Origin of the sequence: Colwellia sp. C2M11 (genome assembly GCF_018860915.1) — a bacterium.
GTDB lineage: Bacteria > Pseudomonadota > Gammaproteobacteria > Enterobacterales > Alteromonadaceae > Colwellia.
On sequence record NZ_JAHKQD010000039.1, the window covers coordinates 57,672 to 163,774 of the forward strand.

Sequence of the window (106,103 nt, forward strand, 5' to 3'; positions counted from 1 at the left end):
GATCTGTTTTCATTAAACCTTTAATATTATCATTTGATAATGCTTTAAATTCATTATGAGCGACAGCGAAAATAACAGCATCATAATGAGATACTTTAGGCTTATCTATTAGCTCTACGCCGTATTCCTCTTTTGCTTCACTTGGGTTAACCCAAGGATCATAAACATCAACATTAGTATCGTATTCTGCAAGTTCAGATAAAATATCAACAATTTTAGTATTACGAACGTCTGGACAATTCTCTTTAAACGTTAAGCCCATGACTAACACATTGGCGCCATTAACACCGATATTACGTTTAATCATTGTTTTAACTAATTGTGAAACGACATAAGCGCCCATACCATCGTTAATACGACGACCTGCCAGAATAACTTCTGGATTGTATCCTATCGATTGCGCTTTATGTGTTAAATAATAAGGATCAACGCCAATACAATGTCCACCAACTAAACCAGGACGGAAAGGTAAAAAATTCCATTTCGTTCCTGCAGCTTTTAATACTTCTTCAGTGTCGATATTCAGTTTATTAAAAATAACCGCAAGTTCATTTATTAACGCTATATTTAAATCACGTTGAGTGTTTTCAATAACTTTTGCTGCTTCTGCAACTTGAATACTTGATGCTTTATATGTGCCTGCAGTAATAATTGAGCCATATAACTGATCGATAAACTCAGCAATTTCATTTGTTGAGCCAGAGGTCACTTTTAAAATATTTGTTACTCTGTGTTCTTTATCACCTGGGTTAATACGCTCAGGTGAATAACCTGCAAAAAAGTCTTTATTAAACACTAACCCTGAATTCTTTTCTATTTGTGGAATACAAACATCTTCAGTAGCGCCGGGATAAACTGTTGACTCATATATAACAACATCTCCTTTCTTGATAACAGTCGCAAGCATTTGACTTGCCTTAACAAGCGGTGTTAAATCAGGCTGTTTATGTTCATCAATCGGTGTTGGTACTGTAACAATATAAACATTACTCGATTTTAATGCTTCTACATCACAAGAGTATGAAATAAAAGCTGAGTCAGCTAATTCATCTGTTGATACTTCTAAAGTGAAGTCGTGACCTTGCTTTAATTCTTCTACACGCTTGGTGTTAATATCAAAGCCTAGAGTTGGATATTTTTTCCCAAACTCTACAGCTAAGGGTAAGCCGACATAGCCCAAACCTATAATTGCTACATTTACTTCACTTAATGTAAGTGACATTGAATTATTCCATTTAAAATTGTATTAAATTCCACTAACTAGCAACTATAAAAGGTTGCTAGTGCTGAAACTATGCCCAATGATGCTTAATAAACTTATTTCACATTTCATTACGCGTAATAATAACAAAAGTTTAACAGTATATTTATAGTCAAACAACTTCAAACTCATGCATGTTACTGCTTAAACTCCACATGATTGAAATATTGTTAACAAGTAGTAAGCGATTCCTCTTTAAATAGTTTATTCTGTATTCTAGGAAAGATTTCGCTACACAACACCGATTAAGAAGTGCTTTGTTCGCAGTACAAACTTGCCTTTAAACTAAAGCACAGGTATAAAAGCACATTGTACACTTTTTTTGCCGTTTATATTTTTAAGGCAGCGTGTACATTTACGCAAGTATCTCTACTTAATATAATAATGAAAATTAGGACAATTTTATGTCATCAAAACCAGCAAAAGATTTTTTTGGTCAGCCTAGTGGCCTTAAAACGCTTTTTTTTACAGAAATGTGGGAGCGTATGAGTTATTACGGCATGCGCATGCTACTTGTTTTATTTATGACGGCAACGTTACAAGAAGGTGGTCTAAGCTTAACCGTTGCTTCTGCAGCCGCAATTTATGGGTTATATACAGGTTGTGTATATTTTATGGGGCTTCCTGGTGGCTGGCTTGCTGATAGGTTAATGGGCGGACAAAAAGCCGTATGGTATGGCGGCATTATTATTATGATCGGCCACATTATTTTAGCTATTCCTAACGATTATTCATTCTTTATTGGTTTGATTTTTGTTGTATTGGGAACCGGACTATTAAAACCGAATATTGGCGCTATGGTTGGTCAGCTATATTCTGACAAAGATGTTCGTCGTGATGGTGGCTACGCTATCTACTACATGGGCATTAACATAGGATCAATTATAGGCTACGGTGTTTGTGGCTATTTAATGGAAAATCAAGGTTGGCACTGGGCATTTGGTGCTGCAGCTGTTGGTATGGCTATAGGCTTAATTCAATACAAAATTACCACACCTAACCTTAATGGTGTTGGCGCAAGTCCAGTGTATCCTTTATCAAAAAAAGCACAGAAATTAAGCTGGACAATTATCGCCATATTCTTAGCTAGCTTGGCTGCATTAACTTATGCAGTATTTCAAGGTATTGTTACTATTGTACCGGTAACTATTGCACAATATGTTGCGGTTGCCTTTTCTGCTATTTTCGTTATTTACTATGCTACTATTTATTTCGGGGGCTCTTTAACTGTTGCGGAGAAGAAAAAACTCATAGCGCTACTTATTATTTGTGTCGCTTCAGCTTGTTTTTGGTCTGGTTTTGAGCAAGCTGGCTCTTCAATGAACTTGTTTACACGTGATTATACTGATCGTATTGTTGGTTCATTTGAAATACCAACAGGATGGTTTCAATCGTTAAACTCTATCTTTATCGTATTATTATCTCCTTTCTTCGCTGCCTTATGGATTAATTTAGGAAAAAGGCTTGTAAGCCCTTCTTACGGCATAAAATGTGCTGTAGGTTTAATTATTATGGGTAGTGGCTTTATTGTTATGTTTTTTGCAGCACAATATGCAGCGTCAGGAATGAAAATTGCGCCTTATTGGTTAGTTGCCACTTATTTCTTACATACTGTTGGTGAACTATGTTTAAGCCCTGTAGCTTTGAGCGCGGTAAGTAAATTATCACCAAAACGCTTTGCAGGACAAATGATGGGTATTTTTGTGTTAACTTACTCTATCGGAAATATTATTTCAGGTTTATTAGCGGGTAATTACGATCCAAATAATGTATCTCAAATACCTGCGTTATACATACAGATTAGCTTGTTTACTATTAGTATTGGTTTGATTGTTTTATTAATAGGTTTTAAATCTAGATTCTGGGAAAATGCATCAGATGAAAATGAAGTAAAACACAACGCTAATGTAGCAAGTAATAATGCTTAATTAACTTTTATTTAGCATTCAGTGGGTGTTTAAATACACCCACTTTTATTTTCAATTAAGAAATATAAGATGACTAAATCTTTATTAATCTCCCCCTCAAATGACACTAGAAACTCGATTCGAAAAATAATACGCGATAGAAGAAAAGAACTGACTAGTTCATTTCAAGAAAGTGCCGCACTAGCTTTATTATCAACACTCAAAAATAGTGTTTTTGTAAAAGAGTCTCAACATATTGCTTTGTATTTAGCCAATGACGGTGAGTTAGACTTACAGCCTTTTATTCATTGGTGCTGGCAGAAAAAAAAGCACATTTATTTACCCGTTTTACATCCCTTTTGTTCTGGTCATTTGCTATTCCTATTGTATGAAGAAAATAGCACAATGATACAAAATAGCTATGGTATTTTGGAGCCCAAACTAGCAGTCGATAAAATTTGCCCATTAGCCCAACTTGATCTTTTATTCACACCGTTAGTTGCCTTTGATAATAAAGGCGCTCGGTTAGGTATGGGTGGAGGTTTTTACGATAGAACACTTGCTAATTGGCAACAACATCAGCTCTCTCCAATTGGGCTTGCTCATGATTGCCAGCAAGTCGACACCATTCCTGTAGAGGCTTGGGATATTCCATTACCCAAAATAATTACCCCCACCCGAGCTTTCAATTTTACAACTGCCGCACAGAGTAAAAAACCAAATAAGTAAGTTCAATTTAAGGCTACCAACTTAGTATAGGTTGCTATTACTGTCTTTTTAACAAGCGACTGCTATAATCTGCGCATTAATGAAATACTAAAATAGCTATACTCCTATAAGGCAAACTCATGACACAAGATGAAATGAAAAAAGCAGCAGCATATAAAGCATTAGAATTTATTAAAGAAGGCACTATTGTTGGTGTTGGTACTGGCTCTACTGTTAATTACTTCATTGACGCTTTAGCAACGATTAAAGATGATATTGAAGGTGCAGTTTCCAGCTCTGATGAGTCGACTAAACGTTTGGAAGCACATGGCATTGAGGTATTTGATCTTAATAATGTAGGCGTTTTAGATGTTTATGTTGATGGCGCTGATGAAGTTAACAAGTATTTAACCATGATCAAAGGTGGTGGTGCTGCACTCACAAGAGAAAAAATTGTTGCCGCTGTTGCCAATCAATTTATTTGCATCGCTGACGATTCAAAGTTAGTTGACATATTAGGTACCTTCCCATTACCAGTTGAAGTGATACCTATGGCGCGTAGCTATGTTGCTCGGCAACTAGTAAAGCTAGGCGGCGACCCCGAATATCGTCAAGGTGTTATTACCGATAATGGCAATGTTATTCTTGATGTACATAACTTAAAAATTACTGATGCTAAAAAGTTAGAAGCTGATATTAATGCTATTGTCGGTGTTGTATCTAACGGTTTATTCGCAGCACGAGGTGCTGATGTACTGATCCTTGGTAGTAATGACGGAATTGAAATTATCAAATAATATCATACACTTAAGACCTGATTTATTAGTTTTAATGTAATAATAAAAATAGTATCCACAAGCTTAATTAGTCATTCATCTAACTAATTAAGCTAAGTAACCAGATAAATAAACATAATAATCAAACACTTAATTTGTTTACTCAAATATTTTCTTTAGAGTTTATACGCTATATGTTATCTTATTGGAATTATAGATATCTAGCCATCTAAACGTTTTATTTAGCTGACTTTTATTTAACTGACTTTTTTACTAACAATGTAATTCTAACTTAAATAAGTGAAGCCATACCTTATGACAACAAGCAAAAAATCATTAGCAAAAGACAAAATAAAAATCCTTTTACTTGAAGGTGTGCATCAAAGCGCACTTGATGAGTTAAAGGAGAAAGGTTATTCGAATATTGAGTATATTAAAACATCACTTTCGAATGATGATTTAATTGCCAAAATAGCTGATGTGCATTTTATTGGTATCCGTTCTCGTACTCAGTTGACTGCTGAAGTTATCACCCACGCTAAAAAGCTTGTTGCTATTGGCTGCTTTTGTATCGGCACAAACCAAGTTGACGTCAAAGCAGCTAAAAAACGTGGCATTCCAGTATTTAATGCGCCTTTTTCTAATACCCGTTCTGTTGCAGAATTAGTATTAGGTGAAGCCTTATTATTGCTACGTGGTATTCCTGAAAAAAGTGCAAAAGCACACCGTGGTGAATGGTTGAAGTCTGCGGTAGGGTCTTTTGAAGCTCGCGGAAAAACACTCGGTATCATTGGCTATGGCCATATTGGAACTCAGCTTGGTATTCTGGCTGAAACGTTAGGTATGCGTGTTAAGTTTTATGATATAGAAACTAAATTACCTTTAGGCAATGCAAGCCAATCATCTTCCTTAAAGTCATTGTTAAGTGAAGCTGATGTTGTTAGTTTACATGTGCCAGAAACACCCCAAACACAGTATATGATAGGTACAGAACAGTTTACTGCGATGAAAAAAGGCGCGATTTTTATTAATGCTTCTCGCGGTACCGTTGTAGATATAGAGTCACTTGCACAAGCATTGACAGACAAAAAAATAGCAGGTGCTGCCATTGACGTATTCCCTGTTGAGCCTAAAGGTAATGATGATGAATTCGTATCACCATTACGTGGTTTTGATAATGTAATTCTTACACCACATATTGGTGGTAGTACAAAAGAAGCACAAGAAAACATTGGTTTAGAAGTAGCAAGTAAATTAGCGAAATATTCTGACAATGGTTCAAGTTTATCGGCAGTTAACTTCCCTGAAGTATCACTACCGGAGCATTCTTTACCTGGAGAAACAGGTACAAGCCGCTTACTACACATTCATCATAATCAACCAGGCGTTTTAACAAAAATTAACCAAGCCTTTGCTGAAAATAATATAAATATTGCTGCACAATATTTACAAACAGATTCAGAAATTGGTTATGTGGTTATTGATATTGAATCATCTGATAGTGCACAAGCATTAAAAGCATTAAAAGCGATTGATGGCACAATTAAAGCAAGAATATTGCATTAATTTATCAAGTTGGATTCTAATCTCGTTAACCACGATTAGAATCCAACCATTATCAGTATAATCCCTTTAAAAAATACAAATAGAGTTACTAGGCTTTTCTTTCATTAATCATTATTTCACTAAACTCATTAAGCCGACTATCAATTTAAAGTAACATACTTAGCATGGTGCAGATGACTCAACATCATAAACAGCATCATAGCTGTGCATCAGCCTGATTTTCAGGTAATGCTAATTGAAAGGCTTCAAGTTTACTGCAATTATCTACTACTCGGTTTATATAGGGAAAATGATTCATATCAATATTAAAACGATTAGCGTTATACACTTGTGGTATTAAACAAATATCAGCTACAGTTATTTGATCTTTAAAACAATAGCAACCCGACGTATGGATAAGCTGCTTTTCTATCGCATTAAAGCCAATAACCATCCAATGCTTAATCCACGCTAATTTAGCATCACTTAGTAAGTTAAGTTCATCCACTAAATATTGTTGAACACGTAAATTATTTAATGGGTGAATTTCACAAGCAATATTTAATGCAAAAGCCCTCACTTTAGCCACATCTTTTATGCAATCAGGATATAATGATAACCCTGATTTTGCCGATTCAAGATAATCGATAATTGCTAATGATTGATGTAAAGTCAAATCATCATCAATTAAGGTAGGCACTAATTGGTTAGGGTTAATGGCAGTATAATCATCCTTATATTGCTCTCCACCATTTTTAACTAAATGTACTGGCACAGATTCAAAATCAATTCCTTTTAAGTACAAAGCTATTCGTACCCTATAAGCTGCCGTTGAGCGCCAATAACCATAAAGCTTCATAATACCCCCTACTTTCTAATGCCTTTATTTATGACATTTTGTATTCGACAACCTTTTGATTAATAGCCCCAAAGATACTATCACCATTGTCATCAAACATTTCAATACGTACCTTATCGCCAAACTTCATAAATTCAGTACTAGCAACTCCATTGGCAACAATTTCTAACATACGTTTTTCCGCTAAACAGCTTGAACCAGCCGAACGATCGTAATTAGAAATAGTACCTGAGCCTACGATACAGCCCGCAGACAAAGGCCGTGTTTTTGCAGCATGAGCAACAATGGTAGGAAAATCAAACGTCATATCAACACCGCAACTTGGTTTCCCAAATAATGTGTCATTCAAATGGGTGATTAAAGATAAGTGTAGTTTTTTACCATCCCATGCAGCCCCTAATTCATCAGGTGTAATCGCAACAGGAGAAAAGGCACTTGAAGGTTTTGAGCTAAAGAAGCCAAATCCTTTAGCTAATTCACCGGGAATTAAATTACGCAAGGATACATCATTCACCAGCATTAATAACTTAATATGGCTTGCAGCTTGTTCTGACGAAGTTCCCATTGGAACATCATCAGTGATGACTGCTACTTCCGATTCAAAATCAATTCCATAACTTTCAGATGCAACATTAATATCATCATAAGGCCCAATAAAAGCATCTGAGCCCCCTTGATACATTAAAGGGTCTGTCCAAAAGGTTTCTGGCATTTCGGCATTACGTGCTTTACGAACTAGCTCTACATGATTTACATAGGCACTGCCATCAGCCCATTGATAAGCACGAGGTAATGGTGACTCACAATTAGCTTGTTCAAAATCAATCATACCTGTCATATCACTATTGAATACAGCTTCATTTAAACGGCGATAAACTAATGCTAATTTAGGTGCTATCTCTTGCCAGTTATCTAGTGCATTTTGCAATGTAACAGCAATATTAGGTACCGCAATCGCTTTAGTCAGATTACGGTTGACAACAACGAGTTGGCCGTCGCGCGTATTATTTTTAAGAGTAGCTAATTTCATGGAAAACCTTTTCGTAAAAAGACAATGATCAGAGAAGACTAATTCTATGAATATTTAACTAAAATCGACAAGTAATTATAAAAGAGAGCGCGGCAAGCTTTGGAAGAAATTCTTTACAGGTATTTTGCCACTTGCATGGCAACGCGGTATTTTCTATTCATCGCGGTTAAATGAGCTTAATGAGGAGGTTATATATCATTAATATAAGATCGATTATCCTTTGTCAGTATACAATTCCTTACGTTTGCTTATATGCTGACAAAGGTATTTCACTATTTTTTGTTATGTTATTGAGGCTAAATTTTTACTGTTTTTTTATTGATGTCATATTCACGTAATTTATTAGCAATGGCTGTGTGACTTAAACCTAATTTCTTCGCTAACTGTCTTGTGCTTGGATAAGCAGGGTATAGCTTACGCAATAGATCAGCTTCAAACCCTTTTACTGCAGCATCAAGTGTCCCTTCAAATTCTTGTTCTAAATAACCATGTTCACGTGTATATGCTGGCAACTGAAGGTGACTTATTTCGATTTCATCACCTTCTAGCAATGAGGTTGCTCGGGTTAACACATTTTCTAACTGCCTCACATTACCTGGCCATGGATAATGTTCAATAAAATCTCGACATTCTGGCGTTAATTTTAAATTTACTCGACCAATACGCTGCCCAGCATGAGCAATAAAAAACTCGGTCAATGGTAAAATATCACTTCTTCGTTCACGTAGTGGTGGAATATTTAAACCAAAAACATTTAAACGATAATAAAGATCTTCTCTAAATTCTCCAAGCGATACTAAATGAAGCAGATCTTTGTTGGTAGAACTAATAATACGAACATTGACGGTAACCTCTTGTTCTGAATTGACCCTTCTGAAACTACCATTTTGAATAACACGTAATAACTTACTTTGTAGCTTGGTTGACATTTCTCCCACTTCATCAAGAAAAACACTTCCATTATCAGCAAGCTCAAAAATTCCACGTTTGCCCTGAACTTGATCTTTTTCACCAACACCAAATAATTCAGACTCAGCGACATCATCCGGTAAAGCAGCACAATTTAAAGTCATAAAAGGTTGATCAGCACGCTCACTCGCAGCATGGCATGCTCTTGCTAATAACTCTTTACCTGTACCTGTTTCACCAATGATAAGAATAGAAGAATCAAGTAAAGACATGCGCTTAGCTTCTCTAATCACTTTTCTCATACTCGTGCTTCTAGCTTGTATTCCTGAAAAGGTATTTTCGCTCGGCTGTTTAAATGCATTAATCTGCTGACCTAAACGAGCTTCTGACTTTAATATTAATACTGCCCCAGCTAAAATCTGCTTGTTGTGTTCAGTATCGTCCTCGCTAGCAACATTAATTGGCATTATATCTGCCACGAAGTCCTCACCTTGAAATTTCAAACGGCAAGTTTGTGCTAACACATCGTCACTGTCTAACCAGCGAGTAAAGTTAAAACCTTTCAGCCATTGACTTACATGCTGACCTTTAACACTTTCATCATTATCACAACCCATAATAGTAGCTGCAATATTGTTTACTATACGAATGTTGCCTTTAACATCTAAGGAAATAAAAGGATCAGGAAAAGTTTTGATGAGTGTTACTAATTCATTCCTTTCACGCTCTGATGGCATATAAGGTGCTGTTCGTACGTCCCCTACTCCTTCTAGTAAACGCAATTGCGGCATAAATTTTTGTAAATCTGAAAAGTCTAAATCAGGTATATTGATAAAGATTCTGCCTGGCTGCTTTAATTCAATACCTCGCACATTAATTCCATGTTCAACAAAAATCCCTAATACTTTTTGCCCCATACCAACACGGTCATGGCACGTAATTTCCAAGCGCATTTATACAACCTTTTCAAATACAAAAAACTTATTGTAAACTATTTTTTACAATATAAAAGCCTTAATAATAGATATTATTAAGGCTTTTATATATCACAAGGCTCCACTTTATATCAAAGAGGAATAATATTTGGAATTTAAGATATGAAAAATAAATTTAATCTGATAATAATTGATCAGTTTTTGCTGCACAAATAAAATCATTCTTATGCAAACCACCAATAGCATGTGTCCACCAAGTTACTTTCACTTTACCCCACTCAAGTAAAATAGCAGGATGGTGAAATTCAGATTCAGCTAATTCACTCACCTTATTAGCAAATGCCCACGCCAATTTATAGTTTTTAAACTTGTATTCACGCTCTAACATCATCACCTTATTATGCACTTGAGGTACCCAATCAGGAATTTGCTTTAATAAGCTCTTCAATTCATCGTCACTAACTTGAGGTGCGCTACTGTGACATGCTTCGCATTGCTGTATTGATAATTCATTACTCATTTTATATTCCTTAATTGTTTACTATTATTTAACTATTTTGAAACCATATTTGTTAGCTAGACGCAAACTATCAATTAACTAGCTAATTAATAGTTACTTAACTGACCAATATATACTAAGCGACTTCTTTAGGTAGGAATTTAGCTTCGAATAAACCAAGTGATTTAGCTTCTTCAATTAACTGCAAAATTTCATCGACATCCAATTCTCTAATGCGATCTAAATCACTTACGCTATTTAGCATAAAATAAACTGGCTGCATAATATCAATACGATATGGTGTTCTTAAAACGTCGAGTACTTTATTCTTACTAAGCGCTCTTCGCTCCACATTTTCATTGGTCAATGCATACTGAGTTTCACTAGGTGAAGATAAAATTCCACCACCATAAATTTTTAAGCCTTGAGATGTACTAAGCAAACCAAACTCAATAGTAAACCAATACAAGCGAGCTAAAAATAGCCGTTGTTCTTTCGTCGCGTTTAACCCCATCTTGCCATAGGCTTGAGTATAATTTGCAAATGATGGATTAGTTAGCAAAGGACAGTGTCCAAATATTTCATGAAAAATATCAGGCTCTTGTATATAGTCTAAATCTTCACTTTTACGAATAAAGGTTGCCACTGGGAATTTTTTTTCTGATAAAAGCTTAAAAAACTCACCAAAACCAATTAACGCTGGAACGGGATAACATTGCCAGCCGGTTGTTTCTAATAACACTTTAGAAACCTCACCTAATTGAGGAATTCTGTCTAATGGTAATTGCAGCTTTTCTAACCCGACCAAATACTCATCACAAGCCTTACCCTTTATATGTACAAGTTGTCGGGTAATTAGTGTGTTCCATATTTTATTTTCTTTTGCAGACCAATGAATCATCCCCTGTTCGTCAGCATCTTTCGAAGTATACCTTGTGGATTTTGTCATTGTTATTACCTTCTTTTCTATACGGGAACCCCTTTAGTTATATTCATCTTAAGGCATGATATTAGAGAAAGGGAAGTGGTATAAACTTAACAAAAAACACCTATCTGTTTAAAATGTAAACTAATTATTACAAATATAATGACTTTAAGTATAAAACAGCCATGAATAGTGGCTATAGATAACTGAAACAGTACTAGTTACAGAGTTTAAGCTAAGTAAAGGATTCGGCGAACGCAAGCCGATAGAGTAACCTTTGGCACCTCAATTAGAATTTCACCTTACTATCCTTCTAACATGGTTAGAATTCACATTAAACAAAAGGTAGGTGGAGTTAGAGAGTCAATGACATTAATTTGACCATGATTAGCTCACGGTTAATGCACTAACACTTACAAATTAAACTTTTTGGCTAATAAGGTTTTTAATCGTCGTCAGCATTTCTTTTCGCACATGCGCAAGTTTAGGCTTGTCTTCGAAAGGAATTGGGCGACATAACTGCATAGTTTTTACACCTAATCGAGCTGTTAGCATACCTGCACCTAGTCCTTGTGCTAAACGCCCTGAAAGTTTTCCAAGCAAATCAGCACCTATCATATCACTGCCAAAATCAGCAATTAATTCACTAGCTCCAGCATAGACCATGTTAATAAACACTTGTTTAATCAACTTGATACGGCTCCAATATCCTAATTTTAAACCATACAAACCTGCGACTTTATTTATCATCCTAAAGTTTCGCCATACAATAATTAACATATCTATAATAGCAACAGGACTAAGAGCAACTAAAACCACAGCTTCAGTTGAAAATCGTGCAATTTCAGCCATCGCTTTCTCATCAACTTTTGATAATACCGACCGTGAATAAAGTTGTAATAGTTCGCTATCTGAATATTGATCATTTAATGCATCCTGCCAAACCTGAGATTTTTCATTATCCGAGATAAGATCGCAAGGGAGACTTTCAGTTATTTTTTGACAAAAGTTTTCTACATTTAACGGCTCTGATGAAGATCCTTTTAAGCTATCACTCCTTAGCAATAGCTGACTTGCTTCTTTCTTTAATACTTCTCTGCGTCTAAATTGCCTTAATTTAGACCACTCACTAAAAACCGTAGAAGACGTAATAATGACTAAACAAGATAAAATAACAGCATAAATACTTGTAATAATAGGCGATTGTTCAAAACCATTAATAAAAAAATCAACCGCCTCCACTCCAATAATGACAGTAAGTAGAGTAAAAACTATGCGCCATAACCAACGAGGGCGGCTTTTGTTATTTTCTAAAGAAAGACTATCTGATGAGCTATTTTTCAGCACTGTCGGCAGTTCACTAACCTCATCGATAGGTAAATAATCTTGATTATCAAAAATGACCTGTGCGCCACTTTCAGTTTCTTTTGCCTCTTGAGAGCTCTGTTGTTCTGATAATTCGCTCTCAGAAAAAAGAATTTGTTGCTGATGATTTTCTTCATCAGTTCTATTATTTATTTGGGTCATATCATTTTATCTGCTAACAAAAATTGTAATACTTGATCCATACGAATATGCGGTAAAGGCTGGTTTTTTTTCAAACCATTCATAGGGAGAAAATTGATAAAGTTAAAAGCACACGCTTGCCAAAATTCTTTTTTTGGTAAATGTTCTGGAACAGAGCCAGGAAATAATGTAATTTTTTCCCTCGTTTTTAGCGTAATTTCGTCATTTAATGAGCTTTGATTAGTGCTGCTATGATCTGTATAGCCTTGAATAACGGAAACCTGCTGTCCTTTATGGAAACTTTTACCTGAAGTGGTACTTTTCACTGATGCTATCGCGAGCGTTTTCATTTCAATAGCTTCAAAATTTAGGTTATGTTTACTTTGAAAAATCAACTCATTAAATAGTGACACCATAGGTGCATGTTGTTCACCCGTTACGTGATCTGCCTTGGTCGCGGCAAAAAGTAACTTATCAATTTTTGGAGAAAATAAACGCGAAAACAAACCTGATTTACCATAACTATAACTTTCTAAAATCATATCAATGGCTAGTTGTAAATCTGCAAAGCCTTCTGCGCCACCATTATTAGAGCATGAGTTTAATGGCGTCAAACAATCAGCTAAAACAATTTGTCGATCAAATCGTAAAAAGTGCTGCCGATAGAATTTTTTAACCACTTCTTCTTTATACTCAATAAATCGGGCTCTTAACATCCCAATAAAACTATTATCACTGGCATTCTGGTAATCATTTCCATCAATATTTGTTAAGTTTGGAAAAGGAAAAAATTCTAAAATAGGTGCTCCAGCTAATTCAGCAGGTAAAATAAATCGTCCTGGTTGAATAACACTAAGCCCTAATTGATAACGAAATGCGTGCAGTAAGTCAGTGTACTCTTTAGATAATTGCGCTAATAACTCCTCATCAGCTTCATCAAACGGATCTATACTAGCAACCTTGGTTAGAAAGCCCTGAGAGAACTCTAGACGCGGTGACGCTGTTAATAAGGCATGCGTTTGTTCAGACCATTGCTCATAAGTTTGTTTGAGCATAGGTAAGTCAAGTAACCACTCACCAGGATAATCAGTTATATCAAGCGTTAATGTCGCCATATCTGCGGCATATTTTAGTAATGATTTCTGAGGCTGATAGCGAATAGCAAGACGCAGTTCACTAATACCATGGGTTGGCTCGGGCCATGTTGGATGCTCATTGGTCAGGGAAGCTATGGCTTTATCATAATCGAAACGTGGAATAGATAAATTTTTTTGCGGCACACGTTTAGCTGCTATAAAATTTCCATTATGTACAGGATCAAAAAAACTCAGTTTACTGCTATTTCCTTCGGTAATTAGCTGATTAACTAACGACGTTATAAAGGCTGTTTTACCACTTCGACTTAAGCCAGTAACCGCTAGGTTGATATGTTGATCAAACGTACGGTTGAGTATTTCACCGGCTTTATTTTTTAATTTATCTAATCTCTTGATAAAGCTTCTCCGCATATGCACGAATAATTTTCTAGGGTAATGGTCAAAGTAGAAACCATAAAAGTAATTTTATCATAATTACTTTTTTTCAAAAACAACAGTTAAATATTTGTATTTTTAGTTGCTTGAATTACCCAGCATAATTTACCTAAATCATGATCAATTGACGTCATATTAAACGAACTGAAGTTATCTTGTATCGAGGTTTGGATTTGATTAACATCAGTCATCGACCAAGCAGCTGCAACTTGATCTTCTAAGCGTTGCCTAAAGAATAGTGTATTGGCTATGATAGTCGCAACACTTTCCCTATTAATATGCTTCCAGTTCATAATGACAGGTACTAACTCTTTGGCTAGTAAGTTGAACCAATCTAATTGTGCTTCGTTATTACAAGCACTCTGCTGCTCTTTAAATAAGTTTAATAAATCCTTATTTTTGCTCTGAAATTGAGTTTGCTGTTCTAATGTTGGATTATTTTTATCTTTAATTGTTTCACATAAGTTTGCAAAATCTTGTAAACCATCTAATAAGCCGTTGTTTGCTGATAATCTATTAATGATATTAATACCAACTTTACAATCGTCGGTAATAAATGATGATTCATGATGAATTAAAGCGATAAAACTGCCATTAGGTTTTAGAATTCGGTTTATTTCTAATACTGCGGCACTTGGTTCGGCATACTCAAAACCAAATTGACTAATAACAGCATCAAACTCTTGGTCTTTAAAAGCTAACTTTTCTGTCGGCATTTCACCATAAAATTTAACACTTTTAAGCGTATTATAAATAGGATCTGAAGGTTTAAACTTGGAAAGAGGATTAATAGCTGCTGCGTCTGAGCCATAAACATTAAAATAAGGATTAAATTTTTTAGCTAAAACAGCAAGTCCGCCATTGCCTGTGGCTACATCTAATATTTTTGCTGAGCTAGAAAATTGTTGAAATTCTTTATGCCAAAAATCTGCTATTTGTCCAACATAGCCTTGCTTGTGTTCTCCTTCTGCAAAACTATTAAGTGACTTTGTTGATGTCCAATAAGTACTCCAATGTTGCATTTTCCCTACCTATTAAAAAAGAAAAGGTGGGTATAATACCCACCTTTATTTTCGTATAACTTTCAGTTAACTAAAAGTTCATGCTAACTTATCTTTAGAAAGTTTGAGATAAACGAACATAAGTAATACGTCCGTATGCATCATAAAGATCAAAGTTATAGTTACGACCGCCGAAGCTGCTTAACTGTGGCTCTTTTTCAAACGCATTTTGCATACCAATAGAGATCTTAGTACCTGTTGATAAGCTATAAGTTGCTTGAAGATCGTGTGTGATCCAAGTAGCAATGTTACCTGTACGCTCAACACCACCACCATCTACTTGTGTTACATCTTCATACTGAGAACCAATCATGTTCATGTTCCATGTTAGGTCAAAGTTATCCCAAGAGTAGCTGTTGCTTAACGTAGCACGTTGTTGTGGTTCACCTGTATCTTTAATAGTGTTACGGCCACCATCAATGATGCTATCGAACTGATGGCTAAACTGTAATGTTTGTCTTAAAGTACCAGCATTACCAAAATCAAATGTAGTATTTAGGTTTAAATCAAGACCACTAATTTCCCATTTACCTTCATTCGCGTAACCTTGAGTAATTAAATCAATACCACCGTTAGCTAAACGTGTTACACCTAAACCAGCAGGAATTGGGTCACCTGTTTGCTCACGAGTAAGAATTGTTTCAGAACCGAAGAAACGGATCATGTTTTCAATTTCAATCTCATAGTAATCAGCAGAGAAGTTTAACCAATCTGTTGGCTGGTAAGCTAAACCTAAAGAGATTTGCTTAGAAGACTCAGAACCCATTTCAGCATTAGCTAAAGTGATTGCACTAACTTGAACATCACAACCTTCAGCTAAACCTAAGTTAAGACATGATGGATCATCTGAAACACTTGGGTTATCAGGAGCCGGTTTAGCAGTAAGAATATCTAGTGTAGGTGCACGGAAACCTTCACCGTATGATGCACGTAATACTAAGTTATCAGTTGCATCATATTTTACAGAAATTTTAGGAGAGAAATCACTACCGTAATCAGAGTAGTTATCATAACGACCAGCGATAGTGAACTCTAAACCTTCCTTAACAGGAAATAAGGCTTCAAAATAAGCACTTTTAAGGTCACGACCACCACCAGCACTATTACCAGCAGAACCACCAACTTGACCAGCTTCAGACAAAGAGTCATAAGTATCAGAGTAATCTTCTTTACGGTATTCAGCACCAACAACAGCTTGTAAAGTACCACCATCCATTTCCATTACATCAAATGCAACAGAGCCGAAAACTTCTTCTTGTTCAAACGTACCGATACGTGATGTAGTAACATTTAAACCAGATAATAATGTAGCGTAATCACTTCTTTCAGCATCAGTAGTAAAACGTGTACCGAACGGGTCATTGATCATATATGCGCCGCTATCAATAGCAACACGAGCATTAGAGCCCATTAAGTAACCACGACCTATTTCATAAGTTTTAGTTTTGTTTTTACGTACACCAAAATCAACAAAAGCTCCACCGATGTTACCTTCAACACCAACTAGAAAGTCAGTTGACCAGTTATCAACTTCACTATCACGGTTACCTAACGCAGCAAAACGATGGCGGAAGCCAACTTCTTGAGGACCCTGACCTGAAGTAGACTCTTGATAAAATGGGCTATCTGGGTTAGTTGGGTTATTTGGGCTATCAGCAGACATAAATGCGCCAACACCGGCATCATTCAATGTTGGAGCGTAACGACCAAACGATTTAGTTTTTGCTATTAATGTATGAGAAAATATTTTCCAATCATCATTAATTTCATATTCAGCTTTCAAGAAACCAGACGTGTTACCTGTTGATGCTTCGTTCGCATTTGTAGCATTGAAGTTATATGCACAAAAATCATCACCAGCCATGAAGAAATCTTGTAAACCATCACATTCTGCAGCAGAAAGAATTGAACTTAATCCACCTGCATCATCTTCACCAAGGTAGCCTCCAGGTCTTACCCAGTTTGCACCAAAGCTTGACGCACCAGGCTCAACCCAGTCATATGCGTTTTCAAAAATAATGTCACGGTTGTTCCAAGAAACACCACCAATTACAGAAGCTTTATCAGTTGAAGCACCAAATACAGCAGAGCCTTCTTCGCGATCACCACCTTCATTTGGTAAACTAACGTCTGAAGCACCTAAACGTAACTCAGCACCAGTAAAGTTTTTTCTAGTGATAATGTTAATAACACCGGCAATAGCATCAGAACCATATACCGCAGAAGCACCATCAGATAATATTTCAATTCTTTCTACCGCTGCCATAGGGATAGAGTTTAAATCTTGTGAATTACCTGTTGATGGAGATTTAGGTAAACGACGACCATCTACTAAGATTAAAGAACGTTCAGAGCCTAAGCCACGTAAGTTAACTTGAGAAATACCTTGCGCAGAACTACCTGATTGTGGACGGAAAGAACCTGCAGAGTTAAAACTAGTATTACGTAATAAATCAGATACTGAAGTTTGGCCTGAGAAATCAATTGCTGCACGGTCAATAACAGTAACAGGGATTGAACCTTCTAAATCGGTACGTTTAATACGAGAACCTGTTACTGAAATTCTTTCTACTTCTTCAGCACCATTTTCTGCTGAAAATGCTGACGTTGAAATTGATGCAGTTGCCGCAGCACCAAACATCATAGCTAGACGAATTGCCTTAGCTAATTTGCTATTGTTATACATGTTTACTCCCTGGATCACATTTGTGATTGGTTTGTTATTTGTTTGTTTTTTATACGTTTCGAGACTATTTTGCCCCGTAAACTTTTTTGAACGAGTCGTATGACCTGATCTGTCGCTTATGATATTAAACGGTATCAGCTCATACCGTCAATACCATTTATAACCATTTGGTAAGGTTTTTCACATTCAGACATATTAAGTAACATAAAAAAAAACAGGAAAAACAGAGAATTCAACAATAAATCACTATAAAACAGTTGCTTAATGGTGTTTGCTTTTATTATTGTTTTAACTGAACCTTTTCATAAAAAGATAAATATTATTTTAAATTTTAAAAATAATATTTATCACCAAGAACAAATAACAACTTAAAAACAACAACTTAAAACAATGCCATTTATTTATACCTAATTAATCAATTCCAAATATTTCCATCCAAAATAAAAAATAACATAATAAAATCAATAACTAAAAATAATAAAATACCCAACTGTAAATATATGATTACAAAAGCCAATTTTTTCTTATTAGCTTTTGTAAGGGTTAGTAATATAAAAGACTTATTTTTATAAAATCATTCCTATTTCAAGTGCTACAATGACAATGAAATTTGCTGCGGCTCTTACATTAGGTTAAATAATGAACTCTATTGAGCGTTTGTCTGTGTTACTAGAAACACTCGAAGCGAAAGCTAAACAAACAGATATACAAAATACACAACGCAAAGCACACCGTTTAATTGAAAATAACAATTTATTTTCATCAACGCTATTTGTTAGTCAAAGTGATCAATTTATTCCATATATAAAAGAAACTAAACGAAAAATATCAGAATTTTCTCGTTTAGTTGCAGCCAATAAAGTAGAGCTTTCAAGGTTAGTGTTACTACAAATCGAACAGCAAATATCTGCTATATCTATTGCATTACAATCAAATGCTGTGATGCACCAGGCTGCCACCTTAAGTTTTGATGCAAACAAAAAAGTTCGTATAAAAAAAGCAAAAGAAAAGCAAGCGAACAAATACAGCGCACTCACTAAAAACATTATGTTAAATAGCCATCAGCTGTATCAAAAATTAAACGAACATCATGAATTTGAACGACGTTTAATGGATATGCTTAGTGAGCGAGAAAATGCGCGGTTACGGTGTAAAAACCATGAAAGCGAAAAAATATCAATGGAAGTACTTGCTTTACATCAACGCCTTGGCCGTTGTCGTCAAGCAATTTCAGCAATTGAACGTGATATAGAGTTTGCTGAAAAACGTTAAAATTTATTACCTTATTTCATACGAATAAGAATGGCATATAAATAAATCTAAGGTTAATATTAGAGACTAATAAATTAATAATAAGAAGGCAACTATGAAAATATCTGATGACATCCATAATTATTATGAAAAATTAGTAATGCAACATTTTACTTTATCTAAGTTTGATGAAAAATATGATGAAGATTTTATTGCAGATCTTACATGCGTTGTATTAAATCAACTACCTACTCGTTATATTCGTCATGAAGTTGATATGGCTTTTTACTTGCCTGCATCTGAGCGCTTTGAAATGGAATCAAAAGTAAAAGTGGCCATAACAAAATCTCTTGAATTTATGAATATGCAACACTCAAATAATGATTAAATTTAAAAATATTAATATAGGGAAGCGAATCTAGGTATTGACGATATACATATGATCCTTTATTAAATTAAAGTTAGCTCAAAGATTTAACGCTCTTATATCTGTAAAATCCCCACTATAACCTAATGTTTAATAACACTTCTAGCTCTGAATTAATTAAAGCATCAACCTAGCCAGTTGTTAATTCTTAGGTTTAAAGGTTTTTTCCCACAAGCTAACTTGATTGCGCCCTAGAGATTTTGATTTAAAGAGTGCTAAATCTGCTTGTTCAATTAATTCTGATGGTGTTTTAGCATTAAATTTAATGGAGGCAACACCAAAACTACAGGTAACAGAAATATTGTTAAAGCTACTAGCCTCAACCTTTTGACGAATATTTTCAGCAATATCCATTGCTTGCTCTTTTGGAGCTCCAGGTAAAACAATACAGAACTCTTCTCCGCCAAAACGTGCAACAATGTCATTTTGACGCACACTATTTTGTAGAATATTAGCGACAGCACTAAGCACAGAATCTCCCGTACTGTGTCCATAACTATCATTTACTTCCTTAAAATGATCGATATCTACCATAAGAATGCAATACTCACTAAGCCTTGTAGTATCGACAAAATCTCTATTCATAAAATCAAATAAAATTCGACGATTATAGCAATTAGTCAGTGGGTCGCGAGCTGCTAAATAATCTAGTTCTTTATTTCGTTTGTTTGAATCGACAAACCTTTTATATATAAATAATACGGCAAGCAAGCAAATAACCAATAACGAAGCTAATGCAACACTGGCATATTTATTTTTAGTAAGCTCTAATTCAGAAATAATTCTTGCTTGCGCAGCTATTTCAATTTCAGTATTTTTCTTAAGTAATTGAAGCTGATCAAGTCTTACTTTTTCCTTTAACGATTTCAGCTCTTCTTCCATTTTATGTGAATACAAATTCGCTTTAGCTAAAACTAATTCTTCTTCCTCTCTTTCATCTTGAATAACTTTAGATAGTGCTATTTCATTTTCAGCATAACCTAATGACTCTGCAATATTCCCTCTTCTCTTTTCTAATTTTCTAAGCTCTCGATAGGCATATAACGTCTGATATTTTGTGTTGATTTTAGTCGACAATTCTAATGATTTTTTTAGTAAACTAACGGCTTCATCACTATTCATATCACTAAGCAGCGCTGCCAATGGTGTTTGCGCTTTAATTTGATATAACTCATTACCTCCTTTAATCGCTTGCGCCAACGATTCTCTATAATACGCTATAGCCTGACTATTCTCTTGCTGTGCTCGATAAATATTGCCGATGATGCGTGCCGAAGTAGAGCCTTTTAGGTAATCATTTTCCTTTTGGTAAATTTTATAAGCTTTTTTCGCCATAACATGAGCAGATTGATACTTTTCGTCATTTAAATCAATCACTGCCAACTCTCTTAATGCTGAAGCAAGCGTTTTTGTCTCAATCTGTTCTTCAGGCAAATCAATAGTAAACTGATAAAACGAACGGGCTTGTCCGAATTGCTTCAATCGAGTGTATATAAGACCCATTTGATTGGATGCTTTTCCCATACTGCTAAAATCTTTAATTTTAGTGAAGTACAGGTAAGCCTCATAAATAGCGGTCAACGACTTTTCATATTGACCAATATTGCGATAAATTATGCCCGCGCCTATCAGCGCTTTGGCACGCCCAGCAGGATCCTCGATTTGCTCATGTATTTCTAAACCACGGACTGAATATTCTAACGCAACAACGTAGTTTTCAAGGTAGCGCTCCGCCTCTGCAAGTGTATTCAACGTACGTGCCATTAATTTTTTATCTTGTAAAGCAGTAAATACATCTAACGCTTTTCTATAAAAAAATGCCGTTTTTTCTCTATTCCTCAGTCGTTTGTACGACTGAGCTAGATTTTTATAGGTTTCGCCAAGATGTCTTTGTACAATTTTATCATCTACTTTAAGATACTTTAGCGCTTGAGAATATTGCTCAATAGCATCGTTATAGTGCTTTTTTTCATAATAACCAGCTCCTTTGGTTATGAGAATAAGCGCTATGGATAAATCTTGTTTGGATTTTTCAGCTAAAGGAAGTAATTCATCAAGTATTTTATTTGCTTCATCATATCGTCTAGCCAAAATAAGCATAGTAGCATAATCAACCGAAGAACTAATTAAGCGCTTATTCTCATTAATTTTTTTGTAAAGAATAGTAGCTTCTAAAAAATGATATAACGACTGTTCAATATCTTTTGAGTCGCGCGCCAGTTCGCCTAATAAATAATGTGAATGTGCACTCAAACGATGATTTTTATTATTTTGCGATAACAAGAGTGCTTCGTTAGCTAATGCCGTGCTTTGCTTTTTATCTTTATATTTAAGTGATTTGGCTTGCTTTAAAAGCGCTAATTCCGGTGAGTTATCAGTATATTTATCAATAGTAGAAATCGATGAGTTTTTTTCTGCTGAGTAAGCTGTATTAGAACAAAAAAGTAGAATACCAACTAAAAATAAACATATTGTGTACTTACAAATTAAACAATAATGTTTTTTAAAAATCATTAAAATATAAAAAGGCTCACTCTGCCAAGTAAAAATAACCGAAGGTAATCGATTTAAAGTAGAGAACAGCATCATATATGATCGCCTAAATCTTACCCGTTAACAGGGCTATCCATAATTATGTTAATCGATAAAGTATATATTGTGTGATGTCGAATTAACACTCTAAAAATAAAAATGCTTATATAAATTTTATTTTTATTCATAAAATTGAACTAATTACGAATATAGTTTCACTACTTATGAATTGTGAATAAGCAACTTCAGTGACTTTTACCACTTAATGATGAGGAGTTGATATTACTTATGAGTTATTTGAAATTGAATTTCTCGATTTAACCTGAATATTTTTGCCTCTTGCTTCATACCTCCTCATTATTTAAACGCATAATACTAACTTACCTGAGCTCAGCTTAAAAAATTTATTTATTGAAACTCAACATTTAAAATACAGCATCAAACAAAATATGGCTAACTTTTCTAAAGGCATCTTTTTTACAACGTGTTCTTAAAGGTTTCCAAGAGGAATTATTTCGATAGTAATAAATACCATTGCGGCAATGGAGATAAGGAATTTTAGTGGCAATCATGTAGCACCCCATGTAGCAAATCAGCTAAAAGGATGTGTAAGTCATTGAATTTTGTTGATACAACCATCCTTTGACAAAAAACAAAAAAGTAATATCCATAAAATCAATACAGTAAAATAAAACAATCATCCTTTGACATATAAAAAGAAAACCATCCTTTGACAAAATATATGTAATAGTAAAACATATGTAATAAAATTACATATGTTTTACTTTGCTAGCTACCTTTTCGGCAGAATGTTCTTTGCTGTGGTTACTACCTTCCTGAACTTTTATAAACTATCATCACGACAGAGAGAGGATTATAATCCTCTTTTCATCATTAACTCAAGCATTGTATAAAATGAAAAATCTATTTAATTCATCATAGGTAAATTAAATAGATTAGATAGTAAAAGAATTACGTAAAACTTTAGACAAAATTCAAAAAAAGTACGGTCAACAAAATGAGTGCTCTGTTTAGATGAGACTAGGTCGGATCAACGATTAATGAGCTATAAAGTTAAAACGACCGCTTTGACTTTGTTGCCAATCCTTATAAGTACGAATGTAGAATTAAGTTCAATGAACCCTTCAAGCTCAGATTGTGTGAAAACTATTTTTAATTGGCGTAATTCGATAATATCAGCGAAAAAAGGCTCTGTAGATTAAGTTCTGTTGTAAGTTTGATGCCAAATTACTTATTAATTTACGTAGCGTGACATAAAAAATTTACGCGGGGAGTTTTCACACAGCCTGAGCTCATTGCAGCCGTAAGAGTTCCGTCTCTTAATGTTAACTATTGCCACAAAGCGGGCATTAGCTTCTAAACGCAATTAATACTTCGAATTAGATTTTGTATCGCTAATGCCATAATCTATTGTTATACCTATCTCGGGCGATACATTCCCATGATGAATTGCCCCATGTAACGATCATAAAAGTCATAATGATCTCTGTCATAATGGTCACTATGTTCTGAATAAGTACGAACTTTGAAATCAAAACTATCACACCACTCGCCACCAAAATGTTCCTCAAATGCTTCAGCATCGCCATCTGCTTCTGAGCCGTGAGGATGCAGATAGTCTACATACCACATAAAGGTTCCACCTTTATCGTTATAATAAACAGATCTAAGCCTTAAAAAGTGTTCCTCTGGAAGCTTTAATTGCTCTAGTTCTTCAATTTTTCTTTCAATTTTATCAAGGTAAAAAGTACAATTAGAACCAATCCTGTTGGTTATATGAAAGTAATAACCTTTGAAATTTACTGTCCAATGGTTTGGACGTTCACTAGCAAAAATTTGCCAACCAGATGCACTTTTTGGAAAGAACCTTTGAGCTATATGCCATTGTTTAGGAGTACTTAACTTTCTTTCAATCTCTACGCTGTCCCAATATGTCGCTAGCACATTTACTTGTTCGTTATTTGTCAGCGCTTCAAACCTTTCAACGACTTTTGAAGATGGTTGAGTAGAAGTTACAAGTAAGTAACCGTCACAATTAAATTGAGCGCAACTAGATACAATGTCATCCAAATCAGAAATCCCTACACTTCTTCCTGATTTAGCCTTGTGTTTACACTGAATTAACCAACGTTTTGAAGACTTAACAAAAAGACTATCATCCTCTTCAATGCAGAGCAGATCCTTTCCACCGTCTGAGCCAACTCCACTCCAATAAACTTTAAGTCCTAGACTAAAAAGCAACTCCCTTGTTAATTGCTCTAATTCCTGACCATTATCTGACAATTCATTAAAATCTAACATTTAATACCTGACTAAAATTGATGGGCCAACGCTTTAATAACAAGAAAAATACTGTTGGCTAAAGTTTGAGGAACAAATATAGTCAGCTATATTTGTTCCTTGTTAATTAGCTTGTTATCTGATCTTTAACAGCCTGATTAGGATCACTCTTCCATTTCTTTTTAAAAGCGACTTTATTTTCATTAAGCTCTAAAAACATAGCTGCTTTAATTTTATTTTGAGTGCCTTTACTGTATTTCGACTTCTCATCAATAGCGATGAAAATCTGCTTATTGGATTGACTATAAATAGAAATAAGTTTCTCAACTGCGGGAACATCCATATTTTTAAACAGTAAACTGTCATGAATTAAACATGGGAGAATCGTATTAGCTAAAAAGGTTAGGTCGAAGCAAATCATATTAGCAAAACCTTTCCCTGTCCCTCTATCATCACCATGATCAAATATGTAATCATTTTTAATAAAAGATATTTTCGGGGGGATAGGACTATTAACATATATCCTTTCAATGAATGACTGCATTCCATTATTTATTGATAGCTCCATTTCATTTACTGAATCGATTAATGCATCATCAATATCATTTTTAAGATCACTTAAATTCGTTTTAGCTTCATCGCTTTTATTCCAAAACTCATTTTGAAGTTTAAGATTATGCTCACATCGATCAAGCTCCATTAATCTTTCAAGTAGGTAAACGGATTCTTCTTTCGAGTCTACTAATTCTAAAAGTTCATCATCAATTTTTTTAAGATCGATTTTTGACAACTCGATCCTTTCAAGGATAATTGCCCTTTCTCCCTGAAGTTGGCTTTTCAATATCTTTGTTATACCACTATGAAACTTTTCAACATTTTGTAATTTGTCTTTATCTATTTCAGGGAAAAATTCAGCTACTGAATTAAAACTTTTAATATTTCTAACAATATTACCTGACAAATTAGAATCAATGCGTATTAGTTTTGTATTTAATTCATGCTGTAAGTCTATCAGTTTATCCTTCTCTGTTTTAAGAGCTAGGTTTCTTTCATTGATAATGGACTTAATATCCGTAACATTAATTTTCAAAGAAGTTTTAATTGCCTCAATTTCTGCACTTACACCGACTAATTGAGCCTCATTCTTTTTCACTTGAGTTTTTGTAACCTTTTTTATAGCTCCTGAATTAAACGTTCCGTTAATATCGTTCTTCAACTTTGTTGCTATTACTTTATCTTTTTCAAGGCTTTCAATCACATCGTATTTGCCAAATATTTTAAGAGTTCGCTTTCTAATTGCGTCCCAACTCTCTTTATTAACAATATCTAAAGGGCGTTTATCATTATAATTATTTCTTTGGTAAATTCTAAAAAAGCCACTTACGCACTCCCTAAAAGAGACAGCCTCATCTTTAGGGAAATATTTACTTTTAAGGAAAGCGTTATATTCTTTACCTGTAATATAATCCTGATGTTCTACTCGATACACTTGATCAATATTTGCAGTATCTCTAACGAATGAATAAGGCTTTTCAAACTCAAATTCGATACCAACTTTAAAGTCACCAACATTACGTATCACATCATCACATTTAGATGGAAAATCAGTTCCGCCAAAAACAAAATCAATCAACATTAAAATTGATGATTTACCAATGGAATTCTGAGCATCATCTGCACCAACAACAGCATTAAAACCAGCCTCAAAAGTGATAGGGCTTTTAATCAGCTTTTCGCAACTAATAGATTTAAGCATGTTTAATTACTCCATTTTCATCATCCAAAACAATCTTTCCCAAAATAAATAATAAGTCCAAAGCATCAATAAAATCAGCCATATCAAGAAACAGTTTTTTTTGATTTCTGTAAAGTTCTTCTACTGAAATATCACTGTCTAGCTTTGATAAGAGTAATGATGCTCTATAAATACAGCTTTCGTTGATAGAAACGGTTTTATTTGGCACTAACATTTAGAATAAACCTCGCAGTTCTGTATAAAAAATGAAACCAGAACTTCAGATTTTGATCTATCAGTTATTCCTGTGTTTTTCATAAACCAATCTGTCATTTTTTCAAATATTTGAGCTTGATTAAAATCTTTCATTAGGAGAAGAACATAGTAACTTTTAACTTGTGAACATATGAAGGTAGATTTGGCTTTCTCTTGTTTCTCAAGATCTTTGAGTGCTTCTTTTATTGGGATAAAAAAACTTAAAATGAATTGGCTTACTTTTATCTCATTAATCATTCCAAAAGTATCATCTTTTTTATCTGAAATTTTCAAGGCATCATAAGAAAGCAAAGTGTTCTTAATACTTAATTCATCCAATAAACCAATTTTATTAGCAACAACTGAAATATCTTTGTGTAGAGTTTGTTTATCCCACAATACAGATAATTCTTTTATCTTATTAATTTCATTTTTTATGGCGACTAATTGTCTGTATTCTTTAACTGTTTTTTGAGTGTCGTATACTTTGTGGCATTCCTTACACAGGGCAATAAAGTTAGCTTCACTGTCTATATCTTCAGAAAGAAGCGTTTCACCTTTTAGAATTTCTTCTTCGTGTGGCGTGGGGTGCAAAGGGTAGATATGAGCAACATCGAACACTCGAACATTCTTTAGCTTTTTCTTAACAATTAAATCTTTTCGACATAGAGGGCAAGAGCCGTTGACTTCACACAATAAACTCATTTTCACAGTGTCATTGACATTGCCTCGTATTGTTTTTTCTGACAAAGTTGTCAACTCCTTTTGTAGAATACAACTCAACTAAAATAGTCCATGTAGCCTTGCTAAACGGCGAAAATAGTTGGCTAAACTTAGCGAGGAACGAGCATTTTTATCCGTTTGAGCAGCTTGATAGGACTTTATGTCACAGAACTATTAAGTACTGTTTCCCTATGCCACTTCAATGAATCTTTAGATATGTCATGCTTAGGTGAAATAATCAATTGACCGCTCTTGCCAAGTAAACTCATATCATCATTAATACTCCATTTACCTTTATCGAATAAACGATGATCATTAGAACAAAGGAGTAGCATATTTCTTATTGAGGACTCACCACCGGAACTAAATGACTTAATATGCGCCATTTCCATAACTTGGCTATCTTGCAGTCCACAAAATTGGCAAGTGTCATTATACATTTTCAAAAGATATTGTCGGGTATGAGCAGTGATTCTTCTTGCGTTTCTCGTAACGACAAGGCCTCTTTCCATTACCAGCTCGTTAGATTTCAATTCTTCTTCTATTACTTTAACTCTTTCAATAGAGTCTTTGTGTTCTTCAGGAGATTGGTTCTGAATTCCTACTCGCTCTTCAAGTTCTTTTTCTAAAGCTTCAGTACGCCGCTGAAGTACTTGCAGAAGAATATCAGGTTGTTGATTTTCATAACCGCTAAGTTTTTGTTCTTGTAAGTTAACCTGTTGCTTTAACGATTCAATAGTTGCATTTTTAGCAGCAACTAAAACACGATACAAAACAAACAACACAACAATGAAGCCTATTATTGATGTTAACTGAGTAACAAAGATTGTTTCTAGAGTCATATATTCCCCATGGCCAAATTAAGAGCCATAACGCTTATTATGGAGACTGGACTTACCAATAATGTCCGTTCAATAATATTGATTAAATATCTCTTAATATCCCACAATTTCAAAAAATTAGAAAGGTTAAATCAACTAAACTCTCTTGTTTGTGGATATTACTAAGCAGTATCAGTAATATGACTAATAATTCATTAGAAAGTAAGGCACGAACAAAAAGCCAACTGTAAATTGTCCGTCTTAAAAAACCTTATAGCTTGTTTATGGCCATCGCTTCTTTTTTTTTATTTGACTTTTATCTGCCATAAAATATACAAGTGTTTCTTTAAAAACAGGTATATGTGGTCCAGTCCCATCTGGTGCTCTTGTATAAAATCCGATAGTGCCAAGCTCGGAAAGCGAATTGATTAATGGTGATAATAGATTAAATACCCTTACCATTAGATATGGCGCTGCAAATGATTGTTTTTCTGGAAGACTAAGAGCTTCAAGAAGCGTCAAAGCTTCACCTCCCATGCCATGCAGATTGGTAATTGTTATGTCTTTAATGCTGTCGTGAATTTTTTCTGCTGCATCGAGTCTTTTGTACAACTGTTTTGATGGCACATCTTCTTTAATTACTTTGTTAATAATATTTTCCCAGCCAATAAGCGGGTCGACATCATTTGAGCTTTTTAGGCTTAAAGAGTCTAAATTGTAGTATCTCGTAAACTTTGCGAACTCTGACAGAAGACAAAGTATTTCCATTTCTATAGAGCTTTGGCTTGGCATTGTAATACTTGCAATATTTTTTCTGTTAGTAGCAGCTACAGACGATTTATATAAACTTACAAGGTCATGGCCATAAGCTTTTAGTTCTTTTTTTGTAGGTGTTTGAAAGTTATGATAAAGCATATGATCTATCACTACTATGAGCTTCATGATTCTTTCAAAAGCAATAGTAGTATTAAAAAAACCAGAATAGAAATTTCTCTTGTCGTTGACTGTGGCATTTCTAATCGCAGTTAATCCAACTGACAGACACCCTTCTGCCAAGTCTGCTTCATGCTGTAATAGTGTAAAAGTTTTACTAAATGTTCTTTGCATAATCTCTTGGTAGTTAGATGATTTGGAAAGCTAACAGCTTTGTTAAGCGGTCGATTTCCTTATTTCAAAAGGAAAACGTGCGTCGAAAGTTAATTTTTCATCATATCAGACTACTTTGTAACCATTAAAGAATCAATATCTTAAGAAGTCCTTTGTAGAAAGCAGGATGAAATCCTATTTTTTGGTGGAAATAAGTCGAGCAATCAAAATATACAATATTAGAACAGAAGTAACTTTATCTATTCATTAGAAAATATATGGCAATAAATCTCAGGATAATGTCAACAATGCGCACAAAGTGATGATTAATAATTTTATGATGAACGACCGCTATGGTGGCTTAGCTGTCTGTCAGGGCAAAGGTAAATCTACTTCTTCTGAACACTGTAAACAACTCAAAACCTATTGATGTTAATGTTAGCTTTCGTATCTTAGTGATCACTAGGTGGGCTGATTGTTAACAAGTTAAGCCGTCTGCTTTGGGTTTTAGCTAACCTTTCTACACAACCAGATAGTTCCTAATTACCAAATCGTTGAACCATACTTATGTTTCTTTAACCAATGGAGCACTATTATGTATAACATCATTCCTTACACCCCAAAACCTAGCTGGAATAAAGGTAAATTAGTTGGTCAAAAACTTCCTCTTAAGCTTGAGGAGGTATGGTCTATAAGGACAAGACTTGATTTAGCAAATAACCTTCGCGAACTTACTATGTTCAATTTAGCATTAGATTGTAAATTACGAGCGTGTGATTTTATTAAGCTTAAAGTCATGGATATCGCTCATGGGAAAAGCATTCAATCTAGAGCAATATTAATCCAACAAAAAACAGGTACTCCTGTTCGATTTGAAATAACGAAAAAGACCCAAGAGTCACTTAAAGAGTGGATCGCATTAAAATCGCTTCGTTCTAATGATTATTTATTTGGTAGTCGGATGAGAAAGGGGTGCCATCTAACAACCCGTCAATACGCAAGGATTGTCAAAAAATGGATTGCAAGTATTGGTCTAGACGTTACATCGTATGGTACTCATTCGATGAGAAGAACCAAAGCATCTTTGATCTATAAAAAAACTAAAAATTTACGTGCTGTCCAAATATTACTTGGTCATACAAAACTGGAAAGTACTGTACGTTATCTTGGTATTGAGGTCGATGATGCCCTTGAATTATCTGAAGCTATAGATATCTAAACTATAAAAAATCAGGAAGAACGGACACTTCCTTACATTAATATCTCAAAGCTGTCATTATAGACCCTTCTGAATCAGCCCACCTAGTGATCACTAAGATACGAAAGCGGACATAAGCCTTAGCTTATTTAACGTTGTTTTAGCACATCTACACATGATTAATCCCACGCTAAACGTGACTTTAGCGTGGGATTAGAGTTCAAAGTTATTTTATCTGGATAGCTCTTCTATTTTTTTCTTTGAAAACCATCGATATAAAACTGGCAATACAAATAATGTAAGTAGTGTTGCCGTCACTAATCCCCCTACAATTACACTCGCTAGAGGGCGCTGGATTTCAGCACCTACACCATTTGACATTAGCATTGGGATTAATCCTAATGCAGATGTAATTGCTGTCATAAGTACAGGTCTTAATCTTGACGTTGCTCCTTCAAAAACTGCCTTGGAAGCCTCTAAACCATCTTTTATTCGTTGGTTGATACTTTCTACCATTACAACCCCATTTAATACCGCTACACCGAATAAGGTAATAAAGCCTACTGAGCTTGGCACAGATAAATATTGGCCCGATATATACAGGGAAAAAACACCGCCAATTACGGCAAGTGGCACATTCACTAAAATCAACATAGCTTGACCAACAGAGCCAAAAGCAAAATAGAGTAACAATGCAATTAGCGCTAAAGATAGAGGTACAACGATAGCTAGTCTGTTTTGAGCACGCTGCTGGCTTTCGAATTGACCACCTATTGCTACCGAGTAGCCTGAAGGTAGGTCAACTTTCTCAGCAATAACTTTTCTGATGTCGGCTACTACACTGCCCATATCTCTATTCTGAACGTTTGCTTGAATAACGACACGCCTTTGAACATCATCGCGTCTTACTTGAGGAGGACCTGATTCAAATGAAACAGTTGCAACATCACCTAAGCGTACCCAGGCACCTGTTGGTGACTGAATTCGAATGTCTGAAATAGCTTCCTTATTTCGTCGATATTCTTCTTCAATACGCACATAAATATCGTAGCGTTCATTGCCGTTAATAATTTGCCCTGCCTCGACGCCACCAATGCCATCTCGCACAACTTCCATTATATCAACAACTGAAAGTCCAAAGCGCGATAGCTCTTGTCTATTAGGTTTTACGACAAGTTGCGCTTCACCTGCAATTTGCTCAAGAGCAACATCTCTTGCACCGTCAACACTCTTTATAGCTGCTTCGATCTCTTGCCCTTTAGTTGCTAAAACGTCTAACTCAGGGCCAAATAACTTTATCGCCAACTGAGCTTTAACCCCAGATAGTAGCTCATCAACACGAGTCGCAATAGGTTGAGAAAAGTTGAGTAACAACCCTGGGAATTCTTCTAAAGATCTCTCCATTTTTTCTTGAAGTTCATATCGATTAGATGCACTTGTCCACTCGGAAACTGGCTTCAACCCAATGTAAATTTCTATGTTATTAACTGGCTCAGGATCTCCGCCTATTTCTGCTCGTCCAATTCGGCTTAATGCATAGGTTACTTCAGGAAAAGCCATTAGTTTTTCTTCTAGAATTGGTGCCACAGTGAGCGCAGTATCTAAACTAGAAGAAGGTGCAAGGGTTACCCTTAAGTTAATCGTCCCTTCTTCTAATTCTGGAACGAACTCAGTACCAATGTAGGGAACCAACGCAAAAGCTGACACAACCAATAACAAAGATGTTGAGATAATTAACTTGGTATGTTTTAAAGCGAATGTTAGACCTTTTCTATAGAGTTTATCTAATGGTTTAAGAACAAAGCTTTCCCTCTCTTTTACACCAGATTTAAATAGATAAGTTGCCAGTGCTGGCACTATAAACAACGCAACCACAATAGCGGATATAACAGCTAAAATGATACTTATCGCCATAGGTTGAAATAACTTTGCCTCAACACCTTCAAAGCTAAATAAAGGCGTAAATACGACTAAAATAATAGAGGCTGCAAAAAAGACGGGACGAGCCACTTCTTTACCAGCATTTTGAAGACGTAATTTAATACCATGCTCATCTTGTTCTACATCATGTGGATCAGTATCAGCACTAGGCACTCTTTCTTTTACAGTTTTTAAATGGGTAGAGTCTGGTCTATTTAAATGCTTAAACATGTTCTCAACCATCACGACTGAACCATCAACTAGCATACCAATAGCGACAGCTATTCCGCCTAGCGACATCAAGTTAGCAGATATCCCCCACCAAGCCATGATCATTAACGCAATACCAATAGAAATTGGAATTGAAATTAATACCAAGAAGGTTGCACGTAAATTCATTAAGAATAGAGCCAATACAATACAGATGAAAATAAATGCTAGTGAAAGTGCATCAACTACCGTATCAACGGCTTTTTCAATCAAATCAGCCTGATCATAAAATGGTTCAAAGCGAACGCCTTTAGGTAATGCTTGATTAATCAATGGGATTCTTGCATTGATACCATCAATGGTGGCTTTAGTATTAGACCCCATGCGTTTTAAGACAATGCCAGAGACAACTTCACCTAATTTCTCGACTTTACCATTGGGTGATTTTCGCGTCATAGTGACAGCACCTTGGCGAATTTCACTGCCCATTTCAACTTTAGCAATATCCGAAACCGTCACAACCGTCCCATCAACTGTTTTGACGGGAACTTGTTTGATATTACTAATACCAGCGTCACCACTTTCAAACCAACCTGTACCTCTAATAACAAGCTGCTCTTGTCCACGGTTCATATACCAGCCGCCAACATTCGCATTGTTGTTATCTAGGGCACCAACAATATCTTCTTGGGTTAAGTTATAAGAAAGAAGCTTAGATGGATCGACATTTACTTGATACTGCCTAACAATACCTCCAAAGGAGAGTACATCAGTAACACCATCGACAGGCATAACGAGTAACTTAACAATCCAATCGTTAAGGCTTCGAAGCGCCATGGCATCATAACCTGCACCTTTATCTGAAATAAGAAGATACTGAAATACTTGGCCCAGCCCAGAGGTGTTTGGTCCCATTTCAGGTGTCCCAACACCTTCTGGTATCAGTTCTTTTGCGGCTTGAAGACGCTCAAATACGAGTTGTCTTGCAAAGTAAATGTCGGTGCCTTCTTTGAAAACAACAGTTACGCCAGACAAGCCTGTTTTAGAAATTGAGCGCACTTGTTCTACATCAGGTAAGGCATACATTACCGCTTCAATAGGGTACGTAATGAGTTGTTCAACTTCTTCAGCAGCCAGTCCTGGCGCTTCAGTATTTACAGCAACTTGAACATTAGTAACATCAGGAAAGGCATCTAAATTTAGTTTTGGAATAACCATAATTGCGCCAACCATGGTGGCAAACAGCGCAATCAAAATCAGGAGTCTATTATTAACAGACCAATCTATTATTTTATTAAACATAGTCTTGCTCCCTAGTGGTTGTGCGGATCAAATCCGCCTTTAGCGATTTCAGACGCAACAAAAAATGCGCCTTTGGTTACAATTCGCGTTCCACTATCAAGACCAATGATTTCTCTAAAACCACCTAAGGCTCGGCCTAGTTCTACTTCTACAGCTTTAAATTCTCCAGGGTGGTCTTCGACAAATACTGTCCAATCACCATCAGCACTACGGATCAATGCTTCTTCTGGTACAGCCATCACTTTCTGCTTTGTGGCGAACTGAAAGTAAACTTTTACAAACATGCCTGAATGGAGGTTATCATCCGAATTATCTACTCCTAACCTAATAATTCGAGTACGAGTAATAGGATCAATTGTATGGGCTTCTTGGATAACTTTGGCATTGTAACTCTGCCCTTCTAATTTAAGTACCGCAGGAGAGTCAATTGATAAATTTAGCTTTTTATTTGGAGAAACTTTTGCTTCAACCCATAATTGTTTTTCATCAGCTAGCAACATAACGGTATCCCCAGCATCAACACGTTGCCCTTGGATAAAGTCGTCTTGAAGCACTACTCCTTCACGCTGTGCCGTTAACGTATATTGCCCGAATGCCTTAATATCCTTATTAGAAATACTTTTAATGGCTTTTTCAGTTAACCCTAAAGCAATGAGTTTTCCGTATGAAGCGTTGTAAGTCGTTTCAGCTTGTAATAAGCGGCTTTCACTTACTGTTTTATTACCTAGTTTTTTAATACGTTGCCATTGTGTTGAAGCGATTAGATAGTCCGCTTGCGCTTGTGACATGGACTCACTAAATAGAGTGACCAGTTTTTGTCCCTTATCTACATGTTCGCCAAGCGCTGCATGGCGACTGATAATAACTGACTCTGTACGTGGGGATACCACATAACTTTTATAGCCATTAGCTTTTATTTCGCCAGGTGCATACACGGTGCTAAATTGATATTCAGGCTTAACACTTTCCACTTTGATGTTAGCAAGCGACATCTTCTTTGGATCAATAGTGATACCTTCTTCATGCTCTTCTTCCTCTTTATTATCACCTTCATGGCCGTGCTCGTCATGGTCACCTTTTTCTTCTTCATGTCCCTTTTCATGATCGTCATGATCATCTTCATGTTCTTTTACATCTTGCTTCGAAACCTTTGCCACAGAACCAGTACCATCTGACGACTGTGCAAAAGCATCATGATTTGTAGTAAGCCCAACTAACAGGCTGCTAATTACTACGGCTAATAATTTTTTACTAAATATTGTATTCATTTTTGTAACCTATATTTTGATAAATTTAAGATTTCGTTTTTCGCTATTGAAAAAATAAAGCGTTCAAATCTCAAATTTTGATAACTGACCCATACTTAAAACGAAGGATATTTCTGCAAGCTTGAATTGATTTTCCAAACGTATTCCAGCATGAAGCCCTTCCGCACGTTGATTTAGTGCAAGTAAGTAATCAGACGTATTAATGTCACCAGCTCCCCAGCGCTTATTTAATAAATTTGCGCTACTATCTAATCTGCCTTGTGTGAGCTTTCGCCATTGCTCATAGTATTTTTTACTTACATTAAACGACTCATAATTAGCTTTTGCTTCAAAAGACTGCTTTCGATAAACCGACCGAAAGTTAGCCTCTGCTGCAATTGCTTCTGAATAAGCGGCTTTAACAGTATCTGAAAAGTTATTTCTGATGTTTAAAGGAATTGAGAAAGTCAAACCAACCAAGTCTTCATCACCACTTCTTCCTGCGCTAATTCCAATGGTTGGATTAGCTTTAGATTCCATAGTGGTTAGCTGAGCCTTAGATTGTTGTCCTTTCCATTGCGCTTTAGCGAGTTTAACTTTTGGATGTTCTTCAACCCACTTGGAGTTAAATGAATAGCTTGTTGCTCCAAAAGTAAATGAAAACAAATTGGCAGTATTAGGCGTCCAATCAGGCAATAACTCCTGAACCTTTACCTCTGCATTTTTCAAAGCAATTTGAGACTCAGATATTTCACTGAAAATTTGGGACAAGTTTAAATAGACCAATTCAGCGTCAAGTGGCTCTAGAAGTCCGGCTTTTCGCTTATCTTTAACAATTCCAACGAGCGTTTGTAATTGATTTTCTCTTTCTGAAAGTAACTGAGCCGCCTTTTTTGCTGCTTGCCAATTAACTATTGCAGTTAAAGCATTAGCCTTTTTAGAATCGAGTAGAGATAACAATTGTTGCTGGTTTGCATAAACATCAATTTCACCAATGCTTTTATTTGCTGATTGCTTATCCCAAAAATCAATCGTTTGACTGATACCAATAGAGTAATTATCAAAATCACCTTCTTTTTCATAGCTTGCTTCAAGCTCTGGGTTATATACGGCTTGAGTTAAGCTTTTTGCTCTATGATTACTTGCATTAAGTAACTCTTTAGCCGCAACAACTTCGGGATCTTTATTTATTTGACTATCAAGCCATGAAATATTTTTCTCTTTGCCATAACTGGCAACTGAAAAAATTACAGCCATACATAAAGACAGGATCAAACCTGCATTTTTTAAAAATATATACATAAAACTTCTTAATTTTTTAATTTATAAACACGAACCCTTTATCCTTTTCATGGACAAATAGGTCATTAAAAATCAATCTAATTAAGAAATGGGTGGGCGAAGTATCGCTTCAAGGTAAGTATTTGTTTGATCAATTTGATAAGGCGTTTTATTGATAATATTTAGCTTACCATCGACATTTGAATTACTGACTAAAATCCAAGATAAGTGGCTGCCACTGCAATGACCACAGTGATGACAATCTTTTTCATTATGCTGCTCATCATCTGTATTGTCGTTTAAGGCATTTCGGTCATCGGCATGATCATGTTGAGTTTGAAGATGTTCTATATCAATTTGGTGATTCTCAGATGTTGAGGATGCGACAGCAGTTAACGATTGTAAAACAATCGAAACGACTAAGAGCATTTTTAGCACAACATTTAGATTCAAAATATACACCTATAAAAACTTGAGTAATCAATATAACAGAGCAAAGCTTTATCGACTAGCCATTTACCTAATTTTCATTCTCATCACGACAAGTTTCTTGAGGAAACTCAAACTCTATCGTCGTATGCGATAAATGATAGGAAGATAATTTAGCTGCAACGTCATGTTTAAGCCTAATTAAGTCCTCAACTTCAAAGTCATCTTTTAGCTCAAGATGCGCTGTTAAAACATGACTTTCACCATCTAGTGACCAAAAGTGCATATGATGGATACCGTTAACTTCGGGAAATTCAATTAGTGATTGTTTAATACGATCTTGAGTATCTTTATCTGGCGCAGCTTGAAGAAACAAGACGAGTGTTGATTTCAAATTTCTAAAGACATTAAACAAGATGAATAACGTAAAACCAATCGACAAAAGTGGATCTAATATTGGTAGTTCTATGAACATCAAAACTATTGAGACAATAAGTACAGCAACCCAGCCAAGAACATCTTCAAGAAGGTGCCATGTCAGCACTTTTTCATTAAGTGTTTCACCCGCTTTTAATTTGAAAACCGCATAACCATTTACTGCAACACCGAGTATGGCCAGCCCTAACATCCCCTCAACCACTGGCATTTCTGGATTGGACAGCCTTGGTATGGCTTCAAATAAAATCCAAATTGAGCCAATAACTAAAACAATACCATTTACCAGTGCGCCAAAGAGTGTAAGTCTACGATAGCCATAACTAAACTTATCTGACGCTTCTTTCTCTGAAAAACGACTTAATATCCAAGCAAAGCCTATAGATAGACTATCCCCTAAGTCATGCACTGCATCAGCCATAATAGCGGTACTGTTGGTAAGCCACCCACCAATAAATTCGATGATCGTGAATGTAACATTCAGAAAAAACGCCCATCCAATGCGGTCGTCTTTTCCATGATGATGACTGTGGTTATGATTGTGCATTTTGCACCTCTAGTACTTTTTGATTTCTTAGCTTTGATACATTCATATTTATCAAATGACGGATCACATGTTGATATAACCATCGTTTTATTCCAGATAAATTTGTGCCTTTTTCTCTATAGAATTCATCAGGGGAATCATAAAGCCCAAAGTCATCATGAATTCCTTCTTTTTGAATATAGGTATCTGTTCCTCGCCAATCCGTATCAGGTGAAGAGAAGCACTTTGTTGCGACTCCATAACCACAAAAATCATCTTTTTCTTGGTTAAACTTCTGCTGTAGTGAGGTTAAGTATTGCCTATCTAATATAAAGCCCTCTAAGTTAATCCAACGCCCATCGAAATAAACTTCAACCCAACTATGGATAATATATTTAGGTGCTAGCCAAAATACATAGCTGGGTATGGCACCTTTTTGCAATTGCTGATCGATGGTGAAACCGTGAAATCGACATTGAATGCCTAACCCTCTCAACAAGGCCATCAGCAAGTTGCCTTTGGTATTACATTGGCCGTAACCATCAGCTAAAACACTGCTTGCTGAAATATCATCGCTTTCATTGTAGCCAAATAATATTTCATCTTTAACGAACTGGTAGGCTGCACCAATTTTGTTGAAGTCATCAAGTTCTTGCCATTTACGCTCAGTAATTAATGATTGAATTGCAGAGTGTTCAAAATTAACTATCTTAGTATTTTCTATATATTTCTTATTCATAGCATTTCCCTTACTTGGAGCAACAAGAGGTCGATTGTTTATCTTCACTTGGTGTATCGCATGGTTTTTCAGCAGCGGCTAACTCTTGTTTAGCATCACTTAATATTCGGTAAGCACCTCGAAGAATTAATATTGAAATGATGCTTCCAATGACGATATCTGGCCAACGCTGCTCTAGCACCATAACTAATATGCCAGCGATAACGACACCAAGGTTTGCAATCACGTCATTCGCTGAAAATATCCAGCTCGCTCTCATATGTATTTCATCGTTGTTGTGTTTTCGAATAAGGATAAGGCAAATCACATTTGCAACTAAAGCCACCGAGCCTACGCCAATCATAAACCAAGAGTGAGGCTCACTTTCACCATAAAGCCTTCTTGCAATATCCAATAGAATTAACACACCTAACCCTAGTTGGAAATAACCACTCACTAAAGCAGCATTTGCCTTATGTTGGATTGACTTTCCTACTGCATATAGGGCAATTGCATAGACGATAGCATCTGCTAGCATATCTAATGAGTCGGCAATTAATGCCGTTGATTCTGATAACCAACCAAAACAAATTTCAAAAACAAACATCGTGGCATTGATAGCCAAAAGCCAATAAAGCACTGTCTTTTGTTGGCTATCTTTTAATTCAACTTCACACCCACAACCACTCATTTTCACCTCCAATACACTTGTATACTGCAACTATAAAACCTATAGTAACTATAGAGTCAAGGTTAAAGGTGAAAATTAATGAAAATAGGTGAATTATCGAAAACATCGGGGTGTTCAGTACAAACCATCCGATATTATGAAAAGGAGGGCTTGCTGTCAGATCCTAATCGCTCTGAAGGGAATTTCAGGTTGTATTCTAATAAGGCACTAAAAGAGCTGGAATTCGTCAAACATTGTCGAAGTTTAGATATTCCGCTTAATGATATTAAGCGACTCATTGAATTAAAAAACAAGCCAGAGGAGAGTTGCTCTAGTGTAAATGCGTTGATTGACCAACAACTCGAATTAGTTAATCAACGAATGAAAGAGTTAAAGGCACTTAAAGCTGAATTACAGCAAATGGCAAGCACCTGCGAATCGGGCGGTACAATTGAAGCGTGCGGAATTATTAAATCGCTAGATAGTTAACCTAAAATACGCTGGTTTAGCAAATAAGTAATGTATTTATTTGTACTAGCTCAGGCTCTGAACCGCCTTTAGCAATTCAAAGCTAATGTCGGCTATTGGCTAAAAGAAGTCACAAGGTTATTTTCGATGCTAATGACCGCTTTAGATTGTGAGCAGTCCTTTTTGAATTAGAGGCTAGTGTCTTCTTTGTGGCAAAAGTGTGTATTAGAAATGTTGAATATATCCAAAGATGAGAGATCTTATTATTGGAACATATAAATGTAATTTGTTGGCTAAGATAAATGCAATTCAGTGGTTCTAGTCAGAGTTATTTTCCACTAAATATTGAAAGCTTTATTGGCCTAGTAAATCCATTTCCATGCGGTATTTTTATCATTATTAAAAATAAAATTTCAACGAGCATTTGTTAAACCACGATAAAATATATGAAGAAATGATTTATGTTTCTGTGGCTCAGGTAAAAAACATAAGAAATGTTGTTTATAAAACCAAAGAAATGTAAACGTTACTTAAATGATGAATATTGATTTAATCTTTTTGAAATTTACACAATAATAGGTTACTTTTAATACAGCCTCTTTTAATGTGATTTGTTAATTTGCTACTTATTAGACCCATACCATTTCCAGATGAATCTTTAGAGAGCTATATTATGCGGCTTGCAGATTCTAATGGTTATATAAAAGCGAATCGCTTTTGGTCGGTTATTAGAAGAACGGTAGACCACTCCAATTTAAAACATTTTAATATTCCAGATAAACTAGGAAGTATTAATCCGTACTTAGCTAAACGATCAAGTAGCCTTCGTATTAAAGCTCTTCAATATTTAAGCTCATTATCCAACCAGGAACCTTTACCTTTGTTAGCATTATCTATTTTTAGGAATGCTAATTCATATTCCTTAAACGCTCAATCAGTTATTCAAAATGGTAAAACGCTACCACGGCAGTTTGTTAAAACCACCCCAGGAGTTTGTTCAGACTGTTTAAAAGAGTCAAATTATATTCGTCAAATATGGAGCTTCTGGCCATATGAGTATTGTCATAAACATAAAAAACCGCTAATCAATATTTGCAGCTGTGGTGAAGACATATTTGTTTATAAAGATACTGTAATTGGGGTTTGTCAGCATTGTAATATTTCATATAGTGAGCTTGATAATGTTGGAAAAAACGAGCATAACTTGATTATTAGTGATTGGCTGGGAAGTATTGAAAACCATTGTTTACCTGACGTTAATCAGAGCCATAAATATGGGCTTGTTTTTTGGTGGTTGAAATTACATAAGTTAGATTTATCGTCATTTAAAGGTGACGAGTTTGTATTGTTTTTTTCAAATTGGCCAAATAGTTTTCATACCTTTTTAGAAAACAAATGGACTTATTTTGTTGAATATGGCACTAAGCCTGTTGGAGAAGCGAAGTTTAAAGATATCTTCGATGACTTGTTAATCATTAGTTCAAAATTACCGTCATCAAGATTTAGTGAAAACATTATATTACCGGAGGTATATCGTTTTTTTAATGAAAATGTGCTGAGTAATAATAATGAGTTTCTAAGCTTAAGAATAAATAGTATTGAAGCTGCAATACTTTTAAATACATCAACTGAGCAAATCGCAGCTTTAGTTAATTTAGGTGAATTAAAGTCTTTTATTAGAGTTAAATCTGACGAGTGCTTGAGTTTGAATCAATATGCATTTGAATTGGGGGATCTGTTTTTTTTATGGCAAGCAGGTTTTCAAACTGAGTATTCAAATTTATCAGTTTTAACGTCGAGGTGGTGATGGATACACTTGGAAGTTTGAGTGCAATATTAGACGCGAATGAAAGGAATAGAGCGGTTAAACGTTTATTCTCATTATCTACAATTCCTTTTGATATATCTGTTGAAACTGAGTTAGCCATTGTAGCGTTAGTTAATTTAACTGAACGCTTAGAGAATATTGAAGACGTATTTTGTAAGGAAAGTGCAAAAATAAAGCTTTTGGATGACGCTTTTATAAAACGCAGTATAAATACTTATCAATACAGGCATAGCCATAATGTTAAATTTCCTGATTATAGGGCAAGAGGAGCGTTACGTTTAACAACGAATAACCCTCAATTTTCAAAAGAACGCTTTCATCATAGTTTTGGTTATGCTCACAATGCAGCCGATATCAATTATTCTACATTTTTATGTGCTGAATTTGTTTATAAAAATGAATTGCTTTGTATTGGCTCAGCCTTAGTCAATGAACATATAGAAATACAGAACTTATTAATAAATCTTGGTATACCTTCTAAAGTTATTAAAACAATAATAATACAGCTTCAGTCGGTTCCTGATGAACAAACAATATTAAACTTAACAGGGAATTATTTACCTCAAGTAAGGTTTCCATTTGTTGAAGAAGATTACCTTAGCATTACTCCTGTCATATCAAATGAAATACAATCTAAAATACATCAATATTGCACTAATAACTTTAATTCATCATATGTATTTAATTTAGAACGTTCAGCGAATGTTGGATCTTTTGCAGCAAGTACAGGTGGTAAAATAAAATTATTTAAATCGCTACCGAAAGCTCTTAATAGTCCCCATACTCGACAAGATGTTTTTTGGAAAAAGAATGAATTGCTGAATATTTTGATTAAATATCAAAGTATGAATAATGCTCTCATGACGAGTAATGAAAAGTCACTATTAAAAAAGGAATACTTTAAGTCCCTTGTGAATAATATTGCATATTGGAAAATTCGCAATATTAAGGACAAAAATGAGCTTAATGTTGATGGACTCACCAAACTATTAAATTTAGATTTAAGCCGCCATAAAGAGCTTTCTAAGTTCTCCTATGAGCCTAAGTACAGCAAATTATTTAAAGAAGTTATTCAGCACATTATTAATAACGAAGATAAAGAAGATAATCTGATTGAAATAAGTGATTGTAATGAGTCCTTTATAGTCATTCCTAATTTAAGAGTTAACGATGCTAATGCCATGAGTACAGGCTGTACTGTTGGTATACCATCACTTATCGGTATATGGGGTTTTATTCATAAATTTGAACGTAATATCAACCAACTTAATAACTCAAAAATTAAATTCGATAGTTTTGCTCTTTGTATTCACCATTTCGGTTTATCAAAACGAACGCCTTCTAAAGAACTCTATCTTCGAGATAAACAGAAAGTAGTAGCTCCTGGTTTAATTGATAGTGTTGAATGTGATTTATCAATAAGTTTAGTACTTCGGGTTACCAGTGAAGAAGAATTCGATTCAAGTACTTTACAAAATGCTCTACCAACTCATCTATGCGGAGGTAGTGTGCATATAACCTTAAAAGATTTACCTAATTTTACTCATGTTAAAAACTTTGATGATTCTACAAAATTGATAGAAGATCATCATGGAAAATGGCTCGTTCCTCAGTTTTATGAGAAAGGCTTATTAAGTGAGTTTTTAGAAGGTTTTAAAGTAGAAAAATTTGTTTTGGTAAATACAGGTTATATTTTTTTAGAAAAACCAAATTTCAAACAAGGGGTTTTAGGTGATCTCAAGCATACATTTGCTGAAAGTTTTTTAAACTATGCATGTTTAGTAAAACATACTTTGAATCAAAGTCATGCGAAATTGTTTTGGTCATATAAATTTTCAGAGCAAAGTGTTTTTTTAACAAGTTAACGGGGGAAGTCATATTGATATTACCAAGTAAATTAACGTATACACGCTCCATTTCGCCAAGTATAGGAGTATTCCTATCGGTTGATTCAGATCGTAATATTACTCCATTAAATATTCAAACAGTAAAAGTATTGGGGCAAAAATCAAACGCTTCTGAGGCTTTTGATAAGAAAGCTGTTATCAAAAAAAGTACTACGCACGCTAAACTAGCGGAAGGAAATCCGCATACTGTAGAGTATTGTCACGTACCTTATGAATGTAAAACCTTGCTGTGTAAGTTTTCATTACGAGTAAATTCTAACTCATTTAAACCTTCAAATTGCAATGATATGGAGGTGATTTCATCACTACGATTATTCTCTGAGATATATAAAAAACACGATGGGTATAAATATTTAGCTCAACGCTATTTAGATAACTTATTCAAAGGCGTATGGCTTTGGAGGAATTCAGACGCGGTAAATATTAATATAAAAATTACTACTCAAAGAAACCTTGAAGTTACGTCAGAAAATATCACCATGAATAGATATGAAGAAAGCTTTCCTACTAATTTAAAAGGTTATAACGAATTAGTTGATCAATTTACGCTAGCGCTTTGTGATCCTAAATTTTGTTTATTTGCTGAAGTTGAAGCTGAAATCACGCCTTCATTTATGCAAGAAATTTATCCAAGCCAAGCATTTACTGAGAAAGATTCAGATATAGGGCGAGTTTATCAAGATACAAAAATTAATGAGAAGCGAACCGCGATCTTAGGTTCTTATAAAATAGGAGCTGCTTTAGCGTTAATTGATGATTGGTATCCTGATAGTGATGAGAGTATAAGAATTGGCGCATTTGGAGTGATAAAAGCATCAAACACAAGTGTTAGACACCCCGATTCAAAATTAGATTTTTATTCTCTATTGATGGACATTGAGAATATTACTTCAGAACTTGCAGATAAAAAGAATATTCAATCAATGAATAAAGCCCACTTTGTGGCTGCAAACCTTATAAAAGGCGGTTTATTTCAGCTAGGGAGATAATGATGAAAAGGTTTTATTTTACCGTCTCTTTCTTAGGAGAAGATATTAATGAATCGTTTCTTGTTGGTCGATGTTTAAAGGTTCTACATGGTTTTTACCATAGGCAAGGTATTCATGATATAGGCGTCTCATTTCCTGATTGGAGTAATATTTCAATTGGTAAGCGTTTAGCCTTTGTTTCTACTAATGAAAGTTCTTTGAAGTTTCTCCAAACGCAAAAATACTTTGTTGAAATGGCTGAAATGAATTACTTTTTAATAAATAAAGTTGGGGAATGTATTTTAGATTCGAAAAATTCAGCTGTATTTAGTCGTAATCAGAAAGTCGCTGATTTAACTGTTACAGCTCAGAAACGAAAATTGAACAGGTTAATAAAACGTGCACAACAAAGAGGAGAAGTTTATAAACCTAAAGGTAATGAAGCTTCAGAATTAATCATTCCTTTTTGTCATGAAATCCCAATGAATAGTCATGAAAACAAAAATGATTTTGCATTAAATATTGAAAAAAAAGTATACAGTGATGCAAATACTAATATATTTAATTCTTATGGATTATCAACTAATCTAAAAAGTACTAATCCAGTACCTATTATTTTTGATGAGTTATAAATAATTGATATAAAAATGAAAAACACGTAGGTAAGTTTTTAGGTGTTTTAAAGGTAAGTAATAGAACTCTTTATTAATCAAGGAGGTTGATAGTTTCAAGGATAGTGCTCTGCCGCATAGGCAGCTGATAATGTACAGTCAAAACTTGGTACCAGAATTCGGTTGTGCTCTGCCGCATAGGCAGCTGATAATTTTCTGCAACAAATTCGTCTATTTTTTCCTTGGTGCTCTGCCGCATAGGCAGCTGATAATATTAATAGTATGATTACCGATAACTATTTTTTGTGCTCTGCCGCATAGGCAGCTGATAATATTAGATAAGAAGTAATAACGACTATTTTTAGGTGCTCTGCCGCATAGGCAGCTGATAATTGAAAATAAAGAAGAAGCTCGTTTTGTGGTTGGTGCTCTGCCGCATAGGCAGCTGATAAAATTGATGGAATAGAAAAATAGAAGGAAATGTACATCGTACTCATAACACAACACTGCTAACGCACGATTTTTAACAAAGCAGATCCAATTTAATTGTGAGTTTAACATTATAAATAATCTGCTTTTTCACCATTGAGATCATACAACTAAGTTTAATTGATAACTAGTCAGCCTAGTTCAAACCTCAACTATATGGTTTATTATAAATACAATATTAACTGGAATATGGGTTGTCTAATATTATGGAGTATTACTTAGATGTATCTAAAAGCATTGAGGATAAATTTCCCGACTGTTTTGATGAACTTCGGAAATAAAAACGTTAGCGGTAACTCATGTTATAAGTAAGCAAGTCGAACCAGAACAGAAAGCTGCCTTAGTGAAGTTTTTGCAGGAATTTACTTGAAGGCGTTCATTCCTCTCTGTTTCTCAGATTTAGTTAAGGTTCATTACTCAAGCACCTATCAATCACTGGAACATAGTATAGTGCCTGTATATAAATTAATGCGAACTACTATCCAATAAAATAATTTCAATTATTGGAAATTCAACTACAAAGAGTGTAAACCGTATTTCTTTTCTCTCATTTCAAACGCATATCCACCACCTTCTAAAATATTACAAATCTGAGAACGAATACTATCAGTATCGGAAACTAAGTCATCCTCAACAGCTCCCGAATGATAGCTCAGAATTTCATTGTCATTATGTGCAACTATTACCTGTTCCGCATCACTGTTTACTACCAGGTTAGCATTGTGTGTAACAACAATTACTTGTCTATATTTTTTTATCTTTCTAAATAAAGGCACTAGATTGTGCATTATAAAATCATTATCTAAATCGTCTTCTGGCTGATCAAAAATGAAAGGAGAACCGAAAGGATCTGTTGCTAATTTTAAGCAAACATAAAATGTCCCTCGTTGGCCAACTGATAATTTATCGACAGTTTTGTTTTTATATCGAAATTCAGCATTGACATACAAAAAAGATTTAATAGATTGCGGAGTAAATAGATAATCAAGTAAATCAAACCTACCAGACTGATTAAAGTATTCATTTTTCCAACAAAAACTTTCTAAATTTATAACTTCAGTATTAGAAATAGTTATAATGTCCAAGTTAGAAATCAAATTGAAAAAATCAGACGGTGTATTAATAGGAAAAACTTCCTTTAGCCTACTCATTGTACTTTGTGCGTTAGTCTCCCTAAACTTTCCTTTATTAAGGCATTCTAAAAGACCATTAAAAAATCTTTCAACATCAAAGAAAATATTACCGTATATTGAAATATCCATTAGGATATCTCTTACAAGTAAGTTTTGCTCATTGTTCCAAGTGATTTTTTCTGCTGACAGTGATTGATATGCTTGATTAATTTCTCGTTCTTCGTTTTCTAAAAACAACTTGTATTCGTTTGCAACTTCACTTCTTTTAACTACGTCAGCTTGATACTCTGAAGTTTTATTTTTAATTTCTGCTAACTTAGCGTTAGCTGAGTCAATTTGACTTTGATATTCTGTTACCTTGCTCAGTAAAGATGAAATGTCTTGATTAATACCTTGCTTTTGGAACTCGCCAACAATATTTTGGTTGTCTGTAGTCAGAACTAATATCGCCTGAAGCGTATTAATTATATTTATTTCAATAGCTTTGAGGCTTGTTTCGTAGCCTATTTCCAAAACATTAGCTGAAGTGATTTTATTCGTGTTTATATTGATAATTTGAATATTGATTAAGGGAATTGTTTCACTTACCTGAGCTTTAAGTTGGTTGCAGCTACTAATATAAGTATTAAGTTCATATTGCCCTAAATATACTCCTGAATTTGCAAAAGCTAAGGTCGGCTATTGGCTAAAAGAAGTCACAAGGTTATTTTCGATGCTAATGACCGCTTTATTAGTGAAGCTGACGTTAAACTAAATACCGCTAGTGTCTCCAATGCGCACAAAGTGATCTTATTCATCAGTGGCAAACCTAATATTATTTAGTGGTCACTGTATGCGTGATTAGGTGGCAGAGTTGAATGATAATGACTGGCACTTATGATGTAAATTGAGTGACACAACAGATGTAATTTTCCATTTAGTAAGTTATTAATGTTAACTACATTAAAATGGCGAATTAAACGTAGCGATAAGTTGTTGGCGAAAATCCCCAACAATATCTATATAGCTGATGATTTGGCTAGTATGTTCGCTATTGTCTTTTTGATCGAAAAGTGAAATTACAGTGTCTTCAGTATCATCTCCGTATTCATTGTTATTCAATGTATGTGAGTTGTATTTTTGATTACCTGTATCAGTTGATGAGAAGTATTCATTTTTCAGAATGTTTTGATTTGGCACCTCTTGGTTAAGTCTATGTGCAAACTCGCTTAAACTAGGTTCAGAGAAGGTATAAAGCCATGCTTTTTCATTGGTTGTTTGAGTAATACGCAGAATTCTCCCTAATATTTGCCTAAAATAGAGTTCTGTTTTCACTCGGCTAAGGTGGCAGCATACTTGTAACCGAGGAATATCAGTTCCTTCAGAGATCATTCCAACACTTATGATCCAAGCTTGTTGGCTTTGTCTGTAATTGTTAATAATATCAGTTGCATTAGCTTGTTTGTGTGTAACAACAGTCGCATCTTGGTTAAAATACAACGTCATTAAATTATAAATGTCGTTTGCATGGGTAACAGAGGAAGCAACAATTAAGCCTCCTGCATTACTGTTTGTACGCCTTATAGTTTGTAGTTTATCTATAGCGCGACCCAGAATATATTTTAATGCTGTGGTATTTTTCACTAACTCACTATAGCTAATGATATTTTTATTGAACAACTCGATAAAACTAGTGAAGGTTTGTGTATCAGACTCTTTTTTAGTGATAACAATATTTTCATTATCAACTAATACAATATGTGGAGTTCGGCAAACCTTGTCTTTAATTGCCTGTGATAATCCATAAATATAATCGCATTTTATTTTCCCACTTAAATCTGAATATTCAGATAGTGTTATGGGTAATGTATCTGAACGCCAAGGTGTACCAGACAGCGCAAGTGTATATGTTGCTTTATTTTTAATATATGAAAGTATGGGCTCGCCCCATGCATTGACATTCCCTTCTGAATCGCCTGCGCAATGGTGAATTTCATCGAATATAACAAGTACTTTATGGCTCGCTAATATATCCCAAAATTCTTCAGTTAAATGCAACATAGATTGATAAGTATATGATTTTCCTACTGCACCAATTACACCATCGAATCGGGCATCAAGCTCTTCACTGAACGTTGATTTAATACTATTAGCTACGTTTAAACTTGGTGAGAAACAAATAACAAAGTCTATTAATTCAAGATTTTTTAATTTTTTAGAAAGTACTGCCGCCATTCTTGTTTTACCTGCAGCAGGTGTCGCTAAACATAAAAAGTGTCTATTAGTTTTAAATTTTTCTATCGCTAAGTTTATACATTCTTTTTGCCACTCCCTTAATTTCATGATTGATTACTCAATTCAACTTTCTCGATAATATTTTTTACTGCTGTTATTTTTCCTAAAAGCTGATTTGATTTATTTCTAGCTTCTAAAAAGAGAGTTTCAAGAATGTTTTTCATTTCAGGGGCGATAGTAAAAAGCCTTTTATACTCTTGTGTTTCAGCAATACTCGATTGAAAATCTACTTCATGTTGAGTTAATTGATTAGTTAAGCGGTTTAAAAGCTCTTCAGCTCTATCATCAGACTTTGGTGTCGGTAATTTTGGTTTAGATTCAATTGGCTTGGTATTTGATTCAACTTTAAGTTTTTTAAATTTAAACTCTACAAGTTCAAATGTTTTAGTTGATTTATACCCTAGAGATTTTGAGTTACCAAACAGCTGTTTCTCTACTATCTGATTTGTCACAAGCCTTAGTAATTGCCTATATATAACTTTAGTAAGTTCATCTGAGTTTATTTGAATATTTGTTATTAAAACAAACTTAGATTTAATCTCTTTTATAGAAAGGTAGTTACCTTTATTTTCAGTCAAAATTTGATGAATAGCTGGATTAATCGTTATTATTTTTATGTTAGGCATCTATTTACTACTACAACTTTAAAAAGAGGATTATAAACCGTGGCTTTATAATCCGCAAAACAAGATAGTCTTTTATTTTAAGAATCTAATAAATGAAAGACTTAGCAAAGAAATTAGGCGCTAATATAAGAGCTAAACGTAAAGAAAAAGGATTAGCACAAGACAAGTTTGCAGAATTAGCTGATCTCGATAGAAGCTATGTAGGCAGAATTGAACGTGGTGAAACAAATATTACCGTAGATAAACTTTATATTTTAACTCAAGTTCTGGGTTGTCATGCGAGAGATTTATTGCCGTAAGTAATATTAGAATAGATCATCAATCGTTAGTTTAATGTCTTTATTTGTGACTTTTTGTTGTTCTAAGATAGTTTCCCAGCCTATGTTTTTAGAAGGTTCAATAATATCACTAAGCTCTATACTTTTAAGCTTAAAGGGATTTGTGGACGTAATATTTAATATATCAGCTGCATACCTTAAAGATTCTATAGATAAATTTGACTCACCTTTTTTTAATGATTTTTTAACGGCATAGTTAATTAGTACCATTAAATTCCTTAAATTCCCTTTGCATGCAACATACATAGCTTTAGCTATTTCTGAATTAGTTAAGTTAGAACTTTTTTCAAATGGCAACGCTTTATCTACCGCATTTAAGAAACTTAAAAAGTAGTTTCTATTGTCTTTCGATTTAATTCTAAAAGGCGCCAAGGATTGACGTAATAAAAACCTCCCCGCTAATTGTTTATTGGTTTGTAAAATCAATTCAGAATAAGGTAAACCGAATAATATAATCGGTACTTTAGTTCTGACAATTAACATTTTTAGCCAGTCTGCCACTCTAAATAATACTTTTTTTGTTTTAAATTCAATCATATGTTGAAATTCATCAATAATAATCATTTCAACTTGGCAATTTTTAATAAGAACCACTAGCTTGGCTGTTAGTTCTATAATATTGTCACTTTTCGAATAAAATGGATCACCTAAATCGTATAAGAGTTGTTGGGCTGCTGTAACCGGAGTTGAACTTTCAGGTAAGCTTGTTGATAAAATAGGGATTGTAGAAGCATACTGATTTTCTAAATTAGGTTTTTCTTTTTGATAGTATTCTATTAATGATGTTTTACCCGATCCAGTATCACCAGTTACGAGCATACATTGTGGATCATTCGTTAATTTACTATCTAATCGGCAATCTTCTATTAACTCTAAGATTTGGGTTAGTTTTGGACTAAGTACAAATATAGTATTTAGTGACGAAGTAAATGCATTACTCTGAAGGTTTGTATTAGTCATCTTTAAAATCAACACTCCAGCTGTCATCAAAATCCCAGTCACTATCGTCGTCGTTCATTGGGGGATTATTGCTTTTACTTTCAACAGTATTGTCTAATGACTCGGATAAAAAGTCTTCGTCTTTTTCAAGATAACGGCTAGCGCGTTTTTTCCCTGTAATTTTAGTCTTCTTACTACTAACAGCATCTTCAACAATATTTCTTATTTTGATTCTAGCTTCTATTAAGTCATTTACTTTAAAGTTTTTACCTATATATTTTTGAACATATTTAAGGTGTAATTTATGCTGCCATAAAGATAGGTTTTCAGTGTATTCACTATCGACTGCTGGTACTTTTATGTATCTTTTATCTTGTTCATATAGAACATATATGTAGCTTAAATCATCAGATAGATATTTATATTGTATTTTATGATCACCTAATTGAGCTCTTATACGAGCAAGCTCATCGCTATGATAACGTAGGTATTTAAATATAATCCCTTCTTTTCTTAATGTACTGTGAGTTAGGTTTCCCATATAAAAGTCTAACTGACTCTCTGTTCCTTCAAACTTTAGGGGAGGAAATTTTTTACAGGCGTTTGTCCAGCTTAATTCTGGAATATTTGTTTTACGTGAGTTTGGTGTGTTTTGATAGATATCTACAACCCATGTAACTAATATTTCTTTTAACACTGATAACGTTAATACAGCATGTTTTTGAGGATCATAATCTTCTCTTTCAAAAATATTTGAAAAAGATTTACCTGGTGTACTAGTAAATAAGCTTCGATTTAATGTCCCAAAAAAGCGTTCAACACTTGGCTTTAACCAAGGCTTTCTTACTGGATTTTGTTTGATATCGATATTCAATTCCAAACACATGTTAACAAAACTTCCACTCCAAAACTCACTTCCGTTGTCTACAACCAGCTGTTCTGGAATTCCATAAGCAGACCATTCTTTTTTTACTTCAGGATATTCAATTTTTAACCAGGTCTTAGGAATAATTGAGTTTTTTAACCCGTAACCAACAGAAACTACGCTAGGTGGTTCAAAGCCTATGTAATATCCTGTTATCGATTTGGAATGACGGTCTTTGAATACAGTTAAATATGGTCTACCTAGTGGTAAACTGGATACCTCATCAATTACAAATAGATCTAAGGGAGTATGGTCAACCTCGACACATTCTAAAACTCTAGACGTTTTTAATATCATGCCTACTTTTTTAAATTCTTGATCTGCTTTTGCCTTACCTTCAAAAGCTAATTTTTTATCATATGGAGAAACAGCCTTAAACTTTCTTCTTATACTTTCATATGATGGGGTAGCTACATTAGCTCCAGTGTTTTTATTATGTTTATAAATAAGCTCTTCTAAATATTTATGGCCATCTGCAATTGACGGTTTTTCTACACTTAATAAGCGGTCTAAAGCCTCCTGTATAAAGCCATCCACTATGTCTGGCAATCTAACAGAAGAATTTCCTGACTTTTGTTTAGGGATAAGCGAGATAAGTTTCTGCCCTGATTCTTGATAACTTTTATGCCACCGTGCGAGTGTACGCCAACCAGGAGGATTATCACCTAAGATAATTTGTATTTGTTGAAGAGGTGCTTCAAGTGATTTTTGAGAAAACACTTTGATATCAAGGTTATATATTTCTTTCAACCAAGAATGTCGACGGATAGCTTCATGCTGTTGTTCTTCTGAAAAAACAGTAATATCTAAAAATTTCTCTTCTGTTTTATAAGCTTCTTTATAAGCATGAAAAGGTTTTTCATCCACACTATTATTCAGAGCTTCTTTAGATTGCTCTTTATTATCAGAAAAAAGAGAATCAAATGAATTAGCCATAAGAGTATAAATTACTATCGCATTCTAGTGGTTCAAGTAGATTAGACTCTAAAAGACCTTTAGCTAATAAGTCTGCAATATGTGGAATGATTTCAGAAAATGAAGTTTGAGTATTTTCAATTAAGTAAGACAAAGTTAAGTTTTCGGCAGAGATAGCTAACTTTAATAATTGTTTTTGAAAAGAGGTTAGGTTGTGTTCTAAACGTTGATACCTATGAATTAATTTTAAATTATTTAGTAATGGTTTTACGCGAATTTGTTTTTCTGTTATTAATTCTAATTTGATACCTAGATCAAGTGCAGCGACTTGTTTAGCTTCAAATTCAAGTTCGAATTCTTCATATTGAGTTTTACAGAAAGGTTTTACTTCGTAGAATATTCTATCTTCATTATCAAGTGTTACTAAAAAATCAGGAGTATAACTTCTTATTTGACCGTATAGTTTATAACGAAAGCCTATAGGTTGGGCTTCATATGTAACTATTTTTTTAGAAAATTCAAAATGAAAGCATGAGTCATATTCTAAAGATGATTCAAGGATCATCATTTTATCGCATTTTATACTTGCGAATTTATGAATATTTTTTACTGTTGATTTCTTTAAAGTACGTTTGTACATTTTAATTCCAACCAATATGTAATAAACTTACGTAATAATTGGTTAAAAAAAGAACTTTGTCAAGGGATGTTTGTATTTTGTCAAAGGATGGTTGTATCAACAAATTTCTTAGATTGGGTGGCAACCCTAATAGCCACACCTCGGCACATGAGTCGTCTGCTGCGGTTGCTTCCTTCCGGACCTGGCCGAGTTCACAGAGTATCATTGCGAGGGGACCAAAAGGGTCACCATAATGATCTTAAACAAAGATAAATATTTAGATTGCTTAAGTGGCGCGAATTATCGCTAATCAAATCGATGTATGCAAGCACTACTTAGTTATTTTCTAAGAACCTTATACTGCTTGGGTGTTTTTTGTGCAAACATCTAAATATTAACCTTAAACACTCTCTTTTTAGTAAAGTAATTGCTATTAATGTAAATTGATTTTTTACTTCCTAATTAACACCATTTTTTTGTTGAGCCAACTTCTCATGTATCTCTAATAAAATAGATTTTATTACTAAAAGGTTTTCCTTACCTAAGCGTAATAATAATTTATCCGAGTCAGGTAGTGCTTCAAGCTCAGGATCTGCAAATTTATACATAACACTTGGGTGAACCAAGGCCATTGATGATTTAGGTAACTCCATATCCAAAACCCGTGTAATAGCGTCTTGTAAGGTATTAGTAAAGTCATCTTCATAGCCTAATTCACTGTAGGCTTCATTTACCAATGGTTTTATTTCTTCATACCACTGAACTAAGGTGTCACTGTCCATCGAACGAAGTAAATCAACATACAAACTAAAACGTTCGCTAGAGCTCTCGCTCCATTGCAAAACATCTTGTGGTGCTGCTACCACCCCTCCATTTATATTTTGTAAACTAGCGCTATCAGCTTCAGGTGAAAACTTTATCTTAGGCAATATAAATGGGCTATGCTCGTAAGCAACGATTCCCTGCGCAAAGTTATCGGTAAAGACAACAAAACGACGAATCATATCTTCACCAACAATAAGAGTAAGTAACTCTTTTCGCCAAGTAATTTCTGGTAATTTCACTTTTAACCAGTCATCACTCTTATCCAAAGATGGTAATTGCACTTCTACTGGCGCGACCTCTTCAACTATCTCTTCAATTTCAAATGGCTCTGGCTCTTGTACTGGTTCAGTTACTATCATTTCAGGCTCTGGCTCAATAACGGGTGTTGGCATCGGCTTTTCAACAACGACAACAGGCGCCGGTTTATTGCCGGTATATTGCCATGCAAAACCAATAGCAATAATGACAAGGATAATAAAAACGATAAGAGTCCAAGGTGTTTTTTTGAAAGTACCTTGAGAGTTGTCACCTGGAGATTGATTTGAGTTGTCCATGTTCACCTTTACTTATTTGTTATTTACTTAGACTATTAGCTCATTCTGGCATAAGCAATTGTTTATTTTGTTGTGCTAATACTTTCAAATATTTCCACACTGTTTCTACCTGAGATAAACGTTTACTTTCTGGGTGTGTTACTAGATAAAAGCTACGCACTAATTTAATTTCATCACTACAAAGTTTAACTAAGCTAGCATCTTGTTCAGCCAGAAAGCAAGGTAAAATACCAATACCTAGTCCGCTTTTTATTGCACTATACTGACTCGTAATACTTGTACTTTGAAAACTAGGTTTAATATCTGCACTTAACTCTTTTAAATAAGAGAGTTGTTCAGTAAATAAAAGGTTATCAACGTAACTAACCCATTGATATTTAGATAGTTGACTAAATTCTACATTTCCTTCTATTTCTTTAAGATAGCTTGCATGCCCGTATAATTGCAACTGATAGTCACAAAGTTTTGTAATAATTGTTGAAGTGCTCTTTGGCTTTTCAACAGCGATTGCAATATCTGCTTCATTTCGGCTTATTTTTACGTAGCGGGCAAAGTGTACTAGCTCTATTTGAATATTAGGGAATTCATGTTTAAGTTTTGTTAAGTTAGGCGCAATAAAACAATTACCAAACGCTTCAGTGACACCAATACGAACACGACCGCTATTTAAATCTTTTTGCTCTTTTATTTCATCGAATGCCTGAACAGCATCAAGCTCCATTCGTCGAGCAAATTGTAATAGCTTTTTACCATCATGCGTTAAGACATGCCCATCTACAGTTCGTTCAAATAATTTTGTGGCTAAATTTTCTTCTAGCTTATGCACACGTCTAGAGAGCGTTGATGCATCAATCATCAAACGCTTAGCCGCTATAGATAAACGCTCGCTACGCGCGACCTCTAAAAATAATTTTATATCATCCCAGTTCATTATTTGATCATAACAACAAAAACAACTGCTTGCAAAAATGCAATAGCTACTGCATTTATGCGTATTGCTCAGTAAATGTTAAAAGATTACTTTAGTACCAATTAAAATAAATTACTTGAAAAAAGGACTGTCATGACTGTTAAAGAGATTCCACTGATCATCAATGGTGAAAAAGTTCGTTCTACTACAGATACTTGGTTAGACGTTTTAAATCCTGCTACACAAGAAGTAGTTGCCCGAGTACCTATAGCAACCAAAAAAGAGGTTGCCGCTGCAGTTGCAAGTGCTGCTGAAGCTTTTAAAAGTTGGTCTAAGGTTTCTTTAACTAACCGTATGCGTATCATGTTGAATTTTCAACAATTAGTGAGAGAGAATACTCAAGAGCTTGCTGCGTTAGTTACTTTAGAGCATGGTAAAACACTCCCAGATGCTGAAGGCGAAGTTGGTCGTTCATTAGAGGCTATTGAAAATGCCTGCTCAATTACCCGTTTACAATTAGGTGAAATTGCGAATAACGCAGCATCAGGCGTAGATACTTATACATTGAATAAGCCAATTGGTGTTGGTTTAGGCATTACCGCATTTAATTTTCCATTAATGCTGCCATCGTTTATGTTCCCACCTGCTATTGCTTGTGGTAATACGTTTATTTTAAAACCATCAGAACAAGCACCTTCATCAACAATTCTACTTGTTGAATTAGCACTTCAAGCAGGTATTCCAGCCGGTGTATTGAATGTTGTTCATGGTGATGCTGATGTCGTTAATCAATTAATTGAAGCTGAGCCAGTAAAAGCAGTGTCATTCATTGGTTCAACTGGTGTTGGTACACACGTATATAACCATGCGACTAAACACGGTAAACGTGCCCAATCTATGATGGGTGCTAAAAACCATATGGTCATTATGCCTGACGCAAATAAAGATCGTGCTATTAATGATTTACTTGGTTCAGCCTTTGGTGCAGCAGGACAGCGCTGCATGGCTAACCCTGTAACAATTCTAGTAGGTGAAACTCGAAACTGGCTACCTGAAATTGTTGAACGAGCAAAACAAATGAAAATTGGCCCAGGTACGCAACGAGATGCCGATTTAGGCCCGGTTGTTTCACCACAAGCTAAAGCTCGTATTATTAGCATACTCGACAGCGGCGTTGAACAAGGTGCTACTATGCTAATTGACGGTAGAAATTGTCAGGTTGAAGGTTATCCAAACGGCAATTTTGTCGGACCAACCTTATTTACTAATGTAACTACCGATATGGACATTTATACTCAAGAAATTTTTGGTCCGGCCTTATGTGTATTAGAAGCTGAAACATTAGATGAAGCGATTGAGATAATTAATGCCAATCCAAATGGTAATGGCACGTCTTTGTTTACTTCTTCTGGCTGGGCAGCACGAAAATTTGAAAATGAAATAGATGTTGGTCAAGTGGGTATTAACGTACCTATTCCTGTACCAGTAGCCTATTTCAGCTTTACCGGCTCACGTGGCTCTAAATTAGGTGATTTAGGACCTAACGGTAAGCAAGTAATCAGCTTTTGGACTTATACAAAATCAGTAACCGCTCGTTGGTTCGAACCAGACCATCAAGATGGCTCTGAAATTCACTCAACGATTAGCATGAAGTAAGTTTCAAACAACTAATAATCAATAATTAATGGGTAACGGGTAACGGGTAACGGGTAACGAAGATAAAGCTTTGTTATCCGTTATTCATTCTACTTTATTAAATATCGCCTTCTTGTAGAAAATTTTGATAGTTCTCAATAGCACTTGAATTACCTTTATTACGTTGGCAAACACTTTTTTGATATTGATAATTAAAAACATCAAACCATAAATCAAGTAAATGTCCGTTATCTTTCTCACCAAACATATCAAGTACTCTAGCGGCAACTTCAGCCGTTGAAAATTGATGCTCTAATTCAGTTTTTCTCACGGTATAACGAGAGTCGTTGCCGACAGGTGATGATAAGTTATCAACCAAGCTTTTGGGATCAAAAGAAACAAGAGGAAACTTATCTAAATAAGGACTCTTTCGAAACATCTTTTTAGCTTCTCGCCAACTGCCATCAAGCATAATAAATAAAGGTTTTTTTCCTTCATCACATACCACAGTATTAGAATTAACTTCGCGGTTATTGTCAGCATATTCTTGAGGAAAAACAACAAAAGGTTGCCATTGCTCATCATCAAGCACTGCTTGTAATTCGTCATTTTTGGTTGTACGTGACCATAAAAAAGCAAAAGTATCAGGAATTAAATCAGCTATCAACTTTCCCGTATTACTTGGTTTTAATACTTCAGTGTCATACATCAACAGTAGGAAGCCTGCATTGGTTTTCACAGTGCCCTTGGCTGGGGCAATAGCGCAAATGCAATATTGCTTAGCTAAGCGGCAGAGTTCACAGCGTATAACTCGCTGTCCTCGTGCTTTATATGTGGTGGTACTTAAGCTTTTTCTAAATAGGTGTAATTGATGAACAGCGTGCATGAAGGATTAAATAAAAATGAAAAGGCTTATTAATGATAACATTACTAAGCCTTGGAAATAATAAATATAAAACGCCTAAAGTTAAAAACGATAATTACATTAACTTTTTCTCTTGCTTATCATCAATTTTTACAGTGTTAACCGTAATAACGTTAATATCAGCTAAAGATGGAATATTCGATCTTAGCTTTTCTTCAAGTTGATCTATTTCAATAGCAGCTGCGCACAAGCTATCAGCTTTACGCTCAATTTTCTCAGCACCTGATTTCATTTCATATTCAATAGTTTCGCCAAAATTTTCCATACGAGTTTCAAAATCATTGCTATCGCCGCCTGAAAGCATCATTTCCTGTCCCAGAGCAACCAGTAAATTTCCCATTGAATTCATCACCGCTTTTTCTACTGCTGACTCAATACGTTGTTCGATATCAGCGCCAAAAAGTTCATCGTCTTTCACGCCATCTTCACCAATAGTAAAACCATTTTTAATGGTAAAGCGCTCAGCGACCTCTGCTTTAAGTGAAGAAAGCTCTTGAGTTAAATCAGCGCCAACTTCATTGCCTTCGCCTAATAGTTGATTAAATGCTAAATCAACACCAGCTAACGCAAGATCAACACCTTCAATAGCAATAAGCCTTACTTGCGGTACTATATTTCGAATATCAGTCGCGTATTTTTTTACTAACGCTTGTTGCTCAGAGTTCAGCGAAATATTTTTTCCACCAACGGTTAAGTTATATTGCTTATCAATAACATATAAAACTTTCTCTTTCTTTTTTGGTTCGAAGAATTCAAGTTTTGTCTCATTAATTGTTAAGCCTGCCTTTAAATCAACATCACAAGAGTCATGCGCATACAGTGCTGTTGATGAAAATAATGAGAGCAATGTTGCAGCAATAAGTGTTTTTGGTGATTTAATTGTTAACAATAATTTATTTATCATGATGATACCTTCTATGCAATTTCGGTTAGTGCTTTAATTAGCATCTGCTATTAGCACATGTTCTAAGCGTTTATTTTTACGTTATTATTTAACGCTTTTCTGTTAGCCTTTATTTTAATACTACAAGAGTGATGCCAAGTTTAATTAATTATTTTTCAATAACATAGAAATATGTGAAAAGTAATTTTTTAATAGAAACAATAATATTTAGTAAAAAAAGCTAAATATTAGCAATTAAATTTTAGTTAACACTTAGCAGACTAATAGCGACAGGAAATCAATAATTTTGCATTTCAAACAACCGTGACTGGCAACGTTGAAATTCAAAACTTAGCTGCTGTCCTTGATAAAGGTCCACTATATCAACATCGGCACTGATAATTAATTGTACTTTTCTATCATAAAATTCATCAACTAGTGCGATAAAGCGACGAGCTTCATCATCTAAGTGTCGTAAACTCCCCATTAATACGCCACTTCGTTGATAACTATCTTCTACGCCTGAAAATACCGCAGGTACCAGTTCACCAGAAAATTGTGGAACATCGCTTATTAATACTGTTGCAAACTTATCTGACAATTGAATGTAGTCTCTTTGGCTTCGAGGCCCAGAGCAAAGATCATAAAAATCGAACCAAATATATTTATCTGCTTTAGCCCGATAACTAATTTTTCGATTATTAATAATAATCTCTTTGTCTAAAAGTGTAGGTAAACCATGACATAATGCCTTAAAACGTTTCGCAAGAAGTTGTTCGCCATCAGCATTGCTAAAATAATAATTTTTGTAGCCTACGACTACAGCATCGGTTAATCGATGATCTGTATCACCATTAACGGATAGTATTTGGCAATATTGATTAATCAAATCGATCGTCGGTAAAAATCGCTCTCGTTGTAAACCATTACGATAAAGTTCTTCCGGCTTGCAGTTAGATGTAAACACCAGTGTTATACCTAAGGAAAATAACTCACGGCATAGCCCTGAAAGTAACATTGCATCACCAATATCACTCACAAAAAACTCATCAAAACACAGTAATTCAATATCAGTTGCCCAAGACTTTGCAATATAGGCGAGTGGATTTACATTCACTTTCTGACCAGAAGATGATTGTTGTGTAGCAAGGTTATTTAGCTGTTGATGAACACTTTCCATAAAACGATGAAAATGAATGCGCTTCTTATGCTTAATAGGAATATTTTGATAAAACATGTCCATTAACATTGTTTTACCTCGACCTACCCTGCCATACAAATATAAACTTTTAAGTTGAGGAATAGCCCCTTCAGAGATTGGTTTATGTCTCAATATTTTATAAAGGGGTAAACGCGTAAATATAGTACTTAAGAAGCTTTGTGGATGACACGATTTTCGTTCATTACTAATTTGCACTAGTTGTTTAGATAACAAATCTAGTGCAGCAACAGCTGAGGATTGTGCTTTGTCTTCACAAAGCACCTGTTGCTTAATTAATTGTTGATATTGTTTGAGCAAAATATAACGGCTATTTTCTATAAGCTTATGTTTATGGGGTAGTTTTCTATACCGTTAAGTGACGTACTTTATAGGTTCGTCCTTTCATTTTCCCCATTGATAACTTTCTTAATGCGCTTTTTAACACTTTTTTATCTACCGCAACATAAGACCTAATATCTAAAACACTGATTTTGCCTACATCTTTGCCAGTAATTTCAACACCACCATTTTTGCCTTCAGTATTTTTAGCTGTTAATGCGCCTAAAATATCACCTGGGCGAACTTTTTGCTTTTTACCGCCATCAATTTGTATCGTCGCCATTTTAGCTTGTGGCCTAACATTATTTAGCACTTCAGCAGAAGGTAATAAACCTGGTTTGATGACTTGTTCAAGTTCATCTTCAATTAACCCTACTTTGTAGCTTTCTTTATCACTGAACAATGACACCGCTTTACCTTGCGCTCCAGCACGACCTGTACGGCCAATACGGTGAATATGTACTTCACTGTCATGTGCTATATTATAGTTAACAACTAAGTCAAGAGAGTCTATGTCTAACCCCCTAGCTGCAACATCAGTAGCCACTAATATGGCAGCACTTTTATTAGCAAAGCGTAATAAAGTTTGATCTCTGTCTTTTTGCTCTAAATCGCCATGTAATGCTAAAACGCTAAAGCCATCATCATGTAATTTATTGCAAACGGCTTGGGTCTCTTTTTTGGTATTACAAAAAATAACAGTAGACTCTACTGGGTTATCAAGCAGTATTAAGCGTAGTGCTTCAAATCGTTCTATGTCATCTTCAACATGGAAGAACTCTTGCGATATATTAGATTGATCTTCCTCAGTGCTCACTTTTATAATCACTGGTTCAGTCATTATACTTTCACTGATCGCTTGAATTTGTTTCGGAAAAGTTGCGCTAAATAGCAAGGTTTGGCGATCAAGCGGCGTGCGCTCAACAATATTATCAAGTGCTGCTTCAAAGCCCATTTCTAACATACGGTCGGCTTCATCAAGTATTAATAAGTTTAAATCATCTAACTTGAGTGTGCCTTTAATGACATGTTCTTCAATTCGGCCAGGCGTTCCTACAATAATATGAGCACCATGTTCTAATGAGCCAATTTGAGGACCAAATGGTGTGCCACCGCATAGCGTAAGTACTTTTATATTATGTACTGCGCGGGCAAGTTTACGAATTTCTTTTGCTACTTGATCTGCTAATTCGCGCGTAGGGCAAAGTATCATAGACTGAATTCTAAAACGTTTAACTTCTAGTTTTTCTAGTAAAGCTAAACCAAAAGCAGCGGTTTTACCTGAGCCTGTTTTAGCTTGAGCAATAACATCTTTACCCATTAACATTTCAGGTAAACTTTGTGCTTGTATTGGCGTCATTTCTTGATAGCCAAGAGAAGATAAGTTTTGCACTAAATCTTTATGCAGGTTTAGTGAAGAAAAAGCTAATGAGCCTTTGCCGTTAGTAGTTGTTTCGCTCAAGGTTGTGCCTCTGTATTGTTCAAATTGAAATAATTTAAGATATAATAAACTTTCAAGGGAAAGTGAATAAGCGCATAATAACAGCAATCGACCTTTTCAGCTATTTAACACGAAAGAATAAACTATGAATCGTAAAAAGAAAATTAATGACACACTAAAAAAGAAGCAAAAAAAAGCGAATGCTAAATTACATACCAGTAATAAGCCTCGTTATATATCTAAAGCAGAAAGAGAAAAATTGGCATTAGAAGAAGCAGCTTCAAAAGAAACTGAAGAAAGTTAAGCCATCAAAATAGTCAAAAAAAAAGCTATGAATTATTTCACAGCTTTTCTAGTTTTAAATTTATTAATATTACGTTATACGATTATGATAAATTCATCTCTTGCACTTTCTCATGTGCTATTTCTGGCGCTGTACTTTGAGGTTTTTCATGTAAATTAGCTTTTAACTGACCTTTACGATGTTTTAAGGCCGCATCAAGTTTTTTAATTGCACTGGCAATGGCTGGGTACATTACATCATCAATTCCTTTTACTGATATACGTCCACCTTCATAGTTTGTTGTTACTTCAACCTGATGTTGATTATGCTCTTTAGACACGATAACGTCTAAGGCAATTAATGTTGGAAAATGACTTGCAATTTTAGAAAATTTTGCATCGATGTCTTCTTTTACTGAAGCAGAAATTTCAACGTGGTGACCAGAAAGATTTATTTTCATAGGTATTCCTTTTAACATTTACTTTAAACAGTACTGTGAAGTAAAGCTGAGATTAAACGTTGTAAAATGTAACGTCTTAATAAATAGTTGAGGGCATAAAAATAAAAAACAACCTCTGCCTAGTTATTTTTATTTACCCTCTATTTAAAAGTAGCTTAAAATCAGGATAATTGCTATTGATCTAGATTAAGAAATTGTAAGTAAAAATACAGTGTAGAATTAAAAGATTAAATGCATGATAATTAAAGAAAATACACCTGCTAGAATATCATCAAACATGATACCCGCCCCACCTGACATTTTCTTATCAATAAAAGAAATAGGCCAAGGTTTTAAAATATCAAAGACTCGAAATAATAAAAAGCCAACTAAAACAGTTTGCCAACTGACAGGCACCATAAACATTGTTATAAAATAGCCAACAAATTCATCCCATACAATGGCTGGGTGATCATGAACTCCTACATCATTTGCCGCTTTACCACAGATATAAATACCGGCGACACTCATAACAATTACCGCAGCTAAATAGTATGTTGGTGTTAACAATGCTAACAGTAAAAAAAGCGGAACTGCTGCTAAGGTACCAAAAGTACCCGGTGCTTTAGGGGCTAAACCACTACCAAACCCTAAAGCCAAAAACTGAACCGGTTGTTTAAGATCAAACAAAACCTTTGATTGGGAATTTTTCATAGTTATGCCGACGCTATTAGAAGTTATTTATTGTGAAGAAAAATGTTGAAAACCTGAGCTTTTAATTGCTACTGGTTTATTATTCAATGTAGTAGAAATAGTTTGCGATGCATTTATTTGTCCTATACAAGTGACCGAAGTACTTGTATGAGATAACGCAGTTTCTAATCCGACTTTTTTATCTTCAGAAACGGTAAACAATAATTCATAATCATCGCCACCATTAAGTGCTAACTCCACCGCATCTTCAAACAATTGTGATTTTTTCATAGTTTCAGATAAGGGAATAGCATCTAAAACAACATTTGCACCAACATTTGAAGCTTGGCAGATATGTCCTAGATCAGCAAGTAAGCCATCAGAAATGTCTATTGCCGCTGAAGCATATTCACGTAAAGCTTGACCTGCAAGTACACGTGGCCTTGGATAATCTAATTTTCTTTGAACATGTTCAATAGCTTCGCTATCCGTTAAAACACCTTCTTTGAGATGTAATAACGCTAAAGCAGCATCGCCTAAGTCACCGGTAACATAAAGCCAGTCACCGGCTTTAGCACCAGAGCGCGTTAAATATTGATCTTCAGCCGTTAACCCCTGTGCTGTTATCGTTATACTTAATGGCCCTTGCGTAGTGTCACCACCAATAAGCTCTACATTATAGAATTCACAAAGCTCAAAAACACCTGAGCAAAAATCAGTAAGCCACTCATCATTCACTTCAGGTACAGTAATAGCTAATGATATCCAACTAGGCTTTGCACCCATCGCAGCAATATCTGATAAATTTACCGCAACAGCTTTATGACCAATAGCTCTCGCTGCGGTACCTAAAGGAAAATGAACGCCAGCAACCAACGTATCCGTAGTGACAACAATTTTTTGATTTTTAGTACAAGAAACTACTGCACAATCATCACCTATTCCAAGAAGTACGTCTTTTCTTTGTACTGCTTGCTTGGTGAAGAATTCTTTTATGAGTTCAAATTCTTTCATAGCACTAACTATTTACTCTTTGGCATAAAGATTTATTACTCTTGAGGGCGAATTAATTTTACAGCTTTATCTAAAACGCCATTAATAAATTTATGGCTATCATCAGCAGCAAACAATTTCGCTAATTCAATCGCTTCATTAATGACCACGCGATAAGGTACGTCTTGGCATTCACTTAATTCGTATACAGCAACACGTAATATTGCCTTTTCAACATGATCAATATCATCAATTGGTCTATCAACATGTGGCGAAATGGCAAGATCTAATCCAGCTATATTGCCCGTTACACCACGTAAAAGTTGTTGAAAGTATTCAATATCAAAACGACGTTTGCTATTTTCTGAAATGAAATTAAGTTCCACGTCATTAACTGAGTTTTGACTAATTTGCCATGAATAAACAGCTTGAACCGCTAGTTCACGTGCTTTTCTTCTAGGAGAAGGTTTCACAATATGTATCCTAAATTTGAGAAAGAACGTTAACCATTTCTAATGCGCCAAGAGCTGCTTCTGCACCCTTATTACCCGCTTTAGTTCCAGCACGTTCAATAGCTTGTTCAATGGAATCAGTTGTAATAACACCAAAAGAAACAGGTATTTCTGATTCTAAACAAACTTGTGCTAAACCTTTGTTACACTCACCAGCAACAAAATCAAAGTGTGGCGTACCTCCACGAATAACAGCACCAATGGCGATAATTGCATCAAAATCACCTTTTTTAGCAAGTTTTTTAGCTGCTAATGGTAATTCGTAAGCACCTGGCACACGAACAATAGTAATATCACTATCAGCAACACTACCGTGACGCTTAAGTGCATCAACTGCACCATCAAGTAAGCTATCAACTATAAAGTGATTAAAACGCGACACAACAATGGCAAATTTTTTGCCTTTAGCTTGAAATGAACCTTCAATAATATTCATCTAACTGTTTCCAATAAAGTTTATATCAAATTGACTGTGCTATTTTCTGTTAACAAGAAGCCAATCAAATGATAAGAGTAAAAAATTGCCGCAATTCTAACAAATTACGGCTAACTTCGGTATATGTTTATAACTTTTTAATGTTAATCTTCAAATTCATCTAAAAGTGCATCTATTGCAGCTTCTTCATCTTCATCAATAACGATGGGGGGATTACCATCATACACACGATAATTCATATTTTGAAAGTATGCATTTTTAATAAACTCATAGGAGTCTGTAGAATTTTCCAGTAACTGCTCTTGATCTTTTATTGACGATCGACTTTCTAAACCGATAATCCCTAAACGCACTACATTTGGCCAAAAATCAATAACAGCTAAAGGCCAATATAAACGATCGACGTAATCACCTACTTCTTCTCGAACAGAGCTAGGACCAAGCCCGGGTATAACAATGTATGGGCCATCTCCGACACCATAAACTCCTAATACTTCACCAAACTCTTCTTGTTCAGTAGACCATTCAAAATCACTTGCAGGATCATAAAAACCAAATAAACCTATAGTAGAATTGAGTACAAAGCGTCCCGTTGCTTTAGCGGCATTTTCCATTTTTAATTGTAGTAAGTTATTAATAATACTTGCAGGTTCATTTAAATTTAATGCCATATTATGTAAGCCCGTTCGTAAAAAAATGGGCATATTGGTGGTATAAAATTCAGACAACGGCTTAGCAACATACTTATCGGCATAATCCCAAGTAAAAGTCCAAAAAGGCCTATTGATAGACTCTAGAGGATCTCTTGGATCACTTAAACCTTCCTGAGCTGAAGGGGTAGTTGAACATCCAGATAAAATAAAAAAAGAAAGTAAAAATAAAATTCTAATAGAGTGGCTTAAAGCGTCTTTCACGGGGATTGTTCCTTGCCATGTTAATGCTAATTAATATGAGTAAAGAAATATTAATAAAGGTATAGGTATAAAGAGAACTAGTTTAACTTGTTTTTATTTCAGAAAACACTAGCCCTTAGCTTTATTTTGATAAACAGAGATTAACATTTCAACTTCGGCGTAAGGAAGTTCGCACTCAGTTACAATTTCGTCAATATCAGCACCTATCTTCGCTAACTTTATTGCTCGAGAGTAGAATTTATCATCACCTTTATCAGTTTGTAATTGCGAGATAAGATCTTGTTGGGAGTTCAATTGAGATTGAATAGCCTTAATTCTATGCTCTAACTGCTTAGATACAAATGTGTTATCAGTTAATGATTTTTCTTGCTGTAGAGATAGATTACGTATCCTCGCATTTAAATCGTCGTTGGCTGATTGCAAGCTATTCACGAGTAATTCATGGGCTTGCGATTGAGACTCATAAACAGCAAACTTAGTGCTGTGCCGGGTTATTAAAACAAAAATAATAACCAAACATAAGATACTAATAACAAGTGCAACGATGGCAATAATAGGCACTGCTAGCAAAGACATAAATAGGCTAACTTACGGGTCTGTATAACAATCATAATAAGAGTAATTTCCAAAAAACGTAATTAAACAAGTGTTACCATTCACCAATGCAAAATAATTTATTAAAGAATATGGTTAACAGGAAGTAAAATGTAAGATACTGAATAAACCAATATCTTGGCACATACTCACCTGCTGACGTTCAAAAAACGATTAGAACTGTTTTAGTTCATCCCACTCTTCATCTGATAATAGTTTATCTAAATCGACTAAAATAAGTAGTTCACCATCACGATTAGATACACCTTGTATAAACTGAGCACTCTCTTCATTACCTACATTCGGTGCATCATCAATCTCAGAGGCTTTAAGGTAAACAACCTCGGAAGCACTATCAACCAATATACCTATCACTTGTTGTTCTAACTCAATAACAACGACACGAGTATTATCAGTAACATCACTAGGCTCTAAACCAAAACGAGAGCGAGTATCAATCACAGTGACAACATTACCACGTAAATTAATGATTCCAAGTACATAAACTGGAGCTCCAGGTACAGGCGCTACTTCACTGTAACGTAGAATTTCTTGTACTTGCATAACGTTAATACCATAAGTTTCATTCTCTAATTTGAACGTTACCCATTGAAGTACTTCATCATTTTCACCTTTTTTACCGCTTAAACTGCGTTTTTCGTCAGACATACCACTTGCCCCTCAATTATTTAAGACTTTTTAACTTATCTTTTAAGTTAATTATTATTTCGTATTTGTCGATTAAAGCTTACTAATGACATTATTAATCATCTTGATGAATTCCGCTACCATCATTAAGTAATTGAATTAATGAATTTACATCAAGTAAGGCGCACATTTTATCCTTTACTAAGCCAGCTAACCAAGGTCGCTTACTTGGTGCATCTAACCACTTTACTTCATCTTGCTTTAAAACAACGGTATCAACTAGATTTTCTGCTGTTAAACCCCAAGCACTATTTCCTAGCATGATCACATACTGGTAATTTAATGAATCTTTCATCTTTTCATCGCACTTTTCGGGCATTACCCATAAGGCAGTATCAACAACATTAATTTTTTCATCTCGATATAACATTACACCTTTATACCATTCAGGTTTTCCCATTAATGCCGTTGTTTTTTCTATCGGATGAATACCACCTAATTCAACTAACGGCACTGCAACAGTTAAACCACCAACATTAAAAAACAATGCCTGAAAATCACCATTACGATAAGTTTTATCTTCTTGTGGAGGTAAACTAGCTGAGCTTTTTTGTGCAACTATGGTATCTTGACGTTGTTCTGGAGTTCCTTCATCAATTGATATTTTTTTAGTATCAATTACTTTATTTAAACTCTTTGTTGTTGAAACACTCGTTTCTTTAATATTTAATTCAGCATTAACATTCTTTAGCAGATTTTCTAACCGTTGTTCTTCAATTGATTTACTATCCTTTCTTTCCGGTAAATCATGTCTACTGCTATCTTCCATAGGGGGCTTATCTGTCAATAATTCTGACAGATAATTTTTCATAACTTTTTTACTAGCTGCTAATGATTTTGACATCTATTTGATACTTCTTTGCGATGGCTTCAATAAATAATCCAATAAATTTTTATAGGAAAAAACACCCCTAGAATTTGGTGAATAATGTGAGGGGACTTTCTGTGCTAAACTTGCATTTCTAAAATTTGTATCAACAGGGATAATATTTGGCCAAATGTTATTTGGATAGGTTTTCTGTAAATGTTTATAAGCTAAGAGTGATGCTTTAGTTCGCTTATCAAACATTGTTCCCACAATAGTATAATTAAAGGGTTTCCCTTGTTCTATTGCCATCATATCCATAGTTTTAACCATACGTTCTAAGCCTTTCAATGCTAAAAACTCTGTTTGTACTGGTACTATTATTCTATCTGACGCAGCTAATGCATTAACCATAAGCACACCTATAATAGGCGGACAGTCTATCAACACATAATCATAACTTTGCGACAATTTTAACATTGCCTTTTTTAACACTAACCCCATACCATTTCTGGCACCTAATGAGCGATCTAAGGTTGCTAAGCCCATAGTTGCCGGTAATATGTCAATATTACTATATTGTGTCGGACATAAACTTTGTAGTATTTGCTCTTTAGATGCAACTTGAACGAATAAATCATAAACACTCAAGTCTAAATCTTCAGATTCAATACCAAAATAGTAACTTAAAGAAGCGTGTGGGTCTGTATCTACAAGTAATACCTTTTTACCACACTCAGCTAATAGACCAGCTAAAGCAATAGTAGTTGTTGTTTTGCCCACACCGCCTTTTTGATTTGCTACAGCCCAAACTTCCAATAGTTATTCCTATATTTAATTATCATCATTTTGTTGATTATTGCTTTGTTGAATCTTGTCTTCTGAAGAGCTCTCATTATTATTTCGTGTTGTAATTCTGATCCCTCCACCGGGCAACTGAATAACTTGGACTTTACCTGTATTACCATTTGCCTCTACAACGTTCATTTTATCTTTAACTTCTTCAATCGAATTACTAGGTGCTGCCAATGCTTCTACTTTTTTCAAACCATATTTCGAAACCGCAATCACAACTTTTCTATTCCGTGCTCGTCCTTCAGCTGTAGTATTATCGGCACTCGGTGAGTATTGCCCATAGCCTTCTATCGCCATACGAGCAGGGTTAACTCCTATCTTTTCCAATTCACGTAAAATAGCCGTTGCCCGAAAAACAGATAACTCCCAGTTAGATGAAAAGATTTCAGTGTTAATTGCTTGATTATCAGTATAGCCTCTTACTCTAACAAAGTTATTAACATCGCCAATAACATCATAAACAATACCTAAGATATTAGACGCAGTATTAGTGACAGAAGATGAACCGCTCGGAAATAATAAGCCACTATTAAGTTCTATCTCTAACCAATCACCATCAATTTTTACCTGAGAAAATCCTGACTCTATAAGATCAAAAAGTGCTGTGTGTAAATCAGCTTCTAAGGATGTTAAATTACTCCCGAGTTGTTCAGCTGAAATATTTAATAAATCTTTCTCATCATCAAATAACTCAGGACCCGCTTCTTCGACTATCCCATTTCCAAATAATATTTTATTAGATTTACTCGTATTAACATCAAGGATATCGTCGCCATGTCCTCGATTTTTTATTTTTTTATCATTTGCCTGAAAAACATGGCCAACTGATTCTGTAATACTTTCAAAAGCTTTATCATTTACCATTGCCATTGCATATAACACGACAAATAATGCAAAAAGAAGCGTCATATAATCAGCATAAGAAACCAACCAACGATGAACATTATCGTGTTCTACGTTATGCCTTCTTTTACGCAATCGTTTCACTGCTCTAACCTAAACGCTGAAAGTTTATTTTCTATCGCGTGTGGGTTTTCTCCATTAGCAATGGCGATCAACCCTTCAAAGATCATTTCTCTATACATAGTTTGTTGATGAACGATTTCTTTTATCTTATTGGCAACCGGCAGATAAATTAAGTTAGCAAAACCAACGCCATAAATAGTAGCAATAAACGCAGTAGCAATACCTTGCCCAAGCATTTCGGGCTCAGTTAAGTTCCCCATTGCATGTACTAAACCTAATACAGCACCAAGAATACCAATAGTTGGGCTATAGCCGCCCATCGATTCGAAAACATTTGCTGAGCGTAAATTATGCTCTCGATATAAATCTAAATCTAGCTCAAGAGACACACGTATATCTTCAATATCAGCTCCATCAACGAGTAAATTCAAGCCTTTTTGGGTATAACTATCCTCTTCATCAAGTGCTATAATTTCAAGCGATAAATAACCACTCTCTCTGGACTTACTCGCCCAAAGAACAATTTTTTTTATTCCTTCATCAATATCATAGGTAGGCGGAGTAAATACCCACTTTAATAAGGAAAACGCATGATAAAATTGACGACTTGAAGACTGCAACATAACAGCCCCTACAGTACCACCAACAACAATAATCAATGCAGGTAACTCAAATAATGCACCGATAGAGCCGCCATCAAGCATGAAACCTAAATAAATAGCAAATAAAGCAAGTAAAAGTCCAGCAATACTGAGCCTATCCATGCCTTATTTCCTTAAGAATAGAGCTCGCGATAGCATCTAAAGGTAGAGATAATTGAGAAATACCTGCAACTGTTACCGCTTGTGGCATACCATATACGACACAACTTTGTTCATCTTGCGCCCAGATTGTAGAACCACTCGCTTTTAACATACGAGAACCTTCTCTACCATCAGCCCCCATTCCTGTTAAGATAACACCTAAGACATTACCACCAAATACTTTACCTGCAGAACCAAAACTCACATCCACACTCGGTCTAAAAGTGATTTTTTCAGAGGTATCATCCATGATTTTAATTTTGGCATGTTGCTCTTTACCCGTAATAATCATTTGACGGCCACCTGGTGCTAAATATGCACAACCTGGCATAAGCGTATCGCCATCACTTGCTTCTTTTACGTTAATTTTACATAAAGAGTTTAACCTACTAGCAAATGCATTAGTAAAAGTTGCCGGCATATGTTGAATTAAAATAATTGGCAATGGAAAATCTTGAGGTAATTGCGTTAATATTTTTTGTAATGCTACAGGTCCCCCTGTAGAGGTACCTATTGCTAATAAATTATATTTTTTTCCAGAAGAAGTTTTAAGCGATGAGGCTTGTTTCTGACTACTAATAGGAGTTTCAGGTACAATCGGCTTTCGAGTACCAGCCGGTACTTTACTGCTTATATTACGATTTACTAGTGTAGTGCGTTCTCTTGATAGATGACGTCTAGATACACCACCTTTTTTTGCGAGTTGAATTACACGTTGTCGTAATAGACTACCCGCCTCATCACTATTTTGTGCTATTTCACTAAATTTTTTAGGTAAAAAATCTAAGGCTCCTGCCTCGAGAGCATCTAGAGTGGCTTTGGCCCCTTGATGAGTTAGTGAAGAAAACATTAAAATAGCGGTAGGCGATCGCGCCATTATTTTTTTTACTGCATCAATACCATTCAAAACAGGCATTTCGATGTCCATAGTAATGACATCAGGTTTAAGTAAAAGAGCTTTATCTACCGCCTCTTGTCCATTAACAGCAACATCAATAACTTCTAGCTGTGGATCTTTATTTAAAATATCAGTGACTCGTCGTCTAAAAAAACTTGAATCATCAACAACGAGTACTTTATAGGTCATTTACTTCATCTACCTTTATAATTATTCTATTTTATGAGTGCAACTTTCTATTTACTGGCGATTTTTTAGCATAAAATTTTAGCATATTAGGGATATCTATAATTAACGCAATACCACCATCACTGGTAATAGTTGCTCCCGCCATACCTGGAGTTCCATGTAATAATCTATCTAGTGGCTTAATAACCACTTCTTCTTGCCCAATTAATCGATCAACAACAAAAGCAACTTGTTGGTTTCCTAGTTGCACTATTACAACATGACCTTGTTCTCGGCTTTTATTTTCATAATTTTTGACAAGCCATTGATCTAAATAAAATAATGGAATTGCTTTTTCACGAACAATAATAGTTAACTGGCCATCAACACTATTTGTTTTAGTTAAATCTAAGTGAAATATTTCATTAACTGCCGCAAGAGGTAATGCAAATGTTTGCTCACCAACAACAACCATTAACGTTGGTAATATTGCTAACGTCAGTGGCACTTTTATTTCTAAAATTGTGCCTACACCCATCTCAGAATCAATATCAACAGCACCATTTAATTGGGTGATTTTGGTTTTAACAACATCCATACCAACGCCACGCCCTGATACTTCAGAAATTTCTGTTTTGGTTGAGAAGCCAGGCGCAAAAATCAAACTAAAGGCTTCTTTGTCTGACATTCTTGCGGCGGTATCGACGTCTAATACACCACGTTTCATCGCTATTTCTTTTAACTTTTCAGCATTCATACCCGCACCATCATCTTTAATGGTTAACAGGATATGATCACCTTCTTGAGAGGCTGATAACGTAACAGTACCTTGACGTGGCTTTCCTTGAGCTTGGCGCACATCAGGCATCTCAATCCCATGATCCACAGAGTTACGAACCAAATGCACCAAAGGATCCGCTAAAGCTTCCACTAAATTTTTGTCTAAATCCGTGTCTTCTCCTTCCAACACCAACTGTATATCTTTATTAAGACTACGAGCTAAGTCTCGTACAACCCGAGGAAATCGTCCAAAAACTTTCTTAATAGGCTGCATACGAGTTTTCATTACCGCACCTTGCAAGTCGGTGGTAACGGCATCTAGATTTGAAACAGCCTTGGTTAAATTTTCATCATCAGACGTCAATCCAAGGCTTGTTAAGCGATTTCTAACTAATACTAACTCACCAACCATATTCATGATTTTATCAAGTCGTTTAGTATCAACACGCACGGTTGTTTCACCCTGAGGTGTTGATGGTTGCGCTGCTTTCTTAGCTACTGGTGGCTTACTTACCGCTGGTTTTACTTCTGCTGTAGCAGCTGGCTTTGAACTTTCCGTATTTGTTGTCACGGGAGTAGGCTTTGCCATAGAAGGTTGAGTTGGCGCAACTGAAGCTGCACTGCTAGCTTTAGGCGCATTACCTTTACCGTGCAATTCATCAAGTAAGCTTTCAAACTCATCATCATTTATTTCATCAGATGAATTATTTACAATAGAAGAAGATGTCTCTTTTACTTCTGACGAAAATGCTCCTTGACCATGAAGTTCATCCAATAACGACTCAAATTCATCGTCAGAAATTTCATCACTTGACTCTGGAGTAACAGGCGGCTTAACTGCAGGTTCAGGTGCAGATGAATGACTAGCACTGCCATGTAACTCATCAAGTAAGCGTTCAAACTCATCTTCACTCATATCCCCGTCTAAATCAGAGCTTGTATTATCTACAGATTCAGTTTCAGGGAGAGAAGTTTCAGGGATGGGGGCTTCAGGGATAGAAGCTTCAGCGCTTTCTGGCTGACTTAAACGGTGTAATTCTGCTAATAATTCAGCTTCAGCAGGTACTAGCGCCTCTCTATTTTTCACTAACGCAAACATATCATTGATAGTATCAAGCGCTGATAAAATAGTGTCCATTAACTCTGAATTTACTTTACGTTGCCCAGTACGCAGTAAATCAAATATATTCTCTGCACCATGACAAACGTCAACAAGGTCATTTAAAGCCAGAAAACCTGCGCCACCTTTAACTGTATGAAAACCTCGAAAAATTGCATTAAGTAAATCGGCATTATCAACATCATTTTCAAGTTCAACGAGTTGCTCCGAAAGCTGCTCGAGTATTTCACCCGCTTCGACTAAAAAGTCTTGTAGAATTTCTTCATCTGCTTCAAATGACATTCACTAACTCCCGTTAAAAACCTAAACTTGATAAAAGATCATCAACATCATCTTGATCTTCAACAATATCATTTCTTTTTTCTTTATTAACTATTGGCCCTTCAACTAAGTTATCACCGACTTTAGGCGCTGATTTAGTCTGTCCATCTTCTGAAGAAATACCAAATGCCGTCAACATGTTAATTAAGCTCTCTTCAACTTCACGTACCAAATCAATGACTTTACGAATAACTTGTCCTGTTAAGTCCTGAAAATCTTGAGCCATTAATACATCAGTCATCAAACCATGAATATGAGCCGTCTCTTTACCTGTCGTAATTAATAAGCTATCAATATCAACACATAAACTTTTAAACTCTTTTAAATCTATCTCATTGTTCATTAGTTTAGACCATGCAGGTTTAACTGCACTAACTTGACTAGAAATATCTTCAATTACTGGAAAAATAGACTCAACTGCATCCATCGTTTTATTTGCAGCTTCTTCAGTACGAGTAATCACATAATTCAAACGCTCTTTAGCATCAGGAATTTCAGCTGTTGCTAAGTCATTTAATCGAGAATCTAACTGAAAATTTGTTAAAGAGTCATGTAATTGACGAGTTAACTTACCTATTTCTGCAAATAGTTCAGAGTTAATTGGGTTTTGAATCGCTGCCACAAGTGCATCAGCTTTTTCTTGTTGTCCTGTTTCTAAAAGTTCAACTAAAGATTTAGCCTGCTCCAAAGAAACACGCCCCACCATTGCCATACTCATGCAAAGTCCTTAATACTTAAGTTAAATTAATCAATTTTCTGAAGTAGCTTTAACTAGCTAGTCTAAATAAAATTAACCTAGACGTTCAAAAATTTTATTTAATTTAGCTTTGAGTGTTGCAGCCGTAAAAGGTTTAACAATGTAACCGTTAACACCAGCCTGAGCTGCCATAACGATTTGTTCCTTTTTCGCTTCAGCTGTAATTAATAATACTGGGATATGGGCTAAACGTGAATCTGCACGTATAGCTTTCAACAAATCAATACCTTGCATTCCTGGCATATTCCAATCTGTTACAACAAAGTCAAAATCACCATTTTGAAGCATAGGTAAGGCAGTACTGCCATCATCCGCTTCTTGAATGTTTGTAAAGCCTAAATCGCGTAACAAATTCTTTACTATACGTCTCATTGTTGAAAAATCATCAACAACTAGCACTTTCATATTTTTATCCAAGGCACCCTCCGGCGAAACATTCAAAATTTTTATAGGTTAACACAGTTATAATTCTACTTAATTTTGCCAAGATTGCATACGTGCTTTTAATCGATGCATTGCTTGACTATGAATTTGACTAACCCGAGATTCACTAACATCGAGTACAGCGCCAATTTCACGTAAATTCAATTCTTCATCATAATATAGAGACAGTACTAGAGCTTCACGTTCAGGTAAAGAACTAATACATTCACTTAACCCTTCTTTAAAGGCACTATGCTCGATACTTTGATACGGATCATCACCGTGATAAGTTTCATCAAACTTCAGTGCATCTTCACTCATTCCTAAGTCTTCGATACCGAGTATTTTACCAGAACTGACCTCACTAAGTATATGATGATACTCATTTAATGAAATTTCAAGTTTTTCAGCAACTTCTATATCAGTAACATCTCTGCCTAATGTTGCCTCTAATTGCTTAATTGCCTCACTGACCATGCGGCTATTTTTATGTACTGATCTAGGAGTCCAGTCGCCACGGCGTATTTCATCTAGCATAGCACCTCGAATACGGATGCCAGCAAAAGTTTCAAAACTAGCGCCTTTAGTGTTATCAAAGTTATTTGCAGCTTCAAATAAACCAATCATTCCTGATTGAATTAGATCATCAACAATAACACTTGCCGGTAATCGAGCAAGTAAATGATAAGCAATTCGCTTAACCAACACTGTATGCTGTTCAAGCAACACAGTTTTATCAATTAAATTGTTATAGGCTTTAGTTTTTGCCACTTTTTGCTATTCCCACCAAAATATTTTTATATATTTATTATTTATATCAGTTACTTGATAACACAATATGAACGAGATATTAGTAATCGAGTAGCTGTTCAATAAAGAACTCTAAATGACCTGATGCTTGTTTTGGTATAGGCCAGCTATTAACATTCTTTGCTAATTCCTTAAACGCTATTGCTGCTGGTGAGTTAGGAAAAGCTTCAACAATGGCTTGTTGTTTGCGTACTGATTTTCTAATATTTTCATCGAATGGAATAACACCAACTAACTCCAGTGCTACATCTAAAAATCTATCTGTTACTTTCGTTAGTTTGGAAAATAATTGTTGCCCTTCTTTAGGTGTACGAACCATATTAGCAACAACTTTAAATTTGAATACATTATGATCACGGCTTAATAGTTTCATTAATGCATAACAATCGGTAATTGACGTGGGTTCATCACAAACAACTAAGACTACGTCTTGTGCTGCTCGAGTAAAACTCAGTACCATATCCGAGATACCGGCTGCAGTATCAACGATCAGTACATCAAATTGAGTATTCATTTCACTAAAAGCACGAATCAACCCTGCATGTTCAGCAGGAGTAAGGTCAACCATCGATTGAGAGCCAGAAGTAGCCGGTATGATTTTTATATTACGGGGGCCTGTAATAATAATATCATCAAGCTCACATTCACCTGATAATACATGAGAAAGGTTTCGTTTTACTCTTAACCCTAACATCACATCGACATTAGCCAACCCTAAATCGGCATCTAGCACTAATACTCTTTTCCCTTGCTGTCCAAGGGCTATAGCCGTGTTTAATGAAACATTGGTTTTACCAACGCCACCTTTACCACCAGAAACTGCTATTACTTTAACTTTTTTTAAGTCTTGCATTTTTCTTAAGCCGCTCGCTTGATCTGCCATTTATTACTTCTTATATTATCGCTTTATTTTAACTAAAAATACTGCAATTTAAAATACATCTATATCGCCACCGCTGGCGTTATCGGCATTGGTCTTGCTGTACGTTGAACATAAGCTGCATTCTTCTTTGCTGCGTTTGCTGCCATTTTATCTGCAAGCGTAACTAATTTCTCAGCATTTGCAACTTTAATATCTTCTGGAACTCTTTGTCCATCAGTAAGATAACCTATTGGCAGGCCATTTTGAATTGAAGTTGTAATTATTTCGCCAACACTCACACTTTCATCAAGTTTAGTATAAATACAACCCGATAGTGGTACTTTTTTAAAGCGATCAACATTTTCTTGCATAACTTGCTGCTGGCTATTAGCAGCTAACACTAAGTAATTTCTTATTCTCACTCTAGCATTAGATACTAAATTAGCTAAATTTTCGGCTAAACGTATATCTCTTTGCCCCATACCGGCAGTATCAATTAAAATTAATTTCTTTTGAGAAAACTGTTCAAGCAACAAGTCTAATGCTTGGCTATCTTTTGCTAACTTAACTTGACAACCAATAATTTTTCCATAAGTAGCCAGTTGTTCAAAACCCGCTATTCTAAAGGTATCCGTTGATATAAGAGCAACTTGCTCATGGCCGTGAACTTGAGAGAAACGTGCTGCTAGCTTGGCAATTGTTGTTGTTTTCCCTACGCCTGTAGGACCAACTAATGCAACAATACCACCACGATGAATTATATCATTTTGCGTCGTATTAAGTTGTTCACCAATTAACTTAGTCGCTTGTTGCCAAGCTTGTTCATCATGGTATTTAGAAGGAACATAACCTGCTATTTGATCAGCAATTTGTTCATTTAAACCTAACCCTAATAAACGGTTAACTAACACAGCACGTTGAGGCTCTTTTTGCGCCATATCTTGCCACATAAGACCCGATACTTGATGTTCAAGTAACTTTCTTATTGAAGCCATCTCTTGTTGCATTTTATCAAAATCTTGTTGGCTAACATGACTATTTGCATCTACATCATGTTCTGACAAAGGGACTGACTGTAATTTTTCAGCCATTTGTTCAGCTTCTAATGAAGTGTGCCCTTCAAACTGAGCATGCTCATTATTATGATTTACTTCTGGTGCAGGAATTGTTCCATCAGGCTTTGAATGACGTAAGCGTTGAGTAAAATTACGTAATTGATCTTCAATATTCTCGTCTTCACTCACAACTTGATTATTCTGCTGAATATGCCCCTGTTGAGCATAAGCTTGCTCAGACTGATCATTAGATTGTTGGTTCGATGAATGATGTTGAACCTGCCGACTTAACAGTGCTGACAAACTATCAACAGGCTCGGTTGTACTGTTGGCGATATTATGACCTACCTGTGCTTCAGGTACAGCGATATTTGTTGCCTCAGCACTTTGAATATTAACCGTATCATTTTGTATTTCACGGCTATTTTCATTAACTGTAGAAGGATTAACCTGTGGAGAAGGTGCACTTACTGGCGCTGATTGGCTGTAATCAACTGCAGCCATCAATTCAACACCTTCAGGTATTTTTTTATTAGACATGATTACGGCATCTACGCCTAATTCTTCTTTAATTTGTGCTAATGCGCTACGCATATCTTTGCCAACAAAACGTCTTATTTTCACAGTTAACTCCTTATTTAGCTACGAGCGACTAAACTTTACTCTGCAACTTATCATGCTCGATACTTATGCTGCTCGTTACTTTTTATTTGGTATTTTATTTACCCAAATTATTAGTTACTGCCCAATAGCACTTACAATTTTAATTTGTTTATCATCAGGTATTTCTTGATAAGAAATAACCCTTAAGCCTGGTATGGTATATTTTACAAATTTAGCTAACACTGAACGTAAAATACCGGATGTTAATAAAATTGGGGTATCACCGGCTAATTCTTGCTGCTGAGCACCCTCATTTAATGATTTTTGTAAACGTTCAGCTAAACCAGGTTCAATACCTGCACCATCATCTCCAGCCATCTGCATAGACTGATGCAACATTTGTTCCAACTCAGGCGCCAAGGTTATGACAGGTATTTCAAGTGCCGATCCGACCAGATCTTGAATAATAAATTTACGTAAGCTAATTCTTACCGCTGCGGTTAGCACTTCTGCATCTTGGCTTTTAGGACCGTACTCAACAAGTGTTTGTATAATTGAACGCATATCACGGACAGCAACACCTTCATTCATTAAACTTTGCAATACCTTAACAACGGTGCCCAGAGATAATGTGTCAGGAATAAAGCCTTCAACGAGCTTAGGATAAGTTTTAGCTAGAATATCAATAAGATTTTGTACTTCTTCATGGCCTAACAGTTGAGCAGCATTATTTGTTAGAATTTGGCTTAAATGAGTTGCTAAAACAGTCGCAGAATCAACCACGGTATATCCTAATGTTTGTGCTTGCTCTCGTTGATCTTGCTTAATCCAAACAGCATCTAACCCGAAAGCAGGATCTTTAGTTGGTACACCATCAAGCTTTCCAAAAACCTGCCCAGGGTTAATCGCTAATTCTTGGTCGTGTCGTATTTCTGCACTTCCAACGGTGACACCCATTAATGAGATTTGATAACTATTAGGATCTAAATCTAGGTTGTCACGAATATGAACAGCAGGCACCAAAAAGCCAAATTCTTGTGATAACTTTTTACGCACACCTTTAATTCGGCTAAGTAATTCGCCACCTTGTGCTTTATCGACTAACGGAATTAATCGATAACCAATCTCTAAACCAATAACATCAACATGATTAACATCATCCCAACCCAATTCTTTAATTTCTTCTTCTTTTTGCTGACTTTGTACTTGTGCTTCTTCTGCCACTTTTTCTAATGCCATGGCTTTAGTAATTTTATGCTTGCTACCAAAATAAGCGAATGCAGCAATAACGCTAGCAAACAGTAAAAATGCAAAATGTGGCATTCCAGGAATAATACCAATAACAAACATAACGCCTGCTGCAATATAAAGTGATTTCTCTTGTCCTAGTTGGCTGCTTACTTGTTCACCCATGTCTTGCGAGGTATTTTGACGCGTTACTACAATTGCAGTTGCTACAGAAAGCAGTAACCCTGGAATTTGCGCCACTAAACCATCACCAATGGTTAATAAAGTATATATTTCAACAGCTTCATTAAAGCTAAGGTCATGCTGAACCATCCCAATCACTAACCCACCAATAATATTGATGAATAAAATTAAAATCCCTGCTACAGCATCGCCTTTAACAAATTTACTTGCACCATCCATCGAACCATAAAAGTCGGCTTCACTGGTTACTTCAATGCGGCGCTCTCTTGCTTGCTCTGCATTGATAAAGCCAGCATTTAAATCAGCATCTATTGCCATTTGTTTACCTGGCATAGCATCAAGCGTAAAACGCGCTGTAACTTCAGCAATACGTCCCGCACCTTTAGTTACTACAACAAAATTGATAATAATTAGGATAAGAAATACAACTAAGCCAACGGCATAATTGCCACCAATAACAACAGAGCCAAAAGCTTCAATAACTTTACCAGCAGCATCTGTTCCTTCATGCCCTTCAAGTAAAACCACTCGAGTACTGGCAACATTAAGTGCTAAGCGAAGTATGGTTGCAATAAGAATAACGGAAGGGAAGGAGCCAAATTCTAAAGGCTTAAGCGTATAAACAGTGATTAATAACACCACCAAAGATAATGCAATGTTAAATGAAAAAAGTACATCCAGTAACCAAGCTGGCATCGGTAAAATAACCATACCAAGAGCAGCCATTACTAAAATAGGCGTACCTAGTCCTGAAATATGAGATAATTTTTTTTTATCGAATTTATTGAAAAAGGCGGTTAATTGCATTTGATACTGCTGCTCTTTATGATGAATTTTTGACGCTAACGATGGAGTTGCAAAAGCTATACCAAAAGGTAAGACAGTACTACTTTAATATTTAAACTCATCGGGAATAGGTAATTTTTTAGCGATAGGGATAGGCTTTTTACCTCGCCCTTTTTTATGTTCATTAAGTTGAAAAATAAATGCTAGTACTTGTGCTACTGCTGCATATAGCTCTTCAGGGATATCTTGATCAACCTCTGCAGTATAATATAACGATCTTGCTAAAGCCGGTGACTGAACAATTTCAACGTCATGTTCTTTGGCAATGGTGCGAATATGTATTGCCATTTCATCTATACCTTTTGCTACCAGTTGCGGTGCTCCTCCCATATCAGCATCATACTTTAATGCCACGCTATAATGGGTAGGGTTGGTGATGACAACATCTGAATTAGGTACTTCGCCCATCATCCGTCGTTGCGACATTTCATATTGTGTTTGCTTGATACGCCCTTTAATTTCAGGGTTACCTTCAGTACTTTTATATTCGTCTTTAATTTCTTGCTTAGTCATTTTAAGTTGGCGTGTATGATTCCAAACTTGATAGGGTGCGTCTATAACAACAATAAGACCAATAGATAGCGCTAACGCTAAAAACATCCACAATAACATATTTACCGCATGACCAAAATTTAACGGTATAGCTTCTAAACTAAGCCCTAAAATTTGTGAAAAAAGCCCTTTAAGTAATAAAAAAGCGACAATAAAGACAACAAAAAACTTTAAAATAGATTTTACTAATTCAACGCCTGCTTGGACACCAAACATACGTTTAAAGCCAGCAAGCGGCGAAAGTCGACTTGCCTTTGGTGCCATAGCTTCCCAAGAAAAAGCCATCCCCCCCAACATGGTATTGCCAATGAATGCAGCGACCATAATAATAAAAAAAATAGCTAGAACGGGGAAGATAATATTGTTTGTTGCACTATAAATAACGCCTACTATAGCGTGTGGATCCATCGCTTCATTACGCGTTAATGAAAACAAGCGTTTCATCGAGCTTGATAAAGCATCAACCAAGGAGCTCCCCATTACCATCAGAGCAAAGGCACTTCCAACTAAAACAAACATGGTACCTAGATCTTTGGATCGGGCTATTTGACCTTTTTTTCGTGCGTCAGTGAGCTTTTTTGCCGTTGGCTCTTCACTTTTTTCACCGCTATCTGACTCAGCCATGCAGTACTACCCTAAAAATATAATGCTTTAAGTATACAAGTTCACTATAGTTCACATCCATATAAAATTCCTTAACTAACCTGAACTTGATTTAAGATATTTTTTATTACTTAAAACTTTTAATATGACTACTTTTATTATACGCCAGCTTACGCGTTTGTTACTTTAGTTCAGAAAACACGACGAAAACTTCGCGTTAATTGCTAATTTATGACAAGTAAATTTCACGATTAAGTCAGAAAATAGTGGCTAGAGAAAGGTTTATTAGCCCAACACAAAATAACTGTACTTATTTGATATTATGGCCCAGCACAATCAATTAAGTAACAACTAAAGTCTAATGCTCTTTGCCATTGTAATTCAAAATGAGTAAGGAAGTTACCAAAGGTTAACCACATAATCAATAAGCCCGCCATCATAGTAATAGGAAACCCTATTGCAAATATATTAAGCTGTGGTGCGGCCCTAGTCATCACGCCAAATGAAAAATTAATTAACAACATCGCCGTTAAAGGCGCTAACGAAAGTGATAAAGCCGTTGCAAACATCCATTTTCCCCATAGTACCATTTCTTGATATTTAACACTGGCGAACTGTTCATTACCAATAGGAAGGGTGTCGAAACTCGCTACTACAAATTGCAAGTAAGCTAAATGACCATCCATAGTCCAAAAGAGTAATGTGGATAATATTAAGAAAAACTGACCAACCGCTGGTACGTTCATACCACTAGCCGGATCGACCAATGAAGCAAAACCTAAACCTGATTGCATGGCAATTATTTGGCCTGCTAAAGTAAAAGTATCAACGACCATCACGGTTATAAAACCTAAACTAATACCAATAAGTATTTGTTGCCCTATCAATAAGAAAGTAGTAAGAGATAAGAGTTGTTCGACATTAGTCGGCGGTATTGCGGGCATAATTGCGATGGTAAGCGCCACACATAAAAATAGCTTAATACGAGTCGGAATAGTACGAGCACCTAAACCAACCATCATCATCACTAAAGCAGAAATACGAGTGAAAGGAAGAATGAAATCTGCAATATATTGGCTAACAATTGACTCGGTGAACTCCATTAGTTTACAACGCTTGGAATACTAGCAACTAATCTGAAGGTGTAATCCATCAGTTTTTGTACCCCCCAATGACCGCCATAAATAACGGCGAGTAATGTAACAATTAAACGAGGTAAAAAGCTTAATGTTTGTTCATTAATTGATGTTGCAGCTTGAAATATAGCTACAAGCAAGCCGATAAATAAACTCGGTAAAATTACAGCACTTACGAGAAGGATTACTAGTAACAAAGCATCTCTTAATATATCTACAAAGACTTCTGGTCCCATCTTATATTCTCTTATATAACTAATATATGCTAAGTACCTAACCCATAACTGGTTGCAATAGTACCAATAACTAAATTCCAGCCATCCACTAAAACAAATAACATTAATTTAAAGGGGAGTGAAACAATCATAGGTGAGAGCATCATCATTCCCATCGCCATTAAAATACTCGCAACCACCAAATCAATAATCAAAAAAGGAATAAATAATATAAAGCCTATTTGAAAAGCTGTTTTTAATTCACTAATAATAAACGCTGGAATAATAACTCTCATGGGTAAATCAGTAGGTTGGTCAACAGCTTCAATTCCAGCCATTGAAGCTAAAGTATCTAAGTCTTTTAAGCGGGTTTGCTCAAGCATAAAGGCCCTTAATGGAACTTTACCTTTATCAATAGCCTCGACAGAAGTTAATTGATCTGCAATATAGGGCTGAATTGCCACTTCATTTATTTGATTGTAAACAGGTGTCATGATGAAGAGCGTCATAAATAACGTTAAACCAATAATCACCTGGTTTGATGGCGTTTGCTGTAAACCAAAAGCTTGACGAAGTATGGCCATCACAACCACAATACGTGTAAAAGAGGTCATCATTATAACAGCCGCAGGAATAAAGCTTAACGCTGTCATAAACATTAAAATTTGCAACGTTACTGAATACTCTTGAGAGCCATCAGAATTCGTTGTTAATTTTAAAGCTGACATTGATAAATCTTCAGCAGCAAAAGCACCAAAACTTAATGTTGATACTAACAATGAGAATAAAACCAACCAGGCAATTTTTTTCATAGTCACTTATTTATTATTTTTGATGTTATGTATTGTTTCATTAGTCGTGATACTACTATGACCTTCTGTTTTAACTGTATTTTTCTGAAGAAAAGACAGGACACCGCTAGATAAAGCTACAGCTTTTCCTGTTTGCACCTCTAGCGGTTTATCTAACGTTTTAAGTAAAGATACTTGCTGCGCAGAAACACCTAAAACCAATTGTTCTTCACCTATTTGAAGTACAACCACTCTTTCTTTAGCACCTAAAGATAAGTTAGCAATAATACTTAATCGATTTGAGTTTTGTTGTGTAAGATTAAAACGCTTTAAAACAAAACCACTAACAATAATTAATGCCAACACCATTAATAAAGACATAATCATGCTGCCAACATCAAGGTTTGAATTAACATGTTTACCGACTTCTGGCGCTTTTTCTGTAACGGCCGTTTCGTTTACATTCGCTGAATCTACGTTTTCAGCATTTTCAATCTCACTCTTTTTACCCACTTCAAGATCAACCTGAGAAGTTTCCTCACTGTTCGATGTCTTATTAAAAACTTTATTATCAGTCACTTCTTGTGCAAAAGATACCGGAGTAAACACAACCAAAGCACAAAAAAATAAAACGATTATTTTAACCATTATTTTAACTTCTTAATTCGTTCTATCTGACTAATTACATCCGTTAAACGAATACCAAATTTATCATTAACCACCACAACTTCACCATGAGCTATCAGGGTACCATTAACCAAAACATCAAGTGCTTCACCAGCTACGCGATCTAGCTCAACCACTGAGCCTTGATTAAGCTGTAATAAATTTCGAATACTAAGATTACTTCGACCAACTTCCATAGAGATAGTCACTGGAATATCTAAAATAGTATCCAGCTTACGTTTTTCTTCACCTGTGATTGGTCTTTCGTCTTCGGTCAATTCTTCTAATTCAACTTTTTTTGCTTGATTAGCTTTTTCTGCAGACGCTTCAGCTTGCTCATCTAATGCCTCATCCCACATACTTAAATCTTCTTCATTATCATCGCTCATACCGCTTGCCTCAATGTCAATTCTTTACAATTAATGTTCTATACCCGATAAGTATTACAAATCATCTTCTAAAAGTTCCAGTTCTGCGTCGCTGTCAAGGCGCTTGCCGCCTTTAGTCAAAATAGTTAATTCCGATTTAACAGATTCAGGACGTTTAATTTTTTCTTCTATTTTTAACGCTATATTTTCACGACTACGGCCTAGCTTAGCTCTAAAGGTAGGTAAGTCTTCAATTAAGACCGTAATATATTCAGGCATTTCTATCGGAATAATATCGCCTGCTTGTAGCTCCATTAACTGATTTAATGGTATGTCTACTTCTAAAAATTTAGTATTTAGTGCAACAGGCACATCCATAATTTCATCACGCAATGCCTTAGACCAGCGCATATCTGTATCTTCTTTATCACTTTGCACACCCGCATCAAGTAATTCTCGAATAGGCTCAAGCATTGCGTAAGGCAGAGCAATATGAAAATCCCCTCCTCCACCATCAAGCTCAATATGGAAAGAGCTGATAACAACCACTTCTGTTGGGCTTGCAATGTTTGCCATTGATGGGTTCACTTCTGAGTCTAAATACTCAAAAGAAACATCCATCACAGGCGACCAAGATTCTTTATAATCTTCAAAAATTAATTTTAATAACATTTGAATAATACGACGCTCGGTCGGAGTAAATTCTCGACCTTCAATTTTCGCGTGATAGCGACCATCTCCGCCAAAAAAGTTGTCAACTAAAATGAAAACTAAGCGTGCTTCCATGGTAATAAGGCCAGTGCCTTTTAAGGGACGAAAACGTACCATGTTTAAACTTGTAGGCACAAATAAAGTATGTATATATTCACCAAACTTTATCATTTGAATGCCGTTTATCGATACTTCAGCGGTTCTACGCATCATATTAAATAAGCTAATACGCATATGACGAGCAAACCGTTCGTTCACCATTTCCAACGTCGGCATACGACCACGAACAATGCGATCTTGCGAAGAAAAATCATAGTCAGAACTGCCATCCTCTCGAGTTGGGGAATCTTCAACTATTTGTTCTTCTTCAACATCATCAACACCATGTAAAAGCGCATCAATTTCGTCTTGGGATAATAAATCACTCACGCGTCATACTCTTTTCGCCCATATTGGCTTCATTTAACCTAGTTAATATACATTCATATGAACACTATCAACGGTCACTGTCATTGTAAACTAGCAGCCAATTATTCGCTGCTTTTTCAAAAAATTATTGCATTATAAAGCCGGTAAACAGAACTTTTTCAACCGTCTCATTTCCTTTAAGATCTTTCATTACTAGTTGTACTGCAGAAAGTGATTGATCTTTCAATACTTCCTTACCTACACTAGTTGCTAAATCGTCAGCATTGGCTTGTGAAAAAATATTTAATAAAGTACTTTCAATTAAAGGTATATGCATTTTAGCATTCTCTTCATTATCAGCACCTCGAACCAACAATTGTACACGTATTTCAATAAAACGATCACGAGTAGCACCTGGAATATTAAAGCGAAATGGTCTTGGCATAGGAACATAAAGTGCTGAACCAACTTGAGCAGGTGCATTTTCATCAGCATTAGCTTCATTAGAGGAGCCTTGGCTAGATTTAGCTTGCTCTGATGTATCGCCTCCATTGTTCCCCATAAAAAAGTAATAGCCGCCACCAGCGATTAATACTACGGCTATGATCGCAATAATAATGATCATTTTTTTCTTTTTGCCGCCGCCATCTAATTCTAGTTCGTTTTTTTTACCTTTTTCGTCAGCCATAACTTACCTTTAGCTATTTATTAGTAAACATTAGTAAACTATATCCTTGAATAGCACTCTAGCCAATGTGTTTTCATCAACTTAGTGATATTTAGCCTAATTTATCTGCAATTTTATTCATATATTTTTTTTATGCATAATAATCGATAACTTTAGTTGAGGTATCCGATATTCTAGCTGATAAACTATGTTCTACCACATCACTAGCATCTGCCGTGTTTTGTGAGAATTGACTGTGGTTACCTCCACTACTTGCTTCAGCATCTGATTGCTGAGACTGTTGCTCAACATTCGCATCTCCAACATCAACACCTTGTTCAGCTAATAGATCTCTTAACTTATGCATGTTTTGCTCAAAAGCTTCTTTAGCCTGTTGATTTTGAACAACAAAATTAACAGTTGCTTGTTCACCTTGCAAGTTAACTCTTACTTGCACGTTACCTAATTCAGGCGGGTCGAGTGTAATATCAAATTGCTGTAATTTTTGTGAAATAACTAACATCACTTTATCTTTTACTGCGTCGGCAAAATCTCGTCTAAAAATTGAAATAGTTTCCTGATGTAATTGGATGTTAGTTTTTTGACTTTGTACTACTTCGCCATTGGCTGTTAATGCCAATGCATCAGATGATTGTTGCTCTACTCTATCGTAAGCATCTTGTGTTGTCTTACTCGCCTCACCAATAAAATTACTACGATTATTCGGTTCAATAATATCTGCTGTAGTACTAGCCTTATTATTTACGCTCTTATTACCATCAGCATCTACTATTTTATTTTGCCCAATAAGTTTATCAATTGACTGTTCATTCAAGACTTCTTCAGGCTCAAACGTACTAGCTTCTTCCATGCTAGACGCAACTGAAGCTTGTCCTAAATTAGTAGGCACTGCATTTTTATTGATAACCTGTGAAGTTAAATTATCATTATTTTTTACTATGCCACTTTGAGTTTTACTACTTTCAACAACAGTATCAACTTCAGCTGTGGTTAACTCATTTTTTAAAACGCTAACCCCATTATCAGTTTTCATTAGCTTTTCATTAATTGTTGATTTTACTTCACTGTCGCTACCATCATCAGCTCCAATTGAAGTTCCTAACACCTCTCTTACCGATCCACTGATATTATTCGGGTTAACTTCTTTGCTAGCCGTCATAAGATTTTGCTGTAAATTATCGCTTTTTACTTCAGTGCCTACTGGTATTGTACTTTGGCTTGCTATAGCTGTATCTACAAACTTCTGAGGAGAGGTATTTTCATCCTGAGGATTTATTTCCACTTGTTCTGCTATTTTATTATTAGCCATAACATTTTTTTCAGCTAATTTAGTTAAATCAGTTTCTAGGTTATTAGCACTCCCCTTACTCACTTTATCTTGAGCACTATTCACTAATTTTTCTGTAGCCAACGTTTCATCAGTTGGACTTTCACCATCAATTAATAGTGTACTACTCGCCTGATTAGCCATAATATTTTCGTTAATGTTACTCCCTTTACCAATTTCTGGGTTTTTATCTTCAGAAATTAATGAATTAATTAACTTATCTGGTCCTTGAATAGCATCCGTTCCCACCTCTGTGGTTGAGGAAACAGCCTTAGCAACACTTGATAACCCAGTCGATAAACCTTTGTTTTTTAAAGATGTTTCAGTATTAAGTTTTGTTGTTTTCTCGTCAGGCATTTCATTAACATTCACTGCTGAAGCATCCACTATTGAAGGCACTGCTTTGTCGGAAGAAGCCTCAGTCACTAGCGTTTGATCAACCTTTGTTAAAAAAGTCATAAGTAATTCTGATTCATCAACAATTTTTTTATCATCAGCATTTACTATACTTGTATCAGGTTCATCTTGATTGCCAAGAGCGGCAACTTCTTGCATATTTGTTGCCGGATCAGCGTTATCAACTACAGCCTGATGATATTCGGATCTATCTTGGATTTTATCATCCCTACTTATATTTTTTTGCTCAATAGCTGGCTTACTCGTTTTCGAAGAAGCTTTTTCATTAGAGACGATTCTATCATTAGGGGGATTATTTTCAGACTTAGTATGTTGCTTATTTTTAGAGAGCTGTATGTCTATATGCTGGGAAAATTTATCCTTTGGTGAAGCGGAATTTAAAGCACCTGCATCGTCTTTATTTTCGATACCTTGTGATACTTTCATGGATAAAACATTGAGTTGTTGCATAATAGCCCCAATTGCTAAAATTGATATAACTAAAGTATAACGACACTTTAACCAAACTATAAATTAAGAAAAAACTCCTTAACAGCTTTAGATAAGCAATAATCATTCCAGTTAGCTTAAAAATGCCTATAACGAGTGAATATAGTGTACAAATAATTTTAGTAGTGATGACGCTAGTTTTATCGCTTGAATATTCACTTACGCAAACTTACTACCGTTTGTTATTTAGGATTAAACTCCTAGGTCAAAATTAGCGTATAAATTGCAATTTAAGGTACACGTTTTATCGAGCCTAATAAGTATGTCCAACTCGATTAATAATTCGATTTTCGACGTAAAAATTGTTGGGTAGATATTTCATCAAACATACTTTGTTCTTTCTTGCTTTCAATCTTCATTAACGCTGCATTACGCTTATCAGTAAGCATTTCGACAGCCTGTACTTTTTGTCTTTGTTTGATCCACAACTCTTTACTTTGTTCAACTAACGCTTTAGCTTGATTCATCGCAATTTTAACTTGTTCTGCTGCATTATCGAGCTTATTAATGAAAGCATGATAGTGATTATAAGTAGCGCTATCCAAGCCAAGCGCTGTTCGTTCACTTAAACGCGACATATATTCTAATCGATAATCAGACACACTTTGTAAGCGAGTTAAATTTTGCTGATAATCATTTTCAGCATTGCGCAGTGCATTCTCCGCCTTCTCTTCCTTACTTTGCTCAAACTTTAATAGCGTGAGTAACTGCTTGTTATTATTTGCCGCCATAATATGTATTCCTTAAACGGTTAGCATGTTGAAGATACTTAACTTATTAGTCTTGAACATTTAATGCTAAGACTTAACGCGCTCAATTAATTCTTTTAATTAACGCTTCGCATTAGCCGTAGCAGCAGCTATTATTTCTTGTAATTGCTGTACACTTTGTTCAAAAGGTATTACTTCTTGAATCTGTTGTTGTAAAAAAAAGTTAATAACTGGCTGAACATTTATCGCTTGATCAATCCGAGGATCATTTCCTTTAGTGTAAGCACCGATAGCAATTAAATCTTTGTTTTGTTGATAAACAGAATAAATCTGTTTCAGCTGACGGGCTAGTTGTTGATGTTCAACATTAGTGACCATTGGCATTACACGAGAAATTGACCCTTCAATATCAATAGCTGGATAATGTCCTGCATCTGCAAGTTCTCGCGATAAGACAATATGGCCATCTAAAATAGCACGAGAGGCATCAGCGATAGGATCTTGCAGATCATCACCTTCTGTTAATACGGTATAAAAAGCAGTAATTGATCCTTGCCCTTCCCCACCATTACCAGCTCGTTCAACAAGTTGTGGTAATTTAGAAAAAACTGACGGTGGATAACCTTTCGTTGCAGGAGGCTCTCCCACTGCTAACGCTATTTCTCGTTGTGCTTGCGCGTATCGAGTTAATGAATCTAAAAGTAGTAAAACATCTAATCCTTGATCGCGAAAATATTCACTTATCTGTACTGCGGTTTCACAACCCTTTAACCGCATTAAAGGAGAGTTATCTGCCGGTGCAGCGACCACAACAGAGCGAGCGCGCCCTTCTTCACCTAAGATCTCTTCAATAAACTCTTTTACTTCTCGCCCACGCTCTCCAACTAAGCCAACGACAATAACGTCAGCTGTTGTTCCTCGTGTCATCATACCCATGAGTACACTTTTACCAACACCTGAGCCTGCAAATAACCCCATACGCTGGCCTTTACCAACGGTAATAAAGCTATTAATTGAGCGTACACCAACATCAAGTGGTTCAGTAATGGCTCGACGTGATAAAGGATTAATAGGGCTAGTATTTAATTTATAGTCATCATCATTTGTAATAGGTCCTTTCCCATCAAGCGGCTTTCCTATGCCGTTAATTACTCGCCCAAGTAAATTCATTGACAAAGGAAGGTGCATTTTAGCTGATATTGGAAGTACCCTAGCACCGGGTAACACACCACGCAGGCTCTCTTCCGGCATAAGGTAAGTTATCTCTTGTGCAAAACCAACAACTTCGGCTAATAAATCACCATGAGCGGTTTCAACTAAACATTGGCTACCTATATGCGCTTTTACACCAACAGCCTCTAAGGTTAAACCCACAACACGTACTAGGCGACCAGCAACAGGCTCTTTAAATGGGTGTATAAATTTTTGACTGTTTTTTAATCTATCACTAATACGTTGGCTATCGACCATTATTTACCCTTCAACATGAGATAAAAGCGTAAATTTACTTACGCCTAACTAGTCAAAAAATTATTGATGTAAAGCATCCTGCAAGAAAGATTCCAATACTTGCTTTAAACGAGACTTCATCTGTAAATCAATGTTAGAAGTGCTATTTTCTATTTGGCAGCTTCCGACACTTAATTGTGGTGCCGGCAGCAATTTCCATCCACTTTCTTGAATGTGAGATGCACCAAACTGCTGTTCTACGCGTTTAATATCTTCAGGGTTTAAATATATTTGCGTTGTAGATTCATTACTAGGTAATGATTTGATACCGGCATTGATAGCAGCCATCAAAATATCGGGATTGGTTTTAGCTTCTTGTAAAACAACAGCTTCTGTTAATTGCACAACTAAATTTAGCAGTTGTTCTTCTATATTTTTTTCAACACTCGCTAAGGGCTTGTCTAACTGTTCAATTAAACTTTTCCAATTGTCACTTAACGTGTCAATCGTTTCTTTACCTTGAGCTAAACCTTGCTCTGTACCTACTTCAATACCTTGAATAGTACCTTCTTCAATGCCTTGTGCTTTGCCTTCTTCATAACCTTTGCCAAACCCTTCTTCCTTGCCTTGACTAAAGCCTTCATCATGTGCTGCTTGTCTTATTTCTTCAATTTCTTCTGCGGTAAGCGGCTCAGGCTCTTCAATTTCTTCTTCTGGCGGTTCAAAGCGCCATGTGCTCTTTTTTCCTAAAGCATTCGTATGACTTTCTTGGTTTTCAACCACTTCTGCTTGCACATTTGGATAAGACCAAACATCTAATTCTTCTGATTCTTTTGCTTTTATAATGCGGGGTGATGTTTTATTCATATTTTTCTCAAAACGGGTTGGTAACTTGTTAAACGAATACTTAATAAATCAAATAAGTATAAAGCCCAAACAGCAAATAAGTATTTTACTATCATCAATGACAATTATAAGAACTCATCGCCACCGCCACCACCAAGCATAATTTCACCTGCGTCAGATAATCGACGAGCAACGGCAAGAATTTCTTTTTGTGCAACTTCTACTTCACTAATACGTACAGGCCCCATTGCGTCAAGATCATCTACTAGCATTTCAGCAGCACGTTTCGACATATTACTAAGGAATTTTTCTCTGAGAGCTTCATCTGCACCTTTAATAGCTTTCATTAGCGCGTCTTGTTCAACTTCTCGTAAAATTGCCTGCATGCCTCTATCATCAACATCTGCTAAGTTTTCAAAAATGAACATTAAATCTTGAATTTGTTGACTCATTTCTTCGTCGTTTTCTCGCATCGAGTCCATCAGTGTACCTTCAACGTTAGTATCAAGATAATTCATGATATCTGCTGCAGCTTTCAAACCACCCATTTTGGCTGCTTGAGCACCTGCTTGGCCAGCAAATTGTTTTTCCATAATCTCATTTAATTCTTGAAGTGCGGCAGGTTGTACTTCTTCTAAGTTAGCAATACGCATCATCAAGTCTAAACGCACTTTATCTGTAAACTGGCTCATAATTTCAGCAGATTGCTCTGGTGCTAAATAAGACAGTACAATCGTTTGAATTTGGGGATGTTCATTTCTTATAATATTTGCCACTTGCTTAGAGTCCATCCATTTTAAAGAGTCTAAACCTTTTGACGCCCCGCCCATAATAATTTGATCAATGAGATTGCCAGCTTTATCTTCACCTAAAGCGGCCGTTAAGGCTTTACGAACAAAATCTTCACTTTGAAAACCAATAGTAGAAAAGTTTTGAATATCATGAATAAACTGTTTATGTACTGCGGTAATCTTCTCTTGTGTGAAGTCTTCCATTGCCGCCATAACAGTACCGACTTGTTGTACTTGCTTAGGCTCTAGATGCTTCAATATTTGTGCAGCATCCTCTTCAGATAGGCTTAACAATAGAATCGCAGCCTTCTCACTGCCTTCTAATTTACTAATATCAAAACTTGGTTTTGTTGCGGTAAGCTCTCCGCCTGTGTTTAATTCATCACTCATCTTCGGTCAACCAACTTTTAACTACTTGAGACGACAATTCAGGTTCATTAGCAACTAATGCTCGAACCGCTTTTAATATATCTTCATCACGATGAAGGTCTGGTAATTGTAAGCTACCATCAGGAGCAAAACCAACATTACCTGCATCGAAGTCTGACGTTAGCATATCCATGGTTTCATCACCAAGATCTATATGACTATCAAGGGATTTATCGCCATAATCATCTGGTGAACTATCTGGGTAAATTAAACGTTTCAACATCGGACGAACAACAGCCATAATTAGCACTATAATTACTACAGCCGCCATCAGAAGTTTTGATAATTTCAAAAACCATAACTGTTCCCACATTGGCAACACATCTGCTTCACCAAGATCAATACGATTAAAAGGAATAGTAATAACTTCTAAAACATCCCCTCTTTGTAAATCAAAACCAATACTTCCTTGTAATAAACGTCGAATAGAAGCTATTTCAGCAACACTTCTTGGTATTTTAGCAACCGCTGCAACGGCTGTTTCTTCAGCTTCAGGGTCAACTGCAGGTGCGACGCCATCAACATAATCAAGTGCGACTGACACACTCACTCTGCGAACAACCCCTGTTTGCTGTTTGGTGTGACTGATCGCCTCATCAAGTTCATAATTTTTAGTTGATTCACTATGCTTTCTGGTTGGTGTTGACTTCACCTGTTGACCTTCTGCATCTTCTGGAATGCTTGATTCAAGTGGTGGTTGGTTAGTTAAAGCACCAGGAATACCACCTAATAAACCACCAATAGTGCTATCTTCAACTTTCATTTCGCTGCGCAGCGCAGGTAAATCAGAGTTATAACGACGAGCGGTTTCTTCTACATTGGTAAAATCCATGGTTACATCCACTTGCGCAGTGTAATTACCTAGGCCAACGATAGGAATGAGTATATTAGAAATTTTATCCATATATTCTTGTTCGCGCTTTTGTTCAATATCTAATTCATTACGCGAACGAGCAGACACTGAATTTTGGCTGCCTGAATTTAATAAACGACCATTTTGATCTGTTACCGTTACACGATTAGGACTCATTCCTTGAACTGATGAGGCAACAATATCAACAACAGCATCAACTTCTTCAGCCGAAAGTAAACGTCCTCGCTGTAAAGTCAGTACTATTGTCGCTGAAGGATTTTTCTCGCGGCGAGCAAAAATATTCTCTTTTGGAATAGCAAGTAATACTTTCGCGCGTGAAACACTTTGTAATTCTTCAATAGTATTAGCGATGCGTTGTTCTCTACCATACTTTAAACGTTCTTGTTCTAAACGTTGACTAACACCAAAGCCCATATCTTGCATTACCATATCTTCGCCTTCTGTCGCTTCAGCTGATAAACCTTCGCGGGCTAATAATAACTTTATGGTTTGATATTCATCGGTTGGTACTGAGAGAGTGTTATTTTCTTGACGATAATCAACTTTATTGGCATCAAGAAAATCCATTGTTTTAATAAGTTGCTCTGTAGGTTGCTTCGCTAAAAAGCGGTATTCAGGTTCGTTCGCGAGGATAATGACAAAAACAGAAATAGCTAAACAGATTGATAGCGCGACAACTAAGGTGATTTGACGTAAGGTATCAGCATTACCTAAAGCAGCGGCAAAGCCTGATTTTTTTTCTTCAATAGCGTTATCATCACCATAATCATTGGCAATCATGGAACTATTATTATCTGTTGCTACCATTGAATTTGTATCTGCCACTTTACTTCTCCGCTTACTACTGCTATTTATTTTTCATACTCACATTTAAGTGAGAGTAAATCATCAAGAGCAAGGCGCTTGAATGAGTAATAGCTGGCCTATTGCGATTGAAAGCAACGCCGCTATTGGTTATTTGATCCGCTTAAATTACACTGGCATGCTCATAATTTCTTTATATGCTTCAACAAATTTATTACGTACTTGAACTGTAGCATCTAAAGCAATACCAGATTTTGACGATGCAATCATGACATCACCTAGCGAAACACTGCGATCTCCCATTTCAAAAGCCATTTTTTTAGCACCGGTATCTTGCTGTAATTCATGAACTGTTTTTAATGCATCAGTGAGTAAATTACCAAAATCATTACTTGATGAGTTAATTTTCCCTGCTGAATTAACACCTGGCAGATCTTCCATATCACCACCAACGGCTGGAATCCTATTACCAGACGCTTGTAATGACATACTTTGCATTTGTGCGAATAAAGAATTAGTACTGATGTCCATAGTAGTCTCACTTGTGTCAATTTTTTGCTATAACGCAATAAAAATTATATATAACTAGTAATTCTGCAAGCATAGTGCCAATAGATTGCAAATATAGAATACACAGACAAGATAATTATAAACCAAATTAAAACAATAGGTTAAAAATATAGAATAATTAAGAATGAGGGGTGTTTAAGACAAAATAACGTCAGCTGCCTAAATGAACAGCTGACATTGAAAATAGAAAACATAATTTATGCAGGAATTTTAATACCTGAATCGCGCATTTTGGCAATTTTATAACGCAGGGTTCGCGGGCTAATACCTAAACGTTCAGCAACTTCTTTTCTACTACCGTGACAAGCTTGTAAGGTATCAAGAATAATTTGATTTTCTTGCAGCTTTAATTCGCTACCTAATTTATCTTCAGGTGCAATAATATTATCAACTTCATTAACACTTGATGTTTCAAAGTTTTCAATCATTAAGTTATTTGCATCAATCACTTGATTGCTTTGTAAAATTAAAGCTCTTTGAATAACGTTATCCAGTTCACGTACATTACCCGGCCAACTATAGGCATTTAATTTACTTCGGGCTGCCGCTGTAAATTCAGCAACTTGTTCGCCAGTTTTTTGACAGTAACTCGCCACCATATGCTGAGCCAACGGTATAATATCATCTGGACGTTGTGCTAAAGGCAGCCAAGTTAACGGGAAAACATTTAAACGATAATATAAATCTTCTCTAAAATCACCCTGTTTGACAGATTCCTTAAGATTACGATTACTTGTTGCTATAACACGCACGTCCAATTTTATTGTTTTTCTACCACCTAAACGCTCTACTTCACGCTCTTGCAATACACGTAAAATTTTAGCTTGTAAGCCTAAATCCATCTCGGTGATTTCATCAAGTAAGATTGTCCCTCCTTGTGCCTGTTCAAATTTTCCAGGGCACGCTTGAATTGCTCCGGTAAAAGCGCCTTTTTCATAGCCAAATAAAGTGGCTTCTAGCATATTTTCAGGAATTGCAGCACAGTTAATTGCAATAAAAGGTTGTTGAGATCTAGGTGAATTATTATGCACATACTGCGCTAACACTTCTTTACCTGAGCCACTAGGACCAAGCACCATAACCGATGCCTCCGTTGTGGCAACTTTACGTGCTAAACTTAATAACTCAACACTGCTTTTATCCGCAACAATCGGCGTATTTTTATCAATCTCTGATAATGGTATATATTGGCTTACCATATTTAACAATACTTCTGGCGAGAAAGGTTTAGCAATATAATTACAAGCACCATGTTTCATTGCTTCAACAGCATCATCAATAGTGCCATAGGCTGTCATCAATAATACCGGTAAATTAGGATGATTTTTTTTAATATTTTTTAATAAAGAAAGTCCTGACATACCACCCATTTGCACATCACTAATGACAATATCAACACTATAGTTTTTCAATAAAAGCAACGCACTTTCGGCTGAATCGGCTTCAATGCATTGATAATTAGCTAATGTGATAGTATCAATCAATGCTTCTCGTAAACCAGCATCATCTTCAACAACCAATATTTTATGATGACTCATGAGACTTCTCCTGTTGGTTTATGTTTTGTACTGATTCATATTGTGTTTCACTAGCCTTATTTAGTAACGGTAATTTAAGACAAAAATGTGCGCCTTCTCCCGGCTTACTTAAATAATTAACTTTACCTTGATGTGCTTCCATAACTGATTTCACTACCGCTAACCCAAGCCCTGTTCCCTTATGGCTAGAGGTATAAAATGGTTCAAATATTTTATCGATATGTTTAGTATTAATACCTGCGCCATTATCTTTAACACTAATATAAACAGTATTATGCTGACTATAAATTTGAATGTTAATCACAGGTTGTTTAACTTTGTTTGCATCTGTTGCTTGTAATGAATTATGAATTAGATTCTGAATGGCACCAGTTAACGCATTTTTATTCGCTAAAATAAAATGATCATTATCAGGTAAGTGAATATTAAGTTTCGCGTTCGCTTTAATAATTAATGCATCCATTGATTGGGTTGCATCATTAATCAGCTCATTAACTGACAACGATTTAACAACTTGCTCATTACCACTTTTAGAAAATAACAGCATGTCATTAACTTGCTGCTCTAAATCATGCAACCGTGAACTTAACTTCTCTTGGAAACTAACACGAGACTCATCAGAAATACTTTTATTCAATAAATTAGCGCTATATAACATAGCTGCAGAAAGTGGTGTTCTAATTTGATGAGCTAAAGTTGAGACCATTCGCCCCAATGATGACAGTCGTTGCATTTGACCGACTTTATCTTGTAATAAGCGGGTCTCAGTTAAATCAGTTATCATGATTAACTGTCCTGGTTGTTCACCTAAACTCGCTATCTCTAATTTAACACGACGACCATCTTTAAGAGATACTTCATGCCAATCATCGGCACGAGGTTTAAACGAACGAGCAATCACACTAAACCAAGGTTGTCCTAAAATAGGTTCATCAAGTAAAGCTCTAGCCACTTTATTAATTTTTACAACCACACCATTACCGTCTAGCATAACCAAACCGGTCGGCATCATTTCAATCAACTGATCAGCCATTTCAGTGTAATTTGAATGTCGATTTTTTTGTTGCAGAAAGTTTAGGCCAGGGTGTGTTTTTTTTTGTGGGCTAACTTCATTTGGAGTAGACTTATTTTGAGACAATTGCGCTCGTAATGACGCTAATTCGCCAGGAAAAGCCTCTTTTTCTAATAAAGTTGAGTCTGCCAATGCATTCGTTGGCAGTGGGATTTTTACAGAGTTAAAACCATTATTAGCAATAAAATGCTGTGCAAGTGCCATAAAATCAACGTCCAAAATAAATTTATATCACGTTGACTAAAGCATTATACGTGCCACAGTTTTTATTGTTATTTATCAACACCTTAAAGTGTTATTTTTACTAAAACCACACTGTCAAATGATTGGCATTAGCTTGACTCGTAAGGTTATTCCGAGTTTAAACTGTTATTTAAAAACACATGAAGGGGCCAAATTTCATCTATAACAGTTTGCATTAGCAGTATAGTTAGCCCGGTTTATGTAAATTATATTTACGCATTTTCTCAACCAAAGTTGTTCTGCGCATGCCTAAGGTTTCTGCGGCACGTGCTACAACATATTGATGTTTAACTAAGGACTGAGAAATGAGTGATACTTCTAACTCAGCGAGGTATTCTTTCAGATTGACTCCTTCGTTTGGCAAGACACTCGCATTTGAAATAGCGTTATGATTTTCGGCTACTAACGTCTGACTTTCACTTTGATTAAGGCCATCAATACCATCTTTATCGGTGATATCGTCATCGTTATCATCCTCGTAATCGAAGCCAGCAAATAACTCATTAATAGCCTCTCTTTCTCGTAGTTCTTCTGGATACTCAGGTGTATATACTTCGGCATCAATATGTTGATATTTTTGCGGTAATTCAGCTACGTCGACAATTTGATCACCATACATAATTAGCATACGTTCAATTAGGTTAGACAATTCACGAACATTCCCTCCCCAAGAATGTTCCATTAATGACTCAATAGCTTTATCAGTAAAACGAACTGTTCTTTTTTGCTCTTGTTCAAAGCGAGCAAGTAACTCTTTTAATAATAGAGGAATATCTTCTTTTCGTTCTCGTAATGCTGGTGTTTCAATAGGAAAAACATTTAAGCGATAAAATAAATCTTCGCGAAAGTCACCAGTTTTAATCATATCTTCTAAATTTTGATGGGTTGCTGCAATAATACGCACATCTGCTCTTAAACTTTTACTACCACCAACACGTTCAAAAGTACGCTCTTGTAAAACACGCAATAACTTCACTTGCATTGGTTGTGGCATATCGCCGATTTCATCTAAAAATAAAGTACCGCCTTCAGCCAATTCAAAACGACCTTTTCGTGTTGAAATTGCGCCAGTAAAAGCTCCTTTTTCATGCCCAAACAACTCACTTTCTAATAATTCAGCAGGAATAGCACCACAATTAACAGGGACAAAAGCGCCATTTGCACGTTCAGACAAATCATGAATATTACGTGCAACCACCTCTTTCCCTGTTCCTGATTCACCAAGTACCAACACGCTTGCAGGATTTCTTGCCACTTGTTCAATTAAAAAGCGAACATCATTCATTAACTTACTTGTACCCACCAAGGAGCGAAATAAAGCACTCGAATTAAGCTTAGGCCCTGTTCGGGGTAATTTATTGTGGTATTGATGACAATGATGGATAAGTTCAGTTAATTGGGCGTAGTTTAACGGCATAGTTAAGCTCGCAATAACATTAAAATAACCATCTAAAATATTAGCATCGACAACATCGTGTAACAGAAAAGGTATCTTAGGGTTATTTTCAACTAACTTTATGGTTTCAGATGACACATCCCCAGAAAGAATTATCGTTAATATATACTCACTTTCTTTAAGACACTCTTCTATGATATTTGGAGGACATTGTATAAAATGTTCACCAATAAAGGACAATACTGTTGCCATTTGATGAGATCTACCCACATCATTATCAATAATAAGGATTTTTTTGTGACCTTGAGTATGATGTATTGAGTTCATAAGCAACTGTTAATTATACCGATTAGAATTATACTATTCATGATTCTATCAACTAGTATTAAATAGGCAACAAAAAATTGACACTAGAAGTCATTATTTTGTCACTTAGTTAATCGATTAAATAAATAAATGTATTTAGAAAATATACATTCAGCCGATAATAAGTATTAACTTAACTGCTACTTATTAAAAATTTTTAGGCTTATCATTAACTGTCAAAAAATACTGGCACAATATATGAATAGTGATGATAAACCTATTAACTTAATGGAAAGTAAAATGCTAATTTTAAATGGTAGTGCTGAGTATATGTTAACAAATAACGAGCATGTTCAAGGCAGTCGATATGGCTTTAATATATTTGTAAAGAAAGATGATTTAAATTCTCAATTAGCCGATATAGAAAAATATCTTGTCGATAGAGGCTGGGATAACATTGAAATTACCGATAATGGCCTTATTGAAAATATTGAAGGTATAAACCATGCTATATTAATAGAAGCATTTAAAAAAGCACAACACGAGGGACTTTCAGTTGTTGTAAATAACAACGCTATAGAAAGTAACTAATGTAGAATATGTATAAAATGTATGCAACATGTAAAAATATATCGGTTGACTTACAAAATGTACATTTATTATTTAACACCTAGTCAGTGTTATTATCTTTGGAGTAAGTAATGGCCCATGTTTCACTAAAAAAATACCAGCAAACAACGGTAAGTAATGCAGGAGAAGCAACACCCTATCAATTAGTTGCTATGTTGTTTCAAAAATTATTGGACAATATTGCAACTGCTAAAGGTGCTATCGCTCAAAAAGACTATGCCAAAAAAGGTGCTCAAATATCAAATGCTATTGCTATTCTAGGTGTTTTAGAGGGGTCTCTTGACCATAGTCAAGGTGGTGATATTTCAGAAAATTTATCTGCTTTATATACATTTAGCTCTGAAAAATTATTTGAAGCGAGCACAAATAATGATATTGAATTATTAAATGAAATAGCACTTATTATTATTCCAATAAAATCAGGTTGGGACTCAATACCTCCAGAAGAACAAGGCAAGGTCAGTTTTTAATGCCAAATAAACTAAAAACTCGCCTTGAAAACATTGTAGAAATATCGCGACAAGCACTGTTGCAGCTTGAAATTCAAGTAAAGAATACAATTACGTCAAATGATGAAAATATATTAACTGATAATCTATCAATTAATGAAGTTCAATATCAACTAAACAGCGAACAATTACTTAATTTGCTCGCTAAACGTCAAGCACTTATTAGCCAGTTATTTGAAAACTACACACAAAAGCAACTTAGCGTCGAACTAACAATGATTAATGAGATGATCACCTTAGATCAAAAATTAACCTCGTTATCACAAAAGAATAAGCAAGCATTAGCAACACAAGTAACAAAACTAAAAAAAAGCAGTAAAGTAAGAGATCTTTATAATAAATATTAATTATAATCAACTAAATCACACTGAAAAAAAAACACCAATAAACACTTTAAAAGTAAAGTGTCTAGTAGTGTTTCTCAGAATAATAGTACTGATTAACTCATAGCTTTATTAACTATAGGCTAGCTGCTAGATTTAACGACTCCAGGCATATTCTCTAATTGGGCTAGTAAATATGATCCAGTTGAGCTCAGCTGTGCGACAATAAGGTCCATCGCATTATATTGCGATAACAATCTTGCTTCTAATGACTCCATTTTTAACTGAAAAGCCTCATATTCAGTGTCTAACTTATCTAATTGAGCTGTTTTTCCATCCATTCGTTGTTGTATTATACCGTCACTGTCAGTATAAAAGCCAAGAAACTCATCCATATTATTAACAAAGCCATTATCGCCTTCAGCTCCTAAAAAAAATGTTTGTACCCTATCAGGAGACTCTTCAATTAAATCATCAAGCGTATCTTGCTCAAAACTTAGTGTTCCATCACGTTCGGTACGAATACCTAATTGTGATAACGTTAACGTAGTGTCATTACCTGAATCAAATGCTTGATTGAATTGGCTACGAATTTTAGTCATAACCCCACGAAGTAAAGAGTCACCTGATAAAGCACCACCGCCGCTTTCACTTGAACTTCCTAATTGATCACTTAAAGCAACTAAAGCATTGAAACTTTCAACAAAAGTGTTAATGCCTGCAGCTACATTATCATTATCTTCGGTAATTGTTATTCTACTAATATCATCACCAACATCATGTACTTTATTCGCAGTAATAGTCACACCATCAATAACATCTTTAAAAGTATTCTCACTATTAGTAACAGCAATAGTACCATCAATTATAATTGATGCATCTGCGGCTGCATCAACCTCTGACATATGTCCAATATTTGCGGTCGCAGTTTGATTAACAGAGCTAAACTGCGATATACCTGACATGTCATTATCGTCACCATCATCATCTAGTGCGGTTACCGTAATAGCGTGAACATCACCTGACTGTCGACTACTAAACATCAAGTGTTCATCACCAGCATCATCAATGACAATACTCGCTTTAATAGAGGTATTGTCACCATTGTTATTAATCGCATCAACAATGTCATCTAATTTGTCTGTTGCGCTAATATTTACATCAAATCTATTGCCGTCAGAGCTAAATGATAATGTACCAGATCCTACGGTATCGTTTGAATCAAAACCATTCACTGAGGTTAATTTGTTTGTAGTATCTGAAGATAATCGAGATAAACCTGTCATATCGCTATTACTGACACTTGGCACATCCATATTTACAGATGCAAACTGAGAAATACCATTTAAATCACCATTACTACCATCACTATCAGCAGCAGTAACAGTAACCGCGTTAGCAGTTCCAGGCTCAATAGAATTAAACACTAAATGTTGGCCAGTACCATCGGTAACAATCCTAGCAACAACTGAGGTATTATCTTCACTATCATTAATAGCTGTTACAATATCTGACAACGTGTCGGTAGCACCAACAGCAATATCAAAATTATTACTACCTGAAGCAAAAGATAATGTACCAGAGCCGACAGTATCAGTTGAAGTAAACCCAGCGACTGAGGTTAATTTATTGCTTTGTTCAGTAGCATTGACCGTAATGGCATTATCTAGGCCTGTTTTTTTACTATTTAACACAAGGTGCTGACCTGACGAGTCAGTAATAATAGTTGCGCTAACAGATGAATTACTACTGCTATCATTAATCGCGTCACGAATATCACTCAACGTATCCGTATCAGAAACAACGATATCAAAAGTATTATCACCTGACGCAAATGAAAGGGTTCCCTCTCCTACCGCCTCATCGCCATCAATAGCAGAAGACAACAATTTATGTTGGGTAGCTAAAGCTAAAACTTCTACAGAATAATTCCCTACTTCAGCTTCTTTATCTGATGATAAACTAACAAAATCATCTCGCCCTGAAATAGTACGCTGTTGGTATTCATCTTCATCACCAAGAGCTCCAAAAGATGCGGTCACATCTTCTAAAGCTGACTTTAGCGCCCCCACTGCAGATATATCGGTAGTATATGCACCTTGCAGCGTAGCCATTCTCGACTCATAAGGCACACTTTCAGCACTAACCATTGCATCTACGATAGTAGAGACTTCAAGGCCAGATCCTATCCCGGTAAATGAAATACCTGTCATGAAAATTTCTCCTTTAACCTATAAAATTGAGAATATACTGCACGTAAAATTTAACTAAAAATTAATTAAACTTTTGCATCAACAAAACCACCAACCATCTCTGACAGTTTTGAGACTAAGGTTAAGACTTCTTCAGAAGGATATTGTTTAATTAAATCCCCTGAAGTCTTATCGATAACTTTAATAACATCTCGGCCAGAATCTTCATCAACCACAAATTTTATATTTCGATTTAAATCACCTATAAAATCTTGCAATTGTTGAGCCACCTTATCTAACTGTTCAACATTTAGGGGCTCATGATCAACAATATTTTCTGATAATTTTTGTGTATTATTTACTTGCTTATCTTCAGTAATAGTTTCACCAGTACTTTGGTCTATTGCATTCTTTTGGGTAATTGTATCACTAGTACGTTTATATTCTGACGCTAAACCTGTTAACCCCAGGTCATTACCATTTTGGACATTCATAGCATACTCCTTTTAAATCACCACGTACTTTTACAATGAACAACTTACCGTAAGAATCAGTATAAATTATCGTGATCAGTTTATCAAAACGAAAAGGAAAGAGCTGAGACCCATTCCCTTTCGTCATTTAAGTATAATCAAAATCTTCCATTTATTAACCAAGAAGGCTTAATGCAGCTTGTGGTAATTGGTTAGACTGAGCCAATATAGTAGTACCTGCTTGTTGCAATATTTGGTTTTTCGTCATTGTTGCTGTTTCTGAAGCAAAATCAGTATCTTCAATACGGCTTCGTGACGCTGATACATTTTCTGCTACATTAGACAAGTTACTGATAGTGTGGCTAAAACGGTTTTGAACCGCACCTAAATCAGCACGTTGACTATCAATTTGTGCTAACGCTGCATCAATAGTTTGTATTGCAGATTGTGCACCAACACTTGTTGTACCAGATATATCAACATCTTCAACTGACGTTAAGGCAGCTGTACCACCTGTTGCAGCCATACTACCACCTAATATTTCATTAACAGAAGCACCCGACACACCAATTTTATCAGGTGAAGATAAATGTAGTTCAGAAGACACCGACTGAACACCCGCTGCAGTACCACCGCTTAATGTTGCAGTTCCTGTAGCATAAGCTTCAAGCTCAATACCGTTAACGCCAGTCGCTTTAATCGTTAAACTACCACCACTCTCAACAACATCATAACCATCTGCAACCATATCTTCAGCTAATCGTGCTGCATCGCCACCATAAGTCGCTAAGTCATAGGTATCCCCACCAATTTTTAAATCACCACCAGAAGCTGAGTCTAAATTGTCTAATGTTGCCTCTAGAGAGGCAGTAGCGGTAACTCCTGTCGCAGCTGCGTTGATAGTATCTGCAATATCAGCAGCACCATCACCAGCAGCAATAGCTACTGCTTTACCATTTAAACTCCAATTATCTGTGGTAGTGCCGTGGTTACTAGCAAGAGTTGCATCTTCTGCATCACCAAGATTTGTCGCTGCTGCTGCTGCTGTACCTCCCCCTGTGACTTCATAAGCCCCTATAGAGTCTGCTGCCATATTACCTAACGAAACATTAATGGTTTCATTGGCGTTAGAGCCTACTTGGAATTGTTTTGTACCAAAAGTACCATCAAGTAATGCTGTAGCACCAAACTTAGTGGTTTCAGAAATACGGGTTAATTCTTGTTGCAGTGCACCTACTTCTTTTTGAAGCGCGGCACGGTCATCTGCACCATTTGAGCCGTTAGCTGATTGTAAGGCTAAATCACGCATACGTTGTAAAATAGCTGACGATTCTTGCATTGCACCTTCAGCTGTTTGCGCCATTGAAATACCGTCATTAGCATTACGTTGCGCTACACCTAAACCATTAACCTGAGAAGTTAAACGGTTAGCAATTTGCATACCCGCAGCATCATCTTTTGCGCTATTAATACGCATACCTGAAGATAAACGTTGCATTGATGTAGCCAAACCTTCACTTGATTTACTTAAGTTACGTTGTGC

The 106,103-nt window shown here is 35.5% G+C and carries 96 protein-coding genes, 1 other RNA gene and 2 pseudogenes (1 of these 99 only partly in view); 20 read left to right on the forward strand and 79 right to left on the reverse strand.

The window, feature by feature from the left end:
* Positions 1 to 1,222: the 5' portion of a Vi polysaccharide biosynthesis UDP-N-acetylglucosamine C-6 dehydrogenase TviB gene (tviB, locus tag KO509_RS10750; protein WP_215973278.1), read on the reverse strand. The gene continues 59 nt to the left of window position 1, outside the view; the window shows 1,222 of its 1,281 coding nt (coding positions 1–1,222); its start codon is at positions 1,220 to 1,222; the stop codon falls past the left edge of the window.
* A gap of 443 nt (positions 1,223 to 1,665) precedes the next feature.
* Between tviB and KO509_RS10755 the strand changes: the two genes are divergently transcribed.
* From KO509_RS10755 to serA, 4 genes are all read left to right on the forward strand, one after another.
* Entirely contained in the window at positions 1,666 to 3,189 is a 1,524-nt protein-coding gene (locus tag KO509_RS10755) for a peptide MFS transporter (protein WP_215973279.1), read from the forward strand.
* A 69-nt stretch (positions 3,190 to 3,258) separates the two neighbouring features.
* Positions 3,259 to 3,897, forward strand: coding sequence for a 5-formyltetrahydrofolate cyclo-ligase (locus KO509_RS10760; RefSeq protein WP_215973280.1), 639 nt, complete (start codon positions 3,259 to 3,261; stop codon positions 3,895 to 3,897).
* Between the two features lie 119 nt (positions 3,898 to 4,016).
* Entirely contained in the window at positions 4,017 to 4,673 is a 657-nt protein-coding gene (rpiA, locus tag KO509_RS10765) for a ribose-5-phosphate isomerase RpiA (protein WP_215973281.1), read from the forward strand.
* A gap of 294 nt (positions 4,674 to 4,967) precedes the next feature.
* On the forward strand, positions 4,968 to 6,218 hold the full coding sequence (gene serA / locus KO509_RS10770; protein ID WP_215973282.1) for a phosphoglycerate dehydrogenase: 1,251 nt from the start codon (positions 4,968 to 4,970) through the stop codon (positions 6,216 to 6,218).
* Between the two features lie 196 nt (positions 6,219 to 6,414).
* On the opposite strand, the gene maiA is transcribed toward serA, so the two are convergent.
* The 9 genes from maiA to KO509_RS10815 all read right to left on the reverse strand — a co-directional run bounded on the left by maiA (position 6,415) and on the right by KO509_RS10815 (position 18,139).
* The gene (maiA, locus tag KO509_RS10775) at positions 6,415 to 7,056 is read right to left on the reverse strand and encodes a maleylacetoacetate isomerase (RefSeq protein ID WP_215973283.1); all 642 of its coding nucleotides are present in this window, start codon (positions 7,054 to 7,056) and stop codon (positions 6,415 to 6,417) included.
* Between the two features lie 28 nt (positions 7,057 to 7,084).
* On the reverse strand, positions 7,085 to 8,086 hold the full coding sequence (locus KO509_RS10780; protein WP_215973284.1) for a fumarylacetoacetate hydrolase family protein: 1,002 nt from the start codon (positions 8,084 to 8,086) through the stop codon (positions 7,085 to 7,087).
* 296 nt (positions 8,087 to 8,382) lie between these two features.
* Positions 8,383 to 9,948, reverse strand: coding sequence for a transcriptional regulator TyrR (tyrR, locus tag KO509_RS10785; protein WP_215973285.1), 1,566 nt, complete (start codon positions 9,946 to 9,948; stop codon positions 8,383 to 8,385).
* A 157-nt stretch (positions 9,949 to 10,105) separates the two neighbouring features.
* Positions 10,106 to 10,450: a 4a-hydroxytetrahydrobiopterin dehydratase gene (locus KO509_RS10790; RefSeq protein WP_215973286.1), complete on the reverse strand. Its 345-nt coding sequence runs from the start codon at positions 10,448 to 10,450 to the stop codon at positions 10,106 to 10,108.
* Positions 10,451 to 10,565: 115 nt separating this feature from the next.
* The gene (gene phhA, locus KO509_RS10795) at positions 10,566 to 11,378 is read right to left on the reverse strand and encodes a phenylalanine 4-monooxygenase (RefSeq protein WP_215973287.1); all 813 of its coding nucleotides are present in this window, start codon (positions 11,376 to 11,378) and stop codon (positions 10,566 to 10,568) included.
* Positions 11,379 to 11,774: 396 nt separating this feature from the next.
* The gene (locus KO509_RS10800) at positions 11,775 to 12,881 is read right to left on the reverse strand and encodes a TIGR01620 family protein (protein WP_215973288.1); all 1,107 of its coding nucleotides are present in this window, start codon (positions 12,879 to 12,881) and stop codon (positions 11,775 to 11,777) included.
* On the reverse strand, positions 12,878 to 14,368 hold the full coding sequence (locus tag KO509_RS10805; protein WP_215973368.1) for a YcjX family protein: 1,491 nt from the start codon (positions 14,366 to 14,368) through the stop codon (positions 12,878 to 12,880). The genes KO509_RS10800 and KO509_RS10805 overlap by 4 nt, the downstream gene beginning before the upstream one ends.
* 86 nt (positions 14,369 to 14,454) lie before the next feature.
* Positions 14,455 to 15,414: a class I SAM-dependent methyltransferase gene (locus KO509_RS10810; protein ID WP_215973289.1), complete on the reverse strand. Its 960-nt coding sequence runs from the start codon at positions 15,412 to 15,414 to the stop codon at positions 14,455 to 14,457.
* Positions 15,415 to 15,508: 94 nt separating this feature from the next.
* The gene (locus tag KO509_RS10815) at positions 15,509 to 18,139 is read right to left on the reverse strand and encodes a TonB-dependent receptor (RefSeq protein WP_215973290.1); all 2,631 of its coding nucleotides are present in this window, start codon (positions 18,137 to 18,139) and stop codon (positions 15,509 to 15,511) included.
* A 639-nt stretch (positions 18,140 to 18,778) separates the two neighbouring features.
* Here KO509_RS10815 and priC point away from each other — a divergent pair.
* Entirely contained in the window at positions 18,779 to 19,411 is a 633-nt protein-coding gene (priC, locus tag KO509_RS10820; RefSeq protein WP_215973291.1) for a primosomal replication protein PriC, read from the forward strand.
* A 94-nt stretch (positions 19,412 to 19,505) separates the two neighbouring features.
* Complete coding sequence (locus KO509_RS10825; protein ID WP_215973292.1) at positions 19,506 to 19,778, forward strand: late competence development ComFB family protein; 273 nt, start codon at positions 19,506 to 19,508, stop codon at positions 19,776 to 19,778.
* Between the two features lie 180 nt (positions 19,779 to 19,958).
* On the opposite strand, the gene KO509_RS10830 is transcribed toward KO509_RS10825, so the two are convergent.
* The 7 genes from KO509_RS10830 to KO509_RS10860 all read right to left on the reverse strand — a co-directional run bounded on the left by KO509_RS10830 (position 19,959) and on the right by KO509_RS10860 (position 29,291).
* Positions 19,959 to 22,406, reverse strand: coding sequence for a diguanylate cyclase (locus tag KO509_RS10830; protein ID WP_252727504.1), 2,448 nt, complete (start codon positions 22,404 to 22,406; stop codon positions 19,959 to 19,961).
* A 1,383-nt stretch (positions 22,407 to 23,789) separates the two neighbouring features.
* Complete coding sequence (locus KO509_RS10835) at positions 23,790 to 24,671, reverse strand: restriction endonuclease (protein WP_215973293.1); 882 nt, start codon at positions 24,669 to 24,671, stop codon at positions 23,790 to 23,792.
* Positions 24,672 to 24,777: 106 nt separating this feature from the next.
* Positions 24,778 to 26,406 (reverse strand): DUF2326 domain-containing protein, encoded by a 1,629-nt coding sequence (locus tag KO509_RS10840; protein ID WP_215973294.1) that lies wholly within the window; start codon positions 26,404 to 26,406, stop codon positions 24,778 to 24,780.
* Positions 26,399 to 26,620, reverse strand: a complete 222-nt coding sequence (locus tag KO509_RS10845) for an ABC-three component system middle component 7 (RefSeq protein ID WP_215973295.1) — start codon at positions 26,618 to 26,620, stop codon at positions 26,399 to 26,401. The genes KO509_RS10840 and KO509_RS10845 overlap by 8 nt, the downstream gene beginning before the upstream one ends.
* Positions 26,614 to 27,390, reverse strand: coding sequence for an ABC-three component system protein (locus KO509_RS10850; protein WP_215973296.1), 777 nt, complete (start codon positions 27,388 to 27,390; stop codon positions 26,614 to 26,616). The genes KO509_RS10845 and KO509_RS10850 overlap by 7 nt, the downstream gene beginning before the upstream one ends.
* Before the next feature lie 131 nt (positions 27,391 to 27,521).
* The gene (locus tag KO509_RS10855; protein WP_215973297.1) at positions 27,522 to 28,205 is read right to left on the reverse strand and encodes an HNH endonuclease; all 684 of its coding nucleotides are present in this window, start codon (positions 28,203 to 28,205) and stop codon (positions 27,522 to 27,524) included.
* Between the two features lie 261 nt (positions 28,206 to 28,466).
* Positions 28,467 to 29,291, reverse strand: coding sequence for a hypothetical protein (locus KO509_RS10860; protein WP_215973298.1), 825 nt, complete (start codon positions 29,289 to 29,291; stop codon positions 28,467 to 28,469).
* Positions 29,292 to 29,865: 574 nt separating this feature from the next.
* Here KO509_RS10860 and KO509_RS10865 point away from each other — a divergent pair.
* The gene (locus KO509_RS10865) at positions 29,866 to 30,489 is read left to right on the forward strand and encodes a tyrosine-type recombinase/integrase (RefSeq protein WP_215973299.1); all 624 of its coding nucleotides are present in this window, start codon (positions 29,866 to 29,868) and stop codon (positions 30,487 to 30,489) included.
* Positions 30,490 to 30,699: 210 nt separating this feature from the next.
* On the opposite strand, the gene KO509_RS10870 is transcribed toward KO509_RS10865, so the two are convergent.
* The 7 genes from KO509_RS10870 to KO509_RS10900 form a co-directional block, all read right to left on the reverse strand.
* Positions 30,700 to 33,900 carry a CusA/CzcA family heavy metal efflux RND transporter gene (locus tag KO509_RS10870; protein WP_215973300.1) on the reverse strand — a complete coding sequence of 1,067 codons (3,201 nt, stop codon included), beginning with the start codon at positions 33,898 to 33,900 and terminating at the stop codon, positions 30,700 to 30,702.
* 11 nt (positions 33,901 to 33,911) lie between these two features.
* Positions 33,912 to 35,168, reverse strand: coding sequence for an efflux RND transporter periplasmic adaptor subunit (locus KO509_RS10875; RefSeq protein ID WP_215973301.1), 1,257 nt, complete (start codon positions 35,166 to 35,168; stop codon positions 33,912 to 33,914).
* A gap of 63 nt (positions 35,169 to 35,231) precedes the next feature.
* A complete protein-coding gene (locus KO509_RS10880; RefSeq protein WP_215973302.1) occupies positions 35,232 to 36,449 on the reverse strand; it encodes a TolC family protein in 1,218 nt (405 codons plus the stop codon).
* An 81-nt stretch (positions 36,450 to 36,530) separates the two neighbouring features.
* Positions 36,531 to 36,881, reverse strand: coding sequence for a hypothetical protein (locus KO509_RS10885; RefSeq protein WP_215973303.1), 351 nt, complete (start codon positions 36,879 to 36,881; stop codon positions 36,531 to 36,533).
* A 67-nt stretch (positions 36,882 to 36,948) separates the two neighbouring features.
* Positions 36,949 to 37,839 carry a cation diffusion facilitator family transporter gene (locus KO509_RS10890; protein WP_029750282.1) on the reverse strand — a complete coding sequence of 297 codons (891 nt, stop codon included), beginning with the start codon at positions 37,837 to 37,839 and terminating at the stop codon, positions 36,949 to 36,951.
* Positions 37,826 to 38,557 (reverse strand): transglutaminase-like domain-containing protein, encoded by a 732-nt coding sequence (locus KO509_RS10895; protein WP_215973304.1) that lies wholly within the window; start codon positions 38,555 to 38,557, stop codon positions 37,826 to 37,828. The genes KO509_RS10890 and KO509_RS10895 overlap by 14 nt, the downstream gene beginning before the upstream one ends.
* Before the next feature lie 10 nt (positions 38,558 to 38,567).
* Positions 38,568 to 39,227, reverse strand: coding sequence for a cation transporter (locus KO509_RS10900; protein ID WP_215973305.1), 660 nt, complete (start codon positions 39,225 to 39,227; stop codon positions 38,568 to 38,570).
* A gap of 78 nt (positions 39,228 to 39,305) precedes the next feature.
* Here KO509_RS10900 and cadR point away from each other — a divergent pair, with 78 nt between their 5' ends.
* From cadR to cas6f, 6 genes and pseudogenes are all read left to right on the forward strand, one after another.
* The gene (gene cadR / locus KO509_RS10905; protein WP_215973306.1) at positions 39,306 to 39,695 is read left to right on the forward strand and encodes a Cd(II)/Pb(II)-responsive transcriptional regulator; all 390 of its coding nucleotides are present in this window, start codon (positions 39,306 to 39,308) and stop codon (positions 39,693 to 39,695) included.
* A 429-nt stretch (positions 39,696 to 40,124) separates the two neighbouring features.
* Positions 40,125 to 40,181: pseudogene (locus KO509_RS18295) on the forward strand (SEC-C metal-binding domain-containing protein); the annotation flags it as partial.
* A 112-nt stretch (positions 40,182 to 40,293) separates the two neighbouring features.
* The gene (locus tag KO509_RS10915) at positions 40,294 to 41,481 is read left to right on the forward strand and encodes a TniQ family protein (protein WP_215973307.1); all 1,188 of its coding nucleotides are present in this window, start codon (positions 40,294 to 40,296) and stop codon (positions 41,479 to 41,481) included.
* On the forward strand, positions 41,481 to 43,367 hold the full coding sequence (locus tag KO509_RS10920) for a type I-F CRISPR-associated protein Csy2 (RefSeq protein ID WP_215973308.1): 1,887 nt from the start codon (positions 41,481 to 41,483) through the stop codon (positions 43,365 to 43,367). The genes KO509_RS10915 and KO509_RS10920 overlap by 1 nt, the downstream gene beginning before the upstream one ends.
* Before the next feature lie 14 nt (positions 43,368 to 43,381).
* Positions 43,382 to 44,398: a type I-F CRISPR-associated protein Csy3 gene (gene csy3, locus KO509_RS10925; RefSeq protein WP_215973309.1), complete on the forward strand. Its 1,017-nt coding sequence runs from the start codon at positions 43,382 to 43,384 to the stop codon at positions 44,396 to 44,398.
* On the forward strand, positions 44,398 to 45,009 hold the full coding sequence (cas6f, locus tag KO509_RS10930) for a type I-F CRISPR-associated endoribonuclease Cas6/Csy4 (RefSeq protein WP_215973310.1): 612 nt from the start codon (positions 44,398 to 44,400) through the stop codon (positions 45,007 to 45,009). The genes csy3 and cas6f overlap by 1 nt, the downstream gene beginning before the upstream one ends.
* A 275-nt stretch (positions 45,010 to 45,284) precedes the next feature.
* On the opposite strand, the gene KO509_RS10935 is transcribed toward cas6f, so the two are convergent.
* Positions 45,285 to 45,485, reverse strand: a complete 201-nt coding sequence (locus tag KO509_RS10935; RefSeq protein ID WP_215973311.1) for a hypothetical protein — start codon at positions 45,483 to 45,485, stop codon at positions 45,285 to 45,287.
* Positions 45,486 to 45,992: 507 nt separating this feature from the next.
* Positions 45,993 to 47,039: pseudogene (locus tag KO509_RS10940) on the reverse strand (TrlF family ATPase); the annotation flags it as partial.
* Positions 47,040 to 47,291: 252 nt separating this feature from the next.
* Here KO509_RS10940 and KO509_RS10945 point away from each other — a divergent pair.
* Positions 47,292 to 47,432, forward strand: a complete 141-nt coding sequence (locus KO509_RS10945) for a hypothetical protein (RefSeq protein ID WP_215973313.1) — start codon at positions 47,292 to 47,294, stop codon at positions 47,430 to 47,432.
* Positions 47,433 to 47,552: 120 nt separating this feature from the next.
* Here the strand turns inward: KO509_RS10945 and KO509_RS10950 are convergent, their stop codons facing one another.
* Positions 47,553 to 48,932 carry a DEAD/DEAH box helicase family protein gene (locus KO509_RS10950; protein WP_215973314.1) on the reverse strand — a complete coding sequence of 460 codons (1,380 nt, stop codon included), beginning with the start codon at positions 48,930 to 48,932 and terminating at the stop codon, positions 47,553 to 47,555.
* Positions 48,929 to 49,510, reverse strand: a complete 582-nt coding sequence (locus tag KO509_RS10955; RefSeq protein ID WP_215973315.1) for a hypothetical protein — start codon at positions 49,508 to 49,510, stop codon at positions 48,929 to 48,931. Before KO509_RS10955 ends, KO509_RS10950 begins: the two co-directional genes overlap by 4 nt.
* A gap of 92 nt (positions 49,511 to 49,602) precedes the next feature.
* Between KO509_RS10955 and KO509_RS10960 the strand changes: the two genes are divergently transcribed.
* The gene (locus KO509_RS10960; protein ID WP_215973316.1) at positions 49,603 to 49,809 is read left to right on the forward strand and encodes a helix-turn-helix transcriptional regulator; all 207 of its coding nucleotides are present in this window, start codon (positions 49,603 to 49,605) and stop codon (positions 49,807 to 49,809) included.
* 6 nt (positions 49,810 to 49,815) lie between these two features.
* Here the strand turns inward: KO509_RS10960 and KO509_RS10965 are convergent, their stop codons facing one another.
* From KO509_RS10965 to KO509_RS10990, 6 genes are all read right to left on the reverse strand, one after another.
* The gene (locus KO509_RS10965) at positions 49,816 to 50,850 is read right to left on the reverse strand and encodes a TniB family NTP-binding protein (RefSeq protein ID WP_215973317.1); all 1,035 of its coding nucleotides are present in this window, start codon (positions 50,848 to 50,850) and stop codon (positions 49,816 to 49,818) included.
* Positions 50,801 to 52,648 (reverse strand): Mu transposase C-terminal domain-containing protein, encoded by a 1,848-nt coding sequence (locus KO509_RS10970; protein WP_215973318.1) that lies wholly within the window; start codon positions 52,646 to 52,648, stop codon positions 50,801 to 50,803. The genes KO509_RS10965 and KO509_RS10970 overlap by 50 nt, the downstream gene beginning before the upstream one ends.
* A complete protein-coding gene (locus KO509_RS10975) occupies positions 52,641 to 53,267 on the reverse strand; it encodes a TnsA endonuclease N-terminal domain-containing protein (protein ID WP_215973319.1) in 627 nt (208 codons plus the stop codon). The genes KO509_RS10970 and KO509_RS10975 overlap by 8 nt, the downstream gene beginning before the upstream one ends.
* A 124-nt stretch (positions 53,268 to 53,391) precedes the next feature.
* Positions 53,392 to 53,488, reverse strand: an RNA gene (gene ffs / locus KO509_RS10980) — signal recognition particle sRNA small type.
* Between the two features lie 216 nt (positions 53,489 to 53,704).
* Complete coding sequence (locus tag KO509_RS10985) at positions 53,705 to 54,625, reverse strand: DUF3014 domain-containing protein (protein ID WP_215973320.1); 921 nt, start codon at positions 54,623 to 54,625, stop codon at positions 53,705 to 53,707.
* A 40-nt stretch (positions 54,626 to 54,665) separates the two neighbouring features.
* Positions 54,666 to 55,556, reverse strand: coding sequence for a LysR family transcriptional regulator (locus tag KO509_RS10990; protein ID WP_215973321.1), 891 nt, complete (start codon positions 55,554 to 55,556; stop codon positions 54,666 to 54,668).
* 132 nt (positions 55,557 to 55,688) lie between these two features.
* Here KO509_RS10990 and KO509_RS10995 point away from each other — a divergent pair, with 132 nt between their 5' ends.
* Positions 55,689 to 57,191, forward strand: a complete 1,503-nt coding sequence (locus KO509_RS10995) for a CoA-acylating methylmalonate-semialdehyde dehydrogenase (protein WP_215973322.1) — start codon at positions 55,689 to 55,691, stop codon at positions 57,189 to 57,191.
* 97 nt (positions 57,192 to 57,288) lie between these two features.
* Here KO509_RS10995 and KO509_RS11000 read toward each other — a convergent pair whose 3' ends face one another.
* From KO509_RS11000 to dbpA, 4 genes are all read right to left on the reverse strand, one after another.
* The gene (locus KO509_RS11000; RefSeq protein ID WP_215973323.1) at positions 57,289 to 58,056 is read right to left on the reverse strand and encodes a tRNA-uridine aminocarboxypropyltransferase; all 768 of its coding nucleotides are present in this window, start codon (positions 58,054 to 58,056) and stop codon (positions 57,289 to 57,291) included.
* A 94-nt stretch (positions 58,057 to 58,150) separates the two neighbouring features.
* Positions 58,151 to 58,999, reverse strand: a complete 849-nt coding sequence (locus KO509_RS11005) for a DUF2884 family protein (RefSeq protein ID WP_215973324.1) — start codon at positions 58,997 to 58,999, stop codon at positions 58,151 to 58,153.
* Positions 59,000 to 59,276: 277 nt separating this feature from the next.
* A complete protein-coding gene (zapE, locus tag KO509_RS11010; RefSeq protein ID WP_215973325.1) occupies positions 59,277 to 60,497 on the reverse strand; it encodes a cell division protein ZapE in 1,221 nt (406 codons plus the stop codon).
* A gap of 46 nt (positions 60,498 to 60,543) precedes the next feature.
* Positions 60,544 to 61,980, reverse strand: coding sequence for an ATP-dependent RNA helicase DbpA (dbpA, locus tag KO509_RS11015; RefSeq protein WP_215973326.1), 1,437 nt, complete (start codon positions 61,978 to 61,980; stop codon positions 60,544 to 60,546).
* 124 nt (positions 61,981 to 62,104) lie between these two features.
* Here dbpA and KO509_RS11020 point away from each other — a divergent pair, with 124 nt between their 5' ends.
* Positions 62,105 to 62,263: a DUF2986 domain-containing protein gene (locus KO509_RS11020; RefSeq protein ID WP_215973327.1), complete on the forward strand. Its 159-nt coding sequence runs from the start codon at positions 62,105 to 62,107 to the stop codon at positions 62,261 to 62,263.
* Between the two features lie 82 nt (positions 62,264 to 62,345).
* Here KO509_RS11020 and raiA read toward each other — a convergent pair whose 3' ends face one another.
* The 38 genes from raiA to KO509_RS11210 form a co-directional block, all read right to left on the reverse strand.
* Positions 62,346 to 62,702 (reverse strand): ribosome-associated translation inhibitor RaiA, encoded by a 357-nt coding sequence (gene raiA, locus KO509_RS11025; protein ID WP_215973328.1) that lies wholly within the window; start codon positions 62,700 to 62,702, stop codon positions 62,346 to 62,348.
* Positions 62,703 to 62,921: 219 nt separating this feature from the next.
* The gene (locus tag KO509_RS11030; protein WP_215973329.1) at positions 62,922 to 63,395 is read right to left on the reverse strand and encodes a phosphatidylglycerophosphatase A; all 474 of its coding nucleotides are present in this window, start codon (positions 63,393 to 63,395) and stop codon (positions 62,922 to 62,924) included.
* Positions 63,396 to 63,422: 27 nt separating this feature from the next.
* On the reverse strand, positions 63,423 to 64,388 hold the full coding sequence (thiL, locus tag KO509_RS11035) for a thiamine-phosphate kinase (protein ID WP_215973330.1): 966 nt from the start codon (positions 64,386 to 64,388) through the stop codon (positions 63,423 to 63,425).
* A 35-nt stretch (positions 64,389 to 64,423) separates the two neighbouring features.
* Entirely contained in the window at positions 64,424 to 64,840 is a 417-nt protein-coding gene (gene nusB, locus KO509_RS11040) for a transcription antitermination factor NusB (protein ID WP_215973331.1), read from the reverse strand.
* 10 nt (positions 64,841 to 64,850) lie between these two features.
* Positions 64,851 to 65,315 (reverse strand): 6,7-dimethyl-8-ribityllumazine synthase, encoded by a 465-nt coding sequence (gene ribE, locus KO509_RS11045; protein WP_159818403.1) that lies wholly within the window; start codon positions 65,313 to 65,315, stop codon positions 64,851 to 64,853.
* Positions 65,316 to 65,458: 143 nt separating this feature from the next.
* Positions 65,459 to 66,229, reverse strand: a complete 771-nt coding sequence (locus KO509_RS11050; protein WP_215973332.1) for a VacJ family lipoprotein — start codon at positions 66,227 to 66,229, stop codon at positions 65,459 to 65,461.
* Between the two features lie 108 nt (positions 66,230 to 66,337).
* The gene (locus KO509_RS11055) at positions 66,338 to 66,805 is read right to left on the reverse strand and encodes a DUF2802 domain-containing protein (protein ID WP_215973333.1); all 468 of its coding nucleotides are present in this window, start codon (positions 66,803 to 66,805) and stop codon (positions 66,338 to 66,340) included.
* Between the two features lie 192 nt (positions 66,806 to 66,997).
* Positions 66,998 to 67,492, reverse strand: a complete 495-nt coding sequence (locus tag KO509_RS11060) for a chemotaxis protein CheW (RefSeq protein WP_215973334.1) — start codon at positions 67,490 to 67,492, stop codon at positions 66,998 to 67,000.
* Positions 67,493 to 67,586: 94 nt separating this feature from the next.
* Positions 67,587 to 68,375 carry a chemotaxis protein CheW gene (locus KO509_RS11065; protein ID WP_252727506.1) on the reverse strand — a complete coding sequence of 263 codons (789 nt, stop codon included), beginning with the start codon at positions 68,373 to 68,375 and terminating at the stop codon, positions 67,587 to 67,589.
* Positions 68,376 to 69,155: a ParA family protein gene (locus KO509_RS11070; protein WP_215973335.1), complete on the reverse strand. Its 780-nt coding sequence runs from the start codon at positions 69,153 to 69,155 to the stop codon at positions 68,376 to 68,378.
* Positions 69,156 to 69,170: 15 nt separating this feature from the next.
* Positions 69,171 to 70,178 carry a flagellar motor protein MotB gene (locus tag KO509_RS11075; protein WP_215973336.1) on the reverse strand — a complete coding sequence of 336 codons (1,008 nt, stop codon included), beginning with the start codon at positions 70,176 to 70,178 and terminating at the stop codon, positions 69,171 to 69,173.
* Positions 70,175 to 70,921, reverse strand: a complete 747-nt coding sequence (locus KO509_RS11080) for a flagellar motor protein (protein ID WP_215973337.1) — start codon at positions 70,919 to 70,921, stop codon at positions 70,175 to 70,177. Before KO509_RS11080 ends, KO509_RS11075 begins: the two co-directional genes overlap by 4 nt.
* On the reverse strand, positions 70,914 to 72,047 hold the full coding sequence (locus KO509_RS11085) for a chemotaxis response regulator protein-glutamate methylesterase (RefSeq protein ID WP_215973338.1): 1,134 nt from the start codon (positions 72,045 to 72,047) through the stop codon (positions 70,914 to 70,916). The genes KO509_RS11080 and KO509_RS11085 overlap by 8 nt, the downstream gene beginning before the upstream one ends.
* A 31-nt stretch (positions 72,048 to 72,078) precedes the next feature.
* Positions 72,079 to 74,208, reverse strand: coding sequence for a chemotaxis protein CheA (locus KO509_RS11090; RefSeq protein WP_215973339.1), 2,130 nt, complete (start codon positions 74,206 to 74,208; stop codon positions 72,079 to 72,081).
* Positions 74,209 to 74,221: 13 nt separating this feature from the next.
* On the reverse strand, positions 74,222 to 74,965 hold the full coding sequence (locus tag KO509_RS11095) for a protein phosphatase CheZ (protein WP_215973340.1): 744 nt from the start codon (positions 74,963 to 74,965) through the stop codon (positions 74,222 to 74,224).
* Between the two features lie 72 nt (positions 74,966 to 75,037).
* Positions 75,038 to 75,421: a chemotaxis response regulator CheY gene (gene cheY / locus KO509_RS11100; RefSeq protein WP_159818383.1), complete on the reverse strand. Its 384-nt coding sequence runs from the start codon at positions 75,419 to 75,421 to the stop codon at positions 75,038 to 75,040.
* A gap of 57 nt (positions 75,422 to 75,478) precedes the next feature.
* Positions 75,479 to 76,198 carry an RNA polymerase sigma factor FliA gene (locus tag KO509_RS11105; RefSeq protein ID WP_215973341.1) on the reverse strand — a complete coding sequence of 240 codons (720 nt, stop codon included), beginning with the start codon at positions 76,196 to 76,198 and terminating at the stop codon, positions 75,479 to 75,481.
* A gap of 79 nt (positions 76,199 to 76,277) precedes the next feature.
* A complete protein-coding gene (locus KO509_RS11110) occupies positions 76,278 to 77,120 on the reverse strand; it encodes a MinD/ParA family protein (protein ID WP_215973342.1) in 843 nt (280 codons plus the stop codon).
* A gap of 59 nt (positions 77,121 to 77,179) precedes the next feature.
* Positions 77,180 to 78,778, reverse strand: a complete 1,599-nt coding sequence (gene flhF / locus KO509_RS11115) for a flagellar biosynthesis protein FlhF (protein WP_215973343.1) — start codon at positions 78,776 to 78,778, stop codon at positions 77,180 to 77,182.
* 114 nt (positions 78,779 to 78,892) lie between these two features.
* The gene (flhA, locus tag KO509_RS11120; RefSeq protein ID WP_215973344.1) at positions 78,893 to 80,995 is read right to left on the reverse strand and encodes a flagellar biosynthesis protein FlhA; all 2,103 of its coding nucleotides are present in this window, start codon (positions 80,993 to 80,995) and stop codon (positions 78,893 to 78,895) included.
* Positions 80,996 to 81,079: 84 nt separating this feature from the next.
* Positions 81,080 to 82,210 carry a flagellar biosynthesis protein FlhB gene (flhB, locus tag KO509_RS11125; RefSeq protein WP_215973345.1) on the reverse strand — a complete coding sequence of 377 codons (1,131 nt, stop codon included), beginning with the start codon at positions 82,208 to 82,210 and terminating at the stop codon, positions 81,080 to 81,082.
* Positions 82,211 to 82,509: 299 nt separating this feature from the next.
* Positions 82,510 to 83,292, reverse strand: coding sequence for a flagellar biosynthetic protein FliR (fliR, locus tag KO509_RS11130; RefSeq protein ID WP_215973346.1), 783 nt, complete (start codon positions 83,290 to 83,292; stop codon positions 82,510 to 82,512).
* Positions 83,292 to 83,561 carry a flagellar biosynthesis protein FliQ gene (gene fliQ, locus KO509_RS11135; protein WP_215973347.1) on the reverse strand — a complete coding sequence of 90 codons (270 nt, stop codon included), beginning with the start codon at positions 83,559 to 83,561 and terminating at the stop codon, positions 83,292 to 83,294. Before fliQ ends, fliR begins: the two co-directional genes overlap by 1 nt.
* Positions 83,562 to 83,590: 29 nt before the next feature.
* The gene (gene fliP / locus KO509_RS11140) at positions 83,591 to 84,352 is read right to left on the reverse strand and encodes a flagellar type III secretion system pore protein FliP (RefSeq protein WP_215973348.1); all 762 of its coding nucleotides are present in this window, start codon (positions 84,350 to 84,352) and stop codon (positions 83,591 to 83,593) included.
* A 6-nt stretch (positions 84,353 to 84,358) separates the two neighbouring features.
* Complete coding sequence (fliO, locus tag KO509_RS11145) at positions 84,359 to 84,979, reverse strand: flagellar biosynthetic protein FliO (protein ID WP_215973349.1); 621 nt, start codon at positions 84,977 to 84,979, stop codon at positions 84,359 to 84,361.
* Positions 84,979 to 85,386, reverse strand: coding sequence for a flagellar motor switch protein FliN (gene fliN / locus KO509_RS11150; RefSeq protein WP_215973350.1), 408 nt, complete (start codon positions 85,384 to 85,386; stop codon positions 84,979 to 84,981). The genes fliO and fliN overlap by 1 nt, the downstream gene beginning before the upstream one ends.
* Positions 85,387 to 85,440: 54 nt before the next feature.
* Positions 85,441 to 86,505, reverse strand: a complete 1,065-nt coding sequence (gene fliM, locus KO509_RS11155) for a flagellar motor switch protein FliM (RefSeq protein WP_215973351.1) — start codon at positions 86,503 to 86,505, stop codon at positions 85,441 to 85,443.
* A 124-nt stretch (positions 86,506 to 86,629) separates the two neighbouring features.
* Complete coding sequence (fliL, locus tag KO509_RS11160; RefSeq protein WP_215973352.1) at positions 86,630 to 87,172, reverse strand: flagellar basal body-associated protein FliL; 543 nt, start codon at positions 87,170 to 87,172, stop codon at positions 86,630 to 86,632.
* A 130-nt stretch (positions 87,173 to 87,302) separates the two neighbouring features.
* Positions 87,303 to 89,366 (reverse strand): flagellar hook-length control protein FliK, encoded by a 2,064-nt coding sequence (locus tag KO509_RS11165; RefSeq protein ID WP_215973353.1) that lies wholly within the window; start codon positions 89,364 to 89,366, stop codon positions 87,303 to 87,305.
* Between the two features lie 314 nt (positions 89,367 to 89,680).
* Positions 89,681 to 90,136 (reverse strand): flagellar export protein FliJ, encoded by a 456-nt coding sequence (gene fliJ, locus KO509_RS11170; protein WP_215973354.1) that lies wholly within the window; start codon positions 90,134 to 90,136, stop codon positions 89,681 to 89,683.
* A 99-nt stretch (positions 90,137 to 90,235) separates the two neighbouring features.
* A complete protein-coding gene (gene fliI, locus KO509_RS11175) occupies positions 90,236 to 91,585 on the reverse strand; it encodes a flagellar protein export ATPase FliI (protein WP_215973355.1) in 1,350 nt (449 codons plus the stop codon).
* Positions 91,586 to 91,645: 60 nt separating this feature from the next.
* Complete coding sequence (gene fliH / locus KO509_RS11180) at positions 91,646 to 92,431, reverse strand: flagellar assembly protein FliH (protein ID WP_215973356.1); 786 nt, start codon at positions 92,429 to 92,431, stop codon at positions 91,646 to 91,648.
* A gap of 104 nt (positions 92,432 to 92,535) precedes the next feature.
* On the reverse strand, positions 92,536 to 93,591 hold the full coding sequence (gene fliG / locus KO509_RS11185) for a flagellar motor switch protein FliG (RefSeq protein ID WP_215973357.1): 1,056 nt from the start codon (positions 93,589 to 93,591) through the stop codon (positions 92,536 to 92,538).
* A complete protein-coding gene (gene fliF / locus KO509_RS11190) occupies positions 93,584 to 95,284 on the reverse strand; it encodes a flagellar basal-body MS-ring/collar protein FliF (protein WP_215973371.1) in 1,701 nt (566 codons plus the stop codon). The genes fliG and fliF overlap by 8 nt, the downstream gene beginning before the upstream one ends.
* A gap of 192 nt (positions 95,285 to 95,476) precedes the next feature.
* Positions 95,477 to 95,839 (reverse strand): flagellar hook-basal body complex protein FliE, encoded by a 363-nt coding sequence (gene fliE, locus KO509_RS11195; RefSeq protein WP_215973358.1) that lies wholly within the window; start codon positions 95,837 to 95,839, stop codon positions 95,477 to 95,479.
* Positions 95,840 to 96,075: 236 nt separating this feature from the next.
* Positions 96,076 to 97,416: a sigma-54 dependent transcriptional regulator gene (locus KO509_RS11200; RefSeq protein ID WP_215973359.1), complete on the reverse strand. Its 1,341-nt coding sequence runs from the start codon at positions 97,414 to 97,416 to the stop codon at positions 96,076 to 96,078.
* Positions 97,403 to 98,692 (reverse strand): ATP-binding protein, encoded by a 1,290-nt coding sequence (locus KO509_RS11205; protein WP_215973360.1) that lies wholly within the window; start codon positions 98,690 to 98,692, stop codon positions 97,403 to 97,405. Before KO509_RS11205 ends, KO509_RS11200 begins: the two co-directional genes overlap by 14 nt.
* A gap of 226 nt (positions 98,693 to 98,918) precedes the next feature.
* The gene (locus KO509_RS11210; protein WP_215973361.1) at positions 98,919 to 100,454 is read right to left on the reverse strand and encodes a sigma-54 dependent transcriptional regulator; all 1,536 of its coding nucleotides are present in this window, start codon (positions 100,452 to 100,454) and stop codon (positions 98,919 to 98,921) included.
* Positions 100,455 to 100,691: 237 nt separating this feature from the next.
* Between KO509_RS11210 and KO509_RS11215 the strand changes: the two genes are divergently transcribed.
* The 3 genes from KO509_RS11215 (at position 100,692) to KO509_RS11225 (ending at position 101,919) form a co-directional block, all read left to right on the forward strand.
* Positions 100,692 to 101,024, forward strand: coding sequence for a hypothetical protein (locus KO509_RS11215; protein ID WP_252727507.1), 333 nt, complete (start codon positions 100,692 to 100,694; stop codon positions 101,022 to 101,024).
* Positions 101,025 to 101,134: 110 nt separating this feature from the next.
* The gene (fliS, locus tag KO509_RS11220; RefSeq protein ID WP_215973362.1) at positions 101,135 to 101,533 is read left to right on the forward strand and encodes a flagellar export chaperone FliS; all 399 of its coding nucleotides are present in this window, start codon (positions 101,135 to 101,137) and stop codon (positions 101,531 to 101,533) included.
* Positions 101,533 to 101,919: a hypothetical protein gene (locus KO509_RS11225; protein ID WP_215973363.1), complete on the forward strand. Its 387-nt coding sequence runs from the start codon at positions 101,533 to 101,535 to the stop codon at positions 101,917 to 101,919. Before fliS ends, KO509_RS11225 begins: the two co-directional genes overlap by 1 nt.
* A gap of 119 nt (positions 101,920 to 102,038) precedes the next feature.
* Here KO509_RS11225 and fliD read toward each other — a convergent pair whose 3' ends face one another.
* The 3 genes from fliD to KO509_RS11240 all read right to left on the reverse strand — a co-directional run.
* Entirely contained in the window at positions 102,039 to 104,108 is a 2,070-nt protein-coding gene (fliD, locus tag KO509_RS11230) for a flagellar filament capping protein FliD (protein WP_215973364.1), read from the reverse strand.
* Between the two features lie 65 nt (positions 104,109 to 104,173).
* Entirely contained in the window at positions 104,174 to 104,581 is a 408-nt protein-coding gene (locus KO509_RS11235) for a flagellar protein FlaG (RefSeq protein WP_215973365.1), read from the reverse strand.
* Between the two features lie 154 nt (positions 104,582 to 104,735).
* Positions 104,736 to 106,103: flagellin (locus KO509_RS11240; protein ID WP_252727508.1), on the reverse strand; the 1,368-nt coding region annotated here is incomplete at its 5' end.

Coding starts and splice junctions, on each gene's coding strand:
- KO509_RS10755 (WP_215973279.1), top strand. CDS start 1,666: ATGTCATCAAAACCAGCAAAAGATTTTTTTGGTCAGCCTAGTGGCCTT.
- KO509_RS10760 (WP_215973280.1), top strand. CDS start 3,259: ATGACTAAATCTTTATTAATCTCCCCCTCAAATGACACTAGAAACTCG.
- rpiA (WP_215973281.1), top strand. CDS start 4,017: ATGACACAAGATGAAATGAAAAAAGCAGCAGCATATAAAGCATTAGAA.
- serA (WP_215973282.1), top strand. CDS start 4,968: ATGACAACAAGCAAAAAATCATTAGCAAAAGACAAAATAAAAATCCTT.
- maiA (WP_215973283.1), bottom strand. CDS start 7,056: ATGAAGCTTTATGGTTATTGGCGCTCAACGGCAGCTTATAGGGTACGA.
- KO509_RS10780 (WP_215973284.1), bottom strand. CDS start 8,086: ATGAAATTAGCTACTCTTAAAAATAATACGCGCGACGGCCAACTCGTT.
- tyrR (WP_215973285.1), bottom strand. CDS start 9,948: ATGCGCTTGGAAATTACGTGCCATGACCGTGTTGGTATGGGGCAAAAA.
- KO509_RS10790 (WP_215973286.1), bottom strand. CDS start 10,450: ATGAGTAATGAATTATCAATACAGCAATGCGAAGCATGTCACAGTAGC.
- phhA (WP_215973287.1), bottom strand. CDS start 11,378: ATGACAAAATCCACAAGGTATACTTCGAAAGATGCTGACGAACAGGGG.
- KO509_RS10800 (WP_215973288.1), bottom strand. CDS start 12,881: ATGACCCAAATAAATAATAGAACTGATGAAGAAAATCATCAGCAACAA.
- KO509_RS10805 (WP_215973368.1), bottom strand. CDS start 14,368: ATGCGGAGAAGCTTTATCAAGAGATTAGATAAATTAAAAAATAAAGCC.
- KO509_RS10810 (WP_215973289.1), bottom strand. CDS start 15,414: ATGCAACATTGGAGTACTTATTGGACATCAACAAAGTCACTTAATAGT.
- KO509_RS10815 (WP_215973290.1), bottom strand. CDS start 18,139: ATGTATAACAATAGCAAATTAGCTAAGGCAATTCGTCTAGCTATGATG.
- priC (WP_215973291.1), top strand. CDS start 18,779: ATGAACTCTATTGAGCGTTTGTCTGTGTTACTAGAAACACTCGAAGCG.
- KO509_RS10825 (WP_215973292.1), top strand. CDS start 19,506: ATGAAAATATCTGATGACATCCATAATTATTATGAAAAATTAGTAATG.
- KO509_RS10830 (WP_252727504.1), bottom strand. CDS start 22,406: ATGATGCTGTTCTCTACTTTAAATCGATTACCTTCGGTTATTTTTACT.
- KO509_RS10835 (WP_215973293.1), bottom strand. CDS start 24,671: ATGTTAGATTTTAATGAATTGTCAGATAATGGTCAGGAATTAGAGCAA.
- KO509_RS10840 (WP_215973294.1), bottom strand. CDS start 26,406: ATGCTTAAATCTATTAGTTGCGAAAAGCTGATTAAAAGCCCTATCACT.
- KO509_RS10845 (WP_215973295.1), bottom strand. CDS start 26,620: ATGTTAGTGCCAAATAAAACCGTTTCTATCAACGAAAGCTGTATTTAT.
- KO509_RS10855 (WP_215973297.1), bottom strand. CDS start 28,205: ATGACTCTAGAAACAATCTTTGTTACTCAGTTAACATCAATAATAGGC.
- KO509_RS10860 (WP_215973298.1), bottom strand. CDS start 29,291: ATGCAAAGAACATTTAGTAAAACTTTTACACTATTACAGCATGAAGCA.
- KO509_RS10865 (WP_215973299.1), top strand. CDS start 29,866: ATGTATAACATCATTCCTTACACCCCAAAACCTAGCTGGAATAAAGGT.
- KO509_RS10870 (WP_215973300.1), bottom strand. CDS start 33,900: ATGTTTAATAAAATAATAGATTGGTCTGTTAATAATAGACTCCTGATT.
- KO509_RS10875 (WP_215973301.1), bottom strand. CDS start 35,168: ATGAATACAATATTTAGTAAAAAATTATTAGCCGTAGTAATTAGCAGC.
- KO509_RS10880 (WP_215973302.1), bottom strand. CDS start 36,449: ATGTATATATTTTTAAAAAATGCAGGTTTGATCCTGTCTTTATGTATG.
- KO509_RS10890 (WP_029750282.1), bottom strand. CDS start 37,839: ATGCACAATCATAACCACAGTCATCATCATGGAAAAGACGACCGCATT.
- KO509_RS10895 (WP_215973304.1), bottom strand. CDS start 38,557: ATGAATAAGAAATATATAGAAAATACTAAGATAGTTAATTTTGAACAC.
- KO509_RS10900 (WP_215973305.1), bottom strand. CDS start 39,227: ATGAGTGGTTGTGGGTGTGAAGTTGAATTAAAAGATAGCCAACAAAAG.
- cadR (WP_215973306.1), top strand. CDS start 39,306: ATGAAAATAGGTGAATTATCGAAAACATCGGGGTGTTCAGTACAAACC.
- KO509_RS10920 (WP_215973308.1), top strand. CDS start 41,481: ATGGATACACTTGGAAGTTTGAGTGCAATATTAGACGCGAATGAAAGG.
- cas6f (WP_215973310.1), top strand. CDS start 44,398: ATGATGAAAAGGTTTTATTTTACCGTCTCTTTCTTAGGAGAAGATATT.
- KO509_RS10935 (WP_215973311.1), bottom strand. CDS start 45,485: ATGAGTACGATGTACATTTCCTTCTATTTTTCTATTCCATCAATTTTA.
- KO509_RS10950 (WP_215973314.1), bottom strand. CDS start 48,932: ATGAAATTAAGGGAGTGGCAAAAAGAATGTATAAACTTAGCGATAGAA.
- KO509_RS10955 (WP_215973315.1), bottom strand. CDS start 49,510: ATGCCTAACATAAAAATAATAACGATTAATCCAGCTATTCATCAAATT.
- KO509_RS10960 (WP_215973316.1), top strand. CDS start 49,603: ATGAAAGACTTAGCAAAGAAATTAGGCGCTAATATAAGAGCTAAACGT.
- KO509_RS10970 (WP_215973318.1), bottom strand. CDS start 52,648: ATGGCTAATTCATTTGATTCTCTTTTTTCTGATAATAAAGAGCAATCT.
- KO509_RS10975 (WP_215973319.1), bottom strand. CDS start 53,267: ATGTACAAACGTACTTTAAAGAAATCAACAGTAAAAAATATTCATAAA.
- KO509_RS10985 (WP_215973320.1), bottom strand. CDS start 54,625: ATGGACAACTCAAATCAATCTCCAGGTGACAACTCTCAAGGTACTTTC.
- KO509_RS10990 (WP_215973321.1), bottom strand. CDS start 55,556: ATGAACTGGGATGATATAAAATTATTTTTAGAGGTCGCGCGTAGCGAG.
- KO509_RS10995 (WP_215973322.1), top strand. CDS start 55,689: ATGACTGTTAAAGAGATTCCACTGATCATCAATGGTGAAAAAGTTCGT.
- KO509_RS11000 (WP_215973323.1), bottom strand. CDS start 58,056: ATGCACGCTGTTCATCAATTACACCTATTTAGAAAAAGCTTAAGTACC.
- KO509_RS11005 (WP_215973324.1), bottom strand. CDS start 58,999: ATGATAAATAAATTATTGTTAACAATTAAATCACCAAAAACACTTATT.
- KO509_RS11020 (WP_215973327.1), top strand. CDS start 62,105: ATGAATCGTAAAAAGAAAATTAATGACACACTAAAAAAGAAGCAAAAA.
- raiA (WP_215973328.1), bottom strand. CDS start 62,702: ATGAAAATAAATCTTTCTGGTCACCACGTTGAAATTTCTGCTTCAGTA.
- KO509_RS11030 (WP_215973329.1), bottom strand. CDS start 63,395: ATGAAAAATTCCCAATCAAAGGTTTTGTTTGATCTTAAACAACCGGTT.
- thiL (WP_215973330.1), bottom strand. CDS start 64,388: ATGAAAGAATTTGAACTCATAAAAGAATTCTTCACCAAGCAAGCAGTA.
- ribE (WP_159818403.1), bottom strand. CDS start 65,315: ATGAATATTATTGAAGGTTCATTTCAAGCTAAAGGCAAAAAATTTGCC.
- KO509_RS11055 (WP_215973333.1), bottom strand. CDS start 66,805: ATGTCTTTGCTAGCAGTGCCTATTATTGCCATCGTTGCACTTGTTATT.
- KO509_RS11060 (WP_215973334.1), bottom strand. CDS start 67,492: ATGTCTGACGAAAAACGCAGTTTAAGCGGTAAAAAAGGTGAAAATGAT.
- KO509_RS11065 (WP_252727506.1), bottom strand. CDS start 68,375: ATGTCAAAATCATTAGCAGCTAGTAAAAAAGTTATGAAAAATTATCTG.
- KO509_RS11080 (WP_215973337.1), bottom strand. CDS start 70,921: ATGGATAGGCTCAGTATTGCTGGACTTTTACTTGCTTTATTTGCTATT.
- KO509_RS11085 (WP_215973338.1), bottom strand. CDS start 72,047: ATGACCTATAAAGTACTCGTTGTTGATGATTCAAGTTTTTTTAGACGA.
- KO509_RS11090 (WP_215973339.1), bottom strand. CDS start 74,208: ATGTCATTTGAAGCAGATGAAGAAATTCTACAAGACTTTTTAGTCGAA.
- KO509_RS11095 (WP_215973340.1), bottom strand. CDS start 74,965: ATGAGTATGGCAATGGTGGGGCGTGTTTCTTTGGAGCAGGCTAAATCT.
- KO509_RS11110 (WP_215973342.1), bottom strand. CDS start 77,120: ATGGCAGATCAAGCGAGCGGCTTAAGAAAAATGCAAGACTTAAAAAAA.
- flhA (WP_215973344.1), bottom strand. CDS start 80,995: ATGCAATTAACCGCCTTTTTCAATAAATTCGATAAAAAAAAATTATCT.
- flhB (WP_215973345.1), bottom strand. CDS start 82,210: ATGGCTGAGTCAGATAGCGGTGAAAAAAGTGAAGAGCCAACGGCAAAA.
- fliR (WP_215973346.1), bottom strand. CDS start 83,292: ATGGAGTTCACCGAGTCAATTGTTAGCCAATATATTGCAGATTTCATT.
- fliQ (WP_215973347.1), bottom strand. CDS start 83,561: ATGGGACCAGAAGTCTTTGTAGATATATTAAGAGATGCTTTGTTACTA.
- fliP (WP_215973348.1), bottom strand. CDS start 84,352: ATGAAAAAAATTGCCTGGTTGGTTTTATTCTCATTGTTAGTATCAACA.
- fliO (WP_215973349.1), bottom strand. CDS start 84,979: ATGGTTAAAATAATCGTTTTATTTTTTTGTGCTTTGGTTGTGTTTACT.
- fliN (WP_215973350.1), bottom strand. CDS start 85,386: ATGAGCGATGATAATGAAGAAGATTTAAGTATGTGGGATGAGGCATTA.
- fliL (WP_215973352.1), bottom strand. CDS start 87,172: ATGGCTGACGAAAAAGGTAAAAAAAACGAACTAGAATTAGATGGCGGC.
- KO509_RS11165 (WP_215973353.1), bottom strand. CDS start 89,366: ATGCAACAACTCAATGTTTTATCCATGAAAGTATCACAAGGTATCGAA.
- fliJ (WP_215973354.1), bottom strand. CDS start 90,136: ATGGCGGCAAATAATAACAAGCAGTTACTCACGCTATTAAAGTTTGAG.
- fliI (WP_215973355.1), bottom strand. CDS start 91,585: ATGGTCGATAGCCAACGTATTAGTGATAGATTAAAAAACAGTCAAAAA.
- fliH (WP_215973356.1), bottom strand. CDS start 92,431: ATGAATAAAACATCACCCCGCATTATAAAAGCAAAAGAATCAGAAGAA.
- fliG (WP_215973357.1), bottom strand. CDS start 93,591: ATGAGTGATGAATTAAACACAGGCGGAGAGCTTACCGCAACAAAACCA.
- fliF (WP_215973371.1), bottom strand. CDS start 95,284: ATGATTGCCAATGATTATGGTGATGATAACGCTATTGAAGAAAAAAAA.
- fliE (WP_215973358.1), bottom strand. CDS start 95,839: ATGGACATCAGTACTAATTCTTTATTCGCACAAATGCAAAGTATGTCA.
- KO509_RS11200 (WP_215973359.1), bottom strand. CDS start 97,416: ATGAGTCATCATAAAATATTGGTTGTTGAAGATGATGCTGGTTTACGA.
- KO509_RS11205 (WP_215973360.1), bottom strand. CDS start 98,692: ATGGCACTTGCACAGCATTTTATTGCTAATAATGGTTTTAACTCTGTA.
- KO509_RS11210 (WP_215973361.1), bottom strand. CDS start 100,454: ATGAACTCAATACATCATACTCAAGGTCACAAAAAAATCCTTATTATT.
- KO509_RS11215 (WP_252727507.1), top strand. CDS start 100,692: ATGAATAGTGATGATAAACCTATTAACTTAATGGAAAGTAAAATGCTA.
- fliS (WP_215973362.1), top strand. CDS start 101,135: ATGGCCCATGTTTCACTAAAAAAATACCAGCAAACAACGGTAAGTAAT.
- KO509_RS11225 (WP_215973363.1), top strand. CDS start 101,533: ATGCCAAATAAACTAAAAACTCGCCTTGAAAACATTGTAGAAATATCG.
- fliD (WP_215973364.1), bottom strand. CDS start 104,108: ATGACAGGTATTTCATTTACCGGGATAGGATCTGGCCTTGAAGTCTCT.
- KO509_RS11235 (WP_215973365.1), bottom strand. CDS start 104,581: ATGAATGTCCAAAATGGTAATGACCTGGGGTTAACAGGTTTAGCGTCA.